Raw genomic sequence first — 115,343 nt, forward strand, 5'->3', positions numbered from 1 at the left:
AGTATCTGGAAGGTGATAATCAGCGCCACACACCCGGTCCAGCCCCAGCGCTCCCAGATCAACGCCGGGACAATCGCACCGCAACTGCCCCCCAGGTAATAGCACGTGAGGTACACGCCCACGGCACTTGCTTTGTTATCGCGGGCGGTAGCGGCAGTAAAGGCGTTGGCCGCCGCCTGAGCGAGAAACACGCCGGTGGAACTGAGGGCCAGGCCCACCACGATGCACCACAACGAAGGCACCAGGGTCAGCGCTGAGCCGCTGATGCCGAGCAGCGCAGCAACGCTTAGAAGTTCGGCGTGAGGCCGCGACTTGCTGAGGCGACCGGCGATGGGGATAACGATTAGCGCCAGCAGGAACACCATGTAAAGCGTGCCCAACGCCGCAGGTCCGAGGTTGAATGGCGGTAATCCCAGGTACAAACCTGCGTAGGTAAACGCTGCAACTTGGGAGAACAGCACACAAAATCCTACAGCGTAGGCCGCCAGCAAAGGCTTGCGAAAAACAGCCGAAAATGGGGACTGAACCTTCGCCGAGCGCGCACGACTCACAGGCAACAAGAACTGAATAAACCCACCCACCATCAGGCTCAACACCGCCAACCCTTCAAAGGCTTCGCGCCAGCCCACGTATTCGGTCATCACCCCCGTGACAAAGCGCCCGGCAAAGCCACCCAACACGGTGCCCGCCACATACAGGCTGGTGACTTCCGTCACCGTGCCGCCACTCCAGCGGTCGCCGATATACGCCACGCTGGTGGCGAACACCACAGGGATCAACATACCCTCGACAAACCGCCACACCAGCACTTCGGCAAAGCTGTCGGCATAGGCAGTCATCAGCGCCGGCACCGCCAGCAGCAAGGCCGCCATGCTGATCACCGTGCGTTGCTCAAAGCGCCCGGTCAGCCGGCTGACAAACGGCGCAGTCATTGCCACGGCCAACGTCGTCACGGTGATACTCCACCCTGCTGCCTTGGCGCTGATCTGAAACTGCGTGGCAAAGGTCTGGAGAATGCTCTGGGTGGCGTACAGGTTGAGGAACGCCGCGCAGCCACACAGGAACAGGGCAAGGCGGGCACAATGCAGGCGCGGTTTCATGAAACCTCTCGTTTTATTTTGTGAGGTCTTTATAGAATGGCCGGTGGGTCCTGAACCAATACCGATTTCGGACCGATCAATACCCAAGGACCAGGATGCTCGACCTACGCAAGCTGCGTTACTTTCTGACCGTCGCCGAAGAACTGCACTTCGGTCGCGCGGCCATTCGGCTGCACCTGGCGCAGCCGCCGCTGACGCGGCAGATTTCGGCGCTGGAGACCGAGCTGGGCTTCAGGCTGTTTGATCGCACCAGCCGCACCGTCACCCTCACCGCTCAAGGTCGTTCATTCCTGCCCTACGCACGCGGCGTGCTGGAGCAGGTGGAATTGGCGCAAGTGATCGCCGGCAAGCTGGCGGCGGGCACTGCCGGGCAGCTGGCGCTGGGGTATGTCAGCTCGATCGCGCTGTCGGATCTGTTCAGCCAGGCGATCCAGGCGTTTGCCCTGCGGTTTCCCGATGTGCAGTTGACCCTGGTGGAGTGTGCCTCGGGCAGCCTGGGCGCGCAGGTAGCGGACGGTCGGCTGGATATCGGGCTGAGTCGCCTGTTACCACAGAGCGACGAGGTGCAAGCGCTGTCCTTGGGCGAAGAACGCTTGGTGGCCGCCGTGTCCAGTGGCAGTCCGCTGGCCAGTCAGCCGAGCGTCAACCTGGCGCAGCTGAGTGCCTACCCGTTGATTCTGTTTCCAGCCGATTATGGATCGGGGCTCAACCGGTCCATCGAACAGCTTTACCGACACCACGGCCAACCCATGCGCCCCGGCCCGACCGGGCGGCAGATCACATCGATCATTGCACTGGTGGCGGCCGGTCAAGGTGTGGCATTGGTACCGGCGTGCACGCAGAGTCTGATGAATAAAGGCGTGACATACAGGCCGCTGGTGGAGGGGGATGCGTGTGCAAAGTTGCTGGTTCTGACCCGAACTGAAACAAAAAGTGTGCTGGTGGATGCGTTTCTCGCCGTCATTGCACAGACGCGACATACTCGGTAACGCCTTAGCAAAACCCCGCAATACCTATCTCCGGCGCCATTCTGAGGCGCTCATACACTCCCTTTACCGCCTACCAGAATGCCGGTCATCGACCGCTGGTAGGTAGAGTATTGATAATTCCAAATCAGTGGTTATAGTCACCACCAACACACACCACAAGGAGGTGTTGTGGATAGCCGATATTTGATAGGCCACATTGTTGCGGACGGTTGGTACCTGGCGCGCATACGAGGCAGTCACCACCACTTCAAGCACCCGACAAAGCCGGGGCTGGTGACGATTCCCCATCCGAAGAAGGACCTGTTGGACAAAACAGCCAAGAGCATTTTGAAACAGGCGCTGCTGAGTTAATCGTCCGTGGAGGACAACAAACATGCTTTACCCGATTGCGATTTCAACCGGCGACAACGATCACGCCTGGGGCGTAGAGGTACCGGATATTCCCGGCTGTTACTCCGCCGGCGACGACCTGGACGACGCCATGGCCATGGCCCGCGAAGCCATTGAAGGCCACTTCGAGATCCTCGCCGAAGACGGTGCACCGATTCCCAGTGCGCAAAAGGTCACTTTACATGCCGCCAACCCTCAATACGCAGGCTGCACCTGGGCCGTAGTGGACATTGATGTCACCAAGTACCTGGGCAAGGCGCAGAAGCTCAACATCACGTTACCCGGCTATCTGCTGAACCGCATCGACGACTATGTGCTGCACCACCCGGAAGAAAAAAGCCGTTCGGGGTTTCTGGCGTCAGCGGCGCTGAAAGTGCTTCAGCAGGAACATTGATTAAGCCAATCCCTACAGAGGCTTCATCGTTCGCCTATCAGCATCGCAAGCACCTTACCCAGCCACAGGACACAGCAGAATGCTCCCGCGTGGACAAAAAACGTCGAGGCAGGTTCTTAGAAAAGTCGTGGGGTTAGTGCTGATAATCCCGCTACTGCTCCCACTGACGCCGATCCCTTTTGGCCTGGGACGCGTTGCATCGATAGCGGCCGTTGCCGGGTCCTTCTACGGTGCATGGTACGCAAGGCAACATGCCAGCCGAGGCCTGACAATCGGCGCGGCCATCATTGCTCTACTCAACCTAGGCTCAGTGGTCGCACTGTCAACGCCCTCGATAATCTGGTTTGTCTTCCTGGTTTCCTGGGTCTATGGGTCAGGCAACTGGATTCAATGGCGTTTTTAGCCCGTGTAGAATTCCATCGCAAGAAACGAGTTTTCCCCAAGGCACGCAAGACGGATACTGGCGCCATACAGAGTCACGGATTACGCCCATGCCATACGAATACACGCTCATGCCCTCCCCCGTTGGCCAACTCACCCTGGTGGCGCGCAACGGCAGACTCGGCGCCATCCTGTGGGAAAACGAGCGCGCCAACCGTGTGCGCCTGGGTGAATTGCGCGAGGCCAATGACAGCCCGGTGCTGCTGGAAACCGAGCGCCAGCTGAAGGAATATTTCGCCGGTACCCGCCACCAATTCGAGCTGGAGTTGGATTTCTGGGGCACCGACTTTCAGAAGCAGGTCTGGCAGGCGCTGCTAACGATTCCGTTCGGCGAAACCCGCAGCTACAGCCAGATCGCGCAGCAGATCGGCAAGCCGAAAGCCGTACGTGCGGTAGGTGCCGCCAATGGACGTAACCCGATTTCGATCATTGCGCCGTGCCATCGGGTGATCGGTGCATCAGGCGGGCTGACCGGGTTCGCCGGAGGGTTGCAAGCCAAGCAGTATTTGCTGGCACTGGAAGGCACCGGCCAGGCGCAATTGGCTTTTTAAGGTCGCTAACGACAAAACGTTCCACGTTGCTCATCACGCCAAATGTAAAAAGAAATTTCAAAGACGCGCTGCGGTCCACTCTTTCATCACCCCCCTTCCAAAGGAAAAGCGGTCATGAAATTCTCTGCAGTCTCCCAGTCCCTGTCCCGTTGGGCAGGCAGCCCGCGTACGTTCTACGCGGCGATGGCGTTGATCCTGGCGTGGAGCCTGAGCGGGCCATATTTCCACTACAACGACACCTGGCAGCTGATCATCAACACCTCAACCACCATCATCACATTCCTGATGGTGTTCCTGATCCAGAACACGCAAAACCGCGACAACGACATCCTGCATATCAAGATCGATGAACTGCTGCGCGTTTCCAAGGATGCGCAGAATGCGGTGTTGAGCCTGGATGGGCTGGACCGTAAAGAACTGGAGAAACTGCGCAAGGAATACCGCAGCATCGGCGCGACGGGCAACGTCAATCTCAACAGCAGTTGCGGCGAGCACGTCGACGATGCCGCGCCGATCAAAACCGATTTGAACCAGGCATGAAAAAACGGCGGTTGGAGAAGCTCCAACCGCCGTTTTTCAGTTCAGGTGACAGACTCAACCGTCGCCTTGATGACCCTTGCCGTAAGTCGAGGCCAATGCGCGGGCTTTCTGCAGACGCTCCTCCAACTTAGGCAACGTCTCATCCACCAGGGCCTTTATTTCCGGCACATCCGACGCTGCACCTTCCTTTTTGAACAGGGCGATAGCGTCTTCGTTTTCTTTCACCTGTTGCGCTGTGTAGGCGGCGTCAAAGGAGTCGCCGTCCTTGAGTTCGGGCATCAGGGTTTCGGCTTTATCTACGATCTTCTCGCGCGGCGCCACCGGCAGGTCGAGCTTCTTGGCAATGGCCGCCAAATGCTGGTTGGCTAGGGTGCGCTCGTTGATCACCTCGATGGTGTAGTCCTTGATTTCCTGGGACGAGGTTTTGGCGTGGGCCATGCGACTGGTTTCGATATCAGCCATCCCTTTGGCCGAAGCCTGCTCGATGAATTCAGCAGGTGACTGGGCGAAAGCATTGCTGGCGCCGAGGCCCAGCAGCATCGCGAAACTGGCGGTGCGTAACCGGATAGCCATGCGGCTCATGATGGGTTCCTCCAGGGTAAAAATAAGTGCGGGGGAACACACCCCGCCCTGGATTCGAATTTTATGCGCGGCAAAGGTTTAGAAAAAACTCGCCAGTGCGACGAACGGTCGTCCTCAATTCAGGTGGGTTTGCTGCCGAATAGGCCTGGCAACGCGTGCGCCAGGGCATTGATGGCGAAACCGATGAACATCACACCGCAGAGCCGGGTGATGAGGATTTCGTGCCGCTGATACACCGTGCGCACCCGCTGGGCGCCGACCACTCCGATCAGGATCGCGTAGGCCAGCACGCCGCCGATGAAGCTCAGGAAGATCAGCGAAGGCAGCATCGACCAGGTCAGCAACTCGGCACGGCTGGACAGCAACGCCGTAAACGTCGCCACAGCCACCGGGTACGCCTTGGGGTTGGTCAGGCCGAACAGAATGCCGTGCCAGAACGGATGCCGTGCCGCGCCCTGAGGTGTATCGCCGCTGCGACGCTGAGTGCGAATCGCACGCCAGCCGAGCCAGAACAGGTACAGGCCGCTGAGCATGCCGAGCACATCAAACGCACTGCTGCCCACTTCCCGCGCGCCAACGATGGCGATCAATGCCGTCGAGCACCACACCACATCCCCCAGCAAATGCCCGCACAGGAACCCTGCACCCGCACGCCGGCCACGAGCGGCGCCGATGCCGAACACAGCCAACACGCCGGGGCCAGGCGTAATACCGTAGATAAAACCTGAAGCAAGGACGGCGAGCAGCAAGGATGAGGTCATGGGCGCGACTCAGACAGAGCGTTATAGAGGTGCTGGGATTCTGCACGTTCCAAGGCTACGGGTAAAACTTCATTCCGGCATAGGGCTTGGTGCGACACGCTTGCAGCCGCGAGGCCAGGTCACCGACATGAGCTTCGAGTTTGTGGCCATCGGGATCGAGAAAATAGAACGACGCCCCTTCGCTGCGGTTGTCACGCCACTCCTGCACATCACCAGCTCGCAGGCGTGCGACCAACGCGGTGAAATCAGCCGCCGCGACGGTAAACGCATAATGGGTGTAATCGGCCGCCGGCTTGGCGTCGCGCAGTGGATCGAGTGACAGACACAGCCATAGACCCGGCAGCGAGAGGTACGGGCCGGTGTCCCATGTGGCATCCAGCTGAAGTTGCAGCAACTCATGATAGAAGCGGACGCTGCGGTCCACGTCGGTGACAGCCAGGGTCAGGTGGTTGAAGCCGCAAAGCATGGAAATATCCTTTTCACGTTCAGAACGCTACCCCCTCACGAACGGGGCAAATCATGGTGGCGGTGACGATGTAGTATGTTGCACTTGGAACACGCGAGAGGGTTATGCCTCGATGGCCCTACATCGTTCCGTACCGTATCCGAGAGGGACGATTACAAGTCATGCGGATTTTCCATACGCGGCGCCAGCCGCCCGCATCCTGGTAGCGGATGTTCAATCACTTACCCCCCCCTGCACCCGCCCAATCAACCACTGCAAACCCGCATCCCCGCCCCGCCTTGCGTGCCATGCCAGCTCAAACGCAAAAGACGGAATATGAAACGGCGGCGGTACGGCCAGCAAGTGCGCGTGATCAATATTCAGCAAGCCACGCGACGACACGGTAAGAATCAGGTCGGTGCCTTGAATCAACTGCGGCGCCACACCCCAATGCGGCAGGCTGATCGCCACATGCCGACGCTGACGAATCGCTGTCAGCGCCCGTTCGATTTCCGGCGTGCCACTGCCGCGCATTTCCAGCAATACATGGGGACGTGACAGGTAGGTGGGCAGGTCCAATATGCCACTTGCCGGCAGGCTGTTGCGGTCCACCAGGCAGGTGTAGTGCTCTTCGAACAACGGCGTAGTACGCAGTTCGGCAGGCATGTCGGGGAAGACCCCCGCCGCCAGGTCGAGGTCGCCATTGAGCACCCCATCCATCATGCCTTCGCGGCTGGCCTGGATAATCTGCAGGTCGATACCCGGCGCTTCACGGCGCAACGTACGCACCAGGTCAGGTAGGAAAATCGCCGCACTGTAGTCAGACATCGCCAGACGAAACCGGCGTTTGGCCGACGCCGGGTCGAAGCGATTGGGCGCCAGCAAGGCCTGTACCTGGGCCAGGGCTTCAGCCAGTGGCGTGGCCAGTTCCAGCGCGCGAGCGGTTGGCACCAGCCTGCCGCCCTGACGCACCAGCAGCGGATCACCGAGCAGATCACGCAAGCGCGCCAGCGCATGACTGACCGCCGGTTGACTGAGGTGCAAACGCTCGGCGGCGCGGGTGACCTGTTGCTCGCTGAGCAAGGCGTCAAGAATCACCAGCAAGTTGAGGTCGATGCGGCGCAGATCATTCATCAGCTGCATGCTCGGCATAAGAACTTGGAATTTAAATTTGCGTGACGAATAGCCTAGAGTCCAGCAAAACCTCTGGGAGATTCAAAAATGACCACGTTGCATTGGTTGGGATTATTGGCACTGGCGGTCGTCGCCGGAGCGGTGGTGCCGTTCCAGAGTGCGATCAACGCCAACCTCGGGCGCGGGCTGGGTCACCCGCTGTGGGCCACGCTGGCGTCATTGCTGGTGAGCATCCTCGTGTTGCTGCCGGTGATAATGGCGCTGCGCTTGCCGTTGCCAAGCCTGGCGTTTATCAGCAAGGCGCCGCTGTGGATGTGGGCGGGCGGCGCGTTTGGCGTGTGCTTTATTTCCCTGGCGTTGATACTGCTGCCCAAACTCGGCGCGTCGGGCTTTATCGCCTTGGCCATGGCCGGGCAGATTCTGGCCTCGCTGGCGCTTGATCATTTTGGCCTGTTCGGCCTGGTGGAGCGTCAACTGACAACGCCCCGGATTCTTGGCGCGTTGTTGTTGATCGGGGGCGTAGCGTTGATTCAGTTCAGCACCACGCCCGCCCGCGCCTTGGCGACCGCTGGCTGATCAGCCCTTATCGAGGGTGCGCAGCTTTTGTGGCAGGCCCCACAACAACAGCGCCGCGGCCAACAGCGCACATACGCCGATCACATAGAGCGCCGGGGTGGTGCTGCCGGTCAGGTCCTTGATCCGCCCTACCATCACCGGGCTGACGATGCCACCGAACTGCCCGAGGGTATTGATCACCGCAATACCGCCCGCCGCGCCTGCCCCGGCACCGGCCAGCAACTTGGGAGGCAGGGTCCAGAAGGTCGGGATCGAGGCGATGATGCCCGCGCCCAACATGCCCAGGGCAATGATCAGGAAGGTGGTGTGGTCGGCAAAAATGCCCGCACAGAAGAAGCCCACCGCCCCCAGCACGACCAGGCCGCAGACGAACTTGCGCCGCTCGCCGGTGGCATCCGACAGTCGCCCGATCACCACCATACTGATGGCACCGCACACATAAGGAATCGCCGTGAGCAGTCCGATCATCACCGGGCTCTGGGTGCCGGCGCTGCGGATCAGTTGCGGGGCCCAGAAGTTGAGGCCGTAGGACGCCACCTGAATCAGGAAGTAGATAAACCCAAGCATCAGGAATCCAGGGATGCGGATCGCCGACAGCAGCGAGCCTCCATGCGGGTTCGGCTCATGCTTGGCGATACGGCTGGCCAGCAAGGCCTTCTCCGCCGGCGTCAGCCAATGGGCGTCTTCGATACGGTCCTTGAGCAATGTCAGCACCAGGAACCCGAGGCCGATGCACGGCAAGCCACCGAGCAGGAACAGCCAATGCCAGCCGCGCATCTGGAAGACGCCGTCGAGGTGCTCCAGCACCAGGCCGGAGAACGGCGCGCCCACCAGGCCCGCAAACGCCGACGCCAGGAACAGCATCGAGGTGATACGCCCCCGGAAGTGCTGCGGGAACCACAACGTCAGGTAATACAGCACGCCGGGCGCGAAACCCGCCTCCATCGCACCGATGATGAAGCGCAGGCCATAGAACTGCCATTCGGCGGTGACAAACACCATCGCCGCCGTCGCCAGGCCCCACGACATCATGATGCGCGCAATCCAGCGCCGGGCACCGACCTTGTACAGCATCATATTGCTCGGCACTTCGAAGATCACATAACCCACCACGAACAACCCCGCGCCCAAGCCATAGGCGGTGTCGCTCAGGCTCAGGTCCGCCTGCAGCTGGAACTTGGCGAAGCTGATATTGATACGGTCAAAAAACGCGAACAGGTAGCACACCATGATCAGCGGCATCAGGCGCCAGGCGACCTTGCTGACCAGGGCTTTTTCGGCATCGATTTCAGCGGCCGGGCGCACGCCGGCCTCCAATGTATTAGTGCTCATGCTTTCTCTCCAGCGGGCTGCTCATTGGCGCCCGATTGTTTTTGTTGTCTGGTGCTGTGTTACAGCGCGGCGATGTAGGCCGGGGGGGCATGCAGGTCGCAATTACGCCCGGCCTTGGCCACCTGGCCGGGCAGTTCGTGGCCCAACAGGGCCGGTAAGCGACGGGACATGTGCAGCAGGTGCGGCAGGTCGATACCGGTGTGAATCCCGACCTCCTCGCACAGGTTGACCAAATCTTCAGTGCAGATGTTGCCCGACGCCCCCGGCGCAAACGGGCAACCGCCCAACCCGCCGAGCGCTGCGTCAAAACGACGGGCGCCGGCCTCATAAGCCGCCAGCACGTTGCACAGACCCAGGCCACGAGTGTTGTGGAAATGCAGGGTCAGATCGCGGGCGGACACGCGCTGCAACACGCGCTTGACCAAGCGCTCGACCTGTCGCGGATTGGCCATGCCGGTGGTGTCGGCCAGGCTGATGCCGGTGATTCCAAGCGCTTGGTACGCCTCGACAATCTGCAGCACGCGGTCTTCAGCGATCTTGCCCTCGAACGGGCAACCGAAGGTGGTGGCGATACTGCCGTTGAGCCTTACCGGGTGGTCGGCGGCAAAGCGTGTGATATCGCCAAACGCCGCCAACGACGCCTCACAGCGCATGCGCATATTGGCCAGGTTGTGGGTCTGGCTGGCGGACATCACCAGGTTCAACTCATCGGCGCGGGACTCGATGGCACGCTGGGCGCCCTTGAAGTTGGGGATCAGCGCCACATAGATCACACCCGGCTTGCGCTCGATGCCCTGGAACACTTGCTCGCCATCGCGCAATGCCGGGATGGCCTTGGGCGAGACGAACGAGCCTGCTTCGATCCGCGAGAAACCGGCCAGGGAAAGCTGGTCGATCAACGCGATCTTGTCCTGCGTTTCGACCCAGGTCGGCTCGATTTGCAGGCCATCGCGCGGGGACACTTCCTGCACGATCAGCGGGTCTGAATAGTCTGTGATCATTGCACCACTCCCGAGGTTTTCAGGCGTTGGATATCCGCGCCGGCCAGGCCCAGGCTGCCGAGAATTTCGTCGGTGTGTTGCCCCAGGGACGGACCCTGCCAGTTCACGCCGCCGGGGGTTTCCGAGAGTTTGGGCACGATGCCGGGCATCTTCACCGACACACCGCCCGGCAGCTCGGCATTGAGCAACATGTCACGCGCCTGGTAGTGCGGGTCGCTGACGATATCGGCCACGGAGTAGATACGCCCGGCGGGTACTTCAGCCGCTTCCAGGGCGCTAAGCACCTGCTCGATGGGCAGGCTGCTGGTCCAGTGCGTAATCGCAGCGTCGAGCAACCCGCTCTTGGCGGCGCGGCCATCGTTATGGGCAAACTCGGGGGCTTCGGCCAGGTCGGTGCGACCAATGGTGGTCATCAGGCGCTTGTAGATCGGGTCGCTGTTGCCGGCGATCACCACATAGGCGCCGTCGGCCGTCAGGTAGGTATTGGAGGGCGCAATGCCAGGCAAGGCGCCGCCGCTGCGTTCACGCACATGGCCGAGCATGTCGTATTCCGGCACAAGGCTTTCCATCAGGTTGAACACGCTTTCGGCCAACGACACATCGACAATCTGCCCGTCGCCCTGCCCCGTCTTGACCCGCAGCAGCGACATCAGTGCGCCGATCACGCCGTGCAGCGACGCCAGGGAATCCCCCAGGCTCACGCCGACCCGCGCCGGCGGCGAGTCCGGGTTGCCAGTGGTGTAGCGGATGCCGCCCATCGCCTCGCCGATGGCACCGAAGCCGGGGCGGTCGCGATACGGGCCGGTCTGACCGTAGCCCGAGATGCGCACCAGCGTCAGCTTGGGGTTGAGGGCGTGCAACACGTCCCAGCCGAGGCCGAGTTTTTCCAGGCCGCCGGGGCGCAGGTTTTCGATCAGTACGTCGGCGTCACCGAGCAATTGCTTGATCAGGTCCAGGCCTTCCGGCGACTTGAGGTCCAGCGCCAAGGACTTCTTGTTGCGCGATTGCAGGTACCACCACAGTGACGTGCCTTCGTGCAGCTTTCGCCATTTGCGAAGTGGGTCGCCCTGCCCCATGGCTTCGATCTTGATCACCTCGGCGCCAAACTCGGCCATCAGCCGGGCGGCGAACGGCGCGGCAATCAGGGTGCCGATCTCGATCACCTTGATACCGCTCAGGGGAGCCGTCATGGGGTGTACCTCTTGTTTTTGGAATGTGCTGCCAAGACTAGAGGGGCGGCGCAGGAGAAATCCAACCGTCAGTTGGCAAGGAGCGTTCGCTAAACGCGAACACTCAAATAATCGAACAGTAACCGGCTCACGGGTGACAACTGCGCCTCGTCGCGCACCACCAGAATCAGGCTGCGATCCGACCAGTCATCCGTCAGCGGCACGGCATGCAAACCCAGTGCGCGGCCGAACAACTCATAGGCCTTCTGCGGCAGGACACCGATGCCCATATTCGCCTGGACCATCCGGCACATCGCATCAAACCCCGGCACATGAATGCGCAGGCGAAGCATCTTGCCCGCCTCACGCGCGGCGGCGTGGGTGCGCATATTGATGGAACTGGCGGCGTGCAGGCCGACGTAATCGCTGTCGAGGGTTTCGGCGAAGGCCAGGCTTTCGCGGGCGGCCAACGAATGATCCTTCGGCATCAACACCACCAGTTTGTCGTGGCGATAAGTCACGCTGGGCAGGCCTTTGGTGTCGGTGTCGCTGGAGCAGATCCCCAGGTCCGCCACGCCATCCAGCACGCCTTGCACAACACCATTGCTGGGACGTTCTTCGAGGTCGGTTTTCACTTCGGGGTGCGATTCAGAAAAGTCCCGCAGGTCTTCCGGAAGGAACTGAATGATCGCCGACAGATTGGCCAGCATCCGCACATAACCGCGCACGCCGTGACTATGCTCGCCCAGTTCCAGGCCCATCTTCTCGACGTTGAACAGCATCTGTCGCGCATGGTGCAACAGGGTTTCGCCAGCCGCCGTCAAGTCCATGCCCTTGGCACGCCGCACGAACAGACTGACGCCCAGCACCTGCTCCAACTCCATTAAGCGCTTGCTGGCGGCCGACACGGCAATGGCTTCACGGTTGGCGGCACGGGTCAGCGTGCCTTCCTCAAACACCGCGACGAACAGCTGCAATGTGATCAGGTCCAGCCGACGTACCAGGCTCTTGTGCAGCATCAGCGACGCTCGCTGGCCAGCCGATTGATCTCGGCCTGTTCCACCACCGGCTGCGGCGCGCCGTGACTGGCCGCCTGCAACATGGCACGCCCCACCGTCTCGGTACTCACAACCCAACCCGGTTTCAGCCGACGCACCAACGACAGCAACGGACCGAGCACGGAATAGAACGACTGGTACAACGGCGTCTTCGACCGCACGCCATGCAACGGCTGGATCACCCCCGGCCGAAACAGATACACCGCCTTGAACGGCAGGCGCAGCAAGGCGTTCTCGGTCTTGCCCTTGACCCGCGCCCACATCGACTTGCCCGCTTCGGAACTGTCGGTCCCGGCGCCGGACACGTAGATAAAGCTCATCTGCGGATTGAGCCGCGCCAGCGTGCTGGCGGCGACCAGTGTCAGGTCATAGGTGAGGTGGGTGTATTTGGTTTCATTCATCCCTGCCGATGAGACACCGAGGCAGAAGAAGCACGCATCAAACCCTTGCAACAGGTTCTCCAAGGGCTGGAAATCCAGCATGTCACCGTGCAACACCTGGTGCAGCTTGCCGTGCTCCTGGGTCAAGGCCGTGCGGCCGACGGCGACGACTTCCTGAACGTCAGCGGCCAACAGGCACTCGCGCAGAACACCCTGGCCGACCATGCCGGTGGCGCCGAATAACAGAACTCTCATGGGTTGGTTCCTTGGTTACAAACGATTAGCCGCACGTTAGAGACAAACACACTATCAGCTTGTAGTTTACCGCTGAAAAAGGAAAAGCCTGCCCTTGAACAATACCACCACGCTCGCCCTGGCCTGCAGCGCCGCCTTCCTTGCCCAAGTCGGCATCAGCAGCTACCTGCCCGCTGTCCCCGCTATCGCCCGCGCCCTCCCTGCGGCTGAAGACCACGTCGCGCTGGCCCTGGCGATCTACCTGGTCGGCATGGCGTTGCCGATGTTGCTGTGGGGCAGCCTGGGCGAGCGTTTTGGGCGTAAGCCTGTGCTGTTGGCGGCGCTTGCCGTGTACGCGTTGGCGAGTGCGGCGATCCCCTCGGCATTCAACGTTGAAGCCTTCCTGTCATTGCGGCTTATTCAAGGGTTGGGCGCGGGCGGTGTTTCGGTGATGGCGCGGGTGTTGGTGCGTGACAGCTTCAGCGGTGCATTGCTGGCAAAAGGGTTGTCGTGGCTGGGCATGACGTTCGTGATCGCTTTGGGCATCGGTCAATTCGTTGGGTCGTTGTTGCAGGTGATCTTCGGCTGGGAGGCGATCTTCTACGGGTTGGCGATTGGCGCGGTCATGTTGATGCTGGTGTTGCAGCGAGTGATGTTCCCGGCACGGGTGAAAGCCGACGCTTGTGCATCCGCCTGGCGCATTTACGCCACGATCGTGCGGCATCCGCCGTTTCTGCATGCAGCCTTGGCCGGTGGCCTGAGTTATGGGGTGATCATCGCCTTCAACACCTGCGCACCGTTGATTCTACAAGGACGTTTCGAGTGGAGCGCAGCGCAATATGGCTGGCTGGGTTGGCCAATCAGCGCGGCGTATCTGGCGGGGGCATTGATGGTCAACCGCTTCGTGGCTCGCACGGGGCGGCTGAAGATGATGGGCTGGGGCGTGGCCCTGGTTCTGACGGGGACGGCCGTGATGCTGCTGGGCAGCGTGTTTGCTGGCGGGCTCGCCATCCTGCTGTGGCTACCGTATTGCGTGGCCGTGCTGGGGCAGTCGATGAGTTACCCGATCAGTTTATCCGTGGCCAACGATGAATCGCCGGTGAACGGCTCCTATGCCATGGCCTTGAGCGGCTTTATGCATCAGTTGATGGCCGCATTGATCGGCGGCATGGCGAGCCTGCTGGTGAGTCCGCAGGCGTGGCCGTTAGCCGTTTTATGTGTGGCGTTGGCAGGCGCCGCATCAATGTGCGTCGCCCGCTGCCGGTCGGATCAAAACGCGCTGCGAAAGATCTCCTCGATCTGACGCTGATCCGCCCGCCGTGGGTTGGTCAAACCACACGCATCTTTGAGCGCATTGGTCGCCAGCAAGGGAATGTCTTGCAACTTGGCGCCGAGCTCCCGCAATCCGGCGGGAATTTCAACGTCATGGGCCAGGCTGCGAATGGCGGCGATGGCGGCTTGGGCGCCCTCTTCGTCGGTGACGCCCTTGATGTCGGCACCCAACGCACGGCCCACGTCGCTCAAGCGTTTGGCGCTGACGCTGGCGTTGAAGCTTTGCACATGGGGCAGCAACACCGCGTTGCACACACCGTGCGGCAGGTCGTAGAAACCGCCCAACTGGTGGGCCATGGCGTGCACGAAACCCAGCGACGCATTGTTGAAGGCCATGCCGGCAAGAAACTGCGCATACGCCATGTTTTCCCGCGCGACCTTGTCGCTGCCGTCGCGTACCGCCAGGCGCAGGTTGGCGCTGATCAGCTCGATGGCCTTGATGGCGCAGGCGTCGGTGATCGGTGTGGCGGCGGTGGACACATAGGCTTCGATGGCATGGGTCAGTGCATCCATGCCGGTGGCGGCGGTGAGGCCCTTGGGCATGCCGACCATCAAGCTTGGGTCGTTGACCGACAGCAGCGGCGTGACGTTGCGGTCGACGATGGCCATTTTCACGTGGCGGGTTTCGTCGGTGATGATGCAGAAGCGGGTCATCTCACTGGCGGTGCCGGCGGTGGTGTTGATGGCCACCAGTGGCAGCTGTGGCTTGCTGGACTGGTCGACGCCTTCGTAGTCGCCGATATGCCCGCCGTTGGTGGCGCACAGGGCGATGCCCTTGGCGCAGTCATGGGGCGAGCCGCCGCCCAGGGAGACCACAAAATCGCACTCGCTCTGTTGCAACAACGCCAGGCCTTTTTCGACGTTGTCCACATTGGGGTTGGGCTTGGCGCCGTCATAGATCACCGAGTCGATGTCCTGCATCGCCAGTTTCTCGGCGATCATGCTGGCCACACCGGCCTTGGCCAGGCCCGCGTCGGTGACGATCAACGCTTTACGAAATCCGTAGTTGCGGATGGCGATCATGGCTTCGTCGAGGCAGTCGGTGCCCATGATGTTAACGGCGGGGATGAAGAAGGTGCTGCTCATGGCGAATCCTCGGATGACGTTTATGCCTACAGCATCCACCTCACTTGCCTGCGGCATCTTGATCAGGATCAACGCCAACCCGTGATAAAGTCACCGTCCAGCCGATTTCGAGTAGACCCGCCGCAATGAAGGATTTCCAGGATATTGACGCCCACCTTGAAGACTGGAGCGCACTGCGCGCGACCCTCGACTTCAGCGGGATTCTGATCGGCAACGGCGCAAGCCGCACGATTTGGGAAGACTTCGCCTACGACTCGCTGTTCGAAAACGCCCGCACCGTCGAAGAGAAACCCCTGAGTCAATCCGAACTCAGCGTGTTCGACGCCCTGCAGACCCGCAGTTTCGAGCAGGCCCTGGGCGCGTTGAAGACCACCAGCCGGGTCAACAAGGCCTTGGCGGTCAGCTCGGCGGCACCGCGCAATCGCTACTACGCGATCAAGGAAGCGTTGATCAACACTATCCACACCGTGCATATCCCATGGCGCCTGGTGCAGCCGTCGACGCTGGCGACGATCAACAGCGAGCTGGCGAACTACCCCACGGTGTTTACCACCAATTACGACCTGCTGAACTACTGGGCGATCCTGCATGCCCCCGGCATCGACGACTTGTTCCGCAGCGCCGACGCCAGCTTCGATCTGCGCAATACCCGTACCGACACCACGCGCATTTTGTACTTGCACGGGGGCCTGCACCTGGTGCGCAACCTGGATGGCACCGCGCGCAAATTGCCGACCACCGACAGTACCTTGCTCAGTAGTTTTGCGATCAACAACACCCTCAAGACCCTGGATGACGTGCCGCTGTTTGTCAGCGAGGGCAAGGTGGAAGAGAAGCTCAAGACCATCCGCAGCTCGGATTACCTGTCGTTCTGTTATGAGCAGTTGCTGAGTCATGAAGGTGCGCTGTGCGTCTTCGGCCATGATTTGGGGGCGCAGGACAAGCATCTGGTGGACGCGATTCGCCAGGCCAACGTGACGACGCTGGCGATCTCGGTGTCGGGGCGCACTGACGGGTTTATTCGTCAGCAGAAGCGGCGGTATTCGGAGTTGTTTGATGGCTCTGGGGTGAAGCTGAAATTTTTTGCGGGGCGGACGCATCCATTGGGCAATCCAGCACTGTCAGTCCCCGTCGAACGCTGATTTTTCGGGCGACTTAAATACAATGTGTGTGGCTTGCCTGCGATGCAGGCACCTCGGTCTGTCAGTTGAACCGAGGTGATGCTATCGCAGGCAAGCCAGCTCCCACATTGAGCGACGTCAGTCTTCCGAGCTGTGCACCACGACCAGCAACTGCGCCTGCACCGCCCCCACCGAGCGCAACCGATGAGGCTTCTGCGCATTGAAGTGCAGCGCGTCGCCACGCTCCAGGATCACCCGCTCGCTCATGAAATCCACCTCCACCTGGCCTTCATGCACGAACAGAAACTCTTCCCCCACGTGCTCCTTGAAGGTCTTGTCGGTGAACTCCGCCGGCGGGTAGATGATAAACGGCAGCAAGCTGCGCTCGCTGACCTGATGGGCCAGCACGGCGTAACCCGGTGAGGTGTCCGGCCGCTCATGGCTGCGCACCAGGCTGTAGCTGTCGAGGCTCACGCTGTCTTCGCTGAACAGCTCTTCGACCTTCACGTTCAACGCCTTGGCCAGTTTCAACGCGGCGGCAATCGACGGCGTGTTGAGCCCGCGCTCGACCTTGGACAGGTAGCTCTTGGTCATGCCGGACTTTTCAGCCAGCGTCTCCAAGGTCACGCCAAGTTTTTTTCTCAATAATTTCAAACGGATAGACATGCGCTGCGATTAATCCATGCAGTAAGCGATGAGCTGTGCTTGCTAATGACACAATGTGTCATATAGCATCTTTAGTGTCATTTGCGTTCACCCAACGACCTTGCGAGCAGCGGGAGACAGCAAACCAAGACGTCCATTGAACCACCCAAAGGACACCGATATGGCCAAGACATTAGCACTCCCGAAAGACCAGCTGGTCAAGCAAGCGCTGATCCAGATGCAAAACACCCTCGCGGATAATACGTGGACCGACCGGCAAAAGCTGGCGCTGACGTGTCGCATCCTGTTCGAGAACGGCCACGACTCCGGCTTGGCCGGGCAGATCACCGCGCGCGGGCCGCAACCGGGCACCTATTACACTCAGCCACTGGGTTTGGGTTTTGATGAGATCACCGCCAGCAACCTGCTGTTGGTGAATGAAGACCTTGAAGTCCTGGAGGGCCATGGCATCCCCAACCCGGCCAACCGTTTCCACAGTTGGGTGTACCGTGGCCGGCCGGATGTGAAGTGCATCATCCACACGCACCCCACACACATCGCCGCGCTGTCGATGCTGGAAGTACCGCTGCAGGTGTCGCACATGGACCTCTGCCCGCTCTATGAAGACTGCGCATTTCTGGAGGCCTGGCCGGGTGTACCGGTGGGCAATGAAGAGGGCGAAATCATCACCACGGCACTGGGTGACAAGCGCGCGATCCTGCTCTCGCACCACGGCCAGTTGTCCACCGGGACGAGCATCGAGGAAGCCTGCGTGATCGCGCAATTGATCGAGCGCGCAGCCAAGTTGCAGTTGCTGGCAATGGCGGCCGGCACCATCAAGCCGATCCTGCCGGAGCTGGGGCGCGAGGCCCATGACTGGATCTCCCGGCCCAAGCGCCATGGCGCCGCATTCAATTACTACGCCCGGCAGAACCTGCGCCAACACGCCGATTGCCTGAACTGATTGCCTTTTTTTACCCGGAGACCGTCCATGTCCAGCCCCACCCTTCACGGCATCATCGGCTACACCATCACGCCGTTCAGCGCCGACGGCCAGCACATTGACCTCAACGCCCTGGGCCGTTCCATCGATCGCCTGATCGCCAGCGGCGTACACGCTATCGCCCCCTTGGGCAGCACCGGCGAGGGTGCCTATTTGAGCGACGCCGAGTGGGATGACGTCAGCGCCTACAGCCTGGCGAAAATCGCTCGGCGCGTACCGACCATCGTCAGCGTCTCGGACCTGACCACCGCCAAAGCCGTGCGTCGCGCCCGCTACGCCGAAGCCAATGGCGCCGATGTGGTGATGGTGCTGCCGGCGTCTTACTGGAAACTCAGCGAAGCGGAAATCCTCGCCCACTATGCCGCGATTGGCGACAGCATTGGCGTGCCGATCATGCTCTACAACAACCCGGCCACCAGTGGCACCGACATGTCGGTGGACTTGATCCTGCGCATCGTCAAGCAGGTCGCCAACGTGAGCATGGTCAAGGAAAGCACCGGGGATATTCAGCGCATGCACCAATTGCATCGCCAGAGCGATGTGCCGTTCTACAACGGGTGCAACCCGCTGGCGCTGGAGGCCTTCGCGGCGGGTGCCAAGGGCTGGTGCACAGCCGCGCCGAACTTGATCCCGCAGATGAATCTGGATTTGTATGCGGCAGTGTTGGCTAATGACCTGGGCAAGGCGCGCGAACTGTTTTATGCGCAGTTGCCCTTGCTGGAGTTCATCCTCAAGGGCGGGTTGCCAGCGACGATCAAGGCCGGGCTGCGCTTGACCGGGTTGGAGGTGGGTGACCCACGTTTGCCGGTGTTCCCATTGGGCGAGGCCGGAATCGAACAGCTGAAAACATTGCTGCGTTAAAGCCGCGAGCCAATGTGGGAGGGAGGGAGGAAGCAAGCCCCCCTTCCACATTTTAAATCGAGCACATCCTATAAATAGAGACAAATGATAATTATTCTCGATAGAATCCGCGACTTTTCCACGTCGTGCTTCGTCAAGAAGGATATCCATGTCTCGTCCCAAGCCCGACCCGTTGTCGGCCGATGCCTTTCGCGGGTTTTATACAGATATCCTGTATTTCCTGCGCAAACGCACGGACAACGCCAGCGACGCGGCGGACATGACCCAGGATGTCTTTACTCAGTGGCTGGACTACCGCGACCGAGCCAAGGTCGAGCAGCCACGGGCGTTCCTGTTCCAGATGGCGCGCAACCTGCTGCGTGATCACTGGCGCAAACAGAAGGTACGGCAGACCGCCCATCACGATCAGGCCGACAGGGACGTGGAGCCTGCCACCGACGAGCAAAACGAGCCCATGGTCGCCGCGCAACGCTTGCAACGCCTGGAACAGTTGAAAGAAGTCCTCGCCGAACTCTCGCCCCGCAGGCGAGAAGCCCTTATGCTGCACCGCTTCGAAGGCCTGAGCCAAACGCAGATCGCCGAGCGCATGGGCATTTCGACCAGCATGGTGGAAAAGCACATCGCGTTTGCCCTGCTGCACTGCAAGCGACGCCTTCAACCCGAACCCGGCACGGAGCAGCCCGAATGAACCGCCTGAGCGACACCGACGCCCTGGACATCGAAGCGAGCGACTCCATCGATGCCCAAGCCGCCAGCTGGTTTGCCCGCAACCGCAATGACACGGGGCGTGCCGACCGCAAAGCCTTCGCCGCCTGGCAAGCCGAGCCCGCCCATGCCCGCGCCTATGCCGAATTCGAGCAGCTGTGGGCAGACCTGGCCCAGTTGCAGCAACTGAACAAACCGGTGGCGCTGGGCAAGCGCAAACCGTCGGTCTGGCGCCCCGCCGTGGCCGTGGCCGCCGCCTTGCTGTGCGCGGTGTTGGCCACCCCTATCGGCGCGCCCCGCGCGCTGTATCACACTCACGTCGCGGGCCACGCCAAAGGCATGCGCACGCTGGAACTGCCCGATGGCAGCACCTTGTATGTGAATGCCAACACCCGCGTGCGGGTGGATTTCACGGCGTACCAGCGCATCGTGCACCTGGAAAAGGGCCAGGTGTACATCGACGTGGCCGCCGATAAGGAACGGCCACTCTTCGTGCAGGCGGGCGAAGCCAATGTGCGCGTGGTGGGCACCGGCTTCGATGTGCGGCGCAGCCAGCAGCAACTGGTGGTCAGCGTTGCCCATGGCCAGGTCGCCTTCGCGCCTGACGCGAAAAGCCCCGTCAGCCTGCTGGGTGCACAGCAACGCGCCCTCTACCGCTACGCCAAAGGCACGTTGCAACAGCAAACCCTCCCCGCAGAGGAAGTCGCTGACTGGCGCAGCGGGCACTTGTCGTTTCGCAACCGCGAACTGGCTAGCCTGATCGATGAGTTGAGCCTGTATCGCCCCCAGGCACCGCTGCAGGTGAGTAACGCCGTGGCGCACCTGAAGGTGTCGGGCAATCTGGATGTAAACGACCCCGACGCCCTGCTCAATGCCCTGCCCGCGTTGCTACCGGTAAAAACCGTGGCGTCGGCCGATGGCATCGTACGCATCGAACCGAGCAAATAATCCCTAAAGACACGTACTTGAGAATATTTTGCATTCGCAGGTGTGGATTTTTTCACCTGCCCCGTCTTCCTCCGGTCTGCACCTGATACGCACATCTTTTTGGCCATTTGGCCGCACCGGGGGATTTCATGTTTCGCGCGCCTTGCCACGCTTCGCTTCTGCTTCTTCGACCGACCCTCATCGCCACCTGCCTGGCGTTCAGCCTCAGTGCCCAGGCCGAGACATTCCAACTACCCGCCCAGGCGCTGGCCACGTCCCTGAGCCAAGTGGCGCAGCAGGCACAGATCCAGCTGCTGTTCGATGAAGCGCTGCTCAAGAACGTGCAAGCGCCGGCGCTCAACGGTGATTTCACGCCGGAAGTGGCGATTCGTAACCTGCTGAAAAACGGCGAACTCACCCTGATCAAGATCGGCAGCACCTACGTGGTAAGGCCCGAAGAGGCGAAAACCACCCAGAGCGGCGCGATCCAGCTGGATGCCCTGAGCGTGATCGGCACCGGTAACGAGGTCGACTCCAGCACCGTCGGCCGCTCCACCCTGAGCCAGGCGGATATCGACCGCTACCAGCCCGATAACATTCCTTCGCTGTTGCAGACCCTGCCCGGGGTGTCCATGGGCGGCTCACCCAAGCCCGGCGGCCAGACCATGAACATCCGCGGCATGGGCGATGCCGAGGATGTGCCAATGACCGTGGATGGCGCGGCCAAAAGCGGTTTCGAGCGCTATCAACAAGGCACCATCTTCATTGAGCCCGAGTTGATCAAAAGCATTGAAGTGGAGAAAGGCCCCTACTCGCCATTCACCGGTAACGGCGGTTTTGGCGGCACGGTCAACATGATCACCAAAGACGCATCCGACCTGCTCAAGGACGGGCGCAATACAGGAGCGATGGTCAAATACGGCTACGCCAGCAACACCCACGAACAGGTCTACACCGGTGCAGTGTATGGCCGCACCGACGACGGCCGCATGGACGCCCTGGCCTACCTGACCCAGCGCGACGGCGACGACCTCAAGCTTGCCGACACACCGCCCGACCCGCGCAATCAATACCCGATCAACCCCAAACGCTTGCCCAACAGCGCGCAGGATGTCGAAGGCCAGTTGTTCAAGTTCAACGCCTATTTCACCGACGAACACAGCATGGGCCTGTCTTACTCTCGCGCCCAAAGCCAACGTATGACGCCGTTCTCGGCTAAATCCTACCCATCGCCGCCGAGGCAATCAGACATCGACCGCTATGGCTACGCCACGGCCGTCTCGCGCTTTCTGGCCGACCGCGACACGGTGGACACCACCTGGTCGAGCAAGTACGAATACCACCCACTGGACAACCCGCTGATCGACCTGAAGCTGAGCTACTCGCAGTCCAATACCGACCAGACCGATGAGCGCGCCGCGAATGCCGTGATTGGCCTGGCCACCGGCGGACGCAAGATGGATACGTCCTACACCGACCGCATCCTCGAACTGCGCAATACCAGCCTACTGACCACCGGCCCGCTGGAGCACGCCGTGACCACCGGCATGCAGATCCGCAAGCACAAGCGTGAAACCGAAAGCTGGATGCCAGGCGCGACCTACAACACCGCCCAATACAACTATGGGCATTTCCAGCCGTATTTCATGCCCCACGGCAAGGTCGACAGCAACGCGTTTTATATTCAGGACGCCATTACCCTAGGTGACCTGACGATCACGCCGTCCCTGCGCTACGACCATGTGCGCAACCGCGGCGAAGCCAATGATGCGCCGTACTACAGCAGCCCGGACCCACGCGTGGGCCACGACTACAGCGACCGCACTTACACAGGCTGGTCGCCGCGCCTGGCGGCGTTCTGGAACGTGACCCCGGATGTGGCCTTCTTCGCCAGTTGGAACCGCACGTGGCGTGCGCCGGTGATCGATGAACAGTACGAAGTCCAGGGCCCTATCAGCACCCGTAGCGCCACCAGCCTGAATCTGGACCCGGAGCGTATTACGGCGATTACCGCGGGCAACGTAACCAACTTCTCAGGGCTCTTCACCCGCGACGACAACCTGCAACTGCGCACCACGTTGTTCCACAACCGCATCGAAGACGAAATCATGAAGGCCACCGGCATCGGCTGCGAACGGCAACTGACAGTGCCGGGCAGTATCGGTTCGGTGTGCAGCGACGCGGCATCCAGGACCAACTATCGCAATGTGGGTGGCATGACCATCAAGGGCGTTGAGCTGGAAAGCTACTACGACTCGACCTACCTGTTCGGTTCCCTGACTTACTCCTGGGCCACAGGCAAGCGCGACAACCCCTACACCAACCCCTGGGCGACCAACCTGCACGTATGGGCGCGGGATATTCCACCGGCCAAATGGGTGGTGGTGCTGGGTACCAAGATCCCGAGCTGGGACGCACAGGTGGGTTGGCAGGGCCAGTTCGTGCGCAAGACCGATCGCGTGCCCACAGACATCTACCCCAGCGGCTTGAACTCCACCATTGGCGACTTCATCTACGACCAGACCGAAAACCCAAGCTATGACACCCAAGGTTTGTTCGCCAATTGGAAACCGCAGCAGGCAGGTCTCAAAGGCACCGAAATCAACTTCACCGTCGACAACCTGTTCAACCGCAGCTACCAGCCCGCGCTGAGCGGCGAAGGTGTCTACAGCGAAGGCCGCAACGCCAAGATCAGCATCACCCGCTTCTTCTGAAGACCGGCACGGTCAATGTGGAAGCCGGGCTTGCCCGCGATGCAGGCGACGCGGTGTTCAACTGTACGGATAAATCCGTACCCAGCTGTAGGCCCGCACTCTGCGGGGGATGTGGCTAGATGGGCTTCCCTTGAAGCCCTCTGGATTTCGGATCCCTCCCATGAGCTCGCGCGAAAACACCGGCATGGCCCTCGGCCTGCTGGGCGTCATCATCTTCAGCCTGACCCTGCCCTTCACCCGCATCGTGGTGCAGGAAATCCACCCGTTGCTCAACGGCCTGGGCCGTGCGTTGTTCGCGGCGATTCCGGCGGCGGCGCTGTTGCTGTGGCGCCGCGAGCGCTGGCCCACCTGGCGCCAGGTGCGCGGGCTGTGCCTGGTGATCGCCGGCGTCATTCTCGGCTTTCCGGTGCTGTCGGCCTGGGCCATGCAAACCTTGCCGGCGTCCCACGGCGCGCTGGTCAACGGCCTGCAACCGCTGTGCGTGGCGCTGTACGCGGCGTGGCTGTCCCACGAGCGGCCGTCAAAAGCCTTCTGGGCCTGTGCCGCGCTGGGCAGTGCGTTGGTGTTGAGTTATGCGCTGATCACCGGGGCCGGCAGTATCCAAGCCGGTGACCTGCTGATGCTGGGTGCGATCGCTGTCGGTGGCTTGGGTTATGCCGAAGGTGGCCGGTTGGCCAAGGAGATGGGCGGCTGGCAGGTGATCTGCTGGGCGCTGGTGCTGTCGACACCGGTCTTGATCGGCCCGGTGTGGTACCTGGCGGCGCAGCATCAAGGCGCGGTGTCGATGCGCGCGTGGTGGGCGTTTGGCTATGTCTCGTTGTTCTCGCAGTTCCTCGGGTTCTTTGCCTGGTACGCCGGGTTGGCCATGGGCGGCATCGCGCGGGTCAGCCAGATCCAGCTGTTACAGATCTTCTTCACCATCGCGTTTTCGGCGTTGTTCTTTGGTGAACATATCGAGCCGATCACCTGGGTGTTTGCGTGCGGGGTGATCGTGACGGTGATGCTGGGGCGCAAGACGGCGGTGCAGCCTGCACCAGCCACCAAGCCCAGCACAGTCTAAATGTGGGAGGGGGCCTGCTCCCTCCCACAGGGGTTCGGTGCTCAGTTCAGGTAACCCTCCGCACGCAGCAAGGTTTCCAGGCAGTGTTCGGTAATGTGGTAGAACGCCTTCAACTCCTGGATTTTCTCCAGCAGTTGAGCATTGTCCACCGGCTCGGCGCGCTTCACGGCAAGGATCATCTTGTTCTTGTTGGTGTGCTCCAACGAGATGAACTCGAACACCTTGGTCTCATAGCCACAGGCTTCAAGGAACAGCGCACGCAGACTGTCGGTGACCATTTCCGCCTGCTGGCCCAGGTGCAGGCCGTATTGCAGCATGGGCTTTAGCAGCACCGGGCTCTGGATCTGCAGGCGGATCTGCTTGTGGCAGCACGGCGAGCACATGATGATCGACGCGCCGGAGCGAATGCCGGTGTGGATCGCATAGTCAGTGGCAATGTCGCAGGCATGCAGGGCGATCATCACGTCCAGCTCGCTGGGGGCCACGCTGCGCACATCGCCACATTTGAACACCAGCCCCGGGTGTTCCAGGCGGGCGGCGGCGGTGTTGCACAGGGTGACCATGTCTTCACGCAGCTCGACGCCCGTCACCTCGCCCTCGGCCTTGAGGGTGTTGCGCAGGTAGTCGTGAATCGCAAACGTCAGGTAGCCCTTGCCCGAACCGAAGTCGGCGACGCGCACCGGCTGGTCCAGCTTCAACGGTGACGAGGTCAGCGCATGGCTGAACACTTCGATGAACTTGTTGATCTGCTTCCACTTGCGCGACATCGATGGGATCAGCGCCTGCTTGGCGTCGGTCACACCCAGGTCGGCGAGGAACGGCCGGCTCAGGTCAAGGAAGCGGTTCTTCTCGCGGTTATGCTCAGCCGAGGGCGCTTCGCGCAGTTGCTGCGATTTGCTTTTGAACAGCGAGCTTTTGTTCTTCTTGCTGTATTCCAGCTGGGCTTCGTCGGTCAGCGACAGCAGGTGGGCGTTCTTGAACTGGGCGGGCAGCAGCTCGGCAATCGCCGTCACGCCGTCTGCCAAAGGAAAGTTCTTGGTGATATCGCGGGTCTTGTAACGGTAGACGAAGGACAGGCACGGCTGCTCCTTGACCGTTACCGGCTTGATGATCAACCGCTGCAACTCAGTCTCGTCACCGACGTATTTGGCCAGCACCAGCTTGATAAAGGCATTCTGCGCGAGGCTTGCGCTCAGCAGTTCGATGAACTGGGCATGATGATCCGGTTGAGCAGTGACAGACATGAACAAAAACGCCTCGGGCAGGGAATGCCGGGCATTTTAGGGGGGATCGTGATTCAGGGCACGGGGTTATTTGATCAGCGGTGCTCTGAATGGATGACACAAAACCCAATGTGGGAGGGGGCTTGCCCCCGATGGCGGTGTGTCAGTACTCGATTTATTGGCTGATCCACCGCTATCGGGGGCAAGCCCCCTCCCACATTTTTAGCCCCGTGTTGAGTTTTTTATTCGAGTACAACCAAGCGATTAGGCAGTTCGTTACGGGTTTGGGTCACCGGCACATGCACCTTGAGCAACTCGCCACAGGCTTCAATGCAGCTGATAAACCCCGCCAACGTCTGTCCCTGTTTCACCTGCTGGGTGAACGCCTTGACGATCGCATCCCAACTGCTGTCATCCAGGCACTTGGAAATGCCGTCATCCACCAGGATCTCCACATACCGCTCGGCCTCGCTGACGAAAATCAGCACCCCGGTACTCCCCACCGTGTGGTGCAGGTTCTGCTCCAGAAACTGCCGACGCGCCAGGTTCGAAGCACGCCAGTGACGGACCGAACGGGGGATGAGGCGCGTGGTGACCTTAGGCAGGCGAAACACCAGGCACAACACGATGAACGTCGTCCATTGCGCCAGCAGCAGGGTGTACATGGTCAGGTAGCCCGACAAGTAATGCACCACACCGGGCACCACCAAGGCGATCAGGCTGGCCCACAGCAGCGGGATATAGGCGTAGTCGTCCGCGCGAGCGGCCAGTACGGTCACCAGTTCCGCGTCAGTGGTTTTTTCCACCCGGGCGATCGCCTCGGCGACTTGGCGCTGCTCGTGTTCAGTCAGTAATGCCATGGTTGTCGTTGCTCTCTCATTATTATCATCACCAGCCGCCTGAAGCCCCGCCGCCGCCGAAGCCGCCACCGCCGCCCCGGAAACCACCGCCGCCGCCCCCACCACCACCGCCGCGTCCGCTGCTGCTGAGAATCGCCAGCAGGATAGCGCCCACCGGCAGCCCCATACGATGGCACAGCCACAACACGCCGATCAGCAGGATAAACAAGCCGATGGAAAAAACCGGATTATCCTTGGCGAAGTTTGCGTCCGCCACATGGGCCGGCACGGCCAACGGTTCACCGCCGACCACCTGCACCATCGCGGCCACGCCGTCGCTGATGCCTTTGCTGTAGTGACCGGCTTTGAAAGACGGTGTGATCACCTGGTTGATGATCACCCACGACTGCGCGTCAGTGAGCACACCTTCCAGGCCATAGCCGACTTCGATGCGCAATTTGCGCTCATCGCGGGCGACGATCAACAGCGCGCCGTTGTCCTTGCCCTTCTGGCCGATGCCCCATTGGCGGCCGAGTTGATAACCGTAGTCCTCAATGGACACACCCTGCAGGTCTGGCACCGTGACCACCACGATCTGGTCGCCACGGGTTTGCTCCAGTACCTGCAATTGCTGGGTAATCTGCTCGCGCACCGCCGGGTCGATCATCTGGGCGGTGTCCACCACCCGTCCGCTCAGCGCCGGGAAGCTCAGTGCGGCCTGGGCCACGCCGACGCAGGCCAACAGCCACAGCGCCAGGCCTATCCGTAATAAACGCATCGACACCTCAGTGCAGCCTTATTTGAACTTCACTTGCGGCGCTTTATCGGCATCGGCACTGGTGGCTTCAAACGTGGCGCGGATCGGCAAGTCGCTGTACATCACGCTGTGCCACAGGCGGCCAGGGAAAGTGCGGATCTCGGTGTTGTAGGCCTGAACGGCCTGGATAAAGTCGCGGCGGGCCACGGCGATACGGTTTTCGGTGCCTTCAAGCTGCGATTGCAGGGCCAGGAAATTCTGGTTGGCCTTCAGGTCCGGGTAGCGCTCGGACACCACCATCAAACGGCTGAGTGCGCCGCTCAAGCCATCCTGGGCTTGCTGAAACTGTTTGAGTTTTTCCGGGTTGTCGAGGGTGCTGGCATCCACCTGGATCGAGGTGGCCTTGGCCCGCGCCTCAATCACGGCGGTGAGGGTGTCTTGCTCATGGGCGGCGTAGCCCTTGACCACTTCCACCAGGTTGGGGATCAGGTCGGCGCGGCGCTGGTACTGGTTCTGCACCTGGCCCCAGGCAGCCTTGGCCTGTTCGTCCAGGGTCGGGATGTTGTTGATGCCACAACCGCTCAGCACTGTGCTGATCAATAGCAAAACCGCGGCTTTCAAGCCCCAGCGGTAACCTTGTGCTGCTTGCATGGTGTTTCTCCTGCCCAATCTTGATGGAATGTTACGAGTGACCCTATACACCGCGCGCTTGGGGCATAATCCGCCACCACTGGAATGCATTGAGCCAATCAGCTACAAAGATGCCCAGCGCGAAAAAGAGTTCAGAGTGTGCTGCATTTATCTGAACAACACCCGAACAACAATAGACGCTCCCCACATTTTGGCCGCCAGCGTTCCCTTGATGCTGCGCAGTGAGCCGAAAAAGGATATTCATGAAAAAGCTGTGTTTGCTCGGCCTTGTTGCCACTCTGGCCACCCACCCCGTCTGGGCAGAAACAAAGCCTGCTGCGCTTAAAGACAAGGACGCCTTCGTCAGCGACCTGCTCAAGCAGATGACCCTGGACGAAAAGATCGGCCAATTGCGCCTGATCAGCATCGGCCCCGAGATGCCCCGCGAGCTGATCCGCAAGGAAATCGCCGCCGGCCGCATCGGTGGCACGTTCAACTCCATCACCCGCCCGGAAAACCGTCCGATGCAGGACGCGGCCATGCGCAGCCGCTTGAAGATCCCGATGTTCTTCGCCTACGACGTGATCCACGGCCACCGCACGATCTTCCCGATCAGCCTGGCCCTGGCGTCCAGCTGGGACATGGAGGCCATCGGCCGCTCAGGGCGCATTGCCGCCCAGGAAGCCGCCGCCGACAGCCTCGACATCACCTTCGCGCCGATGGTCGACATCTCCCGCGACCCGCGCTGGGGCCGCACCTCCGAAGGTTTCGGTGAGGACACCTACCTGGTCTCGCGCATCGCCGAAGTGATGGTCAAAGCCTTCCAGGGCGTCAGCCCGGCGAATGCCGACAGCATCATGGCCAGCGTCAAGCACTTCGCCCTGTACGGCGCGGTGGAAGGGGGGCGCGACTACAACGTGGTCGACATGAGCCCGGTCAAGATGTACCAGGACTACCTGCCGCCCTACCACGCCGCGATCAAGGCCGGTTCCGGCGGTGTGATGGTGGCGCTGAATTCCATCAACGGCGTGCCCGCCACCGCCAACACCTGGCTGATGAACGACCTGTTGCGCAAGGACTGGGGCTTCAAGGGCCTGGCCGTGAGCGACCATGGCGCGATCTTCGAGCTGATCAAGCACGGCGTAGCCAAGGACGGGCGTGAAGCCGCGAAGCTGGCGATCAAGGCCGGCATCGACATGAGCATGAACGACTCGCTGTACGGCAAGGAACTGCCGGGGCTGCTCAAGTCCGGAGAGATCGAGCAGAGCGACATCGACAATGCGGTGCGCGAAGTGCTCGGCGCCAAGTACGACATGGGCCTGTTCAAGGACCCGTACCTGCGCATCGGCAAGGCCGAGGATGACCCGGCCGACACCTACGCGGAAAGCCGCCTGCACCGCGCCGACGCGCGCGACATCGCGCGCCGCAGCCTGGTACTGCTGAAAAACCAGAACAACACCCTGCCGCTGAAAAAATCCGCGACCATCGCCCTGGTCGGCCCGCTGGCGAAGGCGCCGATCGACATGATGGGCAGTTGGGCCGCCGCCGGTAAGCCGGAACAATCGGTCACCCTGCTCGACGGCCTCAACGCGGTGATCGGCGAAAAAGGCAAGATCCTCTATGCCCGTGGCGCCAACATTACCAACGACAAGGCCGTGGTCGACTACCTGAACTTCCTCAACTTCGATGCACCGGAAGTGGTGGATGACACCCGTCCTGCCCAAGTGATGATCGACGAAGCGGTCAAAGCCGCCAAGGATGCGGACGTGGTGGTGGCCGCCGTGGGTGAATCCCGTGGCATGTCCCACGAATCCTCGAGCCGCACCGACCTGAACCTCCCACAAAGCCAGCGTGACCTGATCAAGGCCCTCAAAGCCACGGGCAAACCGCTGGTGCTGGTGCTGATGAACGGCCGCCCGCTGTCGATTCTGGAAGAAAACCAGCAGGCCGACGCGATCCTGGAAACCTGGTTCGCCGGTACCGAAGGCGGCAACGCCATCGCCGACGTGCTGTTTGGTGACTACAACCCGTCGGGCAAACTGCCGATCACTTTCCCACGCTCGGTGGGGCAGATTCCGACCTACTACAACCACCTGACCATTGGCCGGCCGTTCACGCCAGGCAAGCCGGGCAACTACACCTCGCAGTACTTCGATGACACCACCGGGCCGCTGTTCCCGTTCGGCTATGGCTTGAGCTACACCACGTTCGGCCTGTCCGACATGGCGCTGTCCTCCACCACCCTGAACAAGACCGGCAAGCTCGACGCCAGCGTCACCGTGACCAACACCGGCAAGGTGGACGGCGAAACCGTGGTGCAGCTGTATATCCAGGACGTAGCCGGTTCGATGATCCGCCCGATCAAAGAGCTGAAGAACTTCCAGAAGGTCATGCTCAAGGCTGGCGAAGAGCGCACCCTGCACTTCACCATCACCGAAGAAGACTTGAAGTTCTACAACACCCAGCTCAAATTCGCCGCAGAACCGGGCGAGTTCAATGTGCAGATCGGGCTGGACTCCCAGGATGTGCAGCAACAAACCTTCGAACTGCTCTAAAAATGTGAGAGGGGGCTTGCTGTGGTGAACGGGCTCGCTGTGGTGAGTGGGCTTGCTGTGGTGAGCGGGCTTGCCCCGCGCTGGGCTGCGAAGCAGCCCTATTAGATCTGCAGTGAACCCGCAAAGGGACAACCCCCACTCACCACAGCCCCCTCACACATTTGATCAGTGGTGTCGGTACTAGCCGCGCCGATCGAGCAAATTCACCACCAACCGATCAATCCACCCCCACACCCGCTGCTTCACCCGCCGCCACAACGGCCGCGCCTTCCACGCCTCCAGGCTCACCGCCTGGCTCTGTGCAAAATCCCGCTCGAAACTGCCCGCCACCGCCAACGTCAACTCCGGGTCCAACGCCTCCAGATTAGCTTCCAGGTTGAAGCGCAGATTCCAGTGATCAAAGTTGCACGAACCAATGCTCACCCAATCGTCCACCAGCACCATCTTCAAGTGCAGGAAACACGGCTGATACTCGAAAATCTGCACACCCGCACGCAGCAAACGCGGGTAATAGCGATGCCCGGCATAACGCACCGACGGATGATCGGTACGCGGGCCGGTGAGCAGCAAACGCACGTCGACGCCGCGCCCAGCGGCACGGCGCAAGGCACGGCGCACGCCCCAGGTCGGCAGAAAATACGGGGTAGCCAGCCAGATACGCTGCTGGCTGTTGTTCAAGGCGCGGATCAGCGATTGCAGGATATCGCGGTGCTGACGGGCGTCGGCGTAGGCCACCCGACCAAGCCCCGGCCCGGTCGCCGGTACCTTTGGCAAACGCGGCAAACCAAAATGGGTCGCCGGCTTCCACTCCCGGCGGGCGGCGTTGGCATGCCATTGGCGGTCGAACAGCGCCTGCCAGTCCAGCACCAGCGGGCCGCTGATCTGCACCATCACTTCATGCCAATCGGCGGTGTCTTGCCCTGGCGTCCAGAACTCATCGGTGACACCCGTGCCGCCGACCACGGCGATTTCCTGGTCGATCAACAACAGCTTGCGGTGGTCGCGGTACAGGTTGCGCATCCAGCGGCGCCAGCTCAGGCGATTGTAGAACCGCAACTCCACACCCACGTCGGTCAGGCGTTTGCGCAACCCAAGGGTAAACGCCAGGCTGCCGTAATCATCAAACAGGCAACGCACCCGCACGCCGCGTTCGGCGGCCTGCACCAGGGCTTTCACCATTTCTTCGGCGCAGGCTCCGGCTTCGACCAGATACAACTCCAGATCAACCTGGCGCTCCGCCCGCGCAATGCCCACCAGCATCTGCGGAAAAAAACGCGGCCCGTCGATCAACAACTCGAACCGGTTGGCGCTGCGCCATGGGAACACCGCACCGCTCACGTCAGCGCGCCGTAAAAATCAGCACCGCACCCACCGGCACCGACAAACTGATCGACTTAAGCCCCGCCGCCTTACGCAACATGGCCACGCCCGGCGCCAGGTCGAAGTCCTCCGCGTGCAACACCACCGGCTCCAGGGTCACCACCTGGAAACGCCGGTCATCGAGGCGCGTGGCCAACAGCTCGGCGCTATAGGTCTGGGTCTTACCGTGCAGGGTGACGCTCAGCGGCAAACGCAATTCCAATTGCGCGCCGGGCGCCAGGTCGTTGATGGGTTGCAGGTTGATCTGCGCGTTGATCAGCGCATCGGGGAACGTCTTGATCTCGAACAACTGATTGCGCATGCGCTCATCGCGCAGCGGAATGCCGCTGTTGACCGACTCCAGCTCCACCTCCAATTGCGCGGCGCCCTTGCTGTCGACTTTGCCGTGCAGCACCAGGAAGCGCTGCACCTCAGCGATCTCGGTGTTTTTGGTGGTGACGAAGGAAAGGCGCGAGGACTCGTTGTCCAGGTACCAGTCGGCATGGGCGGGCACGGCGGCGCAGGTCAACAGTGTGAAGGCCAGTGGTTTGACATTGAACATAAAGACTCATGAGGCAAAAAACCTGCACGAACCTTAACTGTGCCGTGTGCCGGGCGCAATGGAACTAATAACGTCGATCAACTGCGGAAGCGGGTGGGTCAGGGATTAAGCCGACACCCCTGCCGCTCCCCCAACCACCGTGCACTGTGCGTACGCCCCAACCCACTCGCCGTCACTTCACTGCGCTCCGGGTTATCGTGGAACGCACTGGTCGGCACGTATTGCTTCACATACCCACGGCAATACGCCGCCGGATTATTCATCACATACCGACACGAGCAATACTCCTTGGCCGTATACGCCGCGATGATGTCGGGGAAGGCTTGCAGGTTGACGCGCTCGTGCCAGATCCACCCCAGCAGGGCGAGCAACAGCAGCAGAAACAGGCTGGTAAACGGACAACGACGGATCATGGCTGCACCGCCGCAAGCACGCGTTTGAGCAGTTCGTTGTGGCGATAGCTGCCGTCGCGGTCATCGCCGTAACGTACGATCACCAGATGTTCTTCAGGCATCACAAACAGCGCCTGGCCCCAATGGCCGAGGGCCGCAAAGGTGTCGGCGGGCGCGTCTGGCCAGGGCCGCGGCGCACCTTGGTTAAGCCACCAGTGGCCGCCGGGAACGGCTTCGTCCTGGCCGGCTGTGTATTTATCGAACGGCTGACGGTTGAAGGCGACCCAGTCTTTGGGCAGCAACTGTTGATCCCCCCAGCGCCCCTCCCGTGCCATCAGCAGGCCGACGCGCGCCAGGTCGCGAGCGGTGAGGTAGGCGTAGGACGAGGCGACGAAGGTTTCGTCGGCGTCGGTTTCCCAGGTGGCGTTGCGAATGCCCAGCGGCTTGAACAGCGCATCCCACGGGTAACTCACGTAGGCCTTGTGACCGAGCATGCCTTTAAGGGCGGCGGACAAAATAGTGCTGTCGCCGCTGGAATATCGAAAAGCCTGGCCCGGTGGGCTGGCCGCTGCGGTGTCTGCGGCAAAGTCGGCCATGTCACCGCGACCGCGGGTGTAGAGCATCGCCACCACCGAAGATTTCAGCGGCGCATATTCGTAGTCTTCCTGCCAGTCCAGGCCCGAGGCCCAGTGCAGCAGGTCGGCCATGGTCACGCTCGGGTGCTGTTTCATGGGCGGGTAAAAACGCGCCACCGGGTCGGACAATTTGAAACGGTTATCGCCGTAGGCCACACCCAATACGGTGGCCATCAAGCTTTTGCTGATGGACCAGGTCAGGTGTGGCGTGCTGGCCGTGGTGGGCGCTGCGTAACGTTCATAGATGACCTCGCCGTCGCGGATCACCAGCAACGCGTCGGTGCGAATGCCTTGGCGGGTAGCGTCGTCCCGCGCCGGGAACGCGTAGGCGTCCAAGGCATCGACAGCAGGACCTGAGAGTGGCGTGCCCTTGGCCCATTCTTTATCGGGCCAGGTTTCGGCGTGGGCGACAACGGTGACGAACAGCAAGGCAACGCACAGCAGGCCTCTGACCATGGACGCAAACTCAAGGGGGCATTCAAGTGCGCGAGCCTAGCCGAGGCTGATGACAGATTTGCGACAGGATGGGCTGTCATCCAAGCGTCACCATAACTTCATGGAGATGACACCGAGCCTACATAGCCTGACTTTGGACAACAAAGTCGACCGGCCGAAATCGTGGCCGGCACTCGGAGACTCGCCATGACTCAGATCGCCCGCATCAGCGACACCGGCAATGAACGCCGTCTGCAAGCCGAACGCCTGGTTGGCGCGCAGGCGTTGCAGGAAGCCCAGGCCCTGCGGTTCAACGTGTTCAGCGGCGAGTTCAACGCCAAGCTGAAAGGCGCTGAGCTGGGCCTGGACATGGATGACTATGATGTTCACTGCAGCCACATCGGCGTGCGGGACTTGAACAGCGGTCGACTCGTCGCCACCACCCGTTTGCTCGACCACCAGGCCGCCAGCACCCTGGGCCGGTTCTACAGTGAAGAAGAATTCAGCCTGCATGGCCTGCTGCATTTGCAGGGCCCGATCCTGGAAATCGGCCGTACCTGCGTCGACCCGGCCTACCGCAATGGCGGCACCATCGCCGTGTTATGGGGCGAGTTGGCCGAAGTGCTCAACCAGGGCGGCTACAGCTACCTGATGGGCTGCGCGAGCATCCCGATGCACGACGGCGGCATCCAGGCCCACGCGATCATGCAACGCCTGCGCGAACGCTACTTGTGCAATGAACACTTGCGCGCCGAACCAAAAAAACCGCTGCCGGCCCTGGACCTGCCGTCCAACGTGATCGCCGAGATGCCGCCACTGCTCAAGGCCTACATGCGCCTGGGCGCGAAGATCTGCGGCGAACCGTGCTGGGATGAAGATTTCCAGGTGGCCGACGTGTTCATCCTGCTCAAGCGCGATGAGTTGTGCCCGCGTTACGCCCGTCACTTCAAGGCGGCGATGTGATGAGTCGCCTGCGGATTTACGGGCGCATCGCCCGCGTGTTGTTGGTGGTGGCGCTGGGCTTGAGCATGGCCAGCGTGTTTGGGCTGTTTGAGCGTCTGGGCGTGGCCAACTCGATGGTGCGGCGCCAGCGTTGGTCGCGGTTTTTCATGGCGCGGCTGACCAATGCCCTGCCCTTTCGTGTGACGGTGCACGGTGAGCTGCCGACGCAGCCGATGCTGTGGGTGAGCAATCACGTGTCATGGACCGACATTCCGTTGCTGGGCGCCGTGGCGCCGATGTCATTTTTGTCCAAGGCCGAAGTGCGTACCTGGCCGGTGGCGGGCTGGTTGGCAGCCAAGGCCGGTAGCTTGTTTATCCGCCGAGGGTCAGGCGACAGCCAGTTGATCCGCAAGCAGATGACCCGCCATCTGGAACAACAGCACCCGCTGTTGATGTTTCCCGAAGGCACCACCACCGACGGGCGCAGCCTGCGTACGTTCCACGGGCGCTTGCTGGCCAGTGCGATCGATGCCGATGTGTCGCTGCAGCCGGTGGCGATCCGTTATTTGCGTGATGGCCAGGTAGACCCGCTGGCACCGTTTATTGGCGATGATGATTTGCTGTCGCACCTGATGCGTCTGTTTGCCAATGATCAGGGCGATGTGGAAATCCATGTGCTCAAGCCGATTGCCTGTGCCGGGCAGGAACGTGCGGCGCTGGCGTATCAGGCGCAGCAGGCGGTGCAAAAGGCGTTGTTTGGGCCGTTGCCGGAAGCAGAGCAGGTAGATGCACGGCCAGCATTCGCCGCTTGAATAAAGTGAACACCGATCAAAATGTGGGAGCTGGCTTGCCTGCGATAGCGGTGGGTCAGCAACACATGTATCAACTGGCAGACTGCAATCGCAGGCAAGCCAGCTCCCACCTTTAGACCTCAGTGGTCAGATGGTTGCGTGCAAAGGCCTGCAACTCTGGATAGAACAGCCGGAAGTCTTCGCTAAGCGACTCATAAAGTTGACGCAACTCGTGCATTGCAAACCCCAACGCCTCCGGCTGTGTCAGCCGCCGCGAAATCCCCCGCAACACCTGCTCCATCACCGCGAACTCACGGTAAGAACCCAACCAATCATCCGCCGCCATGTACGGCGCAATCTGCGCCAGCCGCCCCGGCAATTGCGGCTCGGCCGCCAGCACGCGGTACACCTGCGAGGTGAAGCGCTCCAACGGCTGGTCGGCATACAGCGCCCAGTCCCGCGCCAGGCAGTGGTCGAAAAACACATCGAGGACGATTCCGGCATAGCGCCGGCGAGTCAGGCTGAAGCGCGACAATGCCTCCCCCACCAGCGGGTGGCTGTCGGTAAAACGATCAATCGAGCGATGCAGTTGGATCGCCGCTTCGATTTGCGGGCTGAACTGGCCCTGCAGGCGCCCTTTGACGAAGTCGCCATAGAGACTGCCCAGCAGTTGCGCAGGAAGTTGGCCGCCCAGGTGCAGATGTGCGAGATAATTCATGGCGCGCAGTCTATCACTGCCGACAACGTATCGTTATAACCCGATATACCGATTTGGCCTGTCCTCAGAGCAAAATCATATTGGTATATCGGGATACAACGATTTAAGGTTCGCCTCATCGCGATATAACGCTGCACCACACCGAGCACCTGCCATGTCCATCGACCTCGACGAAATAATAAAAGCGCTGGCGCACCCAGTACGACGAGACATCCTCACCTGGCTCAAAGACCCGAAAGTGCAGTTCCCCGAGCAACTGCACAACCACGAGTACGGCATCTGCGCCGGGCAGATCGACCAGCGCTGCGGCTTGTCCCAGTCAACGGTGTCGGCTCACTTGGCGACGTTGCAACGGGCGGGATTGATCAGCAGCCAGAAGGCCGGGCAGTGGCACTTTTTCAAACGCAACGAGGAAACCATCCAGGCGTTCCTCGCCGCGCTCACCACTGAACTCAGCGCTGACGACAACGCAGCGCTGTAACAAGGAAACGATAATGCCCCTCTCGCTACTCATACTGGCCCTCAGCGCCTTCGCCATCGGCACCACCGAGTTCGTCATCATGGGCCTGCTACCCGATGTGGCGGCGGACCTCGGCGTGTCGATTCCCGGCGCCGGCTGGCTGGTCACCGGCTACGCCCTGGGCGTGGCCATCGGTGCACCTTTCATGGCACTGGCCACCGCCAAGCTGCCACGCAAGGCTGCCCTGGTAGCGTTGATGGGCATCTTCATTATCGGCAACCTGCTCTGCGCCCTGGCCAGTGACTACAACGTGCTGATGTTTGCCCGTGTGGTCACCGCGCTGTGCCACGGTGCGTTCTTTGGTATTGGATCGGTGGTCGCCGCCAACCTGGTGCCGGCCAACAAGCGTGCCTCGGCCGTGGCCTTGATGTTCACCGGTTTAACCCTGGCCAACGTGCTCGGTGTACCGCTGGGCACCGCACTCGGCCAGGAAGCCGGCTGGCGCTCGACCTTCTGGGCGGTGACGGTGATTGGTGTGGTGGCGTTGATCGGCCTGATCCGCTTCCTGCCCGCCAAACGTGATGAAGAGAAACTCGACATGCGCGCCGAACTGGCAGCCCTCAAGGGCGCCGGTATCTGGCTGTCGCTGAGCATGACCGCGCTGTTTGCCGCGTCGATGTTCACCCTCTTCACTTACGTCGCGCCGCTGCTGGGCGACGTCACCGGCGTTTCGCCCAAAGGCGTGACCTGGACGCTGTTGTTGATCGGCCTGGGCCTCACCGTCGGCAACATCATCGGCGGCAAGCTGGCGGACAAGCGCCTGGCGGCCACCCTGATCGGCGTGTTCGTCAGCATGGCGGTGGTCTCGACGGCCCTGACCTGGACCAGCGTCGCGGTGATCCCGACCGAAATCACCCTGTTCCTCTGGGCCACCGCCTCGTTCGCCGCCGTACCCGCGCTGCAGATCAACGTGGTGACCTTCGGCAAAGCCGCACCGAACCTGGTGTCCACCCTGAACATCGGCGCCTTCAACATCGGCAATGCCCTCGGCGCCTGGGTCGGCGGCAGTGTGATCGCCCACGGTTTCGGCCTGACCAGCGTGCCGTTGGCCGCAGCGGCCCTGGCGATTCTAGCGCTGCTGGTGACCCTGATTACTTTCCGTCAGAGCGGCGATGCCGACCTGGCCCCTGCGACCCACTGATCAACCACTTAAAGAGAAGGGTGTTATCCCATGACGACTATTTTCGATCCGATCAAACTGGGCGACCTGGAACTGTCGAACCGCATCATCATGGCGCCGCTGACCCGCTGCCGTGCCGACGCCGGTCGCGTGCCCAACGCGCTGATGGCCGAGTACTACGTGCAGCGCGCTTCCGCCGGGCTGATCCTCAGCGAAGCCACCTCGGTGACGCCGCTGGGCGTGGGCTATCCGGACACCCCGGGCATCTGGTCCAACGACCAAGTGCGCGGCTGGGCCAACGTGACCAAGTCGGTGCATGGCGCGGGCGGCAAGATCTTCCTGCAACTGTGGCATGTGGGCCGTATTTCCCATGAGTCCTACCTGAACGGCGAAACCCCGGTGGCACCGAGCGCGATCCAGCCTAAAGGCCACGTCAGCCTGGTGCGCCCACTGGCCGACTACCCGACCCCACGCGCCCTGGAGACCGCTGAAATCGCCGACATCGTCGACGCCTACCGCACCGGAGCCGAGAACGCCAAGGCCGCCGGCTTCGACGGCGTGGAAATCCACGGCGCCAACGGTTACCTGCTCGACCAGTTCCTGCAGAGCAGCACCAATAAGCGCACTGACCAGTACGGCGGCTCCCTGGAAAACCGTGCACGCCTGCTGCTGGAAGTGACCGATGCGGCCATCGAAGTCTGGGGCGCCGGCCGCGTTGGTGTGCACCTGGCACCCCGCGCCGACTCCCACGACATGGGCGACGACAACCTGGCGGAAACTTTCACCTACGTCGCCAGTGAACTGGGCAAACGTGGTATCGCCTTCATCTGCTCGCGTGAAAAAGAAGGCGCCGACAGCCTCGGCCCGCAACTGAAAAAAGCCTTCGGCGGCGCGTACATCGCCAACGAACGTTTCACCAAGGACAGCGCCAACGCCTGGTTGGCCGAAGGTAAAGCCGATGCCGTGGCCTGGGGCGTGCCGTTCATTGCCAACCCGGATTTGCCAGCTCGCTTGAAGGCCGATGCGCCGCTCAACGAAGCCCGCCCAGATACTTTCTATAGCAAAGGCCCAGTGGGTTACATCGACTATCCGACGCTGGCTCTCTGATGTAATCGAGCGAAACGAAAAGCCCCGCGCATGAGTGCCGGGGCTTTTTTCTCGTCAACTGAAAACACGCTGTGCCATTTGAAATGGGCAACCTACAGCGAGATCAACCCCTGCGCCAACGCCACACCGACGGCTTGCCGACGACTGAAAGACCCCAACTTGCGACTTGCATTCGCGATATGAAAGTTGATGGTTCGTTCCGAGCAACCCAGGATGCAGCTCATTTCCCACGTCGTTTTACCCACCCCGGTCCATTTCAACACCTCGGACTCACGCAATGTCAGGCTGCTGGGTGGCTCGCCCACAGTTTTCAAGTGTTTCTGCGAGCCTTCCAATAAAAACGGAATCAACATAAACAACATGCCCAACGGGCCATTCAGATCATCGGCAAGTTCATCTGTATCGCTCACGCATTGAGCAACATTGAGTGATCCGGCCATCTCGTTGAACCGCAGGGGAATACTCACGCCTCGTAATAGGCCATACCCCTCCCGTTCCTTCCAGAATCGGTTGGTACAGCCTCTCGCCTTTAGGCGTGCGCGCCCCCAAAACAGCGGGGCAAAGTGATGACGGCAATGCCTGATGATGGGGTCCACTTGAATGAAGTTTTCGTCCTTGTACCGCTTCAGCCAGTCAGAAGGGTAAGTCGTCATGATTCTGTTGAAGGGATCATGGGTTGTCGAAGGCCCCAAGCTCAACAAGTAGCGTTCATAGCCGATGCGCCGCAGGATTTTACGCAGGTGACGCTCCCAGTCACGACGATGCAAGTCATTGGCGAGTAAGGAGAAATCATCCAACACGCGCTTGAAGTCTACCCTCGGCGGTACGCCTTCCTTTCTATACTTAAATAAGTCACCCACGATGAATCCCTGCCATCCATAGAAGCTTTCTGACATAACTTAGTGTTGAAAACGGGTCGAGCACTGTCGACCCGGTGCCCGTCATTTATGACCCTGATGGGCGACAATGCTGCTCTATGAAGCTTCTGAATATGCCAAGGCCGTTCTCCGTCAAAATGCTCTCGGGATGAAACTGGACACCCTCGATCGGATACTCCAGATGCCGGACACCCATGATGTATCCATCATCCGTCGAGGTGGAGGTCACGGCCAATTGCCGCGCCAGACACTGATGATCAATGATCAGCGAATGGTAGCGGGTCGCTTTGATCGAGCGCCCTTGGGTGTGGGTGTAGACGCCACAACCATCGTTCTCAATGGTGCTGATCTTGCCATGCATCACATGGTCGGCCCGAATGACCGAACCGCCGAATGCCAGACCGATGGCTTGGTGCCCAAGGCATACCCCCAAAATCGGCAGGCGCCCTTTGAAGTGCTGGATGACTTCGATATAGCCGGCATCCTGCGGATGGCCAGGGCCAGGCCCCAGGACGCAAAAATCTGGAGCATAGGCTTCGATACGCTGGATCAGGTCCGGAACATCATTGCGCTCCACATGGGTTTCCAACCCCAGCTGCTCAAGGTACTGGCTGATAATGAACACAAAACTGTCATAGGCATCAATCAGGAAGACTTTCATTGCAGCATCTCCTTTCCGGTAACAGCACGGTATACGGAACCCATCTTGTGGAAAGTTTCAGTCCACTCGTTATCCGCCACCGAGTCGGCGACCACGCCCGCCGAAGCCCTCAGGTAGTACGTCCCATCCTTATGGACCGCTGAGCGAATGCAGAGCGCGGTATTGATACTGCCGTCGAAGCCAATCAAACCGACGGCTCCGGCATAGATGCCACGGCGGTTTTTTTCCATGCTTTCGATAATCTGCATGGCACGGATCTTCGGTGCTCCGGTCATGGTTCCAGCAGGAAAAGAGGCCTTGATCACGTCAAAGGCATCAAAGCCTTTTCGCAGTAACCCTCGCACGTTGGACACCATGTGATAGAGGTGGGAGTACTCCTCCACCAACATCAATTCGTCCACCTCAAGTGAACCTGGCTGGCAAACTCGGCCGATATCATTGCGGCACAGGTCCACCAGCATCAAATGTTCGGCCCGTTCTTTTTCAGAACGCGTCATGCTCAGGATCAATTCGCTGGACGGTATGCCCGGTGTCTTGCCCACGGTACCGGCGATAGGCCGCATTTCAATCAGTTCGTCTTTGATACGAACGAATAACTCTGGGCTTGCGCCGATCAGATCAACTCCCCCCAGGTTGGCCAGATACATGTAGGGCGAAGGGTTGTTCTTGCGTAACGCGCGATAGACGTCGAACGGCTTGACCGACGTATCCACCTGCACTTCATGACCCAGCTGGATCTGATAGATGTCACCTTGGCGGATGTGCTCCAGCGCCTTATCGACCCATCCCAGGAACTGCTCCTTTTGCACCGTATCGCGGGCGACCGTGACCGACGGGTAACTGATCGGTGTGTCATCCGCCGGAATCCCGGCCGCATCCGCCAGCAACGCGACGTAATCATCGGTGCTGCGAGACGCCCACAGGGCACTGTTGTTGACCATGACATCGACTGTTGCATTGGCGTGGAAATACATCAGCGTCTGAAACACGGTCAATGCAATGATCGGATAATCATTGGTTCGCTCGGTGAGGTCAGGAATATCTTCGACAAACCGAACGCAGTCGTATGACAGGTAACCAAAAAAGGCCAGGCTGGGATGAGTCTGGCGTGGAACGTCAAAAGGCGCTTGTAACGCACGCAATAAATCCCAGGTGGAATCGCTTGAATCAATCGCTATGCACCCGGCGGCGTCCACCACTATTCCGTTTTCCGACAGTGCATTTCTCAGGTAATTGATCAGCGGTTCATCGCCTTCAAGCGTTGCACGGCGCTCGTAGATTTTTACGGCCAGCAGAGGCTCTATTCCGATGATCGTCGCCTTGCGATCGCGGCTGGGGCCAGAGAGCGATTCGAGAATAAACGTCTTCTCAGCTCCCACTACTTTCGCCGCCGCCTCATACACGGCAAGCGGGTCACATTTCATACGCTCACTATGCAGTTGGACACTCACGGGTGTGGTTATTCCACGCATGACATCACTCCTTGTTCTTGATAGCAGCCCATACAACAGAGATTCGAACGCACAGGGCGACGCTTCAAACTGTTGGGCAGTTCAACTTTCTAAGTATTGATATGAATGACTCATCAACCACACGCCCACTCAAGGCCGGCAAAAGTTGAGACTCAAAAAAGAGACACAACTTCAGCGCACCCTTCGCGCATTACGATTTCCATGGGAACAGCCACGAAAGATCGAATAACAGCGTTCGGCTATTAATGAATCACTCTTGGGGGGTGTTTGACTGAAACAGACAGCAAGACACCGACGGTCGCAGGATTAGCGACGCCAGATATTGCTTTTGAAAACCGAAAGATGGGCAGTGTTGGATTCGGAGCAAGATCCGAAGGTGTTATTCAGCACTGATAGTCGGTAGTACATTTAAGACTTCCTGTGTCTTGAGGGCATTGCAGGGTTAATTCCCGAATGCCCGTTGGATACTACTCATAGGATTATTAAGGGTCAACCTCTATTACCTACGTTTTATAGGTACTCACACCGGCGTGCGGGCAACACTCATCAGACAAGAAACGCTTGAGCGCGTCCACAGTTTGCTCGGCACACTCCAGGTACGGAACATGCCCTGCCTCCTCGATGATACAAATGCTTGCCTGCGGTAAAAGACTGTAGGCCGCGTGCAGGCACGAAACATCAAACACGCGATCATTGCGCCCCCACACTATCAAGGTCGGGGCTTCAACCTGCTTCAATCGCAGCTGCAGCGGATACAGTCCGGCCCCCTGAAAGTCACTCAGTATTTTCCCGACCCTCGCATAACGCAGCGCCCCCTTGATGGCCAGCGCCCTTGCCAGAAACGCCGGAACCTTGGGGGGCCGAGTAAACACGGTCGCCCACAAGCCCTGCAGTTCGTCCACCGTTCGGTAGCCGAAGGGATGTCGCCCGGACTCAAGAAACTCGCTCATCGCCGGGCTCAGCTGTGCCGCCGGCAACCCTGCAGGCGCCAGCGCAATCAAGCGGGAAACGTCTGCCGGGTAGCAGGCCGCGTAAAGACAGGCAATGCAACCCCCTATGGAACTGCCTATCAATACAAGATCATTGAAGCGCTGTGCATCGAAAAACGCCTTCAGACGCTCGACCTGAGCCTCTGGACAATAGCTATGTGAGTTATCGAACCACGACTCACCTTCGCCCGGCAGGTCCAGGAACACACAGTTGTGCGTGCGCACCATCGAATAAATGTGCGGCCCCCACTGATCCTTGCTGGCACCCAGCCCGTGCAGGAACACCAGGGTAGACCCGGACCGCTCGCCGCTTGACTGCAAGTAGGGAACATCGTAACCACGCCCCTGCCATCGCCGAGCCTTGAGCCTGTAACGGAATCGGTTGTACTCACACAGGGCGCGCAATACCCACTGACTTGGCCGAATCATCAGGTCTCACCTCTGCGCCGAGGTGTTCTCGGCGTGCGCCCGCCGTGCCGGTAGACGCACTTGGCACAGTGCAACACCCAGCAGCACGGCGACGCCACCGACGACCAGACTCAGCGATACCCCCTCCTGCAACAGCAATTGGCTGACGGCAACCGCAAACACCGGTACGAGTAACAGGAACGGTGTCAAACGCTGGACAGGATGCCGCCCCAAAAGCCAGTACCACAGGCCAAAACCGATCAGCCCGCCGCTGACTGCGGTATATACCACAGCGGCCCAAGCCTTCGGGCTGGCCGTCAATACCGAACCCCAGGCGTGCCCCTCCACCGCCGCAGACACCATCAGTAACTCCGGCGCCGCAATCAAGGCGGTCCATGCGCTTATCGCTACGGGGTTGAAAGGCCCCCAGCGCTTGGTAAGCACCGTCCCCACCGCAAAAACAAAGGCCGCCGCAATTACCAGCAAGACACCTGACAACGCACCGCCCTGGCCAACACCACCCAGTACCGTCAGCACGCCAAGCAGTGCAATGACAATCCCCGCCACCACCTGCAGGCCAATGCGTTCCTTCAATACAGCGAACGCCAGCAACAGTGTAAATGGCGTCGAAAGTTGATAGGCAATGGCGGACGTGGATGCATCCACCCGCGAAATGCCGCAATACAACAGCCCGAAATGCACGGCCCCAACCAACGAGGCAATCGAAAAGATGGGCAGCCATTCTTGGCGCTTGGGCACTCCGCAGAACGGCACCAATGCAACCGCCATCATGAAAAAGCGCATGGCAACCATCAGAATTGGTGGGAGCTCCTCGCCCCCGATTTTAACCGCAGTCACCTGGGCGCCCCATAAAAAGGCCACCAGTACGGCTATCAGTGAATCGCGAATAGGCATATATCCCTCATCCCGTTTGAAATTGGACTTGTTTGAGCAGGCGCAGACGCTCGACGCGTTGGCGCGGCCGATCATGTAATTTGTGAAAGTGCTCAAGGAGGCGGTCCAGAGTTTCCCGTAACGCTTGTTCCGCTTCGGGGTCTTGAACCAATTGCGTGTTGAAGGTGGCCGGAAACCCGGAGCCAACCAGCACCATTTTGTTCAACAGCACGTTGAGTACCACCTGACCAAAGACGGCAGTGTGTCCGTAGCGGCGCCCCACCACGGCCACCGCAGCGAGTTTGTCCCGTAGCGGACGCTCTCTGGGACGCATGAAGCCGTACCCCACCCGCTCCAGAAATGCCTGGAAGCGACTGTTGGTGCCATAGGCATGCATCACGGGCAGGTAAAGGATGGCGTCTGCCTTGGCCATTTCATCGACAATAGCGGCGACATCGTCCTGCACCCCGCAGTCGGTGTGCGCGCACGCGTTGTCGGCATCGCAGTAGTCGATACGGTAATCACGCAACCAAAGGTCCTGGACCGTCGCTCGTCCCTCCAGATGGCGTCGAACCAACGACACCACCTGGCTGCTGACCCCGTGCGAGCGGCTTGAACCGACGATGACGATCAGCTTCATCAGTTCAGGACGCCTTGGCCAACGGCGCCTGGGCGAGACGTTCGTATTCCAGCAACGACTCTTCCAACAACTGACCGGTGAGGTACAAGGTCACTCGCGTCACTTCTTTGATCAACGCCCGCTCTTCATCGGTTTTCACCGAACGCTGCATCGCCAGACGCACCTCTTCGGAATGTTTTTCATCAATGGTCGAATGGGCAACGAAAAAGGTCATTTGCTCATCCTTGAGCCCCAGGTCAGTGCGAAACTTATTCAGGATAGGCTGAATGTGCTCGTACACCTCTTCTGCCCAATAGCTGTAGCCCAGGCGGGCAACCGGCCCTAGACGAATGGAAACGTCGTTGAGATAAGCGATCAGTGCCTGGGTGGGGGGCAGCGGTGCAGGCAGTGTGTCAGGCAGGGCGCCAATCGATTCCAGGTCACGAATGACCATTTTTTCGTGGCCCAACTCTTCAAGTGCATGCTTGTAGACGAAGCGCAACAGCGTGGTCTGGCTGGGGTCCGCGCTGAACGCGCAAGCCGCCTGGTTGATAGAGTTGAACCGGGTGTAGTGGTACACCTGGAGCATCACCTGCTGATACAACTCCCGCGTAATCGGCTGCTCAAGGCTGTACTTCCAATAACGGCCTTGCTTGATCTTGGCCCAACCGCTATCAACAATCGCATCCAGTTCGTTGAATAACTTATCCATTAGCTACTTTTCCTTTGATGGTGTTAAAAACGGTATCCAGTTCCAGGTAAACCAGACTGTAATCACGTGATGAATGGCGGTTAGTCCAAGTAATGTCGTTGGCCAGTACATGGCCGCCTATATCGACATACAAGGCGGCCAAGCGCCCTCGGCATAACGCCGAGATATATTGAAACTGCGTATTGGCTTTCAACCAGATGGCGGTATGCAGAAGAAACACCCTCAGGTGCACACCTCCTCTGTATCGTTCATCCAATACCAATCGATTGGCATCAAACGAGTCCATCGGATGGGCAAAATAGTTTTCCACTTGAACAACGCGCTCGACAAAACTCATGCCATGGCCCAACGGCGTTATACGAATAGCCCCGACTATCTCATCGCCATCCAGATAAGCCATATGGTACGAACAGGCATCGCGTAATGCCTCAGTATCGGAATAACTTTCTTCATTGGCCGGGTTGTCACCGATGTAACGAGCTCTCAACGCGCGGACCTTCTGGAACAGTTCACTTCTCGCCGAAACGATTTGCACGGACATGCTCATTCGCCGCCCTCGCCTATCGATTGCGCTGATCGATAATTCGCGCTTCTTTCCAGCTGAACCAACTGCCCAGGTTCACGTGGTCATCCAGGTCATCGACCACCATGATGGTCGCATCGACACCCAGGCGCTCACGTACACGCTCACGAATCAACAAGGTCAATTGGCTGCGATCACCTTCATAGAACTTGGACATTTCCATCTTGGCAATCACCGTGTCCCTGCCGTTCACGCAGTTGATAACGATTTGATAGCCCAGGCATTGCTCTACGCCCTCAAGCAGCGCCTGCTCTATATGACCCGCTGTGAACGCCTTGCCATTGAGGGTCATCGCATCTTTCACGCGCCCGACGACCTTCATGACCTGCGCCTGGGAGATCGGATTTTTCGGATTTTTTTGAATACAGACCAAATCGCCCGTGCGGTAGCGGATCAACGGTTTCACGCCGGCGATCAGCATGGTCACGCACAGTTCGCCTTCCCCACTGTCGCCCAGGCTTTCACCCGTCTGCGGGTTCAGCACCTCGATGATGTAGTTGAGGCGGTGCGGCATCAGTTGGTCGCTGGCGTTGGCAGCAGCAATGATCATTGCCTCCTGCGAGCCATACAGACTGTTGTAGGCTTCACACCCCCAGAGGCTGTACAAATTGTTTTTCAAAGCGGGCGTACACAGCTCGCCACTCATCATGAACGCACGCAGATGAAAGTCCTCGCGCGGGTTGAAACCCAGCCGTTCGGCCTCCTTGGCCAGCGCCAGCAGCAGCCCCGGCGCCGACGCGACCACGCCGATGCGCAAGTCCTTCATCAACTGCAGGGTCTTGGGATATCCGATCACCGGGGAATGCGGCCAGATCTTGGCGTTACACACTCCAAGTTGATGACAGACATCACCCAAGGTATCGCCAAACGAGTGCACTTCAGTCGGGCCCATGATGCCAACAACGGTCTTCTCGTTAGGGAAATGCTTCTCCAGCACAGCCCGATAAGCCATAGACAGTTGTTTGTTACTGGCATAGCTTTCTTTTTTATCCCGAGGGCACGGAGTTGCCGGGCCGGTAGTGCCCGTTGTTTCATAATAATAAATGCTGTCTTCCAACGTACCGGAGAGAATGTCCATCATGGACTCTCGCAAATCATCCTTTGTGGTAAAGGGTAAAGCGCCAAGATCCGACAGAGTGATGCCGTCCACATCGATATCTTTGAAGTGCCTGGCATAGAACTCAGACTTATTTTTGACATGATGCAAGACTGTTCTAAGCTGCATTTCATGCCAGCGTTTAAGCTCGTACTCACTTAACGTATTGGTCCAGTACGCTTCGTGGATTTTCTCATAGTCAATAATGAACTCATCAAACACACTTTCCACACCCATTAGAGTTCCCCTCATCGCCGTAGGTTTTTCGTTGCTATTACGGTTGTCCGTCTTGGATGCGGACACTAGCAAGGCAAGAAAAACCAAACACCTGTCCACTCGACCAGTTGTATGCACGAAAACAATATGCTACGCGGAGGTCGTACTCTGATTGCCCAGTAATACGACACGGCGTCAGGCTTCAGACAGGGCATGTATTGTGCTGAAACGAAAAAGCCCCGGCTCGCAGGAACCGGGGCTTTTTCATGGGGGCTAGGAAACACTCCTTCACAGCCCTGCAACAAAATCGCTACAAAATACTTAGGCGGCTACCTATCAACCGCCCGCCAGCCCGTATATAAAGTCACCCCACCATCAGGCAGAAGGACGATTGACGGTCCTTGGGCTTTACTGTTGACACAACCTGATGCAATTACGCATTTTGTCTCAATTGCGCAGGCTGGGGCTCCAGCGCAGCATGTCCAGCCCTGCATCCACCCAGCGTTCTGCCTCCTGATGTAACTGGAAGCTGTCGGGGACCAGCAGCCACTGGCCGATCAGCCCATTGATGTAGGCGTGAATGCACACCGCGCCACGGGTGGTATCGAGGTTTTCCGGAAGTTGCCCGCGATGGACCGCGTTACGCAATGTCAGGCCGATGCGCAGGTTGCATTCCAGGCTGTGGGTTTGGCGTTGGCGGCGCATGTCGCACATTTCATCGGTGAATTCGCACTTATGAAACAAGATCTCATTGATGCGCCGGGTTTTCGGGTCCAGGGCCACTTGATGGAACAGATGAATCAACAGCTTGCGCATGCAGCCCAGCGGGTCGAGTTCATCCTCGCTTTCACTGGCGCGGGCCAGTTCGTCCAGCGGCTCATGCAAGGTATCGAGCAACGCCTGCAACAGATCGGATTTATTGCTGAAATGCCAATAGATGGCGCCCCGCGTCACACCGGCCAGCGCGGCAATGTCCGCCAGCGTGGTGCGCGCAACGCCGCGTTCATAGAAGGCTTGCTCGGCGGCGTCGAGAATTTGGCTACGCGTTTCCTGAGCTTCCTCTTTGGTGCGACGAACCATGGCAGTAAAACCTCAATCAGGACACTGGGGGCTATCGTTAACGCAACGTTAATAGACGTAAACGATCATCCGAATATTTGTGGGACGACACCGTCATGGGTGCCGAACGTAATGGAATCGAGGCTTCGGGCGTTGCTTTGTCAACACTTCGCGAAGCCTGTCAAGAGTTTACAAACAACCATGAACGTAAGTATATTGCGTAGCAAGCTACTTATCCACTCACAGCTTGTTTTTTACCCTTCCACACTTCTTGTGCGCACCCTGCGCGCCTGACCCGAGGATCTTCATGCAACTTAAGCCAGCTGTTACCGCTCTGGTCACTGCCGTCGCCCTGGCATCGCTGCTCAGCGGATGTAAAAAGGAAGAAGCGGCTCCGCCCGCTCAAACCCCTCAGGTCGGCGTGGTCACTATTCAACCGCAAGCCTTTACCCTGACCTCCGAATTGCCAGGCCGCACCACGGCCTATCGCATCGCGGAAGTTCGCCCGCAGGTCAACGGCATCATTCTCAAGCGTCTGTTCAAGGAAGGCGCGGACGTGAAGGAAGGGCAACAGCTCTACCAGATCGACCCGTCGGTGTATGAAGCCACCCTGAAAAGCGCACAGGCCAGCCTGACGCAGACCAAGTCCATCTCCGACCGCTACAAGCAGTTGGTCGATGAGCAAGCCGTCAGCCGCCAGGAATACGACACCGCCGTCGCCAACCGCATGACCGCGGAAGCAAACGTTCAAACCGCCCAGATCAACGTGCGCTACACCAAAGTGTTCGCGCCGATCTCCGGGCGTATCGGCCGTTCTTCGGTGACCGAGGGCGCGCTGGTCAGCAACGGCCAGGCCGACTCCATGGCCGTCATCCAACAACTGGACCCGATCTACGTCGACGTCACGCAGTCTTCCGCTGAAATGCTGAAGCTGCGCCGCGACTTGGAAAGCGGCCAACTGGAAAAAGCCGGCGCCAATGCCGCCAAGGTCAAGCTGACCCTGGAAGACGGCAGCGACTACGGCCAGGACGGCAAGCTGGAGTTCTCCGAAGTGTCGGTCGACCAGACCACCGGTTCCGTGACCCTGCGCGCAGTGTTCCCCAACCCTGACCACACCCTGCTGCCGGGCATGTTCGTGCACGCCCAGCTGCAAGCCGGCGTGAACAGCAAGGCCATCCTGGCGCCACAGCAGGGCGTAACCCGCGACCTCAAGGGCACCCCGACGGCGCTGATCGTCAATGCCGACAACAAGGTCGAGCAGCGTGAACTGGTGGCCAACCGTACCGCCGGCGCCTACTGGCTGGTGGAAAAAGGCTTGAACGCCGGTGACCGTGTGATCACCGAAGGCTTGCAGTACGTCAAGCCGGGCGCCGAGGTCAAGGTCAAGGAGGCTGACAACGCCAAGCCTGCCGGTACTGCCGCTCCTGCTGCCGCTGCTGGCAAAGGGGAGTAATCCATGTCGAAATTTTTTATCGACCGTCCCATTTTCGCCTGGGTAATTGCCCTGGTGATCATGCTGGTCGGGGCACTGTCGATCTTGAAGTTGCCCATCAACCAGTACCCGGCCATCGCGCCAACCGCCATCGATATCCAGGTGACCTACCCAGGCGCGTCCGCACAAACCGTGCAGGACACCGTGGTGCAGGTGATCGAGCAACAACTCAACGGTATCGACAACCTGCGTTATGTCGCCTCGGACAGTAACTCCGACGGCAGCATGACCATCACCGCGACGTTCAACCAGGGTACCAACCCGGACATCGCCCAGGTTCAGGTGCAGAACAAGCTGAACCTGGCGACGCCGCTGTTGCCGCAAGAAGTGCAGCAGCAGGGTATCCGCGTCACCAAGTCGGTGAAGAACTTCCTGATGGTGATTGGTCTGGTGTCGGAAGACGGCAGCATGACCAAGGACGATCTGTCCAACTACATCGTGTCCAACATCCAGGACCCGATCTCGCGGACCGCGGGTGTGGGTGACTTCCAGGTCTTCGGCTCGCAGTACGCCATGCGTATCTGGCTGGATCCGGCCAAGCTGAACAACTTTCAGCTGACCCCGGTCGACGTCAGCACCGCCATCTCCGCGCAGAACGTCCAGGTCGCCACCGGTCAATTGGGCGGCCTGCCTGCCCTGCCCGGCAACCAGCTGAACGCAACCATCATCGGCAAGACCCGTCTGCAGACGGCCGAGCAATTCGGCAACATCCTGATGAAGGTCAATGCCGACGGTTCCCAGGTTCGCCTGCATGACATCGCCCGTATCGAACTGGGCGGCCAGAACTACAGCATCAGCGCGCAGTTCAACGGAAACCCGGCTTCCGGTATGGCGATCAAACTGGCTTCCGGCGCCAACGCCCTGGACACCGCCAAGGCCATCCGTGCCACCGTGGCGTCCCTGGAGCCGTTCTTCCCGCCAGGCATGAAGGCGGTGGTGCCGTATGACACCACGCCTGTTGTGACCGAATCGATCTCAGGTGTAGTGCACACCCTGGTCGAAGCGATCGTGCTGGTGTTCCTGGTGATGTTCCTGTTCCTGCAGAACTTCCGCGCCACCATCATCACCACCATGACCGTACCGGTGGTATTGCTGGGTACCTTCGGGATCCTGGCGGCGTTCGGTTTCACCATCAACACCTTGACCATGTTCGGCATGATCCTGGCCATCGGCTTGCTGGTGGACGATGCCATCGTCGTGGTGGAAAACGTCGAGCGGGTCATGGCCGAGGAACACCTGTCGCCCAAGGAGGCGACGGTCAAGTCCATGGGCCAGATCCAGGGCGCCCTGGTGGGTATTGCCCTGGTGCTGTCGGCGGTACTGCTGCCCATGGCATTCTTCGGCGGCTCTACCGGTGTGATCTACAAACAGTTCTCCATCACCATCGTTTCGGCCATGGCGTTGTCGGTACTGGTTGCGCTGATCTTCACCCCGGCCTTGTGCGCCACCATGCTCAAGCCGATCGACCCGGAAAAACACGGCCAACCCAAGCGTGGGTTCTTCGGCTGGTTCAACCGCACCTTCGACCGTGGCGTACTGAGCTACGAGCGCGGCGTGGGCAACATGATCAAGCACAAGATCCCGGCGTTCCTGGTGTACGCGCTGATCTTCGCCGGCATGATCTGGCTGTTCATGCGCATTCCTGCCGCGTTCCTGCCCGATGAAGACCAGGGCGTGATCTTTGCCCAGGTGCAGACGCCTGTAGGCTCTTCGGCTGAACGTACGCAGAAAGTCATCGATGACATGCGTAGCTACCTGCTCAATGACAAGGAAGGCGAGCCGGGCGAAGGCAAAGGCGTGAAATCGGTGTTTACCGTCAACGGCTTCAACTTCGCCGGTCGTGGCCAAAGTTCGGGCCTGGCCTTCGTGATGCTCAAGCCGTGGGATGAACGCGATGCGTCCACCTCGGTATTTGAAATCGCCAAGCGCGCCCAGGGCTACTTCATGCAGACATTCCAGGACGCCATGGTATTTGCCATCGTTCCACCGTCTGTACTGGAACTGGGCAACGCCACCGGTTTCGATGTGTTCCTGCAAGACCAGGGCGGTGTCGGCCATGAGAAGTTGATGGCGGCCCGTAACCAGTTCCTGGGCATGGCGGCCCAGAGCAAGATCCTGGCCGGTGTGCGCCCCAACGGCGTAAACGATGAGCCGCAATACGAGCTTACCGTCGACGACGAGAAGGCCAGCGCCCAAGGCATCACGCTGTCGAACATCAACCAGACCCTGGCAATTGCCCTGGGTGGCAGCTACGTCAACGACTTCATCGACCGTGGTCGAGTGAAGAAGGTGTACGTGCAAGGTGAAGCCGCCAGCCGCATGTCGCCTGAAGACCTGAACAAATGGTACGTGCGCAGCGACTCCGGGAAGATGGTGCCGTTGTCGGCCATCGCGTCGGGCAAGTGGATCTTCGGTTCGCCGAAACTCTCGCGCTACAACGGGGTAGCGGCGATGGAAATCCTCGGCACTCCGGCACCGGGCTACAGTACCGGTGACGCCATGGCCGAAGTCGAACGTATCGCCAAGCAACTGCCTGCGGGCATTGGTTATGCGTGGACCGGCCTGTCGTACGAAGAACGTTTGTCCGGCTCCCAGGCACCTGCGTTGTACGCCTTGTCGCTGCTGGTGGTGTTCCTGTGCCTTGCGGCGCTGTACGAAAGCTGGTCGATCCCGATTGCGGTCGTACTGGTCGTGCCACTGGGTGTCGTGGGCGCGTTGATCGCGACCAGCATGCGTGGGTTGTCCAACGACGTGTTCTTCCAGGTGGGCCTATTGGTGACGGTGGGCCTGGCGGCGAAGAACGCCATCCTGATCGTGGAATTCGCCAAAGAACTCCACGAACAAGGCAAAGGCATCGTCGAGGCGGCCATCGAGGCGTCCCGCATGCGTCTGCGGCCGATCATCATGACGTCGATGGCGTTCATCCTCGGCGTACTGCCGCTGGCGATCTCCTCGGGCGCCGGTTCAGGCAGCCAGCACGCAATCGGTACTGGCGTAATTGGCGGTATGATCACGGCCACTGTGTTGGCGATCTTCTGGGTACCGTTGTTCTTCGCAACCGTGTCCGCCATCGGCGACCGTAAACCGAAAGAAACCAAGCAAACTCCTAAAGAGGCTGGCCAATGAGCAAGTCGCTACTTTCCCTAGCCGTCACGGCATTCGTGCTCAGTGGCTGCTCGCTGATACCTGACTACCAGCGCCCTGAGGCGCCGGTAGCGGCACAGTTCCCGCAGGGGCCGGCGTATTCGTCGGCCCAGGCGCCGAGCCAGGCCGCTGCCGAGCAGGGCTGGAAGCAGTTTTTCCATGACCCTGCCCTGCAACAGCTGATCCAGACCGCACTGGTGAACAACCGTGACCTGCGCGTCGCGGCCCTGAACATCGACGCGTATGCCGCGCAGTACCGCATCCAGCGTGCCGACCTGTTCCCGGCCGTGTCGGCCAATGGCAGCGGCAGCCGCCAGCGTGTGCCGGCACGTGCCTCGCAGACCGGCGAAGCGAACATCACCAGCCAGTATTCGGCCACCCTCGGGATCAGCTCCTATGAGCTGGACCTGTTCGGCCGTGTGCGCAGCCTGAGTGAAGAAGCGCTGCAGAAGTACTTCGCCACTGAAGAAGCACGCCGCAGCACCCAGATCAGCCTGGTGGCCAGCGTGGCCAACGCCTACCTGACTTGGCAAGCCGACAAGGAACTGCTCAAGCTGACCCAGGACACCCTGGGCGCGTTCGAGCAGAGCTTCAAGCTCACCTCGCGCAGCAACGAAGTCGGCGTGGCCTCGGCCCTCGATCTGAGCCAGGCGCGTACCTCGGTGGAAAACGCCCGCGTGCAGCTTGCCCGGTATACCCGCCAGGTCGCCCAGGACGAAAACAGCCTGACCCTGCTGCTGGGCACCGGCCTGCCGGCGAATATCGCCAGCAAGCCGCTGTCGGATGACCTGCTCAGCGAAGTACCGGCCGGGTTGCCGTCGGACTTGCTGCAACGTCGTCCCGACATCCTGCAGGCCGAGTACAACCTCAAGGCCGCCAACGCCAATATCGGCGCGGCCCGTGCCGCGTTCTTCCCGAGCATCAGTTTGACGGCCAACGCCGGCACCCTGAGCCCGGACCTCGGCGGCTTGTTCAAAGGCGGCTCGGGCACCTGGTCGTTCGCCCCGCAGATCAACATCCCGATCTTCAACGCCGGCAGCCTGCGCGCCAGCCTGGACTACTCGAAGATCCAGAAAGAGATCAACGTGGCGAACTACGAGAAGGCGATCCAGACCGGCTTCCAGGAAGTCTCCGACGGCCTCGCCTCGCGTGAAACCTACAAGCAGCAGCTGGAGGCCCAGCGTGGCTTCGTCGCGGCCAACCAGGATTACTACCGCCTGGCCGAGCGTCGCTACCGCATCGGCGTCGACAGCAACTTGACGTTCCTCGATGCCCAGCGCCAACTGTTCAGTGCCCAGCAATCGCTGATCACTGACCGCCTGGCGCAGCTGACCAGCGAGGTCAACCTGTACAAGGCCCTCGGCGGTGGCTGGAACGAGCAGACCGCGAAGAACGAGCCATTGAAAGAAGAAGCACCGGCACTGAAGTTGTTCTGATGCTGGCGTAAACAAAAAACCGCTTCCCTCACCGGAAGCGGTTTTTTTACGCCCGTTTTTGGCGCGAACGCAGGTTGCCTTGCTTTCCGCCCAAGCTTTCAGGATAAAATTGGTTACAGATTCTTACAGACCACAGAGGGAGCTTGTCGTAATGATTGTAGGAATCGACCTGGGGACCACCAACAGTCTCGCGGCCGTCTGGCGCGGTGATGCCGCCGAATTAGTGCCCAATGCCCTTGGCCAGTTGCTGACCCCCAGCGTGGTCGGGCTGGATGATCAAGGCCGTGTCCTGGTAGGCCAGGCAGCCAAAGAGCGCTTGCACACCCACCCGCACCTGACCACTTCGCTGTTCAAGCGCTACATGGGCAGTGCCACCGAAGTGCGCCTGGGCGATCGCTCGTTTCGCCCGGAAGAACTCTCCGCGCTGGTGCTCAAAAGCCTCAAGGAAGACATCGAGCGCACCTACGGCCACACCGTCACCGACGCCGTGATCAGCGTGCCCGCCTATTTCAGCGACGGCCAACGCAAAGCCACACGCATTGCCGGTGAACTGGCGGGGCTCAACGTTGAAAAACTGATCAACGAACCCACCGCTGCCGCCCTCGCCTACGGCCTGCATCAGCGCGATAAAGAAACCTCGTTCCTGGTCTTCGACCTCGGCGGCGGCACCTTCGACGTGTCGATCATCGAGCTGTTCGACGGCGTGATGGAAGTGCGCGCCAGCGCCGGTGACAACTTCCTCGGCGGCGAAGACTTCGACACCCTGTTGCTGGAACACTTCGTCGACAGCCAACGCAATGCCCAAGGTTTCCCGCCCACCAGCAGCGTGCTGCAAGCCCTGCGCCGCGAAGCCGAACGCGTGCGCAAAGCCCTTGGCCAGGATGACAGCGCCGAGTTCGCCCTGCGTGTCGACGGCCAGCAGTGGGTAAAAACCATCACCCAGCAGGAGCTGGCCAAGCTCTACACGCCGCTGCTGGAGCGCCTGCGTGCGCCGATTGAGCGGGCCCTGCGGGATGCGCGTATTCGTGTCAGCGACTTGGATGAAATCCTGCTGGTGGGCGGCACCACGCGCATGCCGTTGGTGCGCAAGCTCGCCGCCGGCCTGTTCGGCCGCTTCCCGTCCATCAGCCTCGACCCGGACCAAGTGGTCGCCCACGGCGCCGCGATCCAAGCGGCACTCAAGGCGCGCTCCGCGGCACTGGAAGAAGTGGTGCTGACCGACGTCTGCCCCTATACCCTCGGCATCGAAACCTCGAACCAGTACGGTGGCCATATCGAAAGCGGCCACTACCTGCCGCTGATCGAACGCAACAGCAGCGTGCCGGTGAGCCGGGTCAAAAGCGTGGTCACCCTGTACGACGACCAGACCCGCGTCCTGCTGAAGATCTACCAGGGCGAAAGTCGCCTGGTCAAAGACAACATCGAGCTGGGCCAACTGGACATCCCAGTGCCCAAGCGCAAGGCCGGTGAAGTGTCGTTGGACGTGCGCTTCACCTACGACAACAACGGTCTGCTGGAAGCCCAGGTGAATATCCCGCTGACCGGCGAGCAGCACTCGCTGGTGATCGAGAACAACCCCGGCGTGCTCAGCCCCGACGAGATCCAGCAACGCCTGCAAGCGCTGGCGCAGTTGAAGGTTCACCCGCGCGACCAGCAGGTCAACACCGTGCTGACGGCGCGCCTCGAACGCCTCTACCAGGAAAATCTCGGCGAACTGCGCGAGCAGCTCGGGCACTGGGCCGCGCAGTTCCAGCAAGTGCTCGACACCCAGGACGAACGCCGCATCCGCGAAGCTCGCAGCGAACTGACCCGACAACTTGAGCAGCTCGACAACGGGTTCTGGCGCTGAGGGAATACGACATGGAGTGTTGGACCGTACTGCAACTGCCGGAAGACGCTGACGAGCGCACCATCAAGCGCACCTATGCGCGGCTGTTGAAAAACTGCCGCCCGGATGACGATGCGGCCGGCTTCCAGCGACTGCGCGAAGCCTATGAACAAGCGCTGGCCTACGCACGCTGGCGGGCGGACTGTGAAGAAGAGCAAGAGAGCGTCCAGGCGCCCGTGGTCGAAGCAACCTACGGCAACCTGAATGACCTGGCCGAGCTGATGAACATCAGCCCCGTCAGCCCTGCGCCTTTCCAGACGCCTGCACCGGACCCGGCCCAGGCGTTGCTCGACGGCCTTAACGCGCACAACCTCGATGAACGCTGGGCCCAGGCCCGGCAACAAAATTGTGCCGATGCGTTCCAGACCGGCCTGTTGCGCCATTGTTTCGAAGCGCCAGGCGAACGCAGCGCCATCGCCCGTTGGGCAGCGAACCATCTGGAATGGCTGACGCCCTGGCAACAGGTCGCCATGACGCCGTGGCAGCACGACGCGCTGAGCGGCGAACTGCTGCAGGACTACCGCCGCACCTTGCAGGAACTGCTGGAGCAAAAGGCCGAGCGCGAGTTCATCACCCAACTGACGCAGTACAACAACCAGCCCTGGCTGCGTGTGTTCGACCTGCAACAGCAGTGGCAACGCATCCTCCTGCAGCTGCTGCATGACACACAGTGGAGCGTGCCGCTGTTCGAACGCGTGTGCCAGGCGTTCAGCTGGGACGACCAGAAAGGTGTGTACCCGGAGCCGGCTTGGATGTGGCGCGAATTGGTGTCGCGCTGTGAGCAGGAAAGTTTCTTCGTCAACCTGCAAGACACGGCAAACGACACCCGCCGCACCTCTGCCGATGCGTTGGCGGCGCGCCTGTTGCTTACGCCGATGAGCGTGAAGGAACAATACCGCTTGGTCGCAGGCTTTGATGAGAATGCGTGGAATGCCACTCGACACCTGTCTGAAGTGCTGACCTGGCGCTACCCGGACTTGCTGGAACGACTGCCGGATTCGCACGTTTTCTTCTGGCGAAAATTCCTGCCGCGTGGGGTGACCCTTGATAGCTGGATCAGAGTCTGGGCCGGATTAGCCCTGGCCAACGGCCTGGCCTTTCATCAAGTCCTCGACACCTCACTGCCGGCCAAATTCTTTTTGTTTATCCTGCTGTCGGTCATTCCCGCGCTCTGCGCCTTGCGCGGCGCCCAATTATGGGCCGACTTCACCTCACGCCTGATCGTCCAGGACCTGTGGCTCAGCGAACGCCTGTTGCCCAAGCGGCTCAGCGTCCGCCAGTTCAGACTCGTGCTACGCCATGGTATTCCCCAATTGGTGATGCTACTGGTGTTTGGCTACATTCTCGGGGTCATGGGCATGCTGACCTACCTGGGCATGATCCTGATCAGCCTGTTCCACTCGCGGCGAATCGGCAAGGTCAACGAAAACTTCAATGCCAGGATTCCGTGGATCAAAGGGTTGCACTGGGCTTATTGGAGCCCGCTGCAAGTGGTGTTCTTGATGGCAATGGTGGCCGCAACCCTCGCCTGCCAGAAATTTCTGCCCGCCATCCCGTGGACCAGTTTGAACACCCTGCACTGAGCCCCGAAAACCGGGCCGAACCTCATGAGTCCGGCCCGGCAACTTTCGTTCGATCATCGCCCACAACCCGCCCCGCCCCACTTTCATCGCCCCCGCACCGCCCCGCACCATGGCCGCCACCTGCATAAACCCAATAACAACAGGTTCTTACGCCATGAGTACTTTCCACCCGCGCCGGCTGCTGCTGGCCACCGCTGTCGCCAGTCTTGCCCTGCCCGTCGTCGCCGAAGAACACGGCTTTCTCGAAGACGCCAGCGCCAACCTCAACCTGCGTAACTTCTTCTTCAACCGCAACTTCACCAACCCCACCAAAACCCAGGGCGGCGCGCAGGAGTGGACGCAGAGTTTTATCCTCGATGCCAAGTCCGGCTTTACCCAAGGCACCGTGGGTTTCGGTGTGGATGTGCTCGGTCTGTACGCGTTGAAGCTGGATGGCGGGCGCGGCACCGGGGGTACCCAACTGTTGCCGCTGGACCGTGACGGCCGCCCCGCCGATGAGTTCGGGCGTCTGGGCGTAGCGTTCAAGGCGCGTATTTCCAAGACCGAAGTGAAGGTTGGCGAATGGATGCCGGTGCTGCCGATCCTGCGTTCGGACGATGGCCGCTCCCTGCCGCAAACCCTGCGCGGCGGCCAGATAACGTCCAAGGAAATAGACGGCCTGACCCTCTACGGGGGCCAGTTCCGCGCCAACAGCCCGCGTGACGACAGCAGCATGACGGACATGTCGATGGTCGGTAAAACCGCCTTCACCTCCGACCGTTTCAACTTCCAAGGCGGCGAATACGCGTTCAACGACAAGCGCACCCAGATCGGCCTATGGAACGCGCAACTCAAGGACATCTACAGCCAACAGTTCGTCAACTTGATCCACAGCCAGCCCATCGGCGACTGGACCCTGGGCGCCAACCTCGGCTTTTTCTACGGCAAGGAAGACGGCAGCGCCCGCGCCGGCGACCTGGACAACAAGACCTGGTCCGGCCTGTTCTCGGCCAAATACGGCGGTAACACCTTCTACGTCGGCCTGCAAAAACTCACCGGCAGCAGTGCCTGGATGCGCGTCAACGGCACCAGCGGCGGCACCCTGGCCAACGACAGCTACAACGCCAGCTACGACAACGCCCAGGAGAAATCCTGGCAAGTGCGCCACGACTACAACTTCGTCGCCCTTGGCGTGCCTGGCCTGACCTTGATGAACCGCTATATCAGCGGCAGCAACGTGCACACAGGTTCAATCACTGACGGTAAGGAATGGGGCCGCGAAAGCGAACTGGGCTATACCGTGCAAAGCGGCAGCCTGAAAAACCTGACCGTGCGCTGGCGCAATTCCAGCATGCGTCGCGACTACAGCAACAACGAGTTCGATGAGAACCGGTTGATCGTCAGTTACCCGGTCAGTCTGTTGTAAAGCCGACTGACAGCTTGGAGGGAACGTTTTGGCGCGGGCGGCCACTGTCCATGGGCATGAATAACACCGGTCTCTCAACGTAGGATCACCCATGGACGTTTCGAACGGCCTTACCCGCTCTCCCTCGCCCCTTGCGCACGGCAACGTGCGCGTATCGCAAGCCCCCGTAGCGACCTTTGACGACCGTCACTACGGGCTCGCCAAACCACCCCATCTAAAATTCCACACGGTCCCGCCGATCCAGGCCCATCAACATGTGTTTCTGAATGACGGCAATGTGAAAGCCAGTGGGCAATCGTTATGGGAACACGGTTATCCCTCCCCCCTCAACCAACGCCTGGTGCTTGAAACCGGCGATCAGGCGGACCAGGTCCACATCAGCCAAACTCACTACGGTCAGTTGAATATTCGGGTCAACGACCAGTTGTACCACTTCGCCAGCCACGATAAAGAAGGCCAAGCGTTGAAGTTCCACCTGAAAACCCACGGCGGCAATGACAACGTGAGCATTGACGCCAACGTCATGCAGCCCATCACGATTGAAACCGGTGACGGCGATGACTGGGTCAGGGCCGGTGGCGGCTATACCCGCGTGTTCGGCGGCAACGGTAACGATGTCGTGCGCCTGGGCAGCGGCATAGGATACGCCGAAGGCAACGACGGTGACGACATCATCATGGGCGGCCCCGGCGATAACGTGGTCTATGGCAATAATGGCAATGACCGCCTCTATGCCGGTGCGGGCCCCCGCCACAAAAAGAGCTATATGGACGGTGGCAATGGCAACGACCAGCTCTACGCCGGCAACGGCCATACCGTCTTGCAGGGTGGCACCGGAAATGATCGGTTGATCGGCCACGACCAGACGACCTTCTACACCGGCATCGGCGCCGATACCGTCATCGCCAATCGCCCAGGCGACGCGATCTACGCTAAAGCCAGCGACACGATCAAGCACCTCAATGGATCGGTGTTGACCGCTGTATCTGCCCATGACGGCCCGATCCTGGGTGTTGTGATCAACGGGTCTGCCGACTTCATCCAACGCGTCGAAGACGACTTGGCGTTACTTCGCACCTCCCCCCAAGGCCAGCAGATGCTCGCCGAGATGGAGGCCGTTGCGCTGCGCAATGGCGCCCCGGTGACAATCGTGGAAGACCCGAGCGACACGGAGTCCAGCTACGTCTATGGCAGCCAGGAACTCAAGGCGTTGCTGCAGGACGAACGCGCGCCCGTGTCCGACGAGGATCCAAAATGGGGATTCATGATCAACGGTGTGCCGGGGTCTCGTGCGGACCGCGCTCAGATTCACTACAACCGGTCACACCTGAACGTATTGGCAGGCGTGACTCAGCTGCCCATCGTCGGGCTCTACCACGAAATGGTCCACGCCTATAACGCCGGCAATGGCACAACCTTCACAGGCACCACGCAGGAAGACGTTGAAGGCCAGCCCCACGACATCCACAACAGTGAACGCCAAGCGGTGGGGCTGCCCACTACCGCGCAACCGTTTGATTTCGACAATGACCCGGCCACCCCACCGACCGCGAGCAACCCCAAGGCCTTCACCGAAAACGCGTTGAATAAAGAAATGGGTAGGCCGCTGCGCAAACAATACGCAGGATGAACCCGATGGCGTTTGTCAGCCCATCGGCGACTGGACCCTGGACGCCAACCTCGGTTTTTTCTGCGGCAAGGAAGACCGCAGCGCCCGCGCCGGCGGACTGGGCTGCCCACGTACAACCACGCCCTGATTGATCGCGGCTGCTTTTGTAGCAACTGGCCTCAATTGGAATAGGAACATTTACCTGTGCTCGCTCGACAGAAGGATAGGTGCGCCTGCGCGGTAAATGCTGGCGACAAAGATCACATAATCTGACAGAAAGGTGACCGTCCGTGAGCGCAATAAACCCACCTCAAAACCACTCTATGCCACCATCCCCCCACCCTTCTACCAGCAATCACCCCTCTGACCCCCCCGACGCACCCCGTACTCAAACCCAAAGAAAAATGCTGGTGGATGACGGCAACCTACGTGCCGGCCAGCTGTTGACCCAGGGTCTCAAGAACCCTGAACGGCCAGAAACGCTGGCTAATATTTTGTACCTCGAAACCGGCGAAAAATCGGACCAGATCCATATCAGCCAACGCCCTGACGGCCAGCTGTACGCGCAAGTGAACGGTCGCGACTACACCTTCAATACCGGTGACGGCCATTCAAACGTTCCGACCTTTCTCCACATCAAAACCGGGGCGGGTGACGACCGTATTACCATTGACCCCACTGTCACCGTGCCCGTGGAGATCGAAGCCGAAGACGGCGATGACGTTATCCAGGCAGGTGGCGGCAACACCAGCATCTATGGCGGGCGCGGCAATGACCATATCCGCCTTGGCAGCGGCATAGGCTATGCAGAAGGCAATGAGGGCGACGACACGATAATTGGAGGCCCTGGCCACGCGGTCATGTACGGCAACAATGGCAACGATCGCCTGTACGCAAGCCACGGACCGAACAGTAAACACAGCCACCTCGATGGCGGTACGGGCGACGACAAGCTCTACGCGGGCGATGGGTATTCGGTACTCAATGGCGGCCAGGGTGACGACACGTTGGTTGGCTACACCCACACCACCTTCTACACCGGTGAGGGACGCGACACAGTCGTGACCAACACCACTCAGGCACGTATCTATGCACAAGAGACGGATCGTCTGATCGGCACCCAAGGTTCAACTGTCACCTACGTGAAGCCTTCCGACGCGGGACGACTCGCCTTCGTTATCGCCGGGGCACCCGATTTCATTCAGCGAGTCGAAGACGACCTGGCGCTGCTTCGCGCATCGCCCCAAGGGCAAAAAATGCTCGAAGCTTTGGATAAGGCCGCGGTGCAAAATGGTGCCCCCGTATACATAGTGCCATTCGCAGAGAGCAACGATTATTACGATTACTGGAACACTGATCTGCAAACATTGAAAGACGCTCATCAGCTTACCTATGAGCCAAATGCCCCAATGTACGGTTTCATCAAGGACGGGGTAGCCGGCGCGCGCGCGAATAGAGCCACGATTTCCTACAACCCAGCTCATATCTACGAGGGCGGCGACCTGCTCTTGCCGCTGTTGCTCCTTTACCATGAGATGGCGCACGCCTGGAACGGCGCCAATGGCACATTCCTGCCAGGCCTGAGCGATCCGACCGCAGCGCATCCTGAGCTTCCCGGCCCACCCAACTCGGAACAGCAAGCCGTGGGCCTGGCAACCAATGCGCCGCCGTTCGACTTCGATAACGACCCCTCCACGCCCCCCACCTCGACCAACCCCGCGCCGTTTACTGAGAACTCGCTTAACCACGAAATGGGCACGCCATTGCGACAACGCTACTGACACCTGAAAGCGGGCTCACGCAGCGGCCCGCCCCGCCTTAAGACCAACGGCGGGATTTACCGATGATGACAAGCGCAATCATGCTGTATCGTGCACGCGCCCTTTACCCGGCACAGGGAACTTAGCGACACGGATGACCACCTTTTTACCCAGGCCGCCATGAAATACCTGATTGTCATTCTGTCGATTCTGCTCAGCGGTTGCATAAGCGCGCCCATCGCCCTTACCCCGCAGACCGCACAACGCCTGCAAAACCAGGCGCCGATCCGTTTCCTGCTGACCTTCGACGACGGTCCCAGCGCCTCGGGCTATAACAACCCGAGCCGCTCAGTTGTGGCTGACCTGGCGCAAAACCCCGTGCTGCCGGGGATCAAGGCGGTGTTCTTTTTGCAGACCGAAGCCTCACGCTCCGGCGGCAGTTCACGGGGCCACAAGACCATGCAGCGCGAGTATGCGGCCGGCCACATCCTGGCTTTCCACACCGCCACCGCGTTTCATACCAACCACCGCTGGCTGAGCAACGCTGAGCTGGAACGCACCCTCACCCAGGGCGCCGCCGACATTGCCGCGATCACGGGCTCACCGCCCGTACTGGTCCGACCGCCGTTCTGGAATTACGACCGCCGTACCTTCGCCGCTTATCAGCGTCATGGCATGCAGGTGTTACTGACGGACTTGAGCGCCAATGACGGCAAGATCTGGGGCTTCAACGGCAGCCCCCGCCGCCGGGCCAACGTGTACCGGCAACTCTCGGTGGTGCGCGAGCGCATCGCCCTGGGGGAGTTGCCCACGGTGGACGGGGTGATACCTGTGGTGGTGACCTTCCACGACATCAACCGCTACACCGCCAGGCATATGCAGGAATATTTGCAGATCCTGCTGGACAGCGCGCGGATCAACGGCATGAAAACCGCCGTTGAACCGTTCTATACCGACACTGCCCAGCTTCAGCGCGCGGCGCTGGCGAGGACGGTAAAGGATGTCAGCGAGCCTGTGCATCTGCCGGGTGTGTGGAATTGGGTGTGGGACGCCGATTCTCACTGACGTCTGGAGCCCTCTCCCACAGGTTGACTGCACTTCAATTCAGTCTGGTTGGCGCGACTCGACGCCCAGCTCATCCCACACCGACTCCGCCAGGTGGAACGTGGCATTCGCCGCCGGAATCCCGCAGTAGATCGCGCTTTGCATCAACACTTCCTTGATCTCGGCGCGGGTCACGCCGTTGCTCGCGGCAGCGCGCAGGTGCAGCTTGAGTTCTTCGCTGCGGTTCATGCCGATCAGCATGGCGATGGTGATCAGGCTGCGGGTGTGCCGCGGCAGGCCAGGGCGGGTCCAGATATCACCCCAGGCGTGGCGGGTAATCATTTCCTGGAACTCGCTGTTGAACTCGGTCAGGGCGTTGAGGCTGCGGTCGACATGGGCGTCGCCCAGCACTTCGCGGCGCACCTGCAGGCCTTCGGCATAACGTTGTTTTTCGTCCAAAAAAAACTCTCCGTATTCAAATCGATTACTGGTGGTGAGCGCCCTCGCCACAGGTTTAGTGCGCCAGCAAAAATGCCAGCACACGGTCACTGAACGCCGCGCCGACCTGCACATTCGACAGGTGCGCCGCATAAAACTCGGCGTATTCGGCGCCCTGCACATGGTTCTGGATAAAGTGGCTGCCTGCAGGCGGGGTGACCGCATCTTCGGTGCCGGCGACCACCAGGGTCGGTACTTTGATCCGGGCCAATTGATCACGGTAATCCGCATCGCGCACCGCTGCGCAATTGGCGGCATAACCTTCGGGCGACGTCGCCGCGAGCATGTCGGTAATCTGCTTGGCCTGGTGCGGGTTGGCCGCCGCGAAATCGGCGGTGAACCAGCGTGCAATCGATGCATCGCGCAGCGCGACCATCGCCGCCGCGCCATCACGCAGCACCGTTTCGATGCGCAGGTTCCACACCTCCGGCGTACCGATCTTGGCGGCGGTGTTGCACACCACCAGGCGCTGCAGACGCTCGCCGGCGTTGATGCCCAGCCATTGGCCGATCAGGCCGCCCATGGAAAGGCCGCAGAAATGCGCGCGCTGAATAGCCAGCGCATCCAGCAGCGCGAGCACATCGTGCCCCAGTTGCTCGATGCTGTAGGGCCCCGCCGTGACCAGGGATTTGCCATGGCCACGGGTGTCAAAACGCAACACACGAAAATGCTTGATGAAGGCCGGGATCTGGATGTCCCACATATGCAAGTCGGTGCCCAACGAGTTGGACAGCACCAGCACTGGCGCATCCACGGGCCCATCCAATTGGTAATGCAGTTCGCCCTCGGCGAGTTGTACAAATGCCACAGCGGCCTCCTTAGGCGGTCAATGCAAAATGTTCGGTCACAGCGCGGGTCACCCAGGTGTGCGCCTGTCCCAAGTAGTGGGCCGGGTCGAGCAGGCGGTCCAGTTCGGCCGCCGACAGCTCGGCGGTGACCTGCGGTTCATCTGCCAGCACCGCGCGCAGATGGCGCCCATCGGCGACGGCGCGTTTGCAACATTGCTCCAGCAGATGGTGCGCCGTTTCGCGCCCCAGCCGTTGAGCGAGCACGATGCTGACGGCTTCGGCCAGCACCAGCCCTTGGGTCAGGTCGAGGTTTTGCGCCATGCGTTGCGGGTCGACTTCCAAGCCTTCGCTCACCAGCAAGGCCTGTTGCAACGCACCGGACACCAAGCGGCAAATCTCCGGCAGGGTTTCCCATTCGGCATGCCACAGGCCCAGGCTGCGTTCGTGCTCCTGGGGCATGGCACTGAACATCGTCGATACCAGGCCCGGCACACGGGTGGCGGTGCTGATCAGCACCGCCGCGCCCACCGGGTTACGTTTGTGCGGCATGGTGGACGAGCCGCCCTTGCCCGGCGCCGAAGGTTCGAAGACCTCTGCCGCTTCGGTCTGCATCAACAGGCTGATATCGCGCCCCAACTTGCCCAGGCTGCCCGCGATCAAACCAAGCACGCTGGCGAACTCCACCAGGCGATCGCGCTGGGTGTGCCAGGGTTGCTCGGGCAGGTTCAGTTGCAACTCCGCTGCCAGCGCTTCAGCCACCGGCATGGCCTGCTCGCCCAGCGCTGCCAGGGTGCCGGAGGCACCGCCGAATTGCAGCACCAGCAGGCGCGGTTTCAGCTCTGCCAGACGCTGGCGACTGCGGGTTACCGCCCCCAGCCATCCGGCGATTTTCATCCCCAGGGTGACCGGCGTCGCATGTTGCAGCCAGGTACGCCCAGCCAACGGCACACCCGCATAACGCTGGGCCTGGGCGGCAAGAATGTCGCCCAGCTGCGCCAGGTCCGCGTCGATCAGCGCCACCGCTCGCCGCAGTTGCAGTACCAGGCCGGTGTCCATCACATCCTGGCTGGTGGCGCCCAGGTGCACATAGCGTTCGGCCCCGGCATCTTCACTGGCAATCAACTTGCCCAGCGCCTTCACCAGTGGAATCGCCGAATTGCCCGCCGTGGCAATCGCCACGCCGAGGGCATCCACGTCATACAACGAGGCCAGGCACGCCTGGGCAATCGGTGCGACGGCGGCCTGGGGAATCAACCCGACCTGGGCCTGGGCCCGGGCCAACCCGGCTTCAAAATCCAGCATGCCCTGCAAGCGGCCCTGGTCGCAGAACACCTCGGCCATGCTGCCTGCCGTGAAGTAAGCGTCGAACAATTGATTGCTCGTGCGCAGTGTCATAGCTCATCCCTTACAGATCGTGGTGCAAGTACTCCGCCTGTTTCGGCAGACGCAAGCTGAACAGGAAGGCCACCGCCATCATGCCGGTGACGTACCAATAAAAGGTGTTTTCCATACCCATGGACTTGAGGCCCAAGGCCACGTATTCCGCCGAACCGCCGAAGATCGCGTTGGCCACCGCGTACGCCAGGCCCACGCCCAGGGCGCGTACATGAGGCGGGAACATTTCCGCTTTCACCAGGCCGCTGATCGAGGTGTAGAAACTCACGATGGCCAGGGCCAGGGAGATCAACACAAAGGCCAGGAACGGGCTGGTCACAGTTTTCAGGGTCAGCAGGATCGGTACGGTACACAGGGTGCCGAGAGCGCCGAACCAGAGCATCGAGTTACGGCGGCCGATCTTGTCCGAGAGCATGCCGAACAACGGCTGCATGCACATGTACACAAACAGCGCACCGGTCATGATGTAGCTGGCGGTCTTGGCGTGCATCCCGGCGGTGTTCACCAGGTACTTCTGCATGTAAGTGGTGAAGGTGTAGAAAATCAGCGAGCCGCCGGCGGTGTAGCCGAGCACGGTGATGAACGCGGCCTTATGGTTGCGGAACAGCGCGGCAATGCTGCCGGCATCCTTGTCTTGGCGCATTTCCTTGCTGGTGGTTTCCTTCAAGGTGCGACGCAGCAGCAGGGAGATCACCGCCGCAATCGCGCCGATCACGAACGGGATCCGCCAGCCCCAGGCGCGCAATTCTTCTTCGGTGAGGATCTGTTGCAGGATCACCACCACCAGCACCGCCAGCAGTTGCCCGCCGATCAGCGTCACGTACTGGAACGACGCGAAGAAACCACGCTGGCCCTTGAGCGCGACTTCGCTCATGTAGGTCGCGGTGGTGCCGTATTCGCCCCCTACCGACAAACCCTGGAACAACCGCGCCACCAGCAGCAATGCCGGGGCCCAGGCGCCAATGTCTTTGTAGGTGGGCAGGAAGGCGATGACCAGGGAACCGGCGCACATCATCAGCACCGAGATCATCATCGAGTTCTTTCGCCCGTGCTTGTCGGCCACACGGCCAAACAGCCAGCCGCCGATGGGGCGCATCAGGAATCCGGCGGCGAACACACCGGCGGTATTGAGCAGTTGCACCGTAGGGTCATCCGACGGGAAGAACGCCGGGGCAAAGTAAATGGCGCAGAAGGCGTAGACGTAGAAGTCGAACCATTCGACGAGGTTGCCGGAAGAAGCCCCGACAATTGCAAAAATCCGTTTGCTGCGTTCTTCTCCGGTGTAGTGACTGGTCGTTGTTGTCATGTGTTTTCACTCAGTGGGAACGGTTATAGCCTAGACATACTTTGCAATAACCTCGTTCCGCAAGCAGACTTTTGGGTAGGTAGTGCCTGAACCGGCCCCATCGGGGGCAAGCCCCTCCCACACCGCCTATCAAATGTGGGAGGGGGCTTGCCCCCGATGGGGCCCTGACAAACGACTCAGTAATCGAAGAACACCGTCTCCTTGTCTGTCCCTTGCAAAATCACATTCCACTGATGCACACCGTCCGCATCAGTCTTGGCAATCAAAGTACCCCGCCGCTCTGCAGGCACACACGCCAGCAACGGGTCATCGCCATTCAAGGCCTCACCCTCGAAATAAATCCGCGTCAGCAGGTGCTTCACCAACCCACGGGCGAACACCAGCACCACCAAGTGCGGCGCCTGGGTGGTGCCCTTCAGGCCCGGCACGGCACCCGGCTTGATGGTGGTAAAGCGAAACCGCCCTTCAGCGTCCACCGGCACCCGTCCGAAACCTTCGAAATTGGGGTCCAGCGCTTTGTCCTGGTCGTCTTCCGGATGGTCGTACTTGCCGGCGGCGTTGGCCTGCCAGACTTCGAGCATGGCGTCGTTGACGACATCGCCGTTGCCATCCACCACTTGCCCGCTGATCGCCACGCGCTCGCCGAGGGTGGCGGCGACGGTCAGGTCTTCACGGTTCAGCCAAGTCAGGCCGATGTGGTAATACGGCCCGACGGTGTGGGACGTGGTCGCGTTGAGTGTCATCTCATTTCTCCATCGGCGTGGCGTCGCGGCCGCGCAGGACGATGTCCCAGCGGTAGCCGAGCGCATAGGAAGGAATGGTTTTTTCCAGGTCGAAACGGGCGATCAAGCGTTCCTTGGCGCGGGTATCGGGTACGCAGTTGTAGATCGGGTCGTATTCCAGCAGCGGGTCGCCGGGGAAGTACATCTGCGTCACCAACCGCGTCAGCACGCTCGGGCCGAACAGCGAAAAGTGGATATGCGCCGGGCGCCACGCATTGTGGTGGTTGCCCCACGGGTAGGCGCCGGGCTTGATGGTCTGGAACTGGTACCAGCCCTCGGCGTCGGTGACGGTGCGGCCGGTGCCGGTGAAGTTCGGGTCCAGCGGCGCGTCGTGCAGGTCGCGCTTGTGGTTGTAGCGGCCGGCGGCGTTGGCCTGCCAGATTTCCACGAGGATGCCAGGCACCGGCAGGCCGTTTTCATCGAGCACACGGCCATGAATGATGATGCGCTCGCCCTGGGGCTCGCCTTCATGCTGGGCGGTGAGGTCGTTGTCCTTCGGGTCGACACGTTCGGCGCCGATGGTCGGGCCGGTGATTTCCGACAAGGAATGGGGCAGGAACACCAACGGTTTGGACGGCGAACGCAGGTTCGTCGACTGGTAGGCCGGGTGCAGGTAATCCGGTTGAGTGCCCGCTTGCGGGCGCCGGTATCCGGGCTTGTCACTCATGGAGCAATCCTCTCTTATTAGATGCGTTCAATCGCCAGGGCCAGGCCTTGGCCTACCCCCACGCACATGGTCGCCAGGCCTTTACGGCCGCCGGTTTTCTCAAGTTGATGCAGGGCCGTCAGCACCAGCCGCGCGCCGCTCATGCCCAGCGGGTGGCCGAGGGCGATGGCGCCGCCGTTCGGGTTGACCTGGGGAGCGTCGTCGGCGATACCCAGTTCGCGCAGCACCGCCAAGCCTTGGCTGGCGAAGGCTTCGTTCAGTTCGATGACGTCAAAATCAGTGACCGCCAGGCCCAGACGCTCCACCAGTTTGCGCACCGCGGGCACCGGACCGATGCCCATCACACGCGGTGCAACACCGGCGCTGGCCATGCCCAATACGCGGGCGCGTGCGGTCAGCCCGTGTTTCTTGACGGCCTCGGCGGAGGCCAGGATCAGCGCTGCCGCACCGTCATTCACACCCGAAGCGTTGCCGGCGGTGACGGTCTTGTCCGGGCCATTGACCGGTTTGAGTTTGGCCAAGGCTTCCAGGGTGGTGTCCCGTGGGTGCTCATCGTGCTCCACCACGGTTTCGCCTTTTTTATGGGCGACCCGCACCGGTACGATTTCTTCGGCGAAAAAGCCGGCGGCCTGGGCCGCAGCGGTGCGTTGCTGGCTGCGCAGGGCAAAGGCGTCCTGGTCGGCGCGGGACACCTTGTAATCGTCGGCGACATTGTCAGCGGTCTGCGGCATCGCATCCACGCCGTACTGCTCTTTCATCAAGGGGTTGATAAAACGCCAGCCGATGGTGGTGTCTTCCAGCTTCATGTTGCGCGAGAACGCCGCATCGGCCTTGCCCATGACGAAGGGCGCACGGGACATCGACTCGACGCCACCGGCAATCGCCAGTTCCATTTCGCCGCTGGCAATCGCCCGGAAAGCCGTGCCGATCGCGTCCATGCCCGAGGCGCACAAGCGGTTGAGGGTCACGCCCGGAACGCTGTCCGGCAAGCCCGCCAGCAACAGCGCCATGCGCGCCACGTTGCGGTTGTCTTCACCGGCCTGGTTGGCGCAGCCGAGGAACACTTCATCGACCGCATTCCAGTCCACCGACGGGTTGCGTTCGATCAGCGCCTTGATCGGCAGCGCGGCCAAGTCATCGGCACGCACGCTGGACAGCCCCCCCCCGAAACGGCCGATGGGGGTACGAATGGCATCACAGATAAAGACATCGCGCATCAGGCTTCTCCCGGTGCTTGGCCATGGGCGGCCGCGGTGCGTGCTTCAAGGTCACGCAGCGCAGTCAGTTCAACATCCGTCGGTTCGGCGGTGGTGTCGACCTGATCGGCAAAACGAATGGCCCAACCGGTGGCAGCCACCACTTGCTCACGGGTGACGCCAGGGTGCAGCGCGGTGACCACGAACTCATGGGTGCCCGCTTCCGGCTCCATGATGCACAGATCGGTAATAATCCCTACAGGCCCGGCGCCCGGCAGGCCCAGGCGTTTACGCGAGTCGCCGCCTTCGCCGTGGCCGACCGAGGTGATGAAGTCCAGTTTGTCGACAAACGAACGCGACGACTGCTTGAGGATGATCAGCACGCTCTTGGCCGAACCGGCGATCTCCGGCGCACCGCCAGCACCCGGCAGGCGCACTTTGGGTTGGTGATAGTCACCGACCACTGTGGTGTTGATGTTGCCGAAACGATCGACCTGGGCCGCGCCGAGAAAGCCGACGTCAATGCGTCCACCTTGCAGCCAGTAGCGAAAGATCTCACCAGTGGGCACTACGGTGTCCGCGGTTTCCGCCAGCTCGCCATCGCCGATGGACAGCGGCAGCACCGAGGGCTTGGCGCCAATCGGGCCGGACTCATAGATCAGTACCACATCTGGCGACGAGGTCAGGCGCGCCAGGTTCGCCGCCTTGGACGGCAGGCCGATGCCGACGAAGCAGACGGAGCCGTTCTTGAGGCGGCGCGCGGCGGCGACGGTCATCATTTCATTGGTCGAGTAAGCCATCACTTGGCCTCCTGCGCGGTGGCCAGTTTGGCCTGGAATTCGGTGAAGTCGGCAGTGCCGTGGATGTATTCATTGATCCACGCGGTAAAGGTCCCACGGTCGCGGGCGATCGGGTCCCACGCCTGGTAGAAGCGATTGTCGCGTTCGTTATAGCCGTGGGCGTAGGACGGATGCGCGCCTCCCGGTACGTGGCACACCGCAGTCAGGGCCCAGGTCGGCAGCACGCAGCTGTTCATCGGTGCATTGAGGTCATCGACGATTTCTTCGACGGTGACGATGCAGCGCTTGGCCGCCAGGGCCGCCTCCTTCTGTACGCCAAGGATGCCCCAGAGCAACACGTTGCCTTTGCGGTCGGCCTTTTGTGCGTGGATCACGGTGACGTCCGGACGCACCGACGGCACCGCCGCCAGCACTTCACCGGTGAACGGGCAGGTCACGGTCTTGATCAGCGGGTTGACCTTGGGCAGGTCGGAACCGGCGTAGGCGCGCAGTACCGCGAACGGCAGGCCCGAGGCACCCGCGACGTAGGCATTGGCCAGGTCGGCATGGCTGTGCTCTTCAATTTCCAACGGTTGCGGCCATTGCTTCTCGACCGCGTCGCGCAGGCGATGCAGGGAGCCCACACCCGGGTTGCCGCCCCAGGAGAAAATCAGCTTGCGGGCGCAGCCGGCACCGATCAACTGGTCGTAGATCAGGTCAGGCGTCATACGCACCAGCGTCAGGTCTTTCTTGCCCTGACGAATGATTTCATGACCCGCTGCCGTAGGGATCAGATGGGTAAAGCCTTCCAGAGCGACGGTATCGCCGTCGTTCACAAATTGCTTCACCGCGTCACGCAGCGCGAGGATTTCAGCCATGGGGTTCGGGCTCCCGGTGTGGATCGAAAAAGGCGCTGAGGTGGCGCCGAAGTGCTTGAAGATTAAGCCGGGGAAACGGGCCAAACAATCCGATAATCGACTCAGCGTTCGATTATCGAACGAATTGTTGCTTAGCTAATAATCTGGAGGAACGCGGTCAATGTGGGAGCTGGCTTGCCTGCGATGGCATCGCCGCAGTGTCACTGGCATACCGAGTCGTCTGCATCGCAGGCAAGCCAGCGCCCACAAGCGAAGCGGCCACCGTCAGGTAGCGTCAGCGTGGCTGACCATGCCTTTGATCACGACAGCGGCCGTGGCCAACGCGGCGGGAATCACCAACGCCGTCAGCACCTGCTCGAAGTTCCAGCCCAGTCCCAGCAAGGTCGCGCCCATCCATGCCCCCAGGATCGCGCCGAAGCGACCGATGCCGAGCATCCACGACACGCCGGTGGCGCGGCCTTGGGTCGGGTAGAAGCGTGCGGCCAGGGACGGCATCGCCGATTGCGCACCGTTGACACACATGCCGGCGATCAGCACCAGGGTGGCAAGCAAGGTGATATTGCCCAGGCTCTGCCCCACCGCATAGGCAAACACCCCGGCCAACAGGTAGAACGTGCCGATCACCTTGTGCGGGTTGAATCGGTCCATCGCCCACCCCACACCCACTGCACTCAACACACCACCGAACTGGAACAATGCACCGATAAATGCCGCCTGCTCCATGCTGGCGCCGCTGTCGCGCATCAGGGTCGGCAGCCAGCTGGTGAGCAGGTAAACGATCACCAGGCCCATGAAGTAGGTCAGCCACAACAGCAAGGTGCCGGCACTGTAGGTACCGGAAAAGATCACCGCGAATACGTTACGGGCCTTGACGGTCTTCTGCTCGGGCACGCTGAAATGGGTGGCCTGGGCGACGATGGAGGGCTCGATGGGTGACAGGGTTTTGCGCACCTTGTCGGTCCCCCGATTGCGCACCACCAGGTAACGCGCCGATTCGGGCAGCCACACCAGCAACACCAACGCCAGGATCAATGGCAGGACGCCGCCGATCAGCAGCAGGCTGTGCCAGCCGAACGCCGGGATCAGCTTGGCCGAGATGAACCCGCCGCCGGCCATGCCCAGGTTGAAGCCGCAGAACATGCTGGTCACCAGCAACGACTTGTGACGTTCCGGGGTGTATTCGGACAGCAGGGTCGTAGCATTCGGCATGCCGGCGCCCAGGCCCAGCCCGGTGAGAAAGCGCAGCACCAGCAACTGATCGACGTTACTGCTGTAGGCCGACGCCAGGCTGAACGCGCCAAACACCAGCACCGCCCCCACCAGCACCACTTTGCGCCCGAAACGATCCGCCAGCGGGCCGGAGCCCAGTGCGCCGAACACCATGCCGATCAATGCGGCGCTCATCACCGGGCCGAGGCTGGCGCGGTCGATGCCCCAGTCCTGGGACAATGCAGGCGCGATAAAGCCCATGGCGGCGGTGTCGAGGCCATCGAGGAAAACAATCAGGAAACACAGGATCACCACGCGCCACTGATAACGTGACAGAGGCTGGGTATTGATGAAGGACTGGACGTCCAACGGAGTACCGACAGAGGGCTGATTCATTATTTTTATTTCCACACCGATGGCGGGCTGACGACCTGGGGCCGTCGTTATTATTCGGCGCCCCTTCGAGCGCTGCCGCACATTAATAAGCCCGGGGAAACACCGTCAATTCATCAACCCGGGTTCTGTGCGGTCACCGAACAGCTTAGGCAAACAGCTGCGCACTCAACTCGCGACTGGCACTGAGCATGCTCGGCAGGAAGCGCTGTTCCAGCTCACTGCGGCTGACACGCCCGGCATGGGTGCTGACGTTCAGCGCGGCCAACACCTGGCCCGACGCGTCGTAGACCGGCACCGCAATGGAGCGCAGGCCCTGCTCCAGTTCCTGGTCGACGATGCACCAGCCCTGTTGACGCACTTGTTGCAGGCATTCGAACAGCGCCTCAGGCGTCGTGAGGGTACGGCTGGTCTTGGTTTGCAGGTCGGCGTGGTCGAGGTAGTCCTGCAGCGAGGCATCGTCCAACGCCGCGAGCAAAATGCGGCCCATGGAGGTGCAATAGGCCGGCAGCCGCCCTCCCACCGACAGGTCCACGGAAATCAGGCGCTGGGTGGTGGCCGAACGGGCGATATAGAGGATGTCGTCACCTTCGAGTGTCGCCATGTTGCAGGCTTCGTGGAGCTGCTCGCTCATGCGATCCAGGTAGGGCTGGGCCGACACCGCCAGCGGTGTGGACGACAGGTAGGCATGGCCCAGGGTCAGGACTTTGGGCAATAGCGAATAGGTCCGCCCGTCGGTGGTGGCGTAACCGAGCTTGATCAAGGTGTGCAGGCAACGGCGCACGGCGGCGCGGGGGATTTCCGTTCGGTGGCTGATCTGGGCGATGGTGAGGTGGCGCTTGCGTTCCTGGAACGCCTGCACCACGGCCAGGCCACGGGCCAGGGAGGTCATGAAGTCCGGATCACCGGTAAACGCTTGGATACGCTTGGCCGGAGAGGCAACGATCGGCGGCGCCGCTGACGCGAAAGAGTTGCGCAATTGATCGTTCATGTCGGGATCCTTTCTCTTATTGTCGACCGCTGGGGAGGTTAGATGGCTATTACAAGCCGCGTCAGCCGGCCTGCACAAGACAGTGCCGATAACATTGTGCGATTATCGGACGATCATTCGATTATCGCAATTTTCTGGCACCCAGCCATACCAGGCTGCAGGGCTGCAGTGACATTAAAAGAGCGGCTAACATAATGCCTGAAATTAGGTGGAATTTATGACGCCAGAATTTGCGCAATTACCGGCGCATCCGTGTAACAAAACGCTCACACAAAGTTGACGGTTTTTAACTTTATGCCGATAGTGTTATTCAAATGCATCGCTATAATGCACTCTATGCGCAGGTTCGCCCGGTTTACAGTATCGGAACCGGCGCCCACTAGATGATGCACAGGCCGTGCATTATCGGTCGCAACTATCTGTCTCGAATGTCTGCACTAAACAAGTGCCGCCCCTGCAGGGTCCAAAGTTGAACGTTTCCACGGGTCAACTTGAAACACCCCGAGGGCGCATTCCGGCATAACGCTGCAACGTATTTACACTCAACTCAATTAGGTAACGATGTGACGAAAGATGAACTGCGCGCGGAACTTGAGCGCCAGGAGCAACGTTACAAGGACGTTTACGGCGGGGAAGTCACCACCTACGCCGCCCAGCCTGAACCTGAACGCAAACCATGGCGCAAACGAGCCAGCCTGCTCGACCAGGCATTTGCCCAGGAAATCCAAAAGATTGAACAGGAACTCAAATCCGAAGAGCCATAAGCGATTCGGTTTGACCCTCAAGGTTCTGGCCTTGACTGCTGGCACATAGCTAGCAGTCAGCAAGCCTGCATCCCACCACTAACAGTAAAATTTCATACAAATGTTTCTGGCGTGACGATTTTGTGACAATCATCCGCCCTGCGGCCCCTCTGCTTTATAAATCAAAGACTTGCCAAAGCCCCGAAAACCCTGGGATGCACCCCTTTCCCGAGGTTTTTTTCAGGGAAGATGCTTACCGATGAGCAGCTAGTGCATCGATTACTGAGGTTTTCTGGCATAATCGCGCCCCCTTACGACCGGGTCAGAAAACCTTCATGATCGATTTATTCAGCGGACTGGATGCTTGGGTTCTCGTGAGCCTGCTGCTCGCCCTGGCCTTTGTCCTCGCCTTCGAGTTCATCAATGGCTTTCATGACACCGCTAACGCGGTGGCCACAGTCATCTATACCAAAGCCATGCCGCCGCACCTGGCCGTGTTCTTCTCCGGGGTGTTCAACTTCCTCGGCGTATTGCTCGGTGGTGTCGGTGTCGCCTACGCCATCGTGCATTTGCTGCCGGTGGAGTTGCTGATCAATGTGAACACCGGCCATGGCTTGGCGATGGTCTTCTCTTTATTGGCTGCGGCGATCACCTGGAACCTGGGCACCTGGTACTTCGGTATCCCAGCCTCCAGCTCCCACACCCTGATCGGCTCGATCCTCGGTGTCGGCCTGGCCAACGCCCTGATCAACGACATCCCCCTGGCTGACGGTGTGAACTGGCAGAAAGCGGTGGATATCGGCGCATCGCTGGTATTCTCGCCGATGGCCGGCTTCCTGGTCGCAGCCCTGGTGCTGCTCGGCCTGAAGTGGTGGCGTCCGCTGTCCAAGATGCACAAGACCCCGGACCAGCGCCGCAAGCTTGATGACAAGAAGCATCCGCCGTTCTGGAACCGCCTGGTCCTGGTGATTTCCGCCATGGCCGTGAGTTTCGTGCACGGCTCCAACGACGGTCAGAAAGGCATCGGCCTGATCATGCTGGTGCTGATCGGTATCGTGCCGGCGCAGTTCGTACTCGACCTGGGCAGCACCACCTACCAGATCGAGCGTACCCGCGACGCCACCTTGCACCTGAACCAGTTCTACCAGCGCAACCATGAGACCCTGGGTGAATTCCTGGCCTTGGGCAAAAGCGTGAAGGACGACCTGCCGGGCAAATTCCGTTGCAACCCGCAACAGACCGAGCCGACCATCAATGCGTTGCTGGGTACGTTGAAAGGTGTCTCCGACTACCATTCGCTGACGGCCGATCACCGTATCGAAGTACGCCGCTACCTGCTCTGCCTGGACGACACCGCGAAGAAAGTCGGCAAATTGCCAGGCCTGCCGGCACGTGAGAAGTCCGACCTCGACAAGTTGCGCAAAGACCTGACCGCCACCACCGAATACGCACCGTTCTGGGTAATCCTCGCCGTCGCACTGGCCTTGGGCCTGGGCACCATGGTGGGCTGGAAGCGTGTGGTACTGACCATCGGCGAGAAGATCGGCAAGCAGGGCATGACCTATGCCCAAGGCATGTCGGCGCAGATCACCACTGCGACCATGATTGGCTTTGCCAATATCTTCGCACTGCCGGTGTCCACCACCCACGTGCTGTCGTCGGGTGTGGCCGGTACCATGGTCGCCAATAAAAGCGGCCTGCAAGGCGGCACCGTTAAAACCATCCTGATGGCCTGGGTGCTGACCCTGCCAGCCACCGTGGCCCTATCGGCCGGGTTGTTCTGGTTGGCGTCCAAGGCACTCGGCAGCTGATAGCCGCCTGCACAAAAAAGGTGCGATCCGCGAGGCTCGCACCTTTTTTATTGCCCAATTCCAAACCCACCTATTGTCCCTGTGTTGATTATCAAATCGCAGGCAAAAAAGAGGGCGACCGAAGTCGCCCAAAATGCCTTGCGTGCTCATGTAACCCGGAAAAACCTATGGTTTTTTACGCTTGTTCGCGTCTTTCCAGATAAAAATTCCAAACCCTACAAAAAACATCACCATGAGGCTCACAGTCAGCACTCCGGCAAATACCACATTATCGATAAACATGACCGGCCTCCTGCACTTGCCCTGTTGCGATAGGGCTAAGTTAATGCAGAAGGCGGATTAGAAAATTGACGGGGATCAATGTCGCCCACGACGGAGCGTAAAGAAGGGCAATAACTGACCTGCATCAATGGATGCAGGCTGTTTCAACGCTTTTTCGGCTTGTTCTTCGGTTTCTTCTTCACTTTACCCAGCGGCATTGCCTGTTCGAAGGCCTGGCGCACTTCATTCAGGCGCTTGTCATTGAGGTCATGCACGCGCTTGGCGCGTTCGGCATTCAGGTCGATCAGCTTGTCGTCTTCACTCATGGCTTGGCTTACGTCGTGGAGGGAATGGCCCAATAATGCGGCCTCCCCCGCCCAACGGCAAATCAGCCAGCGACAAAAGGCAGGCCATCGCCCAAAATCGCTACTTTTCCAGACCCGGAGACGCACCCAGGTGGCACTGCACAAGGACCTTCCGCCGTTGCTGGCCCTGCGCGCCTTCGAAGCCGTGGCGCGGCATTTGAGTTTTATCAAGGCCGCGAACGAGTTGTCGGTGACCCAGAGTGCCCTGAGTCACCAGGTGCAGAAACTTGAGCAGTACTTGGATAAACCGCTGTTTATCCGACGCACGCGCGCGATCGACCTGACCGCCGACGGCCAACAGTACTACGACGAAATCCGCCCGGCGCTCGACGCCATCGCCGCGGCCACCCGCGCCCAACGGGCCACCCCAAGCGCCAGCGTGTTACGCATCGGCTTGCTGGCGTCCTTCGCCACCCTGTGGCTGGCGCCGCGTCTGGCTGGGTTCCTCAATCGCTATCCCCCTATCCAGGTAGAGCTATTACCGGCCATTCAGCTCGCGAACGTCGCTGGCGCCGAGGTCGACCTGGCCATCCGCTATGGCAAGGGTGATTGGCCCGACGTGCAGGCCACGCGACTGATGCCGGAAGTCATCTCCCCGGTGTGCAGCCCTGCGTTCAAGGTACGGCAGGACAGCCCGCTGTTGATGGCGACGTCACACCGCCCCTTTGAATGGACCGATTGGTCCGAGCACTACCAGGTCGACCTCGCCCACCATCCCCGCGTGATGCTGCACGACTACAACATCGTGGTCGAAGCCGCCGTGGCCGGCCAAGGCATCGCCATGGGCCGTCATCGCCTGATCGAACGCAGGCTGCAGGACGGCAGCCTGGTAGAAGCGTTCGATTGGCCGCCCTACCACAGCGACATCGGTTACTGGCTCATCGCCCCTCAAGGTCCCGCCAGTGAAGCTGCCGCGTGTTTCAGCCAGTGGTTGAAGGAAGCCTGCGCCGACGCGTGAGTTATTTCGATAGGTCGCGTGAGATCTATCCGTTTGTCGCCCTTCGATACAGCCAACATGCTGAAACCTCCTGACCCCAGAGGATTGATCATGAGCGACTCCCTCCGCCAACGCGTGCACGCCCTCGGCCTCGCACTGCCTACGCCCAGCCAGCCGATTGCCAATTACATCAACCACGTCGTCAGCCAGAACCACCTGTTTGTCTCCGGTCAGATTCCGCTGGTGGACGGCAAACCGGCCTACGTCGGCCGGTTGGGCGAGTCCATCAGCGATGAGGAAGGCGCACACGCGGCAGAACTCGCGGCCCTGGGCCTGCTGGGGCAGTTGAGCGATGCCCTCGGTGATGACCTCTCACGACTGGTACGCACCGTGCGCCTGGGGGTGTTTATCGCCAGCGGCGCTGACTTCAAACAACAGAGCGTGGTCGCCAACGGCGCCTCCAACTTGCTGGTCAACGCCCTTGGCGAAAAGGGCCGGCATGTGCGCACCGCCGTGGGCGTTTCCAGCCTGCCGGCCGGCGTGGCGGTGGAGGTCGATGCCATTTTCGAGCTGCACCCATGAGCCCGCTCGACGTTCAGCACTTGCGGGACAACACGCCTGGTTGCCAGTCCGGCATCGTGCACTTCAACCACGCCGGTGCCTCGCTGCCGAGCCAGGCGACCCTTGATGCGATCATCGAACACCTGCAACGGGAAGCCCGCGAGGGCCCAATGGAAGCCGGCGAGCATGGCGCCGTCTTGGTGGAAAAAGCCCGCCGTGCCGCCGCGCAACTGCTTAACGCCCCGGTCTCATCCATCGCGTTTGCCGGCAGTGGCTCGACCGCCTGGAGCATGGCGTTCCAAGCCTTGGGGCCCTGGCAGCCGGGCGATCGCATTCTGGTCGGCCGCCACGAATGGGGCGGTAACCTGGCCAGCATGGAAGGGGCGGTGCAAGCAGGCGCTCGGGTGGAGGTCATCCCCTGCGACGACAGCGGCGCAGTCTGCCCAGTGGCGCTGGAGTCGATGATCGACGCTCGCGTGAAGTTGATCGACCTCACCTGGCTCCCGGCCAACGGCGGCCTGATCAACCCCGCCCAGGCCATCGGCGAAGTGGCCAGGCGTCACGCCATCCCCTACTTCATCGACGCCGGCCAAGCCGTCGGCCAACTGCCGGTGGATGTGCAAGCGCTGCACTGTGACGTGCTCAAGTCAGCCGGGCGCAAACACCTGCGTGGGCCACGAGGCACCGCGCTGTTGTATGTGCGACCGGCTTTTCTTGAGCGCTTGAACCCTGTTCAGCGTGACGTGTTTTCAGCGCCCTGGACCGCCCGGGGGTTCGACCTGCGCCAGGACGCACGGCGCTTTGAAACCAGCGAAACATCCTTCGCCTTGCTGGCGGGGCTGGGCAATGCGTTGCAAGAGATGAACGGGCTGGGAATCGAGCGCCTATGGGAAAGGGTTTCGCAGACCAGCGAGCGAATCCGCGAAGCGTTGCGTGGGGTTCCGGGCATTACCCTGCACGACCTGGGCACTCGCCAGTCAGGCTTGATCGCCTTCAACCTGGCGGGTTGGGACGCCTTTGAACTCAAGCGGCGCCTGGGGTTGAAGCGCATCAACATCGGGGCCAACGGTGTCGCCTACACGCCGCTGGATATGCAGGCGCGGGGCCTTGAAAGCGTGGCGCGGATTTCTGTCAGCCCGCTCAATACCGAACACGAGATCGAGGTGCTGATAACGGCCCTGCGGGCACTGCATGACTAAACCTCGACGTCCACCCACAGGCCTTGGCGTGGCGCATCTTCGATCAGCGGTATCACCGGCACCGTATTGTCGGCGTTGAGCACATCCCCCGGAATGGCCAGGTGCTGCTCCGGGTCGTCCTCGGCTTCACGCCGGCGTTTCTGTTGTTCCTGCTGGCGACGTTGTTCTTCACGCAGCAAAAACGTCGACGTCTCGGCATCGCCCTTTTTCAGGTCGATGGTGCTTTCGTTGGAGCCCGGTTGCACTGGCACCACGGGCGGGATATCCGGCTTCTGACGTACCGGATCGAGTTGTGACGTGACCGGCACAACGCTGACGGGCAGCATGGGTGGCAGCATAGTGATTATTCTCCTGATCAACAGGCTGTCGGCGGGTTGCAGGGTGACTTGAGCGCAAGCTCGCCAACCTGTGACCCAGTCGACACTCGCAAGTGCCCGCCACCCGTCGATTCAGCTTCCGATGTGCCACCCCCAGGGAGTAGTTTTTGTCAGAGTCCTTGGGCGTGGGGGCTTGTTCCGTTAAGATAGTCGGCTTTTTCACGGCGGGAGTCAGGCAGCATGGCGCAGCAGTATCAACCGGGGCAACGCTGGATTAGTGACAGCGAAGCAGAGCTGGGGTTAGGCACCGTTCTGGCACAGGACGGCCGCTTGTTGACCGTGCTCTATCCGGCCACTGGCGACACCCGCCAGTATGCGCTACGGAATGCGCCCCTCACCCGCGTGAGGTTCTCGCCGGGTGACTCCATCACCCATTTCGAAGGCTGGAAAATGACCGTGCAGGAAGTCGACGATGTCGACGGCCTGCTGGTGTACCACGGCCTCAATGGGCAGCACGAGCAGGTCACCCTGCCGGAAACCCAACTGTCCAACTTCATTCAGTTCCGCCTGGCCAGCGACCGCCTGTTCGCCGGGCAGATCGACCCGCTGGCCTGGTTCTCGCTGCGTTACCACACGCTGGAACACACCAGCCGCCAATTGCAGTCTTCGTTGTGGGGCCTGGGTGGCGTGCGTGCGCAACCTATCGCTCACCAATTGCACATCGCCCGTGAAGTCGCTGACCGTATCGCGCCACGGGTATTGCTGGCTGACGAAGTCGGCTTGGGCAAGACCATCGAAGCCGGCCTGGTGATCCATCGCCAATTGCTGTCGGGCCGCGCCAGCCGCGTGTTGATCCTGGTACCGGAAAACCTGCAGCACCAGTGGCTGGTGGAAATGCGCCGCCGCTTCAACCTGCAGGTCGCGCTGTTCGATGAAGAGCGCTTTATCGAAAGCGATGCGACCAACCCGTTCGAAGACACCCAGTTGGCCCTGGTGGCCCTGGAATGGCTGGTCGACGACGAAAAGGCCCAGGACGCGCTGTTCGCGGCCGGTTGGGACCTGTTGGTGGTCGACGAAGCCCACCACTTGGTGTGGCATGAAGACAAAGCCAGCGCCGAATATTCGCTGGTCGAACAACTCGCCGAAGTGATTCCCGGCGTGCTGCTGCTCACCGCCACCCCCGAGCAACTCGGCCAGGACAGCCACTTCGCGCGCCTGCGCCTGCTCGACCCGAACCGTTTCCACGACCTGCACGCCTTCCGCGCCGAGAGCGAGAACTATCGCCCGGTGGCCGAAGCCGTGCAGGAGTTGCTCGACAAGGGCCGCTTGTCCCCCAAGGCCCACGAGACTATCCAGGGTTTCCTCGGCAATGAAGGCGAAGCACTGCTGACCGCCGTCAACGATGGCGACACCGAAGCCAGCGCGCGCCTGGTGCGTGAGCTGCTCGACCGCCACGGCACCGGCCGCGTGCTGTTCCGCAACACCCGCGCCGCCGTGCAAGGCTTCCCGGAGCGCAAGCTGCACGCCTACCCGTTGCCGAACCCGGACGAGTACATGGAGTTGCCGCTGGGCGAACACGCCGAGCTGTACCCGGAAGTCAGCTTCCAGTCGCAGCCGGACGTCGAAGAAGAACACCGCTGGTGGCGCTTCGACCCACGGGTCGAGTGGCTGATCGACCAGCTGAAAATGCTCAAGCGCACCAAGGTCCTGGTGATCTGCGCCCACGCCGAAACCGCCATGGACCTGGAAGACGCCCTGCGCGTGCGCTCCGGCATCCCGGCCACGGTGTTCCACGAGGGCATGAACATCCTCGAGCGTGACCGCGCCGCCGCCTACTTCGCCGATGAAGAGTTCGGCGCCCAGGTGCTGATCTGCTCGGAAATCGGCAGTGAAGGCCGTAACTTCCAGTTCTCCCACCACTTGGTGCTGTTCGACCTGCCGTCCCACCCCGACCTGCTGGAACAGCGGATCGGCCGTCTGGACCGGATCGGCCAGAAACACGTGATCGAACTGCACGTGCCGTACCTGGAAACCAGCCCGCAAGAGCGCCTGTTCCAGTGGTACCACGAAGCGCTGAACGCGTTCCTCAACACCTGCCCGACCGGCAACGCCTTGCAGCATCAGTTCGGCCCACGCCTGCTGCCGCTGCTGGAAAACGCCGACGACGGCGAGTGGCAAGCCCTGATCGACGAGGCCCGTGCCGAGCGCGAGCGTCTGGAACAGGAGCTGCACACCGGCCGCGACCGTCTGCTGGAGCTCAACTCCGGCGGCGCAGGCGAAGGTGATGCGCTGGTGGAAGACATCCTCGAGCAAGACGATCAGTTCGCCCTGCCGATCTACATGGAAACCCTGTTCGACGCATTCGGCATCGACAGTGAAGACCATTCGGAAAACGCGCTGATCCTCAAGCCCAGCGAAAAAATGCTCGACGCCAGCTTCCCCCTGGGCGACGACGAAGGCGTGACCATCACCTACGACCGTAACCAGGCACTGTCGCGCGAAGACATGCAGTTCATCACCTGGGAACATCCGATGGTGCAGGGCGGCATGGACCTGGTGCTGTCCGGTTCAATGGGCAACACCGCCGTGGCATTGATCAAGAACAAGGCGCTCAAACCGGGCACCGTGTTGCTGGAACTGCTCTACGTCAGCGAAGTGGTTGCCCCGCGCTCGCTGCAACTGGGCCGCTACCTGCCACCGGCCGCCCTGCGCTGCCTGCTGGATGCCAATGGCAACGACCTGTCCGGCCGCGTGACCTTCGAAACCCTCAACGACCAGTTGGAAAGCGTGCCACGTGCCAGCGCCAACAAGTTCATCCAGGCCCAGCGCGACCAACTGACGCCGCGGATCAACGCCGGTGAAGAGAAGATCACCCCACGCCACGCCGAGCGCGTAGCCGAGGCCAAACGCCGCCTGGCGGCAGACACCGACGAAGAGCTGGCGCGCCTGACCGCGTTGCAAGCGGTCAACCCGACCGTACGCGACAGCGAGCTGGTTGCCCTGCGCACCCAACGCGAGCAAGGCCTGGCCATGCTAGATAAGGCGGCGCTGCGCTTGGAAGCGATTCGGGTTCTGGTCGCCGGTTAATAGCTACCTTCTTTCTTTGTCTTGAGGGCCTCATCGGGGGCAAGCCCCCTCCCACACGTTGATTTGTGAACGCAGTCAAAGGTGGGAGGGGGCTTGCCCCCGATGGCGTCACTGCGGTCTCAAACAGCAACCGCCGCAGCAGGTACCTCCACCCCGCTCAACCCCTCTTTCATCTTCTTGGCATCCCGCACAAAGCTGCGCGACGCCTGGAACAGAAACAGCATGGTCAGGAACAACGCCACCGGAATCAGGTACATGGCGTCATGCAACCCCACCGCCTTGTAAGCCTCGGTCATCTGCTCCGCCCCCGCCGCATACATCGCCGAATGAGCAAAATGGTCGGACAAGCCCCCTACAACGATCGGCCCCATGCCGCCACCCAACAAATACAGCCCGGCAAAAAACAGCGCCATCGCCGTGGCCCGCAGGCGCGGTTCGACCACATCCTGGATCGCCGTGTACACGCAGGTGTAGAAGTTATAGGCGAACAGCCAGCCCACACTGAACAGCGCCACAAACACACCAATCTCAATGCGCCCGGCGTGCAACGCCCAGGCCGTGGTCACGGTGGAGATGATCAGGCTGAACGCGGCGAACAGCAGCCGGCCGTTGGCGACACGCTGATGGATCTTGTCGGCGATCCAGCCACCCAGGGTCAGGCCCACCAGGCCGGTCAGGCCGACGATCACCCCGGTTGCCACGGCGGCATCCTGCAACGGCATCAGGAAATAACGCTGCAACATCGGCACCAGGAATGAGTTGCAGGCATAGGTCGCGAAGTTGAAGCACAACCCGGCCAGCACCAGCCACAGGAAGGTCGGCACCGCCAGCACGCGGCGGATCGGGCGGTCGACGCGTTCCTGTGAAACCTGCACGGTTTCCGCCGCGCCGCGCTTGGGCTCCTTGATATAGAACATGAACACAGCAAGGATCAGCCCCGGCACCGCCGCGATAAAGAACGGTGCTCGCCAGCTGTCGAACGCCTTGACCATCCAACCGATGGTGAAGAACGCCAGCAACAGACCCAACGGCAGCCCCAGCATGAAAATCCCCATGGCCCGCGCGCGGCGGTGCGCCGGGAACAGGTCGCCAATCAATGAGTTGGCGGCTGGCGCATAGCTGGCTTCGCCAATGCCAATGCCCATGCGCACCAGCAAAAACGTCCAGAAACTGCCGACCAGACCGTTCACCGCCGTCAGCCCGCTCCAGGCGAACAGGCCCCACCCCATCAGTTTGCTGCGCGAGCCGGTATCGGCCAGTCGCCCGAGCGGCAGGCCGGCAATGGCGTAGACGATGGTGAAAGCGGTGCCGATGATGCCGAGCTGGAAGTCACTCAGGTGCCATTCCATGCGGATTGGCTCGATGATGATCGCGGGAATGGTGCGATCGAAGAAGTTGAACAGATTGGCGAGGAACAGCAGGAACAGAATGCGCCAGGCATTCGCCGCTTGGGTCGAGTTCTGCATGGGTCCGTCTCTTTTATTGTTATGAGAGCTGCGATGCCCGATGCATCCTGCCCGGTACCTGCAACATAGTCAGGCGGGCGAGGCTTGTCTGTAATGATTCGTAAAGCTGATAGGGCATGATTTCACCCGGCATCCTGGGACTTTCCCTACGGAAAATATAAGTTCTGCCCCCTCTTCCCAATGGCCATGGCACGGATAGAATGGCGAGCCTTCCTGTAACACCCCATTCTACTTTTCTTATCGATGACGCCCATGTCCGAAGCCAGTCCGTGTCTGAATTGCGGTGCCTGTTGTTCACACTTTCGTGTGTCTTTCTTCTGGGGTGAATGCGCCTCGTCGGGAGGCACGGTGCCCGATGACTTGGTGGTGCAAATCAACCCGACCCGCGTGGCAATGATCGGCACCGACCAGAAACCTGCGCGCTGCTGCAGCCTTGAGGGTGAAGTGGGCCAGGCCACCCGTTGCACGATCTACGAGCAGCGTTCGAGCGTATGCCGCGAATTCGAGTCCTCGTGGTACCAAGGCGTACAAAACGTCGATTGCGATGCCGCACGCGCAGCGTTTGGCCTGGCCCCCCTGGAAGCCCCCTTCGAGTTGACACTGCCCATCAGCGCTTAGCATCAAACGCTATGGGAGGCATGCCAAAATGGTTCACAGCAATGTGCCATTATTCGTGGCAAATTCCGCGAGGCTTCTATACTGGACCTCATAGGTCATCGCCGTAGGCAGTGACGTGACTCTATGACGGGACATGCTATGGAATGGCTAGGTCTGCATTTTTTTACCGGACTTCCAGAGAGCGGGCACTTATTACTCAATTGCAGTCATAACCCCTTCCTGGTACTCCTGGCCTACCTGGTCGCTTGCGCGGCGGGTTTCGGCACGCTGGACATGGCCGAGCGCGTCGGCCACGTCGAGGCCCCTACCGCAAGACGCCACTGGCGCTGGCTCGGCGCTGGCTGCCTGGCCGGCGGGATCTGGTCCACTCACTTCATCAGCATGCTGGCCTTCCAGGCGCCAATCGCGATTCACTACGACCTGTTGATGACGTTCGCGTCCTTGATGATCGCCCTGATCGCGTCGCTGTTTGCCATGCAAACGCTCAGTCATTCCAGCCTACGCTTCCACCAGTATGTGCTGGCGTCTATATGGATGGGGATCGGCATCGCCTTGATGCACTACGTGGGCATGTCGGCCATGCGTTCCCAGGCCCAACTGTATTTCGACTCGGGATTGTTCCTGGCCTCGGTGGGCATCGCCATGGGTGCGAGCCTGGCCGCGTTGTTGCTGTCGAGTCACTTGCGCACGGGCACCGGCGTGTTTCATCAACTGCTCAAATACGCCGCCAGCCTGGTCCTGGGCGCGGGAATTCTGAGCATGCATTTTACGGGCATGGCGGCCCTGCAGTTGATCGTCCCCGCCGGCGCTGACCTCTCACTGCCTTCGGATAACAACCCCATTCAACTGGGGTTGTCGGTGGCGGTCATCACCCTGCTGGTCATTGGCAGCAGCATCAGCGCCGCCCTGGCCGACAAGAAGCTGCAACACAAAGAACGCGACCTGCGCCGGGTCAATGCCCTGCTCAGCGAACTGGACCAGGCCCGCGCCTCCCTGCAACAGGTAGCCCATTACGATGCCTTGACCAGCCTGCTCAATCGGCGGGGTTTCAATCAGATCTTCGCGGAGAAACTCGCTGAAAAAGCTGCGTCAAACGGCATGATGGCAGTGATCTTCCTAGATATCGACCACTTCAAGCGCATCAATGACAGCCTCGGGCATGACGCCGGTGACCAATTACTCACCGTGCTGGCCGCGCATATCAAGGGCTCGGTGCGCAGCCATGCGGATGTGGTGGCGCGGTTTGGCGGTGATGAGTTCTGCATTCTGATCAGCATTCACCACCGCGACGAAGCCCGGCACCTGGCCCAGCGCATCATGCAAAAGATGAAGGAGCCCATCGAACTGGCTGGCCGCCGTATGGTGATGACCACCAGCATCGGCATCAGCCTGTATCCCGATGATGGCCTGACCTGCGAAGAGTTGCTCAAAACCGCTGACCTGGCGCTGTACCAGTCCAAGGACGCCGGGCGCAACAGCCTGAACTTCTTCAGTTCCAACCTGAAAACCCGAGCCTTCCTCGAACTGCAACTGGAAGAAGAACTGCGCGGCGCCCTGCGCACCCGTAACCAACTGGTGCTGTTCTACCAACCGATCTTTGACATGAAACTGGGCAAGGTCACACGGCTGGAAGCCCTGGTGCGCTGGCAACACCCACAGCATGGGCTGCTGGCGCCGGACCGGTTTATCGGTATCGCCGAAAGCAACGGGCTGATTGCCGAATTGGACCACTGGGTGCTGCGCCAAGCCTGTCATGACCTGAGCCTGCTGTCTGACCGGGGCTATACCGAATTGACCATGGCGGTGAACTGCTCGGCCCTTAACCTGGCCCGGGATGAACTGGCGGACGAAATCGAGGATGCGCTGCGTTTCAGTGCAATTGCCGCCAACCGCCTGGAACTGGAAGTCACCGAAAACGCGCTGATGGGCAACATCAGCAGCACCCTGGCGCTGCTGCGGCAAATCCGCGCGCTAGGCGTGTCGCTGGCCATCGACGACTTTGGTACCGGCTATTCGTCCCTGGCCTACCTCAAGCGCCTTCCCCTCAACACCTTGAAGATCGACCGCTCGTTTATCCAGGACATTCCCAAGTCCACCGCCGATATCGAGATTGTCCAGGCGATTATTGGCATGGCCCATACCCTGCACCTGGAGGTCGTCACCGAAGGCGTGGAAACCCAGGCGCAGTTCGAGCTGTTGCTCAAGCATGGCTGCGATTTCGTCCAAGGCTACCTCTTGAGCCCGGCAGTGCCCGCCAGCGACATCATCGGTGTCATGCAGGGTATCAACTTGCGCAACCCACTCTATCCGCACAGCCTGGTGGGCGCCAAAGACAGCAGCGCACCGAAAGAGCCTGCTCCCACGCGCAAAGGCAACACGTCCATCGTCAGGCCAATTCGCTGACGCCTAAACTTTGGCATTTCGCCATCATTTGCCTAAAGAACGCCGACGAACGGCCGATTCATCAGAGTCCGGCCAGGTTTTCCCTGAGCACAACAGGGTCAAGCCCGATCGTCCCGGACAAGGACGCACTGCAAAGTCGCGAACTCCCATTCCGTGATGGCCATTTGATACTTTCCAGCCATCCGCCCAGGCACATGGCGCACAATGACTTCTAAAAATAACTCTGCCACCGTGGTATCCGACGTGTTGCTCCCAGCTCCTGCGGAAAAACCCTCAGGTTCAAAGTCATTGAGCACCGCCCGCCCGCTGGCCACTCAGCAATACCTGTATTTCACCGAAACCAATACCGACCGCATCCTCGACAACCTTGATGGCCTGCGCGACATGGTGTTCCCTCGCCCGCCCCACCTGGAAGGCGACAGCGATCCGCGCACCGAGCAGGAATTCCCGTCGGTGTGCCTGATCGGCCTGGGCCGTTGCGGTTCGAACATCGCGCTGGATGTAGCGGAGCTGGTGTACAACGCCCGCAAGTTCTACTTGAACGAGTTCAGCAACGAAGATAAATCACAGGACAAGGGTTACAGCCCGGCCCAGTGGATCCGCAACAACCTGCGCCTGGGCAGCGGCAAGGCCAGCAAACCGGTGTTCCTGGTAGAACCGCTGGTGATGCTCGGCGACCTGGACAAGGACATCGCCGGGCGCATCCGTTTTTCGCGCAAGGGCGAGAAAAGCGGTTTCCTGCGTGACTACAGCAAGATGAAAATCATGGACCTGTCGGAGGTCCACGCCGGTGGCGCCGGTAACGCGCCGATCCTCGGCCAGTACCTGGCCAAGATCATCCTCAACAAAGACACCCAGCGTTTTTCCAGCCCCGACTGGAAGATGATCCACTCGTATTTGATCGACTCCTGCGGCATCAAGGCCAACCAGTCGCGCCTGTACTTCTCAATCTTCAGCGCCGGCGGCGGTACCGGCTCGGGCATGGCCTCGGAGTTCGGCCTGGCCCAGCAGCACTCGTACATGAACAAGACGTTCGACACCAAGCCCGCCGACGAGCACGACAGCAAGAGCGGCCACGCCTTTGTGTTCGAGCCGATCTTCACCAGCGGCATTTGTGTGCTACCGAATATCTCCGACCACCGCAGCGAAATGTCCGAGGCGCTGCACATCAACGCCGGACGGCTGCTGTGCAAATACCTGTCGGAAGAATGGGATTTCTCGTACAACTTCGCCAATGAAGACAGCAGCGAAGCCAGTGTGAAGGGCCGTATCCGGCCGTGGAACGCGATGATGCTGATCTCCAACGACATCATGCGTTATGCCGAAGAAAGCGATGACGGCAATATCCAGAACATTGACGTCAATGCCATGGAAAAACACGCCAACCAGTACATTTCCCAGCAGATCTTCAACATCCTCACGGCCCAGGCCGTGACCACCGACTACGACCAGAACTACTTCCGCCGCGCCGGTATCGACATCGGCGAAACCATTCGCCTGGATGCCAACGACCTGTTCATGAGCCTGGCCGGCCCGGTGGCGATTGCCTACGCCGAGTCCGTAGTCCCGGAAACGCCGGCACCGTCGAATGACAAATTCAAGGTCTTCGAGAAAGAGCCCCAGCGCCTGAACATCGACGACCTGTTCTTCCGCTCCATCGACCTGCCGCACTTCAACAAAGTCACCCAGGCCATCGAAGGCATCAGCTTGCTGCCGATTGAATCCAAGCGCTACAAGGCCTCCCTGGAGCAGTACAAGAACTCCGGCTACGACGCGGCCGCGCTGCATGACCTGCACTTCTTCAAGAACTGCTCGTCGGTGGTGTCCATCGTGTCGCTGCCCAAGGACTACAAGCTTTCCTACATGGACCTGAACCGGCTCAAGACCCACCTCAACAGCTTGTTCCCCAACACCACCCTCAAGCGCTACGCGCTGGTGATCGGTGCCTCGGCCAACCTGTCGTTGACCACCCTGATCGCGAAAAGCCCGTGCCTGTCGGATGACTTCCTCACGTTGATCGTGGCCTTTATCAAGCGCTGCTTTGCACGTAACCCGTACCGCTTCGATGACACGCTGGACAACTCGATCCTGGACTTCATCATCCACGAAGACTTCGATGAAGACCGCATCGACGAGTTGCTCAACGAGTTCGAAAACCCGGCAAAGATCCTCGATACCAACTGGTACGCGATCAAGCCGATGTATGAGAAGAAGTACCGCGAGCTGATCAACGACAAAGACAAGTTTGTGTCGATCAATGACATTCGCCTGTCACGGGACTGCGTAAAGAAAGCGATCAAGTACCTGCGCGAGATTTATCGTCACCGCATCGGCAAGACCAAGGTTATTTCGTTGAATAACCATACCGGGAAAACCGCCTAGGCCGCGTTGCCCTCTTCGCGAGCAAGCCCGCTCCCACAGTCGAGCGCATTTCTGCAGGATGCGCACGGTCAACTGAGGGAGCGGGCTTGCTCGCGAATGCGGTAGTCCAGACAACAGCTATCTACAGTCCCGGCACACTTGGAAACAATTACGCAGCGATTCCGCCAGCGCCCTAACTGTTCCCATGCCGTGCACGTCACCCTCACCTGTGACCTTTCTTCACGGCAACATGCCATCACGGCGTCAGCAGTTACTCCGCTACACACTTGCCACAGCAAAAAACACGCACCTTTTTCGCGCAACCCTTTCTTACACTGCCCTTTCCTGGATCAGAATCCACGGCGATACCACCACCGCCCATAGGCTCGGATCACGTTCAACCAAGTCCAATGCCCGCGTCGCAGACACCTCGCCAAGGCTCCCTGCGGCCAGCCAGGCAGCGACTTTATCGCGGTTGTCCTCAGCCATTCCCTCGGCAGCCTCGATCAAATCCAGGCCGGCGTCGACCCACAATAGGGCACCCTTGGCAAAGAACGGCTCAAGCTCCTTCCAGGAAATTTCGGCGGTTTCTCCGAGCAGCTTGGCATAGAGGGTGCTAGGTTCTTGCGTCATGGGTGTTCACCTTGGGGAAAAATCGGCGCAATCATAGCGTCACGCCTCAAGCAGAAAAACCCAGTTGCAAATGAGTCATCGAGAGAAAGTGTCAGGAACGCCAAGGATTGCCCGAAACTCTGGCATCACCCCGCCGCAATTCTGTCTTTTTCTTTCATTTAAGCGACACGCCCGGCTTTTGCCCCCAGCAGCCAGCTTTTCAACCGATCAACCGGCGCTCTACACTGTACCGGTACAGTTGCCAGGGCACTGCCGGGGGGATATCCGAGATATCTGATCCGGTTCTGCAGCTCACAAGGCCGCTAGAACTATAAAAAAGACAACAGCAAGAGTGGAGCACTATGAATAAGGCTACTAAGCAGATTTCCAAACTGTTTGCCGCTATGGTCCTGGCTGGGGTTGCCGGCCATTCGTTCGCAGCCGACACCATCAAGATCGGCATCGCCGGACCTAAGACCGGCCCAGTGACGCAATACGGCGACATGCAATTCATGGGTGCCAAGCAAGCCATCGCCGACATCAACGCCAAGGGCGGCGTCGACGGCAAAATGCTTGAAGCCAAGGAATACGACGACGCTTGCGATCCAAAACAAGCCGTGGCCGTCGCCAACAAAGTGGTCAACGACGGCGTCAAGTTCGTGGTCGGTCACCTGTGCTCCAGCTCCACTCAGCCAGCCTCCGACATCTATGAAGATGAAGGCGTAATCATGATTACCCCGGCGGCTACCAGCCCGGAAATCACCGCCCGTGGCTACAAGCTGATCTTCCGCACCATCGGCCTGGACAGCGCGCAAGGCCCAGCGGCCGGCAACTACATCGCCGACCACGTGAAGCCGAAAATCGTTGCCGTCCTGCACGACAAACAGCAATACGGTGAAGGCATCGCCACTGCCGTCAAACAGACCCTCGAGAAAAAAGGCACCAAGGTTGCCGTCTTCGAAGGCCTGAACGCCGGCGACAAAGACTTCTCCTCGATCATCCAGAAACTCAAGCAAGCCAATGTCGACTTCGTCTACTACGGCGGCTACCACCCTGAGCTGGGCCTGATCCTGCGCCAAGCCAAGGAAAAAGGCCTGAACGCCAAGTTCATGGGCCCAGAAGGTGTCGGTAACGACTCCATCTCGCAAATCGCCCAGGGCGCTTCCGAAGGCCTGCTGGTGACCCTGCCGAAATCCTTCGACACCGACCCGGCCAACAAAGCCATCGTTGAAGAGTTCGCCAAGAACAAGCAGGACCCAACCGGTCCGTTCGTGTTCCCAGCCTACTCGGCTGTTGAAGTGATCGCTGCCGGCATCACCGCTGCGAAGAGCGAAGACACCGCCAAAGTGGCCGAAGCCATCCACGCGGGCACCTTCAAGACCCCTACCGGCGACCTGAGCTTCGACGCCAAGGGCGACCTGAAGGACTTCAAATTCGTGGTCTACGAATGGCACTTCGGTAAACCAAAAACCGAAGTTTCCCCTCAGTAAGCCAGGCGTTACTGGTCCAACAAGCCCACTGTGAGAGCAGTGGGCTTTGTTTTACGAGGTTTATGGGCCTGACACCCGCGATCCGGGCGCTGGCTCACCTGAAAATCTTAAAACCGTCACCAGCGGTTCGCTGGCAAACGCTTTGTGCAAATGTGCTCACAGAACACAGCACGGGGCCGGAACATGACTCCACCAGTGAAATGCGTATCGGGTTTTTAGGAGCGCTGTAATGCCTGAGATCTATCATTTTTTCCAACAGCTGGTTAATGGCCTGACCATTGGCAGCACCTATGCCTTGATAGCCATTGGCTACACAATGGTTTACGGCATCATTGGAATGATCAACTTCGCCCATGGCGAGGTGTACATGATTGGTTCCTACGTGGCCTTCATCGCCCTTGCCGGGCTGGCCATGATGGGTATCCACTCCCTGCCGCTGTTGATGACCGCTGCGTTCCTTGCATCGATCGTCGTAACCAGTGCCTATGGCTACAGTATCGAGCGCGTTGCCTACCGCCCCTTGCGTGGCAGCAACCGTTTGATCCCGCTGATTTCCGCCATCGGCATGTCGATTTTCCTGCAGAACACCGTATTGCTGTCCCAGGACTCCAAGGATAAATCCATCCCCAACCTGATTCCAGGGAGCTTCTCCTTCGGCCCGGGCGGTGCGGAAGAAGTCCTGATTTCCTACATGCAGATCCTGGTCTTCGTCGTCACCCTGGTGGCCATGCTGGGCCTGACCCTGTTCATCTCCCGCTCCCGTCTGGGGCGCGCCTGCCGGGCCTGTGCCGAAGACATCAAGATGGCCAACCTGCTGGGCATCAACACCAACAACATCATCGCCCTGACCTTCGTGATCGGCGCTGCGCTGGCAGCCGTTGCGGCGGTGCTGCTGAGCATGCAGTACGGCGTGATCAACCCCAACGCTGGTTTCCTGGTGGGCCTCAAGGCCTTTACCGCAGCGGTATTGGGCGGCATCGGCAGCATTCCGGGCGCCATGCTCGGTGGCCTGGTGCTGGGTGTGGCCGAAGCCTTTGGTGCCGATATCTTCGGCGACCAGTACAAGGACGTCGTGGCGTTCGGCCTGTTGGTTCTGGTGCTGTTGTTCCGTCCGACCGGCATCCTGGGCCGTCCGGAGGTTGAGAAAGTATGAGCAGATATCTTAAATCGGCGTTTTTCAGCGCCTTGCTGGTCTGGGCCGTGGCGTTCCCGGTACTGGGCCTCAAGCTGAGCATTGTCGGCATCAACCTGGAAGTGCATGGCACCGGTCCCGTGACCCTGACCATCATCGCGCTGTGCTCGGTGTTGATGTTCCTGCGCGTGCTGTTCACCCAGCAGGTCGGTGCACTGTTCAAGTCCAACCGTGGCCCACTGGTGTCGCCCAAGGTCAGCCAATTCCTGACCCTGCCACGCACCCAGCGCTACATCATCATCGGCCTGATCGTCGCCGCGTTGATCTGGCCATTCTTCGGCTCGCGCGGTGCGGTTGATATCGCCACCCTGATCCTGATCTACGTATTGCTGGGCCTGGGCCTGAACATCGTGGTGGGCCTGGCCGGTCTGCTTGACCTCGGTTATGTCGGCTTCTACGCCGTGGGTGCCTACACCTACGCACTGCTGTCGCACTACCTGGGGTGGAGCTTCTGGATCTGTCTGCCGCTGGCAGGCATGGCGGCGGCCACGTTCGGCTTCCTGCTGGGCTTCCCGGTACTGCGCCTGCGCGGTGACTACCTGGCGATCGTGACCCTGGGCTTCGGTGAAATCATCCGGCTGTTCCTGCGTAACCTCACCGATATCACCGGTGGGCCGAACGGCATCAGCAGCATTCCCAAGCCGACGTTTTTCGGGCTGTCGTTCGACCGTACCGCCGCTGAAGGCATGCAGACCTTTCACGAGTATTTCGGGATCGACTACAACCCGGTGAGCAAAGTGGTGTTCCTGTACCTGGTGGCGCTGCTGCTGGCACTGGCGGCACTGTTCGTGATCAACCGCCTGCTGCGCATGCCGATCGGCCGCGCCTGGGAAGCACTGCGCGAAGATGAAATCGCCTGCCGCGCCCTGGGCCTGAACCCAACCATCATCAAGCTCTCCGCCTTTACCCTGGGTGCTGCGTTCGCCGGTTTCGCCGGCAGCTTCTTCGCCGCTCGGCAAGGTCTGGTCACGCCGGAGTCGTTCACCTTTATCGAGTCGGCGATCATCCTCGCCATCGTGGTACTGGGTGGCATGGGCTCGCAACTGGGCGTGATCCTGGCCGCGATCGTGATGATCCTGCTGCCGGAAATGATGCGTGAGTTCAGCGAATACCGCATGTTGATGTTCGGCGCCATGATGGTGCTGATGATGATCTGGCGTCCTCAAGGCCTGCTGCCCATGCAACGTCCACACATGGAGCTGCGCAAATGAGCCGCGAGATCCTGAAAGTCGAAAACTTGAGCATGCGCTTCGGCGGCTTGCTGGCGGTCAATGGCGTGGCCCTGACCGTGAAAGAGAAACAAGTGGTCGCGTTGATCGGCCCGAACGGCGCCGGCAAGACAACGGTGTTCAACTGCCTCACCGGTTTCTACAAGCCGAGCGGTGGCAGCATCCTGCTCGACGGCCAGCCGATCCAGGGCCTGGCCGGTCACGAGATCGCCCGTAAGGGCGTGGTGCGGACCTTCCAGAACGTGCGCTTGTTCAAGGACATGACGGCGGTCGAGAACCTGCTGATCGCCCAGCACCGTCACTTGAACACCAACTTCTTCGCCGGCCTGTTCAAGACCCCCGCGTTCCGCAAAAGCGAGCGCGAGGCCATGGAGTACGCCGAGTACTGGCTGGACAAGGTCAACCTGACCGAGTTTGCCAACCGCCCGGCCGGCACCCTGGCCTACGGTCAGCAACGCCGCTTGGAAATCGCCCGTTGCATGATGACCCGCCCACGGATCCTCATGCTCGACGAACCAGCGGCCGGCCTGAACCCCAAGGAAACCGAAGACCTCAAGGCGCTGATCGGCGTGTTGCGTGAGGAAAACAACGCCACGGTGTTGTTGATCGAACACGACATGAAACTGGTCATGAGCATTTCCGACCACATCGTGGTGATCAACCAGGGCACGCCGCTGGCCGACGGGACGCCGGAGCAGATCCGCGACAATCCTGAAGTGATCAAAGCCTATTTGGGGGAAGCGTAAAATGCTGCAATTCGAAAACGTTTCCACTTTCTACGGCAAGATCCAGGCCCTGCACAGCGTCAACGTGGAAGTGCGCCAAGGTGAAATCGTCACGCTGATCGGTGCCAACGGCGCCGGCAAATCGACCTTGCTGATGACCCTGTGCGGTTCGCCCCAGGCCCACAGCGGCAGCATCCGCTACATGGGTGAAGAACTGGTGGGCCAGCAGTCGTCGCAGATCATGCGCAAGAGCATTGCGGTGGTGCCGGAAGGCCGTCGGGTGTTCTCGCGCCTGACCGTGGAAGAGAACCTGGCCATGGGCGGGTTCTTTACCGACAAGGGCGACTACCAGGAGCAGATGGACAAGGTGCTGCACCTGTTCCCACGCCTCAAGGAACGCTTCAACCAGCGCGGTGGCACCATGTCCGGCGGCGAGCAGCAAATGCTCGCCATCGGCCGTGCGCTGATGAGCAAGCCCAAGCTGCTGCTGCTGGACGAACCTTCACTGGGCCTGGCGCCGATCATCATCCAGCAGATCTTCGACATCATCGAACAACTGCGCAAGGACGGTGTGACGGTGTTCCTGGTGGAGCAGAACGCCAACCAGGCGCTGAAAATCGCTGACCGTGCCTATGTGCTGGAAAACGGCCGCGTGGTGATGCAGGGTACGGGCGAGCAGTTGCTGACGGATCCGAAAGTGCGTGAGGCGTACCTGGGCGGCTGATAAAGCCGATCGGAAAAAACCATGAGAGGAGCCGGGAAACCCGCTCCTCTTTTTTTTTGCGGAAAAACAAAAGATTTTCCCTACAGGCTTGTAACGATTTTCTCCGTACCGTCTCTAGAGGTGTACGCAGGCACCCATGCCTGCCACCTCAACCCACTGCTGGAGATACACCATGACTACCAAACTGTCCGCCGCTACCCTCGTACTGGCACTCGGTTCGGCCTTGAGCCTGTCCGCGCTGACCACCACCGCACACGCAGCCGACGACATGCAGAAATGCTTCGGTGTCGCCGAAGCGGGCAAAAACGATTGCGCCGCAGGCGCCGGCACTTCCTGCGCCGGCACCTCGAAAACCAAAGACCAGGCCAACGCCTGGAAACTGGTCCCAGCCGGCACCTGCCTCAAGACCCCAAGCTCCACCTCGCCGACCGGCTTCGGCCAGGAAGCAGCCTTTACCGCCAAGTCCTGATCCCTCGCGAAACCTGAGTACTGATGATGACTCTTTCATCCCTGCAAGCCGTCTCCCAGGCTCAGGCGCCCGGCCTCCCACGCAGGGCCGGGCTAGGGCTCAAGCACGAGCACTTCGTTGAAGTGCTCGAAACCGCACCCGATATCGGTTTTTTTGAAGTGCATGCCGAAAACTACATGGTGGCCGGCGGCCCGTTTCATCACTACCTGGGGCTGATCCGCGAGCAGTACCCGCTGTCATTGCACGGTGTGGGCCTGTCCATCGGTGGCGAAGGACCGCTGAACCGTGAGCACTTGGCGCGGTTGGCCACGCTGATCGAGCGCTATCAACCCCACTCCTTTTCCGAACACCTGGCGTGGTCCAGCCACGGCCCGGTGTTCCTCAATGACCTGTTGCCCCTGGCCTACGACAGCGCCACCCTGCAACGGGTGTGCGAACACGTGGACCAGGTACAGAGCACCCTCAAGCGGCCGATGCTGCTGGAGAACCCGTCGACCTACCTGCAGTTCCAACGCTCAACCCTGGAAGAGACCGATTTCATAAGCGAGATCATTCGCCGTACCGGGTGCGGCCTGTTGCTGGATGTGAACAACGTCTACGTGTCGTGCATCAACCACCAGCTCAACCCACTCGCCTACATAGATGCCCTGCCGTTGCACGCCGTGGGTGAAGTTCATCTGGCCGGTTTCGCCGAAGACGCTGACAGCCTGGGCGACCGCCTGTTGATCGATGACCACGGTTCGCCCATCGATAACGCCGTGTGGCAGCTCTACGAACAAGTACTGGCACGCATCGGCCCGATGGCGACGCTGATCGAACGGGACAATCAGTTGCCGGCGTTCAGCGTGCTGCTGACGGAAGCTGAACAGGCCGACTGGCATCTTTCACAGGTGATCCCATGAGCCTTCATGACGACTTCACCGCGGCCTTGCTGGCGCCGGAACAGGCGTGTCCGGATGGTTTGTTCAGCAGTAACGGTGCCGATCCAGCCAGTCGCTTCGCGGTATACCGCAACAATGTGCACAGCGCGTTGATCAACGCATTGGTGACGGCATACCCGGTGACGCTGCAACTGGTGGGCGATGAATTCTTTCGCGCAATGGCGAGCGTCTACGTCCAGGGGCACGCGCCGACCAGTCCATTGATCAGTGAGTACGGCAGCACGCTCGCCGATTTCATCCAGGGCTTCGAACCGGCGGCCAGCGTGCCCTACCTGGCAGATATTGCCCGCCTGGAACGCTTGCGGGTTTGCGCGTATCACGCGAGCGACAGCCACCCCTTGGATCAACAGGCCGTGCTGCTGGCATTGCAAGATCAAGCAGACCTGGGAGCGCTGCGCCTGCAACTGCACCCGTCCGTGGGCACCCTGGACTCCGCGTATGCGGTCGTGACGGTGTGGGCGGCGCACCAGACCGAGGGCGGCCTGGCGACCCTGGACCCGTGGAACGCCCAGAGTGCGCTGGTATTGCGCCACGGCCTGGAGGTCAGGGTTTTCGCCATCAATCGAAGTTCAGTGGCGTTTATCAACAGCCTGGCCCAAGGCCTGACCTTAGAAAAAGCCGTGGAACACGCGCTCGATGCGTCACCCGACTTCGATCTGCACCGATGCCTCACGCTGCTGATCAGCCACAGCGCCATCACTCATTTGCATCTAAAACACAAGGTATCGCCATGAACACTCACCCTTCATACCTGATCAAACGGGTCATCCAACTCTTCGAGCAAATTCCCTACAGCCTGATTGCCTTTGTCGCGCGCTTTTCCATTGCCGCGGTGTTCTGGAAATCCGGGCAAACCAAAGTCGAAGGCTTTGCCATTGATTTGATCAGCGGTACTTTCCAGCTCGGCACACCGAAACTGGCGGCTTCGACACTGCCGCTGTTTCGCAGTGAATACCATGTGCCGCTGCTTTCGCCTGAAGTGGCGGCACCTATGGCTGCGTTTGCCGAGCACTTTTTCCCGGTGCTGATCCTCGTCGGGTTCGCCACGCGCTTTTCGGCCTTGGCCCTGATCGGCATGACCCTGGTGATTCAGCTGTTTGTCTACCCGGACGCCTACCCGACTCATGGCACCTGGATTGCGCTGCTGTTACTGCTGATGGCCAAAGGGCCGGGGCGCGTATCCATCGATCACCTGATCGCCCGTCGCTACGCTTAAAGCCGATCCAACGCCTCGCCACTGCGCTTGAACCAATCCACCAGGTAGTCGGCCAACACCTGGGTGCGACGCGGCAGGCCGCCCTGATAGGGGTGCACCAGGTACATCGGCATGCTCCGCGTCTGATAATCGCGCAGGAGCCAACGCAATCGGCCGTCAGCCAATTCCGCCGGCAGTACATAGGATGGCAGGCGCGCGATACCCGCGCCCACCAGCGCGGCCTTTTTCAACAGGTTGTAGTGATTGGAGGCAAAGGTGCCACTGACCCGCACCCGCAACAATTCGTGCTGCTGGTGGTACAACCACTCCTCGCGACCGCTGTAGTGACTGTTGAGCAGGCAGATATGCGCGGCCAGGTCAGCCGGCGTCTCGGGTTCACCATAGTGCTCGAGGTAGGCCGGGCTGGCGCAGGTCATCTCATGCCAGGCCAGCAACGGCTTGGCCACCAGGCGCTCGTTTTCAATCGCGCCTGAGCGTACGCCCAGGTCAAAGCCGTCCCGGGCCAGATCACGGTAGCGGTTGTTGAGCTCCAGCTCGATCTGCACCTGCGGATACTGTTTGGAAAACTCCAGTAACAAGCCATCGAAAAAGGTTTCGCCCAGCGACACCGGAACCGTCATACGCACAGGCCCGGCCAGGTCATCCTTAAGCCGAGCCAGTGCCTGGCGGGCGCGATCCACTTGCACCACCAATGCCTGGGCCTGGGGCAGCAATGCCGCACCCGCAGCAGTCAGGCTGAGTTTGCGCGTGGTGCGATGCAGCAATACCACGGAAAACTGCGCCTCCAACTGGCTGATCCGCTTGGACAGCTGCCCTTTGCTGCAGCCCAGTTGCTCGGCGGCCAGGGTGAAACTACCGGCTTCTATCAGTACGGCAAAGGCCGCCAGATCATCCATCTCGCTCATGGATTGTTTCCATTTGAAAACCAAAGGTTGCCTATTAGCACGTTTATCCACCCAAAAAGCCACTCTAGACTGACCCTTCACTTAAACCCTGGAGGAACAGCACCATGAAAATCCTATTGATTGGCGCCAGCGGCACGATTGGCTCGGCGGTCAAGACCGAACTCTCTCAGCGTCACGAAGTGATCAGCATCGGCCGCAGCGGCGGCGACTTCCGGGTGGATATCAGCGACAGCGCCTCAATCCGTACACTGTTCGAACAGACCGGCAAGTTCGATGCCCTGATCTGCGCAGCCGGCAGCGTGAACTTCGTGCCGCTGGGCGACATGCGCGAAAGCGACTTCGAGCTGGGCCTGCGTGACAAGCTGATGGGTCAAGTCAACCTGCTGCTGATCGGGCGTGAATATGCCAACGACGGCGCCTCGTTTACCTTCACCAGCGGCATTCTCAACCGCGACCCGATCCGCACCGGCGCTTCGGCTTCGTTGGTCAATGGCGCCATTGACGCCTTCGTAAAAGCCGCCGCAATCGAATTGCCGCGCGGCCTGCGCGTCAACTCCGTCAGCCCGACCGTGCTGTTGGAAGCCATGGGCAGCTATGCGCCGTACTTTCGTGGCTACAAACCGGCGCCCGGCGCCGAGGTGGCATTGGCCTACGCGAAAAGTGTCGAAGGCTTGCAGACGGGTCAGACTTTTATCGTTGGTTAAATCGGATGCCTGTCGGAATTGACTGAAGCTGGCGACCGGGGTTGTGATGCAACGCAGGTCTGCGTAACGTGGCGGCACTTGTCTGGAGACCCGATAATGCGTGCCGCCCATAGCCTTGCCCTGTTTGCCTTGCTTCCCCTGTTCGCCGCCTGCCAGATGTTCGACAGCGAGCCGGCAAAGCCCTCTCTCGCGGGACTGACCCGTATGCAGGGCGAACTCACGGCGGTCGGCGGCAAACTGTTGTTCCAGCCGTGCAACGACAAACGCAACTACGTGGTCAACGACACCAGCGGCACCAGCGTCCTGCAGGAGGCGGCCTCCTTGGCCGGCCAGCAAGGTGCGCTGTTCGCTGACCTGCGTGGCCAGTTCTCCGGCGTTGCCAGCGGCACCCAGGGCAGCGTGGACCTGCAACAGCTCTACCGCATGGAGCGCTCGACCTCGGCCTGCAACGACCCGGACTTCAAACGCACGATCCTGCGCGCCAATGGCCACAACCCGGCCTGGTCGATGAACGTCACCGCCAAGGGCATGGTGCTGCAGCGCGAAGGCCAGCCGCCACTGGCGGTGCCTTATGTGGAAGAGCAAATCGGCGAAGGCCGCTTCAACCTCATGACCGAAGCCAACAACCAGAAAGTCGAACTGTGGGTAGCCCCGCAGCGTTGCGTCGACCCGGTCAGCGGCAGCCTGCAGCACATGAGCGCCGAGTTGCGCGTCAACGGCCAGGTGCAACGGGGTTGCGCAGCGTTTGGCGGTTCGCGCGACGACTGACTGGGCCCCTGTGCTTTTTTAACCTGACGGGAAACGGCCTTTGGGGCTTATAATCGCCGGTTTGCAAAACAGCCGGCCTCATTGCCCGCCGCCCACCGGATCCTGTCATGTTACGAATCACCGAACTCAAGCTGCCCATCGACCATCCTGAAGAGGACCTGCGGCCTGCCATCGTGCAACGCCTAGGCATCGCCAGCGATGACCTGCTCGACTTCACCCTGTTCAAGCGCAGCTACGACGCCCGCAAGAAGTCGTCGGAGTTGTGCTTCATCTACACCATCGACTTGAACGTGAAAGGCGAAGCCGCCCTGCTGCTCAAGTTCGCCGATGACCGCAACGTCAACACCGCACCGGACGTCAGCTACAAAGTCGTGGGCCATGCGCCGCAAGGCCTGACAGAACGCCCTATCGTCGTCGGCTTCGGCCCCTGCGGGATCTTCGCCGGGCTGTTGCTGGCGCAGATGGGCTTCAAGCCGATCATCCTCGAGCGCGGCAAGGAAGTGCGCCAGCGCACCAAGGACACCTGGGGCCTGTGGCGCAAAAGTGTGCTCAACCCCGAGTCCAACGTGCAGTTCGGTGAAGGCGGCGCCGGGACCTTTTCCGACGGCAAGCTGTACAGCCAGATCAAGGACCCGAAATTCCACGGTCGCAAAGTCCTGCACGAGTTCGTCAAGGCCGGCGCGCCGGAAGAAATCCTTTACGTCAGCAAACCACACATCGGCACGTTCCGCCTGACCGGCGTGGTAGAAAACATGCGCGAGCAAATCATCGCCCTCGGCGGTGAAGTGCGCTTCGAACAGCGGGTGACCGACGTACTGATCGAAGACGGCCAATTGAACGGCGTGGTCGTCGATGGCGACGAGCAAATCCTCTCCAAGCACGTGATCCTGGCCCTGGGCCACAGCGCCCGCGACACCTTCCGCATGCTCCATGGTCGTGGCGTGTACATGGAAGCCAAGCCGTTCTCGGTGGGCTTCCGCATTGAACACCCGCAATCGCTGATCGACGCCGCACGCCTGGGTAAGTATGCCGGGCACCCGAAGCTCGGCGCCGCCGACTACAAGCTGGTGCACCACGCCAAGAACGGCCGCTCGGTCTACAGTTTTTGCATGTGCCCAGGCGGTACCGTGGTCGCAGCCACGTCAGAGCCGAACCGCGTCGTGACCAATGGCATGAGCCAGTACTCGCGTAACGAGCGCAATGCCAACTCCGGCATCGTGGTCGGCATCACGCCTGAGGTGGATTATCCGGGTGGCCCGCTGGCAGGTATCGAATTGCAGGAGCGCCTGGAGTCCCACGCCTACATTCTCGGCGGCAGCACCTATGAGGCTCCCGCGCAGTTGGTCGGTGATTTCATCGCCGGCAAGCCGTCCACGGCGATTGGCAGCGTGGAACCGTCCTACAAACCCGGCGTGTCCCTGGGTGACCTCGCCCTGGCCTTGCCGGACTTCGCCATCGAGGCGATCCGCGAAGCGTTGCCTGCGTTCGAGAAGCAGATCAAGGGCTACTCGCTGCACGATGCGGTGTTGACCGGTATCGAGACGCGTACCTCATCGCCGCTGCGGATTACCCGCAACGAATCGATGCAGAGCTTGAACGTGAAAGGCCTGTTCCCGGCCGGTGAAGGTGCGGGTTATGCCGGTGGGATTCTGTCGGCGGGTGTGGATGGGATTCGGATTGCCGAGGCATTGGCCCGGGATATGTTGGGCATCGAAGCCTAAAACACCGCGATCCAAATGTGGGAGGGGGCAAGCCCCCTCCCACATTTTGCTTTGTGTCGGGTCAGATATTTGCGCGCAAGATCGTGTCGGGCAACGGCTCACCCCGCTCAACACTGGCCGCAACAGCCGCAATCAAACCGTCCAATTCATACCCCTGCCCCGCCAGCCACGCCGGGTCGTAGTAGGTCGTGGCGTAGCGCTCGCCCCCATCACACAAGATCGCCACGATCGAACCCGACTCCCCTGCCGCTTTCATTTGCTGCGCCGCCACCAGCGCGCCAACCAGGTTGGTCCCGCTGGAACCGCCAACCCGTCGCCCCAGCCGCTCGGCCAGGTAATGCATGGCTGCCAGCGACAACGCGTCCGGCACCTTGACCATCGCATCAATCACCTTGGGCAAAAACGACGCCTCGACCCGTGGCCGGCCAATGCCTTCGATGCGCGAACCGCAGTCCAGGCGCAAGCTTGCATCGCCACTCTGATAAAAATCAAAAAACACCGATCGCTCGGCATCGGCGCACAGCACGCGGGTGCAATGCTGGCGGTAGCGCACGTAGCGACCGAGGGTCGCGGTGGTGCCGCCGGTGCCGGGGCTGGAGATCAACCAGCTCGGTTCCGGATGCTGCTCGAAGCGCATCTGCTGGAAGATCGACTCGGCGATATTGTTGTTCGCTCGCCAGTCGGTGGCGCGCTCGGCGTAGGTGAACTGGTCCATGAAATGCCCGCCGCTTTCCTGGGCCAGGCGTTCGGACTCAGCGTAGATCTGCGTCGGATCCTGCACCAGGTGGCTCTTGCCGCCATAGAAGGCAATCTGCGCGATTTTTTCCTGGGAGGTGGTGGCCGGCATCACCGCAATAAACGGCAAACCCAGCAGGCGCGCAAAGTAGGCTTCGGAAATCGCCGTCGACCCGCTGGACGCCTCAATCACCGGCGCCCCCGGCTTGAGCCAGCCATTGCACAGCGCATACAGGAACAGCGAGCGCGCGAGTCGATGCTTGAGGCTGCCGGTGGGGTGGCTGGACTCGTCCTTGAAATACAACTCGATACCCGGCAATCCCGGCAACGGCAAGGGGATCAGGTGCGTGTCGGCGCTGCGCTGGAAGTCGGCTTCAATGATGCGAATGGCTTCGCGGGCCCAGGGACGGTGGTCGCTCATGGAGGTTTTCTCTAAGGATTTCGGCTTCGATTCTAGGGGGTTTCCTACACGCCACACAGGTACAGTAACGGCACGTTTGGACACACAATTGCTAGGCTTAAGCACAACCTCATCCCAGCGCGCCGCTTATAACAAATAAGAATATAACTTTTGTTTTAACAACTAACGGTACGGGTTAGGGTACCCACCTATTGAATCCGGATTGGAGAGCATCCCTTGGCTCTGCGTAGCACTTTCACCCGTTTCTTCCAGCTGGAAGCCGCCAGTGGCCTGTTATTGATCGCGGCTGCGGCGCTGGCGCTGATTATTAACAACTCGCCTTTGTCACATCTGTACAACGCGTTTCTCGATGTACCGGTGGTGGCACAGATTGGCGCGTTGAAAATCGCCAAGCCAGCCCTGCTATGGATCAACGATGGCCTGATGGCCTTGTTTTTCCTGTTGATCGGCCTGGAGGTCAAGCGCGAGTTGCTCGACGGCCACCTGTCGAAACCCTCGCAAGTGGTGTTGCCAGGCGCAGCGGCCATCGGCGGCATGGTCGTGCCGGCCCTGATCTATTGGGCGATCAACAAGGACTACCCGGCTGCGCTTTCCGGCTGGGCGATTCCCATGGCCACCGACATTGCATTCGCCCTCGGCGTCCTCGCCCTGCTGGGCAAGCGCGTGCCGGTGTCGCTGAAACTGTTCCTGATGACCCTGGCGATCATTGACGACCTGGGCGCGATCATCGTGATCGCTATTTTCTATTCCGCCGACCTGTCCGGTGCCGCCCTGGCAGGTGCAGGTACGTGCTTGATTGCCTTGATCGCGATGAACCGCCTGGGTGTGATCAAGCTCGGACCGTACCTGATTATTGGGCTGATCCTGTGGGTGTGCGTACTCAAGAGCGGCGTGCACGCGACGCTCGCCGGTGTGACGTTGGCATTCTGCATCCCGATGCGCACCAAGAACGCCGAGCCGTCGCCATTGCTCACGCTGGAGCACGCCCTGCACCCGTGGGTGGCCTACGCCATCCTGCCGCTGTTTGCCTTCGCCAACGCCGGGGTGTCCCTGACCGGCGTCAGCCTGGAAAGCTTCACTCACCATGTGCCTATGGGCATCGCTGCGGGCCTGTTGATCGGCAAGACCGTTGGTGTGTTCGGGCTCACTTGGCTGGCCATCAAGACCGGCATCGCCGCCCTGCCCAACGGCGCAAACTGGGGCCAGGTGTTTGGTGTGGCGATCCTGTGCGGTATCGGCTTTACCATGAGCCTGTTTGTGGGTTCGCTGGCATTTGTGCCGGGTGCCAGTGAGTTCGCGGGTGAAGACCGGATGGGGATTCTGACGGGATCGATCCTGGCGGCGTGTATGGGTTATGCGGTGACGGCAATGGCGAGTCGCAAGAAGGCCTGATACGCCCGACGAAGACTCACTGTGGCGAGGGAGCTTGCTCCCGCTGGGCTGCGCAGCGGCCCCGAAGCGTTTACCGCGATTGTGATGCTATATCGCTTACCCAACAGGGGCCGCTTCGCGCCCCAGCGGGAGCAAGCTCCCTCGCCACAGGTCGTGCAAACTTGGACATACTCGGCCCTCCTAACGCTGGGCCTTACCTCCAGTGCACTTACCGGAACACGTGAGCCTCGGGATGCAGGTCAATGCATCTTTGAAGTCGCAGCCCTGTCAATAATGGGGTTCGCAATAAAAAACCGCCCTACCAAGGCGGTTTTTTATTGCCTGCATTTTTTGCAGTTCAACCCGGCCACACCCCATAAAACCAAAAACCCCAACCGGTCACCCGGCTGGGGTTTTGTGTTTCTACAACCAGCGCTTAACGCGTAACGCGGCTGGTACCATCAACGGTCATGATGCGTACGCGGTCGCCGATGCGGAAGATTTCATTCTCCTGCACGGCCTGCACGTAGGCGCGCATGCTGCCATCGTCTTCGCGAACGGTGATTTCCACACCTTGGGTGCGGGTCAGGCCTTCTTCGGTGGCCGAACCCAGCAGGCCACCGGCGACCGCGCCGATCACGGCGGTCACGATGCTGCCACGGCCGCCGCCGATGGCGCTGCCGCCAACGCCGCCGATGACTGCGCCTGCAGCGCCGCCGATTGGGGTCTTGGTGCCTTCGATTTTCACCGGACGCAGGGATTCGATGGTGCCCATGCGCACGGTCTGCACACGACGCGCTTCGTCACGGGAGTACGAGTCGCCGGTCAGACTCGAGGCGCAGCCACCCAGCAGCAACGACAGGGTGGTAAAGCAGGCAACCAGTAAAACGGACTTACGCATAGCATCAACTCCAAAGGACAGGTGTTCATTAAACGCTGCGGCTTGACGCCTGTCACGGCAAGCCCCACAGAAAATTGCTTTCATTCAGCCTTAGTACAGACTGCCCGCACCAGTAAACTCGACGAACGGTAGCACTTCTCTCGTAGCCAGGACCTTCATGGATTACTTCATCATTGTAGTCACAACCCTTGCCGGCCTGTATTTCCACGGCTGGTTGTACCTGCGCATCAGGCGCTGGATGGACCGTGATCTGGCGCTGTCCCTGGCGGGCAATGATCTGCACAAGCGTGCCTTCATGCTCAAGCAGCTGGAGCGGGCCCGCGCATTGAAGATCAAACGGCCAGACTTGCCGCACTGGTTGAAGAGTGCCGCGCAGCAATACACGCCTGAAGTCTCTGTCCAAGAGACTTCAGGGTGATGGGCAACATTCAAGCGAAGTGACGAAAGGTGCAGCTCAGGGTGCCAGACGCTCGCGCGTCCACTGGGAGTCTTGCAGGCGGTAGTTCAGGCGATCATGCAGGCGGCTGGCACGGCCTTGCCAGAACTCGATGCGCTCGGGCAACAAACGATAGCCACCCCAATGCTCCGGGCAATCGGGCTGGGTATCGCTGAAACGTTGCTCGGTGGCCTTAAGCAGGTCCTGCAGTTCTTCCCGGTCACGAATGACCTGGCTCTGCGGAGAAGCCCATGCCCCCAGGCGGCTGCCCAGCGGACGGACCTGATAATAAGCGTCCGACTCCTCAGGGGTGACCTTGACCACCCGCCCCTCGATGCGCACTTGGCGCTCCAGGGTCGGCCAGAAAAACGTCATGGCCGCAAACGGCCGTGCCGCGAGCTGTTGGCCCTTGGCACTCTGATAGTTGGTGAAGAAGGTAAAGCCCTGCGCGTCCAGGCCCTTGAGCAACAGGATGCGACAGTGCGGGCGACCGTCCTGGTCGACCGTGGCCAAGGTCATGGCATTGGCCTCCACCGGTGGCTGCTCGGTCTTAACCGCGTCAGCAAACCACTGGTGGAATAAGGCAAACGGCTCGTCCGGGGCCTGGGCCTCGCTCAAACCATCCCGTGTGTAGTCACGGCGCATATCGGCCAGTGCCTGGGTCATGCGGCTTTATCCTTGTGGTTCAGCGGCTCAGTTTTTTGCCTGGTCAGTGGCCGGTGCAGCGGCCTTGGCTTTGGCTGGAGCCGGTTTTTTCGCAGCGGGCTTGGCCGGGGCTTTTTTAGCGGCTGGCTTGGCGGCGGCTTTCTTGGCAGGCGCCTTTTTGGCCGGGGCCTTGGCGGCCGGAGCCGGGGCTGGAACGTCCTGCACCGCAACCATTTCGGCGGCAGGCGGGGTCTTGCCCGATTGATACTTGCTCAGCAGCGCCAGCATGGTGGTGCGCTGGGTGAACATGATTTCCATACGACGGTTCAGGGCACGGCCCTGGTTGCTGTCGTTGGCGGCACGTGGCATCAGGTCGCCCATGCCACGCAGCATCAGACGATCCTGCTTCAAGCCGCTGAGGCTGAAGATCGAGGCGATGGATTGCGCACGTTCCTTGGTCAACGCCTGGCTGGCCGGGGCGGTGCCGGTGGCATCTACGTGGCCCAATACGAGTACGGCGGTCTTCGGATCGGCTTCAACGGCCTTGGCGACGCGAGTGAAGGGACCGAGGGTGACCGGCAGCAACATCGCTGGACGTTTCGGGTTGTAGGAACCGTCTACCGGGGCAATCACCACCAGCACGTTGTCGCGACGCTCAAGTTGCAGGTTGCTGTCCTTGATGGCGGCGCGCAGACGCGGCTCATAGTCGTCCAGCCAGGCTTGGGTGATTTTCGGATCGGGCATCGGCACGTTGGTCACATCGACCTTGGCCAGTGGCTTGGGCTTGCTTTCGAACGGCCACCACCAGTGGGTTTCAGTGTCGTTCTTAGCGACCGCAGGGGCAGGTTCCGCGGCCTTGAGGTCGGCTTTCAGGTCGGCCTTGGCATCGGCGGCCTTTTCGTCGGCGGTCTTGGAAGAGAACGGCCACCAGCTCGAGCCGGTATCGGCCTTGGCAGCAGGCGCCGGAGCCGGCGCAGCAGCGGCAGCTGCTACCGGTGCGGCAGGCTTGGCGCCAGCAGCTGGCTTGGCGTCCGGTTTGGCATCCGGCTTGGCGTCGGTTTGGGTCACTGTATCTTTGGTCGCGGCCTTATCAGACCCAAATGACCACCAATGCCCGCCCTCGGCATCATTTTGTGGAGTTTGTGCGCAGCCGGTAATAGTGAGGCATAGCGCCAGTGCCAAGGACTTGTTCGATAACATGAGATATCCACAAAATGAGAAAAGAAACGGGGGTCTGTGTGACCCATTAAACAGACGCTTACAGAACATTAAAGTTACATCATTTCGTTCAGCGCCTTCTTATACTTGCCTTTGTAACAAAAAAACGTGAAACAGCAAGGGGTTTACAGACAACCGGCCAATATTCCGACCAACTTCTGTGCCCGTGGGTCCATAAGTACGTAAGGCCCCAATGTATTAGTCACGAAACCAAATGCTACATCATGCTCAGGGTCGGCAAAGCCGACCGAACCACCGGCACCGGGATGCCCGAAAGCACGCGGGCCAAGGCCGAAGGTGGCGTTGGGCAGTTGCGGTTGGTCCAACATGCAGCCCAGGCCAAAACGGGTCTGGGTCAATAATGTTTTATCCGGCCCGATACTGTGTTCGCGGGTCAATTGTTCAAGCATGTCGGCTTCGAGCAAACTACCGTCCAACAATCCGCTATAAAAACCCGCCAGGCTGCGCGCATTACCGTGACCATTTGCCGCTGGCTGCTGCATGCGACGCCATTCAGGTTTATTAGTGCTGGTCAGAATAGACGGGGGATTGGCAAAAGCACGCGTCGTCATGGACGCAGGTTCACGCATCATTACTTGCAGTAAACGTTGCGCGGCTTCATCGCCCATGTTGCCTTTACTGCGCGCTATATGGGCGACGCGATAAAACTCTTCATCCGCCAGGCCCACATGGAAGTCCAGCCCCAATGGCCGCGCAACCCGCGCGACGATGGACTCTCCCGGCCCGCGCCCATCGGCACGACGCAACAACTCACCGACCAGCCAGCCGTAGGTGATCGCCTCGTAGCCATGGCCTTGACCTGGCGTCCACCACGGGGCTTCGGCCGCCAGGGTATCGACCATCAGTTGCCAGTCGTAGAGCGCTTCGGTGGGCAGCATCTCGCGGATCGCCGGCAACCCGGCCTGGTGGCAGAGCAACTGGCGCAGCGTGATCGCCTCTTTCCCGGCCGCAGCAAATTCCGGCCAGTAGTGGGCGACCGGTGCATCAAGTTGCAATTTGCCTTCGGCCACCAATTGCAGGGCCGTGACGGCGGTGAAGGTCTTGGTGCAGGAGAACAGGTTGACGATGGTATCGCTGTGCCAGGCCTCGGCACCGTCCTTGTCGGCGGTGCCGGCCCACAGGTCGACAACGGTTTCACCGCCGATCTGGATGCAAAGCGCGGCACCACGCTCCTGCGGGTCTTCGAACAACGCGGCGAAAGCTTCACGTACCGCTTCGAACTGGAGTTCGTAATGACCCTGGATCTGCACCTGAACACCCTCGGAAAACACAGCAAAAAGTGGCCGACATTGTTCCAGCCCCGGCGGGTTTTGTGAACCCGTCAACCCTCAATCAATGGCCATTCCCAGCGTGTCCGCCTGCATGTCCGGCGCCCTGCCCCGCGCCTTTGCCGTCGTGCCCGTCCCTGCCGCCTTCGTTTTCACGCACGGCGCCGGCCGCCTTGGCCTTTTCCGCTTCCTTGCCCAGTTGATCAACCGCCGCCAGATTGCTTTTGCGCACACTGTCGACAAACCCCTGGAACGGTACATCGGTGATGCCCACCAGGCCGAAGTGGCCATTTTCGCCGTCGAGCAAACGCCCGGTCACCGGCTGGTCCAGGTACTGGAACCAGTGCACACCGACAATCGAGGGTTCGGCCATGGCCTGCTTGAGGAAATTGCCATAGGCCGCGCCGCGGTCTTCTTCCTTGGCCAACTGCGTCACGCCGCCCCAGAACGGCCCACGGTCGGCCGAGCCGAAGTTGAATTCGGTGATCAGCACGGGTTTGTCCAACGCCCGCAACGCGGCGAAGTCATAACCGTCCTGGGGTTTGAGGGTGTACATGTTGAAGCTCAACACATCGCAGTACTGAGCGCAGGAAGCCACGGCTTCCGGCTTGCTGACCGCATACCGGCCGCCCAACAGCAGGTGGTTGGGGGCGTGCCATTTCAGCGAGTCGGAGAGGGTCTTGAAGTAAGCATCCGCGAACGTCTTCTGGAAGTATTTGAAGTCAGCTTCGATTTCCGGGTGCTCGGGGTTGGGTACGGGCGGCTCGAAGCCGGGGTCTTCCATCAGCTCCCAGCCCTTCAATTCGATGCCCCAGGCTTTCGACAGGCCTTCTTCGTTGCGGTACTTGTCGCGCAGCTGCTTGAGGAACGCACGCTTGGCCGGCACATCGGTGGTCATGCGCAGGGTGCCGTAGGCCAAGGCGTAACGGGACTTGGGATCATCACCAGGGCCGGCCCAGGCCAGTTCGTTGTCGGCAAAGAAGCCAATCAACCACGGGTCATCACGATGATCGCGGGCCGCAATGGCCACGGCGCGTTCGGTGGCCATGGCAAAGCGCGGGTCGAACGGGTCGGGCATGCCGCCCCACCAGTCGGTGCCGGTACTGATGCTGGCGTAGTCGCCGACAATCGACAGCGGCAAGGTGTACGGCACACGGTCAGCGCTGGCCAGGCTCTCGTCGCTCCAGTTGCCGACGGTGTTGAAACCCCAGGCTTGCAGGCGGTCGAGGGTGTGAGTCATCCAGCGTTTCTGGTCAAACCCTTCACCGCCATAAGTGCGCTGGAGGTTGGCGCCGTAAAAGTCATACCAACGCCCGGCACCAAAGCTGCGCCCTTCGCCCGCGCCGTTGCCGGTGCGGTTGTCGCTGCTGCCGTAATACTTGTCGAAGGGTTCACCGCCTTTAGGCAGCGCGCCGAACATCCATTCACGGCCGGCGACGTAGGTCTGGCTGTTGTCCGGGGCCACGGTATTGACGCCCAGGGAGTAGAACGGATGCCCCTCCGGCGTCACCAAGTACCAGCGCCCATCGCGCTTCTCGGTGCGGAAAAACCCGCTGGCGTCGAACGCCGGGCCTTTGCTCCAGCCGCCATATTGGTCCAGGGCGGATTTATCCCGCGTGGCCAGCCAGCCCTGCAGTTGCTGTTGCTCCTTGGCGGCGGCGGCCTTGAGTTGCTCGTCGCTGCTGACTTTTTCCGGCCAGCGCGCACGGGTGGATTGACCGTAGGCATCCACCAGTTCGCTGTAGGCGGCCTTCAGCACCGGCTCGCTGTCCTGCACGCCGAAACGCTCCAGCAGGATGCTTTGGGCGGCGTTGGGCTTGATCATCGACAACGTCACCGAAACCACCTGGCTGCGGTCGATCTCACCCGCGCTGCTGGCGAGCAATACGCGCTGGCCGTCTACGGTGATCGGCATCGGCGGACCGGCCTTCATGCCCTGGCTCAGCGGCGAGTTGGCCTGCAGCGGTACCAACAGCGTCTGCGCCGGGCCGGCGGGCAGGTCGACGCGACTGACCAGGGTACGGCCATCACTGCTCTGCACCTTGACGTAGAGCGTCAGCGCCCAGTCCATCGCACTCTGGATGCGCAGGCTCATGGCCCCCGACTGGGACCAGTCCCAGGTACCGGTTTGCGGGCTGAGGACCAGGCTCGGTTCGGCGGCCGCGTTGAAGGTGATGCGGCGCAGCACTTCGCCTTCGGGCGTTTGTTCGGCGTTGTACTGCGGCAGGCTGGCGTCCTGGGTCGCCACCTTGACCACATCGGCAGGCCGGACGAAGTTGAACAAGGTCTGTTGCCCGGCAGGCGCGGCCATCAAGGGCGCGGCGAACAGCAAGGCAAAAAGGGCGGGCAGCGTGCGAATCATACGAACAAGGTTCTCCCAGACGGCCGGTGAATGGCCTGATGACATAATTGAGATAGACCACGAAGTGGGCGAATCCGCCCACGGTGGCTTAAGAAATTTCGCGCCTGAACGGCGGCAAGGCATTGAGGATAGCCTTGCCATAGCGTTGGGTGACCAGGCGGCGGTCGAGCAAGGTGATGGTGCCCCGGTCTTCTTCGGTACGCAGCAAGCGACCGCAGGCCTGGACCAGCTTCAGGGAAGCATCCGGCACCGAGATCTCCATGAACGGATTACCGCCCCGTGCCTCGATCCACTCGGCCAAGGCCGCCTCGACCGGGTCATCCGGTACCGAGAACGGGATCTTGGCGATCACCACGTGTTCGCAGTAGGCGCCGGGCAAGTCGACACCTTCGGCGAAACTCGCAAGGCCGAACAACACGCTGGAGTCCCCACCGTCCACCCGCGCCTTGTGTTTGTTCAGGGTCTCCTGCTTGGACAGGTTGCCCTGGATAAACACCTGCTTGCGCCAGTCACGGTCAAGGCCGTCGAACACGTCCTGCATCTGTTTGCGCGAAGAGAACAGCACCAGGGTGCCGCGCGAACCCTCCACCAAACCCGGCAGGTCACGAATGATTGCCGCCGTGTGCGCTGGCGCATCCCGTGGGTCGGCCTTGAGGTCCGGCACCCGCAGCACACCCGCATCGGCGTGATGGAACGGGCTCGGCACCACCGCGGTGACGGCCTTTTTCGGCAGGCCGGCGCGCATGCGGAAACGGTCGAAGGTACCCAGTGCGGTCAGCGTGGCCGAGGTCACCAGGCAGCCGTAGGCTACGTTCCACAGGTTGCGCCGCAGCATTTCGGCCGCGAGGATCGGGCTGGCGTTGACCTCGATGTCGAACAACGCGCCGCTTTCCGACAGGGTCAGCCAGCGCGCCATGGGTGGGTTGTCTTCCGGGTCTTCGACGGTGAAGGCGGTCCACAACTCCCAGTTACCCTGGGAACGCGACAACAGGCTGCCGAACAGCGGATACCATTCTTCGGCCTGGTTGCTGGCGATACCAATATTGACCTCGCCGTCCATGCCCTCTTTGAGCAGGTCAGTGAGGCGGGTGAACAAGTCGGTCAGGCGTGAAAAGCCCTTCTTCAGCTCAATGCCCATTTCGCGCATGTGCTCGGGGATCAACCCGCCGACGAAACGGTGACGCGGCCGCTCACGGCCCTCGACGTCTTCGCCAGGCTTGAAGTCGGCTACCTGCTCGCAGGCGCTGAACATGAACTGCTGCTGGGTCTTGATCTCCCGCGCCAGTTCCGGCACCTGTTCGATCAGCTTGCCCAGATCGCCGGGCAGCGGGTGCTGGGCCAGCAACTTGGTGAGGTTCTTGGCGGTGGTTTCCAGCCAGTCGGCGGTGGAGCGCAGGCGTGTGTAGTGGGCGAAGTGGCCGATGGCCTTGTCGGGAAGGTGATGCCCTTCGTCGAAGACGTAGAGGGTATCGCGCGGGTCGGGCAGTACAGCGCCGCCGCCCAGGGCCAGGTCGGCCAGGACCATGTCGTGGTTGGTGACGATCACATCGACCTTGCCCATGCCTTCGCGGGCTTTATAAAAAGCGCATTGACCGAAGTTGGGGCAATGGCGGTTGGTGCATTGGCTGTGGTCGGTGGTCAAGCGCGCCCAATCGGCGTCTTCCAGGGCGGTGGGCCAGCTGTCGCGGTCACCGTCCCATTTATTACCGGCCAGTTTCTCGATCATGCTGGTGAACAGCTTCTGGCTGACTTCATCCACCTCGATCTTGAAGCCTTCTTCTTCAAACAGCGACGCCGTAGCGGTTTGCGCGTGGCCTTCCTGCAACAGCACGTCAAGCTTGGACAGACACATGTAGCGCCCACGGCCCTTGGCCAGGGCGAAGGTGAAGTTGAGGCCGCTGTTGCGCATCAGGTCGGGCAAGTCTTTGTAGACAATCTGCTCTTGCAGGGCGACGGTGGCGGTGGCGATCACCAGCCGCTTGCCGGCGGCCTTGGCGGTCGGGATCGCGGCCAGGCTGTAGGCCACGGTCTTGCCGGTACCGGTGCCGGCCTCGACGGCCACGACCGCGGGCTCACCCTCGCGGCGACCTTCGTCGTCGGTGTCGATATCCCCGAGGACCTTGGCCACTTCGGCGATCATCAGGCGTTGGCCGTAACGCGGTTTCAAGCTCTTGGCTTCGAGAAAACGCGAATA

General features: G+C 60.6%; 107 protein-coding genes and 1 pseudogene (2 of these 108 running past the window's edge). 53 read left to right on the top strand and 55 right to left on the bottom strand.

What is annotated here, in order from left to right; all coding sequences use genetic code 11:
- A protein-coding gene (locus BM403_RS17275) for an MFS transporter (protein ID WP_046034514.1) crosses the window boundary here: on the bottom strand, window positions 1–1,100 show its 5' portion. It extends 64 nt beyond the left edge of the window; only the first 1,100 of its 1,164 coding nucleotides appear in the window; it begins with the start codon at window positions 1,098–1,100; its stop codon lies off the left edge, out of view.
- 95 nt (window positions 1,101–1,195) lie between these two features.
- Here BM403_RS17275 and BM403_RS17280 point away from each other — a divergent pair, with 95 nt between their 5' ends.
- The 5 genes from BM403_RS17280 to BM403_RS17305 all read left to right on the top strand — a co-directional run bounded on the left by BM403_RS17280 (window position 1,196) and on the right by BM403_RS17305 (window position 4,405).
- A complete protein-coding gene (locus tag BM403_RS17280) occupies window positions 1,196–2,089 on the top strand; it encodes a LysR family transcriptional regulator (RefSeq protein ID WP_093543942.1) in 894 nt (297 codons plus the stop codon).
- Window positions 2,090–2,257: 168 nt separating this feature from the next.
- Window positions 2,258–2,440: a type II toxin-antitoxin system HicA family toxin gene (locus tag BM403_RS17285; protein ID WP_012722731.1), complete on the top strand. Its 183-nt coding sequence runs from the start codon at window positions 2,258–2,260 to the stop codon at window positions 2,438–2,440.
- Window positions 2,441–2,462: 22 nt separating this feature from the next.
- A complete protein-coding gene (locus BM403_RS17290) occupies window positions 2,463–2,873 on the top strand; it encodes a type II toxin-antitoxin system HicB family antitoxin (protein WP_046034512.1) in 411 nt (136 codons plus the stop codon).
- Between the two features lie 491 nt (window positions 2,874–3,364).
- Entirely contained in the window at window positions 3,365–3,865 is a 501-nt protein-coding gene (locus BM403_RS17300; RefSeq protein ID WP_012722728.1) for a methylated-DNA--[protein]-cysteine S-methyltransferase, read from the top strand.
- Between the two features lie 114 nt (window positions 3,866–3,979).
- Complete coding sequence (locus BM403_RS17305; protein ID WP_012722727.1) at window positions 3,980–4,405, top strand: low affinity iron permease family protein; 426 nt, start codon at window positions 3,980–3,982, stop codon at window positions 4,403–4,405.
- A 54-nt stretch (window positions 4,406–4,459) separates the two neighbouring features.
- Here BM403_RS17305 and BM403_RS17310 read toward each other — a convergent pair whose 3' ends face one another.
- The 3 genes from BM403_RS17310 to fos form a co-directional block, all read right to left on the bottom strand.
- A complete protein-coding gene (locus tag BM403_RS17310; protein WP_005785958.1) occupies window positions 4,460–4,987 on the bottom strand; it encodes a DUF4142 domain-containing protein in 528 nt (175 codons plus the stop codon).
- Window positions 4,988–5,106: 119 nt separating this feature from the next.
- Window positions 5,107–5,748 (bottom strand): LysE family translocator, encoded by a 642-nt coding sequence (locus BM403_RS17315; protein WP_093543946.1) that lies wholly within the window; start codon window positions 5,746–5,748, stop codon window positions 5,107–5,109.
- Between the two features lie 55 nt (window positions 5,749–5,803).
- Window positions 5,804–6,214 (bottom strand): fosfomycin resistance glutathione transferase, encoded by a 411-nt coding sequence (gene fos / locus BM403_RS17320; protein ID WP_093543948.1) that lies wholly within the window; start codon window positions 6,212–6,214, stop codon window positions 5,804–5,806.
- Window positions 6,215–6,300: 86 nt separating this feature from the next.
- On the opposite strand from fos, the pseudogene BM403_RS17325 reads away from it, so the two are divergent.
- Window positions 6,301–6,420, top strand: a pseudogene (locus tag BM403_RS17325) (type II toxin-antitoxin system RelE/ParE family toxin); the annotation flags it as partial.
- A 7-nt stretch (window positions 6,421–6,427) separates the two neighbouring features.
- Here BM403_RS17325 and BM403_RS17330 read toward each other — a convergent pair.
- Complete coding sequence (locus BM403_RS17330; RefSeq protein WP_093543950.1) at window positions 6,428–7,345, bottom strand: LysR substrate-binding domain-containing protein; 918 nt, start codon at window positions 7,343–7,345, stop codon at window positions 6,428–6,430.
- A gap of 69 nt (window positions 7,346–7,414) precedes the next feature.
- Between BM403_RS17330 and BM403_RS17335 the strand changes: the two genes are divergently transcribed.
- Window positions 7,415–7,903 (top strand): DMT family transporter, encoded by a 489-nt coding sequence (locus tag BM403_RS17335; protein WP_012722722.1) that lies wholly within the window; start codon window positions 7,415–7,417, stop codon window positions 7,901–7,903.
- On the opposite strand, the gene BM403_RS17340 is transcribed toward BM403_RS17335, so the two are convergent.
- The 5 genes from BM403_RS17340 to BM403_RS17360 all read right to left on the bottom strand — a co-directional run bounded on the left by BM403_RS17340 (window position 7,904) and on the right by BM403_RS17360 (window position 13,098).
- Window positions 7,904–9,235: an MFS transporter gene (locus BM403_RS17340; protein ID WP_012722721.1), complete on the bottom strand. Its 1,332-nt coding sequence runs from the start codon at window positions 9,233–9,235 to the stop codon at window positions 7,904–7,906.
- Between the two features lie 59 nt (window positions 9,236–9,294).
- Complete coding sequence (locus tag BM403_RS17345; RefSeq protein WP_093543952.1) at window positions 9,295–10,236, bottom strand: hydroxymethylglutaryl-CoA lyase; 942 nt, start codon at window positions 10,234–10,236, stop codon at window positions 9,295–9,297.
- Window positions 10,233–11,426: a CaiB/BaiF CoA transferase family protein gene (locus BM403_RS17350; protein WP_093543954.1), complete on the bottom strand. Its 1,194-nt coding sequence runs from the start codon at window positions 11,424–11,426 to the stop codon at window positions 10,233–10,235. Before BM403_RS17350 ends, BM403_RS17345 begins: the two co-directional genes overlap by 4 nt.
- 89 nt (window positions 11,427–11,515) lie before the next feature.
- A complete protein-coding gene (locus BM403_RS17355; protein WP_093543956.1) occupies window positions 11,516–12,424 on the bottom strand; it encodes a LysR family transcriptional regulator in 909 nt (302 codons plus the stop codon).
- Window positions 12,424–13,098: an NAD(P)H-binding protein gene (locus BM403_RS17360; RefSeq protein ID WP_046034504.1), complete on the bottom strand. Its 675-nt coding sequence runs from the start codon at window positions 13,096–13,098 to the stop codon at window positions 12,424–12,426. Before BM403_RS17360 ends, BM403_RS17355 begins: the two co-directional genes overlap by 1 nt.
- Before the next feature lie 94 nt (window positions 13,099–13,192).
- Between BM403_RS17360 and BM403_RS17365 the strand changes: the two genes are divergently transcribed.
- Window positions 13,193–14,380 carry an MFS transporter gene (locus BM403_RS17365; RefSeq protein ID WP_093543958.1) on the top strand — a complete coding sequence of 396 codons (1,188 nt, stop codon included), beginning with the start codon at window positions 13,193–13,195 and terminating at the stop codon, window positions 14,378–14,380.
- Here the strand turns inward: BM403_RS17365 and yiaY are convergent.
- Window positions 14,347–15,495: an L-threonine dehydrogenase gene (gene yiaY, locus BM403_RS17370; RefSeq protein ID WP_012722715.1), complete on the bottom strand. Its 1,149-nt coding sequence runs from the start codon at window positions 15,493–15,495 to the stop codon at window positions 14,347–14,349. The genes BM403_RS17365 and yiaY overlap by 34 nt on opposite strands.
- 125 nt (window positions 15,496–15,620) lie before the next feature.
- Between yiaY and BM403_RS17375 the strand changes: the two genes are divergently transcribed.
- Window positions 15,621–16,637, top strand: a complete 1,017-nt coding sequence (locus BM403_RS17375) for a DUF4917 family protein (RefSeq protein WP_093543960.1) — start codon at window positions 15,621–15,623, stop codon at window positions 16,635–16,637.
- Window positions 16,638–16,754: 117 nt separating this feature from the next.
- Here BM403_RS17375 and BM403_RS17380 read toward each other — a convergent pair whose 3' ends face one another.
- Window positions 16,755–17,282 (bottom strand): helix-turn-helix domain-containing protein, encoded by a 528-nt coding sequence (locus BM403_RS17380; protein ID WP_093543962.1) that lies wholly within the window; start codon window positions 17,280–17,282, stop codon window positions 16,755–16,757.
- A gap of 160 nt (window positions 17,283–17,442) precedes the next feature.
- Between BM403_RS17380 and BM403_RS17385 the strand changes: the two genes are divergently transcribed.
- The 6 genes from BM403_RS17385 (at window position 17,443) to BM403_RS17410 (ending at window position 24,531) form a co-directional block, all read left to right on the top strand.
- Entirely contained in the window at window positions 17,443–18,225 is a 783-nt protein-coding gene (locus BM403_RS17385; protein WP_046034501.1) for an aldolase, read from the top strand.
- Window positions 18,226–18,252: 27 nt separating this feature from the next.
- Window positions 18,253–19,125 carry a dihydrodipicolinate synthase family protein gene (locus BM403_RS17390; RefSeq protein ID WP_093543964.1) on the top strand — a complete coding sequence of 291 codons (873 nt, stop codon included), beginning with the start codon at window positions 18,253–18,255 and terminating at the stop codon, window positions 19,123–19,125.
- Window positions 19,126–19,273: 148 nt separating this feature from the next.
- Window positions 19,274–19,813, top strand: a complete 540-nt coding sequence (locus BM403_RS17395; RefSeq protein WP_012722710.1) for an RNA polymerase sigma factor — start codon at window positions 19,274–19,276, stop codon at window positions 19,811–19,813.
- Complete coding sequence (locus BM403_RS17400; protein WP_093543966.1) at window positions 19,810–20,778, top strand: FecR family protein; 969 nt, start codon at window positions 19,810–19,812, stop codon at window positions 20,776–20,778. Before BM403_RS17395 ends, BM403_RS17400 begins: the two co-directional genes overlap by 4 nt.
- Window positions 20,779–20,906: 128 nt before the next feature.
- Window positions 20,907–23,471, top strand: coding sequence for a TonB-dependent receptor (locus tag BM403_RS17405; RefSeq protein ID WP_093543968.1), 2,565 nt, complete (start codon window positions 20,907–20,909; stop codon window positions 23,469–23,471).
- Between the two features lie 160 nt (window positions 23,472–23,631).
- Window positions 23,632–24,531 (top strand): DMT family transporter, encoded by a 900-nt coding sequence (locus tag BM403_RS17410; RefSeq protein ID WP_012722707.1) that lies wholly within the window; start codon window positions 23,632–23,634, stop codon window positions 24,529–24,531.
- A 41-nt stretch (window positions 24,532–24,572) separates the two neighbouring features.
- On the opposite strand, the gene BM403_RS17415 is transcribed toward BM403_RS17410, so the two are convergent.
- From BM403_RS17415 to BM403_RS17430, 4 genes are all read right to left on the bottom strand, one after another.
- The gene (locus BM403_RS17415; RefSeq protein WP_093543970.1) at window positions 24,573–25,775 is read right to left on the bottom strand and encodes a class I SAM-dependent methyltransferase; all 1,203 of its coding nucleotides are present in this window, start codon (window positions 25,773–25,775) and stop codon (window positions 24,573–24,575) included.
- A 221-nt stretch (window positions 25,776–25,996) separates the two neighbouring features.
- Window positions 25,997–26,614: a TPM domain-containing protein gene (locus BM403_RS17420; protein ID WP_012722705.1), complete on the bottom strand. Its 618-nt coding sequence runs from the start codon at window positions 26,612–26,614 to the stop codon at window positions 25,997–25,999.
- Between the two features lie 28 nt (window positions 26,615–26,642).
- Complete coding sequence (locus BM403_RS32370) at window positions 26,643–27,371, bottom strand: TPM domain-containing protein (protein WP_093543972.1); 729 nt, start codon at window positions 27,369–27,371, stop codon at window positions 26,643–26,645.
- Between the two features lie 18 nt (window positions 27,372–27,389).
- The gene (locus tag BM403_RS17430) at window positions 27,390–28,001 is read right to left on the bottom strand and encodes a LemA family protein (RefSeq protein WP_046034499.1); all 612 of its coding nucleotides are present in this window, start codon (window positions 27,999–28,001) and stop codon (window positions 27,390–27,392) included.
- Between the two features lie 242 nt (window positions 28,002–28,243).
- Between BM403_RS17430 and bglX the strand changes: the two genes are divergently transcribed.
- Window positions 28,244–30,535, top strand: coding sequence for a beta-glucosidase BglX (gene bglX / locus BM403_RS17435; RefSeq protein ID WP_093543974.1), 2,292 nt, complete (start codon window positions 28,244–28,246; stop codon window positions 30,533–30,535).
- A gap of 180 nt (window positions 30,536–30,715) precedes the next feature.
- Here the strand turns inward: bglX and BM403_RS17440 are convergent, their stop codons facing one another.
- The 4 genes from BM403_RS17440 to BM403_RS17455 form a co-directional block, all read right to left on the bottom strand.
- Window positions 30,716–31,873, bottom strand: a complete 1,158-nt coding sequence (locus tag BM403_RS17440; protein WP_064055018.1) for a phospholipase D-like domain-containing protein — start codon at window positions 31,871–31,873, stop codon at window positions 30,716–30,718.
- A 1-nt stretch (window position 31,874) separates the two neighbouring features.
- Window positions 31,875–32,456 carry a YceI family protein gene (locus BM403_RS17445; RefSeq protein ID WP_064055017.1) on the bottom strand — a complete coding sequence of 194 codons (582 nt, stop codon included), beginning with the start codon at window positions 32,454–32,456 and terminating at the stop codon, window positions 31,875–31,877.
- A gap of 98 nt (window positions 32,457–32,554) precedes the next feature.
- Window positions 32,555–32,869 carry an amidase gene (locus BM403_RS17450; protein WP_093543976.1) on the bottom strand — a complete coding sequence of 105 codons (315 nt, stop codon included), beginning with the start codon at window positions 32,867–32,869 and terminating at the stop codon, window positions 32,555–32,557.
- Complete coding sequence (locus BM403_RS17455) at window positions 32,866–33,939, bottom strand: serine hydrolase domain-containing protein (protein ID WP_093543978.1); 1,074 nt, start codon at window positions 33,937–33,939, stop codon at window positions 32,866–32,868. Before BM403_RS17455 ends, BM403_RS17450 begins: the two co-directional genes overlap by 4 nt.
- A gap of 186 nt (window positions 33,940–34,125) precedes the next feature.
- On the opposite strand from BM403_RS17455, the gene olsB reads away from it, so the two are divergent.
- Complete coding sequence (gene olsB, locus BM403_RS17460; protein ID WP_003172415.1) at window positions 34,126–34,881, top strand: L-ornithine N(alpha)-acyltransferase; 756 nt, start codon at window positions 34,126–34,128, stop codon at window positions 34,879–34,881.
- Complete coding sequence (locus tag BM403_RS17465; protein ID WP_043204937.1) at window positions 34,881–35,672, top strand: lysophospholipid acyltransferase family protein; 792 nt, start codon at window positions 34,881–34,883, stop codon at window positions 35,670–35,672. The genes olsB and BM403_RS17465 overlap by 1 nt, the downstream gene beginning before the upstream one ends.
- Before the next feature lie 112 nt (window positions 35,673–35,784).
- Here the strand turns inward: BM403_RS17465 and BM403_RS17470 are convergent, their stop codons facing one another.
- Window positions 35,785–36,369: an acyl carrier protein phosphodiesterase gene (locus tag BM403_RS17470; RefSeq protein WP_093543980.1), complete on the bottom strand. Its 585-nt coding sequence runs from the start codon at window positions 36,367–36,369 to the stop codon at window positions 35,785–35,787.
- A gap of 154 nt (window positions 36,370–36,523) precedes the next feature.
- Between BM403_RS17470 and BM403_RS17475 the strand changes: the two genes are divergently transcribed.
- Genes BM403_RS17475 through BM403_RS17485 form a run of 3 tightly spaced genes read left to right on the top strand, consistent with a single transcriptional unit; the run spans window position 36,524 to window position 39,116 of the window.
- Entirely contained in the window at window positions 36,524–36,850 is a 327-nt protein-coding gene (locus BM403_RS17475; protein ID WP_012722694.1) for an ArsR/SmtB family transcription factor, read from the top strand.
- A 13-nt stretch (window positions 36,851–36,863) separates the two neighbouring features.
- Window positions 36,864–38,030: an MFS transporter gene (locus tag BM403_RS17480; RefSeq protein WP_012722693.1), complete on the top strand. Its 1,167-nt coding sequence runs from the start codon at window positions 36,864–36,866 to the stop codon at window positions 38,028–38,030.
- A 30-nt stretch (window positions 38,031–38,060) separates the two neighbouring features.
- On the top strand, window positions 38,061–39,116 hold the full coding sequence (locus tag BM403_RS17485; RefSeq protein WP_093543982.1) for an alkene reductase: 1,056 nt from the start codon (window positions 38,061–38,063) through the stop codon (window positions 39,114–39,116).
- Window positions 39,117–39,208: 92 nt separating this feature from the next.
- Here the strand turns inward: BM403_RS17485 and BM403_RS17490 are convergent, their stop codons facing one another.
- The 10 genes from BM403_RS17490 to BM403_RS17535 form a co-directional block, all read right to left on the bottom strand.
- Window positions 39,209–39,976: a LuxR family transcriptional regulator gene (locus BM403_RS17490; protein WP_043206146.1), complete on the bottom strand. Its 768-nt coding sequence runs from the start codon at window positions 39,974–39,976 to the stop codon at window positions 39,209–39,211.
- 85 nt (window positions 39,977–40,061) lie between these two features.
- Window positions 40,062–40,655, bottom strand: a complete 594-nt coding sequence (locus BM403_RS17495) for an anthranilate synthase component II (protein WP_012722690.1) — start codon at window positions 40,653–40,655, stop codon at window positions 40,062–40,064.
- Window positions 40,652–42,127, bottom strand: a complete 1,476-nt coding sequence (locus BM403_RS17500) for an anthranilate synthase component I family protein (protein WP_093543984.1) — start codon at window positions 42,125–42,127, stop codon at window positions 40,652–40,654. Before BM403_RS17500 ends, BM403_RS17495 begins: the two co-directional genes overlap by 4 nt.
- Before the next feature lie 503 nt (window positions 42,128–42,630).
- Window positions 42,631–43,545 (bottom strand): alpha/beta fold hydrolase, encoded by a 915-nt coding sequence (locus BM403_RS17505; RefSeq protein WP_093543986.1) that lies wholly within the window; start codon window positions 43,543–43,545, stop codon window positions 42,631–42,633.
- Window positions 43,546–43,551: 6 nt separating this feature from the next.
- The gene (locus BM403_RS17510; protein WP_093543988.1) at window positions 43,552–44,439 is read right to left on the bottom strand and encodes a DMT family transporter; all 888 of its coding nucleotides are present in this window, start codon (window positions 44,437–44,439) and stop codon (window positions 43,552–43,554) included.
- Window positions 44,440–44,446: 7 nt separating this feature from the next.
- Window positions 44,447–45,058, bottom strand: coding sequence for a flavodoxin family protein (locus tag BM403_RS17515; protein ID WP_046034490.1), 612 nt, complete (start codon window positions 45,056–45,058; stop codon window positions 44,447–44,449).
- A 4-nt stretch (window positions 45,059–45,062) separates the two neighbouring features.
- Window positions 45,063–45,749: an iron-containing redox enzyme family protein gene (locus tag BM403_RS17520; protein WP_046034489.1), complete on the bottom strand. Its 687-nt coding sequence runs from the start codon at window positions 45,747–45,749 to the stop codon at window positions 45,063–45,065.
- Entirely contained in the window at window positions 45,742–46,296 is a 555-nt protein-coding gene (locus tag BM403_RS17525) for a hypothetical protein (RefSeq protein ID WP_046034488.1), read from the bottom strand. The genes BM403_RS17520 and BM403_RS17525 overlap by 8 nt, the downstream gene beginning before the upstream one ends.
- A 13-nt stretch (window positions 46,297–46,309) precedes the next feature.
- Window positions 46,310–47,665: a phenylacetate--CoA ligase family protein gene (locus BM403_RS17530; RefSeq protein WP_093543990.1), complete on the bottom strand. Its 1,356-nt coding sequence runs from the start codon at window positions 47,663–47,665 to the stop codon at window positions 46,310–46,312.
- Between the two features lie 426 nt (window positions 47,666–48,091).
- Complete coding sequence (locus BM403_RS17535; protein WP_012722686.1) at window positions 48,092–48,724, bottom strand: TetR family transcriptional regulator; 633 nt, start codon at window positions 48,722–48,724, stop codon at window positions 48,092–48,094.
- A 286-nt stretch (window positions 48,725–49,010) separates the two neighbouring features.
- On the opposite strand from BM403_RS17535, the gene BM403_RS17540 reads away from it, so the two are divergent.
- The 9 genes from BM403_RS17540 to BM403_RS17580 all read left to right on the top strand — a co-directional run bounded on the left by BM403_RS17540 (window position 49,011) and on the right by BM403_RS17580 (window position 64,085).
- Window positions 49,011–50,156, top strand: coding sequence for an efflux RND transporter periplasmic adaptor subunit (locus tag BM403_RS17540; RefSeq protein ID WP_012722685.1), 1,146 nt, complete (start codon window positions 49,011–49,013; stop codon window positions 50,154–50,156).
- 3 nt (window positions 50,157–50,159) lie between these two features.
- Window positions 50,160–53,321, top strand: a complete 3,162-nt coding sequence (locus BM403_RS17545; protein ID WP_012722684.1) for an efflux RND transporter permease subunit — start codon at window positions 50,160–50,162, stop codon at window positions 53,319–53,321.
- On the top strand, window positions 53,318–54,775 hold the full coding sequence (gene adeC / locus BM403_RS17550; protein ID WP_012722683.1) for an AdeC/AdeK/OprM family multidrug efflux complex outer membrane factor: 1,458 nt from the start codon (window positions 53,318–53,320) through the stop codon (window positions 54,773–54,775). The genes BM403_RS17545 and adeC overlap by 4 nt, the downstream gene beginning before the upstream one ends.
- A gap of 151 nt (window positions 54,776–54,926) precedes the next feature.
- A complete protein-coding gene (locus tag BM403_RS17555; RefSeq protein WP_064055010.1) occupies window positions 54,927–56,624 on the top strand; it encodes a molecular chaperone HscC in 1,698 nt (565 codons plus the stop codon).
- An 11-nt stretch (window positions 56,625–56,635) separates the two neighbouring features.
- The gene (locus BM403_RS17560) at window positions 56,636–58,246 is read left to right on the top strand and encodes a J domain-containing protein (protein ID WP_093543992.1); all 1,611 of its coding nucleotides are present in this window, start codon (window positions 56,636–56,638) and stop codon (window positions 58,244–58,246) included.
- Between the two features lie 154 nt (window positions 58,247–58,400).
- Window positions 58,401–59,651 carry an OprD family porin gene (locus tag BM403_RS17565; protein WP_046034486.1) on the top strand — a complete coding sequence of 417 codons (1,251 nt, stop codon included), beginning with the start codon at window positions 58,401–58,403 and terminating at the stop codon, window positions 59,649–59,651.
- Window positions 59,652–59,742: 91 nt separating this feature from the next.
- Window positions 59,743–61,281, top strand: coding sequence for a M91 family zinc metallopeptidase (locus tag BM403_RS17570; protein ID WP_093543994.1), 1,539 nt, complete (start codon window positions 59,743–59,745; stop codon window positions 61,279–61,281).
- A gap of 383 nt (window positions 61,282–61,664) precedes the next feature.
- Complete coding sequence (locus BM403_RS17575; protein WP_256577182.1) at window positions 61,665–63,041, top strand: M91 family zinc metallopeptidase; 1,377 nt, start codon at window positions 61,665–61,667, stop codon at window positions 63,039–63,041.
- Window positions 63,042–63,200: 159 nt separating this feature from the next.
- On the top strand, window positions 63,201–64,085 hold the full coding sequence (locus BM403_RS17580; protein WP_093543998.1) for a polysaccharide deacetylase family protein: 885 nt from the start codon (window positions 63,201–63,203) through the stop codon (window positions 64,083–64,085).
- A gap of 39 nt (window positions 64,086–64,124) precedes the next feature.
- Here BM403_RS17580 and pcaC read toward each other — a convergent pair whose 3' ends face one another.
- From pcaC to pcaR, 11 genes are all read right to left on the bottom strand, one after another.
- On the bottom strand, window positions 64,125–64,523 hold the full coding sequence (gene pcaC, locus BM403_RS17585; RefSeq protein WP_012722676.1) for a 4-carboxymuconolactone decarboxylase: 399 nt from the start codon (window positions 64,521–64,523) through the stop codon (window positions 64,125–64,127).
- A gap of 55 nt (window positions 64,524–64,578) precedes the next feature.
- On the bottom strand, window positions 64,579–65,370 hold the full coding sequence (pcaD, locus tag BM403_RS17590) for a 3-oxoadipate enol-lactonase (RefSeq protein ID WP_093544000.1): 792 nt from the start codon (window positions 65,368–65,370) through the stop codon (window positions 64,579–64,581).
- 10 nt (window positions 65,371–65,380) lie between these two features.
- Window positions 65,381–66,745 (bottom strand): 3-carboxy-cis,cis-muconate cycloisomerase, encoded by a 1,365-nt coding sequence (locus BM403_RS17595; protein WP_093544002.1) that lies wholly within the window; start codon window positions 66,743–66,745, stop codon window positions 65,381–65,383.
- Window positions 66,746–66,755: 10 nt separating this feature from the next.
- A complete protein-coding gene (locus tag BM403_RS17600) occupies window positions 66,756–68,051 on the bottom strand; it encodes an MFS family transporter (protein ID WP_012722673.1) in 1,296 nt (431 codons plus the stop codon).
- 176 nt (window positions 68,052–68,227) lie between these two features.
- Window positions 68,228–68,794, bottom strand: a complete 567-nt coding sequence (gene pcaG / locus BM403_RS17605) for a protocatechuate 3,4-dioxygenase subunit alpha (RefSeq protein ID WP_012722672.1) — start codon at window positions 68,792–68,794, stop codon at window positions 68,228–68,230.
- Window position 68,795: 1 nt separating this feature from the next.
- Window positions 68,796–69,500 (bottom strand): protocatechuate 3,4-dioxygenase subunit beta, encoded by a 705-nt coding sequence (pcaH, locus tag BM403_RS17610; protein ID WP_012722671.1) that lies wholly within the window; start codon window positions 69,498–69,500, stop codon window positions 68,796–68,798.
- A 17-nt stretch (window positions 69,501–69,517) separates the two neighbouring features.
- A complete protein-coding gene (gene pcaF / locus BM403_RS17615) occupies window positions 69,518–70,720 on the bottom strand; it encodes a 3-oxoadipyl-CoA thiolase (protein ID WP_173390398.1) in 1,203 nt (400 codons plus the stop codon).
- Window positions 70,717–71,499 carry a CoA-transferase subunit beta gene (locus BM403_RS17620; protein ID WP_012722669.1) on the bottom strand — a complete coding sequence of 261 codons (783 nt, stop codon included), beginning with the start codon at window positions 71,497–71,499 and terminating at the stop codon, window positions 70,717–70,719. Before BM403_RS17620 ends, pcaF begins: the two co-directional genes overlap by 4 nt.
- A complete protein-coding gene (locus BM403_RS17625) occupies window positions 71,496–72,353 on the bottom strand; it encodes a CoA transferase subunit A (protein ID WP_010212331.1) in 858 nt (285 codons plus the stop codon). The genes BM403_RS17620 and BM403_RS17625 overlap by 4 nt, the downstream gene beginning before the upstream one ends.
- 264 nt (window positions 72,354–72,617) lie before the next feature.
- A complete protein-coding gene (locus tag BM403_RS17630) occupies window positions 72,618–73,958 on the bottom strand; it encodes a 4-hydroxybenzoate transporter PcaK (protein WP_012722668.1) in 1,341 nt (446 codons plus the stop codon).
- Window positions 73,959–74,103: 145 nt separating this feature from the next.
- Window positions 74,104–74,946 (bottom strand): pca regulon transcriptional regulator PcaR, encoded by an 843-nt coding sequence (gene pcaR, locus BM403_RS17635; RefSeq protein WP_012722667.1) that lies wholly within the window; start codon window positions 74,944–74,946, stop codon window positions 74,104–74,106.
- Window positions 74,947–75,509: 563 nt separating this feature from the next.
- Between pcaR and BM403_RS17640 the strand changes: the two genes are divergently transcribed.
- Complete coding sequence (locus tag BM403_RS17640) at window positions 75,510–75,710, top strand: hypothetical protein (RefSeq protein WP_043204933.1); 201 nt, start codon at window positions 75,510–75,512, stop codon at window positions 75,708–75,710.
- Window positions 75,711–76,024: 314 nt separating this feature from the next.
- Window positions 76,025–77,500, top strand: a complete 1,476-nt coding sequence (locus BM403_RS17645) for an inorganic phosphate transporter (RefSeq protein WP_012722665.1) — start codon at window positions 76,025–76,027, stop codon at window positions 77,498–77,500.
- A gap of 165 nt (window positions 77,501–77,665) precedes the next feature.
- Here the strand turns inward: BM403_RS17645 and ccoM are convergent, their stop codons facing one another.
- A complete protein-coding gene (gene ccoM, locus BM403_RS32375) occupies window positions 77,666–77,782 on the bottom strand; it encodes a cytochrome c oxidase subunit CcoM (protein WP_010212341.1) in 117 nt (38 codons plus the stop codon).
- 143 nt (window positions 77,783–77,925) lie between these two features.
- Window positions 77,926–78,087, bottom strand: coding sequence for a hypothetical protein (locus BM403_RS31910; RefSeq protein ID WP_017137225.1), 162 nt, complete (start codon window positions 78,085–78,087; stop codon window positions 77,926–77,928).
- A 130-nt stretch (window positions 78,088–78,217) separates the two neighbouring features.
- On the opposite strand from BM403_RS31910, the gene BM403_RS17655 reads away from it, so the two are divergent.
- From BM403_RS17655 to BM403_RS17665, 3 genes are all read left to right on the top strand, one after another.
- Window positions 78,218–79,084 (top strand): LysR substrate-binding domain-containing protein, encoded by an 867-nt coding sequence (locus BM403_RS17655; RefSeq protein ID WP_012722663.1) that lies wholly within the window; start codon window positions 78,218–78,220, stop codon window positions 79,082–79,084.
- Between the two features lie 90 nt (window positions 79,085–79,174).
- Window positions 79,175–79,645: a RidA family protein gene (locus BM403_RS17660; RefSeq protein WP_012722662.1), complete on the top strand. Its 471-nt coding sequence runs from the start codon at window positions 79,175–79,177 to the stop codon at window positions 79,643–79,645.
- Window positions 79,642–80,823, top strand: a complete 1,182-nt coding sequence (locus BM403_RS17665) for an aminotransferase class V-fold PLP-dependent enzyme (protein ID WP_012722661.1) — start codon at window positions 79,642–79,644, stop codon at window positions 80,821–80,823. Before BM403_RS17660 ends, BM403_RS17665 begins: the two co-directional genes overlap by 4 nt.
- Here the strand turns inward: BM403_RS17665 and BM403_RS17670 are convergent.
- Window positions 80,820–81,161, bottom strand: a complete 342-nt coding sequence (locus BM403_RS17670; protein ID WP_043204931.1) for a hypothetical protein — start codon at window positions 81,159–81,161, stop codon at window positions 80,820–80,822. The genes BM403_RS17665 and BM403_RS17670 overlap by 4 nt on opposite strands.
- Before the next feature lie 219 nt (window positions 81,162–81,380).
- Between BM403_RS17670 and rapA the strand changes: the two genes are divergently transcribed.
- Window positions 81,381–84,227 carry an RNA polymerase-associated protein RapA gene (gene rapA / locus BM403_RS17675; protein WP_012722659.1) on the top strand — a complete coding sequence of 949 codons (2,847 nt, stop codon included), beginning with the start codon at window positions 81,381–81,383 and terminating at the stop codon, window positions 84,225–84,227.
- Between the two features lie 119 nt (window positions 84,228–84,346).
- On the opposite strand, the gene BM403_RS17680 is transcribed toward rapA, so the two are convergent.
- Window positions 84,347–85,693 (bottom strand): spinster family MFS transporter, encoded by a 1,347-nt coding sequence (locus BM403_RS17680; protein WP_012722658.1) that lies wholly within the window; start codon window positions 85,691–85,693, stop codon window positions 84,347–84,349.
- Between the two features lie 252 nt (window positions 85,694–85,945).
- Here BM403_RS17680 and BM403_RS17690 point away from each other — a divergent pair, with 252 nt between their 5' ends.
- The 3 genes from BM403_RS17690 (at window position 85,946) to BM403_RS17700 (ending at window position 91,096) form a co-directional block, all read left to right on the top strand.
- On the top strand, window positions 85,946–86,311 hold the full coding sequence (locus BM403_RS17690; RefSeq protein WP_012722657.1) for a YkgJ family cysteine cluster protein: 366 nt from the start codon (window positions 85,946–85,948) through the stop codon (window positions 86,309–86,311).
- 138 nt (window positions 86,312–86,449) lie between these two features.
- On the top strand, window positions 86,450–88,714 hold the full coding sequence (locus BM403_RS17695) for a putative bifunctional diguanylate cyclase/phosphodiesterase (protein WP_093544004.1): 2,265 nt from the start codon (window positions 86,450–86,452) through the stop codon (window positions 88,712–88,714).
- A gap of 204 nt (window positions 88,715–88,918) precedes the next feature.
- Window positions 88,919–91,096, top strand: coding sequence for a hypothetical protein (locus tag BM403_RS17700; protein WP_012722655.1), 2,178 nt, complete (start codon window positions 88,919–88,921; stop codon window positions 91,094–91,096).
- A gap of 309 nt (window positions 91,097–91,405) precedes the next feature.
- On the opposite strand, the gene BM403_RS17705 is transcribed toward BM403_RS17700, so the two are convergent.
- Complete coding sequence (locus BM403_RS17705) at window positions 91,406–91,708, bottom strand: DUF2288 domain-containing protein (RefSeq protein WP_010212359.1); 303 nt, start codon at window positions 91,706–91,708, stop codon at window positions 91,406–91,408.
- A 341-nt stretch (window positions 91,709–92,049) separates the two neighbouring features.
- Between BM403_RS17705 and BM403_RS17710 the strand changes: the two genes are divergently transcribed.
- The 9 genes from BM403_RS17710 to BM403_RS17750 all read left to right on the top strand — a co-directional run bounded on the left by BM403_RS17710 (window position 92,050) and on the right by BM403_RS17750 (window position 99,673).
- The gene (locus tag BM403_RS17710) at window positions 92,050–93,177 is read left to right on the top strand and encodes a branched-chain amino acid ABC transporter substrate-binding protein (protein WP_064054995.1); all 1,128 of its coding nucleotides are present in this window, start codon (window positions 92,050–92,052) and stop codon (window positions 93,175–93,177) included.
- Between the two features lie 229 nt (window positions 93,178–93,406).
- The gene (gene livH, locus BM403_RS17715) at window positions 93,407–94,330 is read left to right on the top strand and encodes a high-affinity branched-chain amino acid ABC transporter permease LivH (RefSeq protein ID WP_003172375.1); all 924 of its coding nucleotides are present in this window, start codon (window positions 93,407–93,409) and stop codon (window positions 94,328–94,330) included.
- The gene (locus tag BM403_RS17720) at window positions 94,327–95,580 is read left to right on the top strand and encodes a high-affinity branched-chain amino acid ABC transporter permease LivM (protein ID WP_012722653.1); all 1,254 of its coding nucleotides are present in this window, start codon (window positions 94,327–94,329) and stop codon (window positions 95,578–95,580) included. The genes livH and BM403_RS17720 overlap by 4 nt, the downstream gene beginning before the upstream one ends.
- Complete coding sequence (livG, locus tag BM403_RS17725; RefSeq protein WP_012722652.1) at window positions 95,577–96,344, top strand: high-affinity branched-chain amino acid ABC transporter ATP-binding protein LivG; 768 nt, start codon at window positions 95,577–95,579, stop codon at window positions 96,342–96,344. Before BM403_RS17720 ends, livG begins: the two co-directional genes overlap by 4 nt.
- 1 nt (window position 96,345) lies before the next feature.
- On the top strand, window positions 96,346–97,047 hold the full coding sequence (locus BM403_RS17730) for an ABC transporter ATP-binding protein (RefSeq protein WP_093544007.1): 702 nt from the start codon (window positions 96,346–96,348) through the stop codon (window positions 97,045–97,047).
- A gap of 172 nt (window positions 97,048–97,219) precedes the next feature.
- The gene (locus BM403_RS17735; RefSeq protein ID WP_012722651.1) at window positions 97,220–97,516 is read left to right on the top strand and encodes a BufA1 family periplasmic bufferin-type metallophore; all 297 of its coding nucleotides are present in this window, start codon (window positions 97,220–97,222) and stop codon (window positions 97,514–97,516) included.
- A gap of 23 nt (window positions 97,517–97,539) precedes the next feature.
- The gene (locus BM403_RS17740; RefSeq protein ID WP_012722650.1) at window positions 97,540–98,418 is read left to right on the top strand and encodes an MNIO family bufferin maturase; all 879 of its coding nucleotides are present in this window, start codon (window positions 97,540–97,542) and stop codon (window positions 98,416–98,418) included.
- The gene (locus tag BM403_RS17745; protein WP_012722649.1) at window positions 98,415–99,191 is read left to right on the top strand and encodes an HvfC/BufC N-terminal domain-containing protein; all 777 of its coding nucleotides are present in this window, start codon (window positions 98,415–98,417) and stop codon (window positions 99,189–99,191) included. Before BM403_RS17740 ends, BM403_RS17745 begins: the two co-directional genes overlap by 4 nt.
- Entirely contained in the window at window positions 99,188–99,673 is a 486-nt protein-coding gene (locus tag BM403_RS17750; protein ID WP_093544009.1) for a DoxX family protein, read from the top strand. Before BM403_RS17745 ends, BM403_RS17750 begins: the two co-directional genes overlap by 4 nt.
- Here the strand turns inward: BM403_RS17750 and BM403_RS17755 are convergent.
- On the bottom strand, window positions 99,670–100,578 hold the full coding sequence (locus BM403_RS17755; RefSeq protein WP_012722647.1) for a LysR family transcriptional regulator: 909 nt from the start codon (window positions 100,576–100,578) through the stop codon (window positions 99,670–99,672). The genes BM403_RS17750 and BM403_RS17755 overlap by 4 nt on opposite strands.
- Window positions 100,579–100,682: 104 nt before the next feature.
- Here BM403_RS17755 and BM403_RS17760 point away from each other — a divergent pair, with 104 nt between their 5' ends.
- The 3 genes from BM403_RS17760 (at window position 100,683) to BM403_RS17770 (ending at window position 103,771) form a co-directional block, all read left to right on the top strand.
- Window positions 100,683–101,282, top strand: coding sequence for a short chain dehydrogenase (locus BM403_RS17760; RefSeq protein ID WP_012722646.1), 600 nt, complete (start codon window positions 100,683–100,685; stop codon window positions 101,280–101,282).
- 96 nt (window positions 101,283–101,378) lie between these two features.
- Window positions 101,379–102,050: a COG3650 family protein gene (locus tag BM403_RS17765; RefSeq protein WP_012722645.1), complete on the top strand. Its 672-nt coding sequence runs from the start codon at window positions 101,379–101,381 to the stop codon at window positions 102,048–102,050.
- A gap of 107 nt (window positions 102,051–102,157) precedes the next feature.
- Window positions 102,158–103,771 (top strand): NAD(P)/FAD-dependent oxidoreductase, encoded by a 1,614-nt coding sequence (locus tag BM403_RS17770; protein ID WP_093544011.1) that lies wholly within the window; start codon window positions 102,158–102,160, stop codon window positions 103,769–103,771.
- A 61-nt stretch (window positions 103,772–103,832) separates the two neighbouring features.
- On the opposite strand, the gene BM403_RS17775 is transcribed toward BM403_RS17770, so the two are convergent.
- Window positions 103,833–104,927 (bottom strand): PLP-dependent cysteine synthase family protein, encoded by a 1,095-nt coding sequence (locus BM403_RS17775; RefSeq protein ID WP_093544013.1) that lies wholly within the window; start codon window positions 104,925–104,927, stop codon window positions 103,833–103,835.
- Between the two features lie 216 nt (window positions 104,928–105,143).
- On the opposite strand from BM403_RS17775, the gene nhaA reads away from it, so the two are divergent.
- Window positions 105,144–106,319: a Na+/H+ antiporter NhaA gene (nhaA, locus tag BM403_RS17780; protein WP_093544015.1), complete on the top strand. Its 1,176-nt coding sequence runs from the start codon at window positions 105,144–105,146 to the stop codon at window positions 106,317–106,319.
- Between the two features lie 415 nt (window positions 106,320–106,734).
- Here the strand turns inward: nhaA and BM403_RS17785 are convergent, their stop codons facing one another.
- On the bottom strand, window positions 106,735–107,199 hold the full coding sequence (locus BM403_RS17785; RefSeq protein ID WP_003189251.1) for an outer membrane lipoprotein: 465 nt from the start codon (window positions 107,197–107,199) through the stop codon (window positions 106,735–106,737).
- Window positions 107,200–107,356: 157 nt separating this feature from the next.
- On the opposite strand from BM403_RS17785, the gene BM403_RS17790 reads away from it, so the two are divergent.
- The gene (locus BM403_RS17790; RefSeq protein WP_093544017.1) at window positions 107,357–107,617 is read left to right on the top strand and encodes a hypothetical protein; all 261 of its coding nucleotides are present in this window, start codon (window positions 107,357–107,359) and stop codon (window positions 107,615–107,617) included.
- 36 nt (window positions 107,618–107,653) lie between these two features.
- Here the strand turns inward: BM403_RS17790 and pdxH are convergent, their stop codons facing one another.
- The 5 genes from pdxH to dinG all read right to left on the bottom strand — a co-directional run.
- On the bottom strand, window positions 107,654–108,301 hold the full coding sequence (gene pdxH, locus BM403_RS17795) for a pyridoxamine 5'-phosphate oxidase (RefSeq protein WP_012722640.1): 648 nt from the start codon (window positions 108,299–108,301) through the stop codon (window positions 107,654–107,656).
- A gap of 27 nt (window positions 108,302–108,328) precedes the next feature.
- Complete coding sequence (locus BM403_RS17800; RefSeq protein WP_093544019.1) at window positions 108,329–109,480, bottom strand: OmpA family protein; 1,152 nt, start codon at window positions 109,478–109,480, stop codon at window positions 108,329–108,331.
- 143 nt (window positions 109,481–109,623) lie between these two features.
- Complete coding sequence (locus BM403_RS17805; RefSeq protein ID WP_012722638.1) at window positions 109,624–110,769, bottom strand: EstA family serine hydrolase; 1,146 nt, start codon at window positions 110,767–110,769, stop codon at window positions 109,624–109,626.
- 82 nt (window positions 110,770–110,851) lie between these two features.
- Window positions 110,852–113,149 carry a beta-galactosidase gene (locus BM403_RS17810; protein ID WP_093544021.1) on the bottom strand — a complete coding sequence of 766 codons (2,298 nt, stop codon included), beginning with the start codon at window positions 113,147–113,149 and terminating at the stop codon, window positions 110,852–110,854.
- Between the two features lie 88 nt (window positions 113,150–113,237).
- Window positions 113,238–115,343, bottom strand: the 3' portion of a protein-coding gene (gene dinG / locus BM403_RS17815) for an ATP-dependent DNA helicase DinG (protein ID WP_012722636.1). 39 nt of this gene lie beyond the right edge of the window; 2,106 of the gene's 2,145 nt are visible here — the last part of the coding sequence; its start codon lies off the right edge, out of view — the gene reads right to left on this strand; the stop codon is at window positions 113,238–113,240.

This window comes from Pseudomonas sp. OV546, assembly GCF_900116845.1.
Classification (GTDB): Bacteria; Pseudomonadota; Gammaproteobacteria; order Pseudomonadales; family Pseudomonadaceae; genus Aquipseudomonas; species Aquipseudomonas petroselini.

Coding starts and splice junctions, on each gene's coding strand:
- BM403_RS17280 (WP_093543942.1), top strand. CDS start 1,196: ATGCTCGACCTACGCAAGCTGCGTTACTTTCTGACCGTCGCCGAAGAA.
- BM403_RS17290 (WP_046034512.1), top strand. CDS start 2,463: ATGCTTTACCCGATTGCGATTTCAACCGGCGACAACGATCACGCCTGG.
- BM403_RS17300 (WP_012722728.1), top strand. CDS start 3,365: ATGCCATACGAATACACGCTCATGCCCTCCCCCGTTGGCCAACTCACC.
- BM403_RS17305 (WP_012722727.1), top strand. CDS start 3,980: ATGAAATTCTCTGCAGTCTCCCAGTCCCTGTCCCGTTGGGCAGGCAGC.
- BM403_RS17310 (WP_005785958.1), bottom strand. CDS start 4,987: ATGAGCCGCATGGCTATCCGGTTACGCACCGCCAGTTTCGCGATGCTG.
- BM403_RS17315 (WP_093543946.1), bottom strand. CDS start 5,748: ATGACCTCATCCTTGCTGCTCGCCGTCCTTGCTTCAGGTTTTATCTAC.
- fos (WP_093543948.1), bottom strand. CDS start 6,214: ATGCTTTGCGGCTTCAACCACCTGACCCTGGCTGTCACCGACGTGGAC.
- BM403_RS17330 (WP_093543950.1), bottom strand. CDS start 7,345: ATGCCGAGCATGCAGCTGATGAATGATCTGCGCCGCATCGACCTCAAC.
- BM403_RS17335 (WP_012722722.1), top strand. CDS start 7,415: ATGACCACGTTGCATTGGTTGGGATTATTGGCACTGGCGGTCGTCGCC.
- BM403_RS17340 (WP_012722721.1), bottom strand. CDS start 9,235: ATGAGCACTAATACATTGGAGGCCGGCGTGCGCCCGGCCGCTGAAATC.
- BM403_RS17345 (WP_093543952.1), bottom strand. CDS start 10,236: ATGATCACAGACTATTCAGACCCGCTGATCGTGCAGGAAGTGTCCCCG.
- BM403_RS17350 (WP_093543954.1), bottom strand. CDS start 11,426: ATGACGGCTCCCCTGAGCGGTATCAAGGTGATCGAGATCGGCACCCTG.
- BM403_RS17355 (WP_093543956.1), bottom strand. CDS start 12,424: ATGCTGCACAAGAGCCTGGTACGTCGGCTGGACCTGATCACATTGCAG.
- BM403_RS17360 (WP_046034504.1), bottom strand. CDS start 13,098: ATGAGAGTTCTGTTATTCGGCGCCACCGGCATGGTCGGCCAGGGTGTT.
- yiaY (WP_012722715.1), bottom strand. CDS start 15,495: ATGAGCAGCACCTTCTTCATCCCCGCCGTTAACATCATGGGCACCGAC.
- BM403_RS17375 (WP_093543960.1), top strand. CDS start 15,621: ATGAAGGATTTCCAGGATATTGACGCCCACCTTGAAGACTGGAGCGCA.
- BM403_RS17380 (WP_093543962.1), bottom strand. CDS start 17,282: ATGTCTATCCGTTTGAAATTATTGAGAAAAAAACTTGGCGTGACCTTG.
- BM403_RS17385 (WP_046034501.1), top strand. CDS start 17,443: ATGGCCAAGACATTAGCACTCCCGAAAGACCAGCTGGTCAAGCAAGCG.
- BM403_RS17390 (WP_093543964.1), top strand. CDS start 18,253: ATGTCCAGCCCCACCCTTCACGGCATCATCGGCTACACCATCACGCCG.
- BM403_RS17395 (WP_012722710.1), top strand. CDS start 19,274: ATGTCTCGTCCCAAGCCCGACCCGTTGTCGGCCGATGCCTTTCGCGGG.
- BM403_RS17400 (WP_093543966.1), top strand. CDS start 19,810: ATGAACCGCCTGAGCGACACCGACGCCCTGGACATCGAAGCGAGCGAC.
- BM403_RS17405 (WP_093543968.1), top strand. CDS start 20,907: ATGTTTCGCGCGCCTTGCCACGCTTCGCTTCTGCTTCTTCGACCGACC.
- BM403_RS17410 (WP_012722707.1), top strand. CDS start 23,632: ATGAGCTCGCGCGAAAACACCGGCATGGCCCTCGGCCTGCTGGGCGTC.
- BM403_RS17415 (WP_093543970.1), bottom strand. CDS start 25,775: ATGTCTGTCACTGCTCAACCGGATCATCATGCCCAGTTCATCGAACTG.
- BM403_RS17420 (WP_012722705.1), bottom strand. CDS start 26,614: ATGGCATTACTGACTGAACACGAGCAGCGCCAAGTCGCCGAGGCGATC.
- BM403_RS32370 (WP_093543972.1), bottom strand. CDS start 27,371: ATGCGTTTATTACGGATAGGCCTGGCGCTGTGGCTGTTGGCCTGCGTC.
- BM403_RS17430 (WP_046034499.1), bottom strand. CDS start 28,001: ATGCAAGCAGCACAAGGTTACCGCTGGGGCTTGAAAGCCGCGGTTTTG.
- bglX (WP_093543974.1), top strand. CDS start 28,244: ATGAAAAAGCTGTGTTTGCTCGGCCTTGTTGCCACTCTGGCCACCCAC.
- BM403_RS17445 (WP_064055017.1), bottom strand. CDS start 32,456: ATGTTCAATGTCAAACCACTGGCCTTCACACTGTTGACCTGCGCCGCC.
- BM403_RS17450 (WP_093543976.1), bottom strand. CDS start 32,869: ATGATCCGTCGTTGTCCGTTTACCAGCCTGTTTCTGCTGCTGTTGCTC.
- BM403_RS17455 (WP_093543978.1), bottom strand. CDS start 33,939: ATGGTCAGAGGCCTGCTGTGCGTTGCCTTGCTGTTCGTCACCGTTGTC.
- olsB (WP_003172415.1), top strand. CDS start 34,126: ATGACTCAGATCGCCCGCATCAGCGACACCGGCAATGAACGCCGTCTG.
- BM403_RS17465 (WP_043204937.1), top strand. CDS start 34,881: ATGAGTCGCCTGCGGATTTACGGGCGCATCGCCCGCGTGTTGTTGGTG.
- BM403_RS17470 (WP_093543980.1), bottom strand. CDS start 36,369: ATGAATTATCTCGCACATCTGCACCTGGGCGGCCAACTTCCTGCGCAA.
- BM403_RS17475 (WP_012722694.1), top strand. CDS start 36,524: ATGTCCATCGACCTCGACGAAATAATAAAAGCGCTGGCGCACCCAGTA.
- BM403_RS17480 (WP_012722693.1), top strand. CDS start 36,864: ATGCCCCTCTCGCTACTCATACTGGCCCTCAGCGCCTTCGCCATCGGC.
- BM403_RS17485 (WP_093543982.1), top strand. CDS start 38,061: ATGACGACTATTTTCGATCCGATCAAACTGGGCGACCTGGAACTGTCG.
- BM403_RS17495 (WP_012722690.1), bottom strand. CDS start 40,655: ATGAAAGTCTTCCTGATTGATGCCTATGACAGTTTTGTGTTCATTATC.
- BM403_RS17500 (WP_093543984.1), bottom strand. CDS start 42,127: ATGCGTGGAATAACCACACCCGTGAGTGTCCAACTGCATAGTGAGCGT.
- BM403_RS17505 (WP_093543986.1), bottom strand. CDS start 43,545: ATGATTCGGCCAAGTCAGTGGGTATTGCGCGCCCTGTGTGAGTACAAC.
- BM403_RS17510 (WP_093543988.1), bottom strand. CDS start 44,439: ATGCCTATTCGCGATTCACTGATAGCCGTACTGGTGGCCTTTTTATGG.
- BM403_RS17515 (WP_046034490.1), bottom strand. CDS start 45,058: ATGAAGCTGATCGTCATCGTCGGTTCAAGCCGCTCGCACGGGGTCAGC.
- BM403_RS17520 (WP_046034489.1), bottom strand. CDS start 45,749: ATGGATAAGTTATTCAACGAACTGGATGCGATTGTTGATAGCGGTTGG.
- BM403_RS17525 (WP_046034488.1), bottom strand. CDS start 46,296: ATGAGCATGTCCGTGCAAATCGTTTCGGCGAGAAGTGAACTGTTCCAG.
- BM403_RS17530 (WP_093543990.1), bottom strand. CDS start 47,665: ATGGGTGTGGAAAGTGTGTTTGATGAGTTCATTATTGACTATGAGAAA.
- BM403_RS17535 (WP_012722686.1), bottom strand. CDS start 48,724: ATGGTTCGTCGCACCAAAGAGGAAGCTCAGGAAACGCGTAGCCAAATT.
- BM403_RS17540 (WP_012722685.1), top strand. CDS start 49,011: ATGCAACTTAAGCCAGCTGTTACCGCTCTGGTCACTGCCGTCGCCCTG.
- BM403_RS17545 (WP_012722684.1), top strand. CDS start 50,160: ATGTCGAAATTTTTTATCGACCGTCCCATTTTCGCCTGGGTAATTGCC.
- adeC (WP_012722683.1), top strand. CDS start 53,318: ATGAGCAAGTCGCTACTTTCCCTAGCCGTCACGGCATTCGTGCTCAGT.
- BM403_RS17555 (WP_064055010.1), top strand. CDS start 54,927: ATGATTGTAGGAATCGACCTGGGGACCACCAACAGTCTCGCGGCCGTC.
- BM403_RS17560 (WP_093543992.1), top strand. CDS start 56,636: ATGGAGTGTTGGACCGTACTGCAACTGCCGGAAGACGCTGACGAGCGC.
- BM403_RS17565 (WP_046034486.1), top strand. CDS start 58,401: ATGAGTACTTTCCACCCGCGCCGGCTGCTGCTGGCCACCGCTGTCGCC.
- BM403_RS17570 (WP_093543994.1), top strand. CDS start 59,743: ATGGACGTTTCGAACGGCCTTACCCGCTCTCCCTCGCCCCTTGCGCAC.
- BM403_RS17575 (WP_256577182.1), top strand. CDS start 61,665: ATGCTGGTGGATGACGGCAACCTACGTGCCGGCCAGCTGTTGACCCAG.
- BM403_RS17580 (WP_093543998.1), top strand. CDS start 63,201: ATGAAATACCTGATTGTCATTCTGTCGATTCTGCTCAGCGGTTGCATA.
- BM403_RS17595 (WP_093544002.1), bottom strand. CDS start 66,745: ATGACACTGCGCACGAGCAATCAATTGTTCGACGCTTACTTCACGGCA.
- BM403_RS17600 (WP_012722673.1), bottom strand. CDS start 68,051: ATGACAACAACGACCAGTCACTACACCGGAGAAGAACGCAGCAAACGG.
- pcaG (WP_012722672.1), bottom strand. CDS start 68,794: ATGACACTCAACGCGACCACGTCCCACACCGTCGGGCCGTATTACCAC.
- pcaH (WP_012722671.1), bottom strand. CDS start 69,500: ATGAGTGACAAGCCCGGATACCGGCGCCCGCAAGCGGGCACTCAACCG.
- BM403_RS17625 (WP_010212331.1), bottom strand. CDS start 72,353: ATGGCTGAAATCCTCGCGCTGCGTGACGCGGTGAAGCAATTTGTGAAC.
- BM403_RS17630 (WP_012722668.1), bottom strand. CDS start 73,958: ATGAATCAGCCCTCTGTCGGTACTCCGTTGGACGTCCAGTCCTTCATC.
- pcaR (WP_012722667.1), bottom strand. CDS start 74,946: ATGAACGATCAATTGCGCAACTCTTTCGCGTCAGCGGCGCCGCCGATC.
- BM403_RS17645 (WP_012722665.1), top strand. CDS start 76,025: ATGATCGATTTATTCAGCGGACTGGATGCTTGGGTTCTCGTGAGCCTG.
- ccoM (WP_010212341.1), bottom strand. CDS start 77,782: ATGTTTATCGATAATGTGGTATTTGCCGGAGTGCTGACTGTGAGCCTC.
- BM403_RS31910 (WP_017137225.1), bottom strand. CDS start 78,087: ATGAGTGAAGACGACAAGCTGATCGACCTGAATGCCGAACGCGCCAAG.
- BM403_RS17660 (WP_012722662.1), top strand. CDS start 79,175: ATGAGCGACTCCCTCCGCCAACGCGTGCACGCCCTCGGCCTCGCACTG.
- BM403_RS17665 (WP_012722661.1), top strand. CDS start 79,642: ATGAGCCCGCTCGACGTTCAGCACTTGCGGGACAACACGCCTGGTTGC.
- BM403_RS17670 (WP_043204931.1), bottom strand. CDS start 81,161: ATGCTGCCACCCATGCTGCCCGTCAGCGTTGTGCCGGTCACGTCACAA.
- rapA (WP_012722659.1), top strand. CDS start 81,381: ATGGCGCAGCAGTATCAACCGGGGCAACGCTGGATTAGTGACAGCGAA.
- BM403_RS17680 (WP_012722658.1), bottom strand. CDS start 85,693: ATGCAGAACTCGACCCAAGCGGCGAATGCCTGGCGCATTCTGTTCCTG.
- BM403_RS17690 (WP_012722657.1), top strand. CDS start 85,946: ATGTCCGAAGCCAGTCCGTGTCTGAATTGCGGTGCCTGTTGTTCACAC.
- BM403_RS17695 (WP_093544004.1), top strand. CDS start 86,450: ATGGAATGGCTAGGTCTGCATTTTTTTACCGGACTTCCAGAGAGCGGG.
- BM403_RS17700 (WP_012722655.1), top strand. CDS start 88,919: ATGACTTCTAAAAATAACTCTGCCACCGTGGTATCCGACGTGTTGCTC.
- BM403_RS17705 (WP_010212359.1), bottom strand. CDS start 91,708: ATGACGCAAGAACCTAGCACCCTCTATGCCAAGCTGCTCGGAGAAACC.
- BM403_RS17710 (WP_064054995.1), top strand. CDS start 92,050: ATGAATAAGGCTACTAAGCAGATTTCCAAACTGTTTGCCGCTATGGTC.
- livH (WP_003172375.1), top strand. CDS start 93,407: ATGCCTGAGATCTATCATTTTTTCCAACAGCTGGTTAATGGCCTGACC.
- BM403_RS17720 (WP_012722653.1), top strand. CDS start 94,327: ATGAGCAGATATCTTAAATCGGCGTTTTTCAGCGCCTTGCTGGTCTGG.
- livG (WP_012722652.1), top strand. CDS start 95,577: ATGAGCCGCGAGATCCTGAAAGTCGAAAACTTGAGCATGCGCTTCGGC.
- BM403_RS17730 (WP_093544007.1), top strand. CDS start 96,346: ATGCTGCAATTCGAAAACGTTTCCACTTTCTACGGCAAGATCCAGGCC.
- BM403_RS17735 (WP_012722651.1), top strand. CDS start 97,220: ATGACTACCAAACTGTCCGCCGCTACCCTCGTACTGGCACTCGGTTCG.
- BM403_RS17740 (WP_012722650.1), top strand. CDS start 97,540: ATGATGACTCTTTCATCCCTGCAAGCCGTCTCCCAGGCTCAGGCGCCC.
- BM403_RS17745 (WP_012722649.1), top strand. CDS start 98,415: ATGAGCCTTCATGACGACTTCACCGCGGCCTTGCTGGCGCCGGAACAG.
- BM403_RS17750 (WP_093544009.1), top strand. CDS start 99,188: ATGAACACTCACCCTTCATACCTGATCAAACGGGTCATCCAACTCTTC.
- BM403_RS17755 (WP_012722647.1), bottom strand. CDS start 100,578: ATGAGCGAGATGGATGATCTGGCGGCCTTTGCCGTACTGATAGAAGCC.
- BM403_RS17760 (WP_012722646.1), top strand. CDS start 100,683: ATGAAAATCCTATTGATTGGCGCCAGCGGCACGATTGGCTCGGCGGTC.
- BM403_RS17765 (WP_012722645.1), top strand. CDS start 101,379: ATGCGTGCCGCCCATAGCCTTGCCCTGTTTGCCTTGCTTCCCCTGTTC.
- BM403_RS17770 (WP_093544011.1), top strand. CDS start 102,158: ATGTTACGAATCACCGAACTCAAGCTGCCCATCGACCATCCTGAAGAG.
- BM403_RS17775 (WP_093544013.1), bottom strand. CDS start 104,927: ATGAGCGACCACCGTCCCTGGGCCCGCGAAGCCATTCGCATCATTGAA.
- BM403_RS17785 (WP_003189251.1), bottom strand. CDS start 107,199: ATGCGTAAGTCCGTTTTACTGGTTGCCTGCTTTACCACCCTGTCGTTG.
- BM403_RS17790 (WP_093544017.1), top strand. CDS start 107,357: ATGGATTACTTCATCATTGTAGTCACAACCCTTGCCGGCCTGTATTTC.
- pdxH (WP_012722640.1), bottom strand. CDS start 108,301: ATGACCCAGGCACTGGCCGATATGCGCCGTGACTACACACGGGATGGT.
- BM403_RS17800 (WP_093544019.1), bottom strand. CDS start 109,480: ATGTTATCGAACAAGTCCTTGGCACTGGCGCTATGCCTCACTATTACC.
- BM403_RS17810 (WP_093544021.1), bottom strand. CDS start 113,149: ATGATTCGCACGCTGCCCGCCCTTTTTGCCTTGCTGTTCGCCGCGCCC.